The sequence below is a fragment of the Chelatococcus sp. HY11 genome (assembly GCF_018398335.1).
Classification (GTDB): Bacteria; Pseudomonadota; Alphaproteobacteria; order Rhizobiales; family Beijerinckiaceae; genus Chelatococcus.
The window spans coordinates 1,610,385-1,725,727 of the sequence record NZ_JAHBRX010000002.1 but is presented as its reverse complement, the minus strand read 5'-3'; the positions used below and the strand labels follow the sequence as shown (position 1 = coordinate 1,725,727).

Below are 115,343 nucleotides of genomic sequence, written 5' to 3'. Positions count from 1 at the left end.
GGTGCTGCGGCGCCTTGAAGACCGCCTCGGCGGGCCCGGCCTCCACGATGCGCCCCTTCTGCATGACCGCTATCGCGTCGCTGACATGTTCGACCACCGACAGGTCGTGAGAAATGAACAGGTAGGTCAGGTCGAACTCCACCTGCAGGTCCTTGAGCAGGTTCAGGACCTGCGCCTGGACCGACACATCGAGCGCGGAGACCGCCTCGTCGCAGATGACGAGCGCCGGCTTGAGCGCGAGCGCGCGGGCAACCGCGATGCGCTGGCGCTGGCCACCGGAGAATTCATGCGGATATTTGGCAGCCGCCGCACGCGGCAGGCCCACCGCATCGAGCAACTGCAGGACATGGTTGCCGCGCTCGGCCGCCGTGCCTTCCTCGAAGATCACCATGGGCGCCTCGATGAGGTCGGCCACGTTCTGGCGCGGGTTGAGAGAGCCATAGGGGTTCTGAAAGACCATCGCGATCTCGCGGCGAAACGGGCGCATGGCGCGTTCCGGCAATCGCGCGATATCCCGATCCTTGAACAGGATTTGCCCGGAATCCGGATTGGACAGACGCATGACCGCCCGCGACAGCGTGGTCTTGCCGCAACCGGATTCACCGACAAGCCCCAGCGTGGTGCGGGGCGCGATGGAGAAGCTGACACCGTCCACAGCGCGCATCTCAACCGGCGCCGAGAGCGGCGATGGCTTCACCCAATAGGATTTGCGCAGATCCTTGAGCTCAAGCAGCGGACGGACATCCGTCCCGATGGGCACAGCCGTCTCCGCGGCTCGCGTGCGCGGCTGCGGCCGGACGCTGCGCACCCGGCCCTCGCCATCGCGCTCGATGACGGGCAAGCGCTCCTGCCGCAGGCCGAGCGCCGGCATGGAGTCGATCAAAGCCTTGGTATAGTCGCTTTGAGGCTTGGCGAAGAGGTCGCGCGTGGCTGCCTCCTCCATCATGTCACCGGCATACATGACGGCGACGCGGTCGGCGACCTCATAGATCACGCCGAGGTCGTGGGTGATCAGCAGGATCGCGGCGCCGACTTCCTTGTTGAGGCCGCGCAGCAGGTCCAGCACCTGCTTCTGAACCGTCACGTCAAGCGCTGTCGTCGGCTCGTCGGCGATGATGATGCGCGGCTTGCAGGACACCGCCATCGCAATCATGACGCGCTGGCACTGCCCGCCGGACAATTCATGCGGATAGGAGCGCATGCAGCGGGCAGGGTCCGGGATGCGAACCTTCTCCAGGAGTTCAAGCGCCTTGCGGCGCGCGGCTGCCTTGCCGATGCTTTCGTGCAGCAGGATCGCCTCGACGATCTGATCCCCGCAGGTGAAGATGGGGTCGAGCGATGCCATCGGATCCTGGAAGATCATCGCCACATGGCGGCCGCGCAGCTTGCGCAGTTCGGCCGGCGCGAGCTTGAGCATGTCCACGCCATCGACCAGAACCTCACCGCTTGTGACGACAGCGTTCGGCGGCAACAGACCCATCACGCCGAGAGACGTGATGGTCTTGCCGCTGCCGCTTTCACCCACCAGGCCAAGGATCTCACCCGGCTTGATCGTGAAGCCGATGTCGCGCACGGCGGATTTGAGGCCCGCTGCGGTCTTGAAGGCTATGGAGAGGTTCCTGACTTCGAGCATCGCGCCTCTGCCTCAAGCCGGTGTTTCGGCGTCGATCGGCGCGGCATGGCCGAAAGCACCCTCGACCCGACAGATCTGCGCCGCGAATTCAGCGCCCCGGTCCAGTGCGGCGCGGATGACGCCGGCTGGCGGACGCACGCCGCGACGCCAGCCGGCAGCGACGAGCGACAGCAGCGTGGCGGTGATGAAGGCATCCCCGGCGCCCAGCGTGTCCACCACCTCGGTCGGCTTCGGCGCCACTGTGATGAAGTCCTCGCCATTATAAGCGATCGCGCCCTCGGGCCCGAGTGTCGCCAGCGCGAGGCCGCAGCCCTGCGCCACCGTCTCGCGGAGCGCGACCATGGCGCGTTCGCGGCCGACATCGCCGGCTGACAGCGCCGCGAAATCGAGATGGGGCGCCACGGGGCCGATGAGATCATCGACCTGCCAGCGATAGGAGAAGTCGTAGGACAGGAGCGCGCAGGCCGGACGCAACACCGTGAGCTGGGAATTGAGGTGGCTGTAGCAGCTGGTATGCACCAACGCGAAGCGCGCGAGATAGTCGAGATCGGCCTGGGCCGGCACGAAGGGATGTTCGCGCGCGACACCGCCCTTGTTGGAAGAGACGAACTCGCGATTTCCGTCAACGATCCGCACATCGGCATGGCCGTTCGCGCCTTCGACAACGCGACAATGCGTGGTCGGTATCGCAAGCACGTCAAGCGTCGCGCGGACATGATGGCCGGCGCGATCTGTCCCGAACGTGCCGAGGAACGCTGCGTCCGCGCCCAGCATCTTGGCATAGGCCGCGAAATTCAGCGCATTGCCGCCGGGATACATAACCCCGGCGTTGAGATAGCGGTCGACGACATTGTCGCCGAGCCCTATCACGCGCAAACCACGCAAATCGTCGTCGGTCGCGATCATGCTTGCCTCCTGCCCAAATGGTCGAAGAGGCAGGCACGCGCCCGCAAGCCGCGTTCCACCCGATGCGACACGCGCATGCGATGGTCCGGCAACGATGCTGGCGGGCGCTTTGCCATCAATAGTCGACCTTCCACATGTAGCGGCGCACCGAGAGCGGATGCTCACGCAGCACCGAAAGCGTATGAGCAAACCAGTACCAGGTGACCCCGATGACGAAAGGCGACAGGAGGGGTGATACGTCCTCGTAACGGCCGGCGTCGAAGGTGATGATCTTGTCCGTGACGCGCCGGGTGAATTTCAGCGCGCGCTGATCGATCTTGCGGTTTTCGCCATTGTCCATGAGGAAGATATAGGCCATGTCCGCGTCCGCCACCTCGAACGGCCCGTGGCGGAATTCCCCGGAATGGATGTCGGACGCGTCGAGCCATAGCATCTCGTTGAAGATGCAGATCGAATACTGGTAATTGAGTGCCGACAGGATGCCGCTGGAGAGAACATAATAGATGTTCTCGTCCTTATAGCGGCGGGCGAGTTCCATGCCGCGCTCACGCTCTGCATCCTTGATCTCGTGCAGACGTGCCGGCATCGCTTCAAGATCGCGCACGAGGCGGGCACCGACCGGATTGCCGAGATATTTCAGAAGATGCGCCGCGAAGAGATAGGCGACGAGCGTCTTGGGCATCCCCGGCAGTTCACGGCTGTAGGGGAGCAGGTGATCGCAGATCTTGGCGAGCCCGCTCTCATGGCCCGCTGTCAGCGCGACGGTGACCGCGCCCGTGGTTTTCGCCCAGCGCGCGGCGACCACCGTGTCCTCGGTCTCGCCGTTATGCGAGGTCAGCAGCACCACGGCCTTCTCGTTGACCGGCTTCGGGCGTCGCGTCTCGAATTCCGTCGCGTTGATACGCTCGATGCGCAGGTCACAATACTTGTCGAGGATATACTTGACCGGCTCGATATAGGAGTTTGAGCCGCCGGCGCCGACGAGATAGACGGACTCGATCTGGCGCGACGAGAAGATCTCCTTCACGAGCTTTTCGGCGACCGGATTGCCGTCGCGAAAGGCCATGTCCAGGACGCCCTTGAGATAGTCCCCTTCGAGATAGTTGGGGTTGGGCGCGGATTTGATCGCGTCGTCGCTCGGCGTCAGGTTTTCGAGGGCCATGTCAGTCATTCTCCAGATGCTTCAGGTCCAGACGCGCGACCGAAGCCACCGCCGCCCGGCGTTTGCAGGAACAGGCTGTCCCCGCGGTTCATGAGGATGTTGGTGATCGAGATGTCGTATTCGGTCGTCTTGCCGTCCGCGGTCCCGAACTTGAGATGGGCGACCTCACCGGCGCCACCGCCGAAGACGCCGTCCGCCGGCGTCCGCAGACCCTCGCTGGAGGCATTGGCGCGGATGCCGTCGGTCATGGCGACGACCTCGCGGACGATACCCATGCCGCCGGTGGTATGCCCCTCGCCGCCGGAGCCGTCCGCCAGCGCATAGCGGCGCACCATCAGGGGATATTCGATCTCGAGCGCTTCGGCCGGCAGGTTCGACGTGTTGGTGATATGCACCTGGATGCCGTTCATGCCGTCATGCGCGAGGCTCGCGCCAGCGCCGCCCCCCACCGTTTCCAGATAAACGAAGTTGCCTTCGCGCGTTTTGTGCGGGCCGAAGAAGATCATCGTCGCATTCATGTCCGCCGAGGAGGCGAAGACTTTCTCCTTGGGCAGAACATCGGCGAAAGCCTGGAAGATGGCGCGCACGACGCGCTGGCAACTGGTGGAGCGGATGCCGACCGCCGCCGGGAATTTGGGCCGCACGAGGGTCCCCTCTTCCGCCACGATGGTGACGGGAAGCGCCATGCCCTCATTGGGCGGCAGTGTCGGGTCGAGCAGGGCCTTGATGGTGTAGTAGCAGGTGGCATCGAGGGCCGTCTTCGGAATATTGACGGCTCCCCGCGCCTGCACATCGGTGCCGGTGAAGTCAAAGGTGATGCCCTCACCCGCGACCTTGATGGCGACCTGGATACGGCAGGGCTCATGGCCGATGCCGTCACCGTCGATTAAGGCCTCGCCCGAATAGGTGCCATCGGGCAGATCCTTGATGCGCTTGCGCAGGCGGCTTTCCGAATAGGCGATGAGGTCGTCAACCGCCTTCTCGACTGTGCCGATGCCGAACTGGTCGGCGAGCGCGACCAATTTGCGGCGGCCGATCTCGTTGGTCGCGATCTGCACCTTGAGGTCGAGCACGCGCTCCAGCGGATCGCGGCTGTTGGTGCTGATCAACTTGACGATCTGCTCGTCGAGGACGCCCTCGCGCGCGATCTTCAACACGGGAATACGCAAGCCCTCGGCGAAGATGCTGGTCTGGCTCGGGTCGCAGGACCCCGGCACGCCGCCGCCAACGTCTGAGTGATGCCCGAGATTGGCGGCGAAGAAGCACAGCCGCCCCTCATAGAACACCGGCGTGAGGATCGAGATATCGGGCGTGTGCGAGCCCCCGGCGAGATAGGGGTCGTTGCAGATGAAGGCGTCGCCCGGCTTGATCTCCTCAAGCTTGAAGTTCTCGAGCACCGCGGCCACGCCACCTTGCAGCGAACCGAGATGCACGGGAATATGCGAGGCCTGCACGATCAGGCGGCCCGAGCCGTCGAACAGGCCGACGGAGCAGTCCTTGCGCTCCTTGATGTTGGTGGAGAACGAGGAGCGGACGAGGCTGAGGCCCATCTCGTCGGTGATCGACATGAACCGGTTGGAGTAAACCTCCATCTCGATGGCGTCGAACTCGCGCGGAGGCTTGACGTGCTGTTGCATCACGCGCGACCCTTCACAAACTTGAGGATGATGTTGCCATAGGCGTCGACGACGCCCTGCTGGTCGGGAAGCACATAGGCCGTCGAGGTCAGTTCCTCGATGATGGCGGGGCCGGAGAATTCCTCGCCCTGGGGCATCAGCGCGCGCTTGTAGACCGGCATCGTCAGCCAACCGCGCTCAGGGCCGACATAGACGTCACGCTCGCCCATCCTGGCTGCGGCCATGGAGCCCGGCGCGCTCGCCACCGTCTGCAGCGGACGGCCGGCATGGCCAATCGCCTGGACACGGAGGTTGACGATCTCGACCGGGTGATCGTCAAGCGCATAGCCGTAGACAACCTTATGTGCGCCGGCGAAGCGGGCGGCGAAATCCTGGGCCGTGGTGAGCACGCCTTCCACGCGGATCTCGTGGTTCTGGCCGGCGTAGCGGGCTTCCGCGATATGCTGGAGCGCACGCTTGTCATCGGGAATGGTTTCGGCTTCCAGCCACGCGCTGGCCTGCTCCTCCAGCGCGACGACGGCCGCCGTGATCTCTTTCCAGCTCTCGCCCTCCGCGCGCTTGATCTGGGTGGAGACGAAGTCGCGGGTGACGTCGGACAGCAACACGCCGCGCGCGCACATGGTGCCGGGCGATTCCGGAATGATCACGGTCTCGAGCCCGGTCTCGGCGGCCACCAGCGAGGCGTGCAGCGGGCCCGCACCGCCGAAGGCCATCAAGGCGAATTGCTTGAGATCATGGCCCTTGTCCATGGACACGGCGCGGATCGCGCGGGCCATATTCGCCACCGCGATGCGGATGATACCCCAGGCCGTATCCTCGACGCTGCGGCCGATCTTCTCGGCCACCGCGCCGACCGCCTTTAGCGCGGCCTCGCGATCGACCGGCATGGCGCCGTCGAGCAAGGCGACGGGATTGAGCCGTTGCAGGACGATATTGGCGTCGGTGATGGTCGCTTCCGTACCGCCCTTGCCATAGGCGGCCGGGCCGGGCACGGCTGCCGCGCTCTGCGGGCCGACCTTGAGGCCACCGGCATCGTCGAGCCAGGCGATGGAGCCGCCGCCGGCACCGATGACGCTGACATCGACCATGGGACAGCGGATGGAATAGCCCGCCACGTCGCGGTCGGCCGAATAGGCGGGCTTGCCGCCCGCAATCAGCGCGACGTCCGTGGACGTGCCGCCGACATCATAGGTGATAATGTCGGGGAAGGAGGCGGCCTTGCCGACGAGGGCCGCGCCGACGACGCCAGCCGCCGGGCCGGACAGGCAGGTGCGCACCGGATAGTTGCGCGCCGTCTCGGTCGACATCAGGCCGCCGTTAGAATGAATCGTGTAAGGCTTTGCCTCCACGCCAGTCTTGCGCGACCGCTTCATGAAGCGGTCGAGATAGCCGTCCATGCGCGGCATCAGATAGGCGTTCATCACCGTGGTGGAGATGCGCTCGTATTCCCGGAACTCGGGCAGCACGTCGCTGGACAGGCTGATAAAAACGTCGGGCAGATAGTCCCGGATGATCGCCGCGGCGCGCTGCTCATGCGCCGGGTTGCGATAGGAATGCAGGAAGCCGATCGCGATGGCCTCGACCTCCGCCTCCCTGAAGTGGCGCGCGGCAGCCGCCACGCCTTCCTCGTCGAGGGGCAGGATCATTTCGCCGTCGGGGCCGAGGCGCTCGGAGACTTCAAGGCGCAGCGGACGCACCACCAGCGGGTCGGGCTTGCGCACGCTCATGTCGAACAGGTCCGGCCGCGTCTGCCGGCCGATCTCCAGCACGTCACGGAACCCAGCGGTCGTCAGGAGCCCCGTCTTGCCGCCCCGGCGCTCGATGACCATGTTGGTCGCAACCGTGGTACCGTGGCCGAAATGCACGACATCGGCCGCAGAGAGCCCGCGCTCCGGAAAACTGGCGATGCCGGTCTCGATCGCCTCGGACGGGTCATGCGGCGTCGATGACACCTTGAAATGACGCATGGCGCCCGTTTCGTCGTCAAGCACGGTGAAATCCGTGAAGGTTCCGCCGACGTCGATGCCAACCCTGATAGTGCCCATGATGATGCGGTTCGTCTTTCCGGCGGCAGGGACAGCCGCCACATCCCTTGATCACCGGCACTCTAGGAGGGGCTTCCCTATCCCGTAAAATTCAATTATTCGAGCTTTCCATTCCATAATGGAATACGCCGGAGTCTTATCGAAGCATGCGCCGGATCAAGCTGCGCCATCTCGACACGCTCGCCGCCTTCATGAAGACGGGCTCGGTCACGGAGGCCGCGCAGGCGCTCCACACGACCCAGCCGAACGCCAGCAAATCACTCAAACAGCTGGAAGACTTTGCGGGCGTCAGGCTGTTCGAGCGTCGCGCCGGACGGCTGCGCCCGACCCCCGAGGCGGAGCTTCTCTTCACCCATGCCACCCGATTGATGGACGAGCTGACCCTGTTCGAGAACCTGTCGCTGGACCTCACCACGATGGCGCAGGGCTATGTCAATATCGGCATTCTGTCGGCCTTCAGCACGGCGCTCCTCCCCATGGCGATGGAGCGCTTCAACAGCCAGTATCCGGGCATCCAGGTGCAGGTCGACCTGCTCGACTCCGACAAGATCCACACCTATGTCAGCCGCGGCAACTACGACTTTGGCCTCGTCCATCATCCCGAGCACGAGTCGGATCTGATGACGCAGACGCTGAAAACGGCCTCGATGGTGTGCATCATGCCCAAGGCGCATGAACTCGCCAAGCACCGCATCATCCTGGCGAGCGACCTGGCCGGGCAGCCCTTCGTCACCTATCCACGTTCCGTGCCTTTTGGCGCGGCGATCTTCCGCTCCTTCTCCACCGAGGGTGTGCGGCCGTCCAACTATCTGATTTCCAACCAGAGCCAGTTGATACGCCGCTTGGTGGAGCGCGGACGCGGCGTGGCGCTCGTCGATCATTTCTCCGTATGGGACGCGGGCGAACTGGACCATATTGTGATACGCCAATTCGAGCCGCGCATTCCCGTCTCGATCGGCATGATCATCCCGAAACGCCGCCCGCTCTCGCTCGCGGCCCAGACCTTCGTGAACGTGCTGAAGGATGTGCTCAACCCGGACGTCTATTCTCCGCCGGGAAGCCCCATGCCTGATAGCGTCATCGACGGTCTATAATATAAGCACCACTCCTAGTCTGCGCATTCTGCGGGTCGCATGGCCATTGAGCTCCAGACGCCAAAGCCGCGTCAGCAGCTCGAACATGCATGGGGATCAATGCTGCGCCAGCCGCCTGACCGCACTCACATTGACGGAACACCCGCAACGCAGCCCGGCCTGACTGACGGGTTGCAGGATGCCGATGCCCTGTGCATAGTTCGAGCGAGGTTGGCCTTAGAAGCCTACGATTTGGGGGAACGCAAGCGGAGGCGACCTGTGCGAGGTTGGCTCCCTGCCGCGACGGCTTTGCCATCCGGGCTTGGCCGCCAGCCGCTCCCGATCACGGTGATGCCGCCTGCCTGCAATGGTCGTCCGTAGCAGCGTTTAAGCCGTTATCGGTGATCGGGAGGGACGCATGCACAGACAGCGCGAAATGCGTCACGCGTGGGAGACCTTTCTCGGCAGGGGGGAAACTCCCGCTGGGATGCCCCCTGACCTTGTCGCATCCTGGGTGCGCTCGCGAGCCCTTGGCGTCAACGCATCAAGACGCGAAGCGCCCCTTTCCACGGAGCCTGAAATATACCGACGACGTTCGGGCAGCTCGGCCCTCCTCGCCGCCGCGCGACCGGCGCTGAACCGTTCAGGCCTGTTTCTTGCCGAAGCCTCGTCGATGATGATCCTGACAGATGCCAGCGGCTTCATTGTCGAAACGGCTGGTGATCCCCGCATTGTCGACAACGGCCGTCGCAATCACCTGGAGACCGGCGGGCGTTGGGAGGAGGCGGTGATCGGCACGAATGCCATCGGCACGGCATTGGTCGATGGCAAGCCGACCGAGATTCGCGGCGCAGCGCATTTCTGCGAGGATGTGCAGCGCTGGACTTGTGCCGCCACGCCCGTCCGCCATCCGCTGGATGGGGACATTCTCGGCGTCGTCGATATTTCCGGGCCCCTTGCGCATTTCAATCCGCAAAGCCTGGCGCTGGCCGTGTCGATCGGCCAGGAAATCGAGGCGACGCTGGGCCAGGCGGCCCGGGCCGAGCACGAACTCCTTCTGCGCAGTTTCGTCTCGAAGCGCGCCATATGGCTGAGCGAGGATATCCTCGTCATCGACAGGCGCGGCTTCGTGGTGCACGCCGCCGAGAACGCACGGCGGCGCCTCGATGCGGATCCCGATGGCTTCAGAAGCGAATTGAGACAGTTCATCGGTTCAGCGCGGCAGGAGACCTGGGAGGAGAACTGCCGACGCCGCTTTCCGAACGCGAGCCTGGAAATCGTGCAGAGCGAAGGCGATGCGATCGGATGCCTCATCGTAATGCATCGCCCACGCGGCCGGTCCCCGACAAGCCAGCCCAAGGAGGCTGTTGAGCCCGTGATCGGCTTCGGCAGCATCCTGGGCGAGAGCGCGGCGATCGATGAAGTGCGCATGCGGGCGCGCAAACTCGGCGCCAACAACCTGCCCGTTCTCATCGAGGGCGAGACCGGGGTCGGCAAGGAGTTGTTCGCCCGCGCGATCAAGAGCTCCGGACCGGTCGCAGACGGGCCTTTCGTTCCGCTCAATTGCGGCGGCATGCCTCGTGATCTGATTGCCAGTGAGCTGTTTGGCTATGCCAAGGGTGCTTTCACCGGTGCCGACACGAATGGTCGCGCCGGCAGGATCGAGCAGGCAGACGGTGGCGTCCTTTGCCTTGACGAAATCGGCGAGATGCCGCTCGATCTGCAATCCTACCTGCTGCGCGTGCTGGAGGACGGGATCGTTTATCGCATTGGCGATCCGGTGGGGCGGCATGTCGACATCCGCATCCTGTCGATGACCAATCGTGACCTCTCCGCCGAGGTCGAGGCCGGTCGGTTTCGCCGCGACCTCTACTACCGCATCGCCGCGGCGCGGCTCCGCATTCCACCTCTGCGAGAGCGTCGGGAAGACATCGCCACCCTCGCGCGCAGCTTCGCGGCGAGGGCGGCGGAGCGGCTCAACAAGCCCGCGCCGACATTCGCGCCCGCGTTGCTAGAGCACCTTATCGCTCATCCCTGGCCGGGCAATGCCCGCGAGCTGCGCAACGTCGTCGATGCCATGGTCACCCTGGCGGAGAACGATCGCCTCGAACTCCCGGATCTTCCTCTGGAGCTTGCGCAAGGCCCTGCTGCCGTCGCCCATTCGGCGCCACCTGTCGCAGCAACGCTGCCCGCGTCGAAGGCCAATCTGCGCGCGGCTGAACGCGCCGCCATCCTCGCCCAGGTCGAAGCCTGCGGCGGCAATCTCACCGAAGCGGCAAAGCGGCTCGGCATCGCCCGCTCCACACTCTACCTGCGGCTCGCCGAATATCGCTCCGCCGCTCCGAAAGGACACTGATCCTACGTCCGGACGCCGGACAACCAGCCGTCCGGCGTCCGACGATCGGACGATGTGCGGACGCGAAAGCTCTTTCTCGCACGTGCGGCAAGCACCTGGAAAATCAGATATCGCCGCCTAGCGTCGACGTTGGCACGCTCCCTGCCCTCCTTCCGGTTACCGGCTCGTCAGAGGCCGGCCCTCAGAAGGAGGACGCTCATGAACATACATACCCCCAACGACAGAAGCGTGCAGGTGCTCGGCATTGATGCCGGCGGCACCATGACGGACACTTTCTTCGTCGATTCCGATGGCGATTTCGTCGTCGGCAAGGCCCAGAGCACCCCGCAGAACGAGGCGCTAGGGCTGATCGCCTCGAGTGAGGACGGCCTCGGTGCCTGGGGCCTGACGCTCGACGCGGCGCTGCAGCAACTCCAGACAGGGGTCTATTCCGGCACGGCGATGCTCAATCGTGTCGTTCAACGGAAGGGCCTGCGTTGCGGCCTGATCGTCAACCGCGGCATGGAGGACTTCCATCGCATGGGCCGGGCGATCCAGGCCTATCTCGGCTATGCCTACGAGGACCGCATCCACCTCAACACTCATCGCTATGATCCGCCGCTCGTGCCGCGCAACCTGACGCGCGGGGTCGTCGAGCGCGTGGACATGTCGGGCACGGTGGTCATCCCGCTGCGGGAGGAAACCGCCCGCGAGGCCGCGCGTGAACTCATCGCCGCCGATGTCGAGGGCATCGTCATCAGCCTGCTCCATTCCTACAAGAACCCTGACCACGAACGCCGCGTGCGTGATATCGTGACAGAGGAAATCGCCAAGAGCGGCAAGTCCATTCCGGTGTTCGCCTCGGCCGATTACTATCCCGTGCGCAAGGAAACGCACCGCACCAATACGACTATTCTCGAAGGTTATGCGGCCGAGCCGTCTCGTCAGACCCTCAAGAAGATCTCCGACGCCTTCAAGGAACACGGCACCAAGTTCGACTTCCGGGTGATGGCGACCCATGGCGGCACGATTTCCTGGAAAGCCAAGGAACTCGCACGCACCATCGTCTCCGGGCCGATCGGCGGCGTCATCGGCGCCAAATATCTCGGCGAGGTACTTGGCTACAGCAACATCGCCTGCTCCGATATCGGCGGCACATCCTTCGACGTGGCGCTGATCACGCAGGGCGAGCTGACCATCCGGAACGATCCTGACATGGCGCGGCTCGTGCTGTCGCTCCCGCTTGTCGCGATGGACTCGGTTGGCGCCGGCGCAGGATCCTTCATCCGGCTCGATCCCTACACCAAGGCCATCAAGCTCGGCCCGGATTCAGCCGGTTACCGGGTCGGCGTCTGCTGGAAGGAGAGCGGCATCGAGACGGTGACGATCTCCGACTGCCACATGGTACTTGGCTATCTCAACCCGGACAACTTCCTCGGCGGCGCGGTCAAGCTCGACCGGCAGCGCTCGGTCGATGCGATCAAGGTGCAACTTGCCGATCCGCTCGGCCTCTCCGTAGAGGATGCGGCGGCCGGCGTCATCGAGCTGCTCGACTCTGACCTGCGCGATTATCTGCGCTCGATGATTTCCGGCAAGGGCTACTCGCCGCAGAGTTTCGTTTGCTTTTCCTATGGTGGGGCCGGGCCGGTTCACACCTATGGCTATACTGAGGGGCTCGGCTTCGAAGACGTGATCGTGCCGGCCTGGGCGGCCGGATTCTCGGCCTTCGGCTGCGCGGCCGCTGATTTCGAATACCGCTACGACAAGTCACTCGACATCAACCTCGCGCCGGATGCTCCCGATGACCAGCGCGTGGCAGCGGCACAGACGCTGCAGGCCGCTTGGGAGGAACTCACCCGCAACGTGCTGGAGGAGTTCAAACTCAACGGCTACGAACCCGACCAGGTGACGCTGACGCCCGGCTACCGCATGCAGTACCGCGGCCAGCTCAACGACCTCGAGATCGAATCACCGCTCGGCTCTGCCGGCACGGCCGATGATTGGGAGCAACTCCAGGACGCGTTCAACACCACCTACGGCCGCGTCTATGCGGCGTCAGCCCGCTCGCCGGAACTGGGCTATTCGGTGACCGGTGCGATCATGCGTGGCGCGGTGCCGATCCCGAAGCCAAAGATCCCGAAGGAGCCGCTCGAAGGCGAGACGCCGCCTGAAGACGCGAAACTCGGCACACGCAAGTTCTACCGCAAAAAGCGCTGGGTCGATGCCCAGCTCTACAGGATGGAATCCCTGCGTCCGGGCAACCGCGTCATCGGCCCTGCGATCATCGAATCCGACGCGACAACCTTCGTCGTTCCCGACGGCTTCGAGACCTTCCTCGACGGGCACCGCCTCTTCCACCTCAAGGAAGTGTGACACGGGCCAGCACCTACAATATCCGGAGGAATACAGTCATGAACGTCAATGTTCGAGAGAAAGACCTCGCCTCTACGACGCGCGGCATCGTGCGCGGCGGCGAAACACTCAAGGAGCACCGCGACCGCCTGATGGAGGCGACGAAGCGGACGAAACACTACGCGGGCCTCGAGACGATGGAGCTGCGCGACAGCCAGCCCATCCTCTACAACAAACTGTTCTCGCGCCTCAGGGCCGGCGTGGTCGACGCCCGCGAGACGGCCAAGAAGATCGCCGCCTCGCCGATCGTCGAGCAGGAGGGTGAACTCTGTTTCACCCTCTATAACGCGGCGGGCGACAGCATTCTGACGTCGACGGGCATCATCATCCATGTCGGCACCATGGGCGCCGCGATCAAATACATGATCGAGAACGGCTGGGAGAGTAATCCCGGAGTCAGGGACAAGGATATTTTCTGCAACAACGATTCCCTCATCGGAAACGTCCATCCCTGCGACATCCACACCATCGTCCCGATCTTCTGGGACGGCGAGCTGATCGGCTGGGTCGGCGGCGTCACCCACGTCATCGATACCGGTGCGGTTGGTCCGGGCTCCATGGCGACGGGCCAGGTACAGCGCTTCGGCGACGGCTATTCCATCACCTGCCGCAAGGTGGGCGAGAACGACACCCTGTTCCGCGACTGGTTGCACGAGAGCCAGCGCATGGTGCGCACCACGCGCTACTGGATGCTCGACGAACGCACCCGTATCGCCGGCTGCCACATGATCCGCAAGCTGGTCGAGGAAGTGATCTCTGAGGAGGGCATCGACGCCTACTGGAAATTCGCCTACGAGGCGGTCGAGCATGGACGGCTCGGATTGCAGAACCGCATCAAAGCGATGACCATTCCTGGCAAATACCGTCAGGTCGGCTTCGTCGACGTGCCTTATGCCCATGAGGACGTCCGGGTTCCGTCCGATTTCGCGAAGCTCGACACGATCATGCATGCCCCGTCCGAGATCACCATCCGGGGCGATGGCACGTGGCGCCTCGATTTCGAGGGAGCGAGTCGGTGGGGCTGGCATACCTACAACGCCCATCAGGTCTCATTCACCTCTGGCATCTGGGTGATGATGACCCAGACGCTGATCCCTTCCGAGATGATCAACGATGGCGCGGCCTACGGTACGGAATTCCGCCTGCCCAAGGGCACCTGGATGAATCCGGACGATCGGCGCGTTGCCTTCTCCTATTCCTGGCACTTCCTGGTCTCGGCCTGGACGGCGCTGTGGCGCGGGTTGTCGCGCTCCTATTTCGGGCGCGGTTATCTGGAGGAGGTCAACGCCGGCAATGCCAATACCTCGAACTGGCTCCAGGGTGGCGGCTTCAACCAGTATGACGAGATCCACGCCGTGAACTCGTTCGAATGCGCCGCCAACGGCACCGGGGCGACCGCTGTCGGCGATGGCCTCAGCCATGCCGCTGCGATCTGGAACCCGGAAGGCGACATGGGCGATATGGAGATCTGGGAACTGGCCGAGCCGCTGGTCTATCTCGGCCGCCAGATCAAGGCCTCCTCGGGCGGTGCCGGCAAGTATCGCGGGGGCTGCGGCTTCGAGAGCCTGCGTCTGGTCTGGAGCGCCAAGGACTGGACCATGTTCTTCATGGGCAATGGTCATATCTCGTCGGATTGGGGGTTGATGGGTGGCTACCCCGCAGCCTCCGGCTATCGCTTTGCCGCGCATAATACCGGGTTGAAAGACCTTATCGAACAGGGCAAGCCCCTGCCCCTCGGCGGGGACACCGATCCGCAGAACCCTGTCTGGGACGACCTGATCAAGGGCGCGGTGATCAAGCGCGACAAGCAGGCGATTACAACGGAGGAAATGTTCGCCGATTACGATCTCTATCTCAACTATATGCGCGGCGGGCCGGGCTTCGGCGATCCGATCGACCGCGAGCCCCAGAGCGTTGTCGACGATCTCAACGGTGGTTACCTGCTCGAGCGCTTCGCCGCTCAGGTGTATGGGGTGGTAACGAAGAAGGGCGCCGACGGCAGCTTCGCGCTCGATACCACCGCGACCGACAAGCGGCGCAAGGCGATCCGCAAGGAACGCATCGCCACGTCTGTCCCGACCGGCGAATGGCTGAAGGGCGAGCGCGAGAAGATCCTGGCCAAGGATGCCGGCACCCAGGTGCAACAGATGTTCGCGGCTTCGTTCAAGCTCGGCCCGCGCTTCGAGAAGGACTTCCGCGCCTTCTGGAACCTGCCGACCAGCTGGAGCCTGACCGAGGAGGAGATCGGCATTCCCCACTATGGCTCGCACTACTCCATGGACGTCTCCGAATTGCCGGACGTGAAGACCGTGCAGTTCGTCGAGGAATGATCCCGTTTCCGGGCCGGCTTGCCGCCGGCCCGGCGCGCCCGCGACAATCAATGACAATCCGAGGAAACAGCCATGGCCTATACCCGCGCCAAGATCGCCGATCTCGTCGACGGCAAGATCGATCACGACACGCTCCACCAGATGCTTTCCACGCCGAAGGATCCGGAGCGCTTCGCCACCTATATCGAGATCCTGCAGGAACGCATGCCCTGGGACGACCGCATCGTCCTGCCGCTGGGGCCGAAGCTCTATATCGTCCAGCTCAAGACGACCAAGCAATGGAAGGTCCGCTGCGAATGCGGCCATGATTTCTGCGATTGGCGTGAGAACTGGAAGCTGCATGCGCGCATCCATGTCCGCGACACACCGGAAAAGATGGAACAGATCTATCCGCGGCTGATGGCCCCGACCTCATCCTGGCAGGTGCTGCGTGAGTATTACTGCCCCGAATGCGGCACGCTGCATGATGTCGAGGCGCCGACCCCCTGGTATCCGGTGATCCGCGACTTCGAGCCTGATATCGACACCTTCTACAAGGATTGGCTCGGTCTGCCGGTCCCCGAACGCGCCGAGGCGGCGTAGAATTTTCACGTGGGCGCGGCTGTCGAGACCGCCGCGCCCCGTGTTGTCACGCGTGCCGCGCGGCAAGTGCGAGGCCCCAAGGTCGCCCGCTGCGTCATCCCGCCGGGGCAGGCGTCACCCCGAAGAGACGCGAAGTCCAATCCTCCACCACACGGGTTGAGAGCCGACGCTCGGCAAGCCGACGCCAGCTTTCCGGCAGACCCGGCAGATCGGCCATCGCGGTCAGTTCCGCATAATCGAGCGGCGTGACATAGAGCAGCCGCCAAAGCCGCCTTATGGTCCACTCCGGCACGTGACGATCAAGCAGGGTCAGGCTGTCGCCCGGTCCGACGAGTCCCGTCTCTATGACCCGATAGTACCAGCCGGTCCTGCCGCTCGTTTGCACACGCGACGCCATGTCATCGATGCCGAAGCGGATATTAAGCTTCCAGCAAGGCTGGCGTCCCTGCGTCACCTCGACCACGGCGCTGCCCAGCCGGAAGACATCTCCAATTGCCACCGCGGCCTCATCGAGACCCGCGATCGAGAGATTCTCCCCGAAGGCGCCGGGTTGGGCGAGAAGAGCTTTGTTCCCGATCTCCGCACGCCAAGCCCCGTAGTGCTCGAAGGGATAATGGTGAACGGCCTTGTCCGGCCCGCCGTGATGCCGTCGATCACCCTGCGCGTCGCCCTCGAACCCCTCGAAGCCCAGCCGAAGCGGACCGTCTACCGGGTGCTTGTCGATGCCGCTCGGCGTCTCCGTCTGCCCGAGTGGGCGAACGGAGCCGACGAGCAAGTTTTCGAGACGCAACATCATTGTTGAAGCCCCCCATTTACGACCTCACCATAGGCGGCCCGTCCGCGGTGGTCACCTGCGGCTTCTCGCCATATCAGAACGGCTCCGGCCTCTCCAATACAAGCGCGCAAGCCAACGGACGTCGGGACCAGGAATGGGAATAGAGGGGAATGGTGCCGATCTTTGGGGAAGACCCGCATCCAGCTCGATAATCGCTTTCAATCACAAAGGCTTATAGGCGATCAATGGGCATGTAGCGCCGCAGTTCGGCCTGTCCAAATTTTATTATTTTTCAATTGATCTTGCTTATACTCAAAAACTCCATAGGATGGATTCGATAGTATGAAAGCGCGAACGAGCGCTGCCAAGACAGAGGGTTGCGCGGTTAGCGGAAGGAACGAAATAGGCGGCCCGGCACGGGCTGGAGGTGGTTGGATGCTGCCCACGCCATCATTCGGGACTGAACAAGACTCATGAAGCCTGCGTCATTCGACTACATCAGACCCGGATCGCGGGCCGAAATCGTCGCCGCTCTTGCCGAGCACGGCGATGACGGAAAGATCCTTGCAGGCGGCCAGAGCCTGGTCGCTGCGATGAACTTCCGACTGGCGCGACCCGAGGTGCTCATCGACATCAATGGGACGCGAGAACTCGACTACCTCAAGCCGTCGGGCGATACCCTCGCCATCGGCGCGCTGACACGCCACGCCGCGTTCCACAAGCCGGCAGTTCCCGGCCCGCTCGGCGTGCTGCTGGCCAAGGTCGTCCGGCATATCGCGCATTATCCCATTCGCCAGCGCGGCACCTTCACCGGCAGCCTCGCCCATGCCGATCCGGCGTCCGAATGGTGCCTCGTCGCCACAACGCTCGACGCCGAGATGCTCATCGTCAACGCCGCCGGCGAACGGCGCTGCCGCGCCGGGGATTTCTTCAAAGGCACCTTCACCACGGCCGTTGGCGCGCAGGATCTGCTGTCCGAAGTTCGGCTACCGCTGCTGGGCGATGGCTGGCGCAGCGGCTTCTATGAATTCGCGCGGCGGGCGGGCGACTTCGCGCTGGCGATGTCGCTCGTCGCGCTCAAGCTTGAGAACGGGCGCATCACGGCGGCACGCCTCGGCGTCGGCGGTGTTGCGGACCGGGCGATCCGCCTGCGCGACCTCGAAAACGAACTCGTCGACAAGGCGCCCTCGCGTCAACTGTTCGAGGATGTGGCAGCCTCGGCACGGGCGGCGATCAAACCGAGCGAAGATATCCACGCTTCCGCTGACTATCGCAGCGATCTCATTCGGACCGTCGTCCTCAGGGCATTGACGGAGGCCGCGGCATGAGCTGGATCGGCCGATCCCTGCCGCGCCTCGAAGATCCCTCGCTCCTCATGGGACGCGGGCGCTATGTCGCGGATCTCGCGCGCGGGGTTGCCGCCGTGAAGTTCGTGCGCAGCCCGGTTGCTGCCGGGCGTATCCTCAGCATCGACGTGCCGGAGGGGGAACTCGTCTTCACAGCCGCGGACCTTGCCGGGGTGAAGCCGATTTGCCCCATCCTGCACCGGCCGGACTATATCGCGGTCGAACAGCCCATCTTGGCCAAGGACAGGGTGATGTTCTGCGGCCAGGCGCTCGCTGTCGTGGTCGCTGATGACCAGAGCCTGGCGGAGGATCTCGCCGAGCAGGTCTTTGCCGACATCGACGCCGAGGATGCGATCGTCGATATGGACACGGCGCTCGCGGAGGGCGCGACGGCGGTCCACGCCCACGCGCCCGGCAATGTGCTCGTCGAGGGGGCCATGCGCAGCCCAGGCCTCGATGCCGCCTTCACTGACGCCGCCGAGATCATCTCGCTCGATTTGCGGTCAGGCCGGCAATCGGCGATGCCGCTTGAGGGGCGCGGCGGCGTGGCGCAATTCGACCGGATTTCCGGGCGTGTGACGCTCTACGCGTCGGTGCAGATGCCGCATATGCTGCGCACGGGTCTTGCCGACGTGCTGCAGATGCCGGAAGCGGATCTGCGCGTGGTGGCGCCGGACGTCGGCGGCGGCTTCGGCCAGAAGATGTCGCTGTTCCCCGAATATGTGGTGCTCGTCTGGCTGGCGCGGAAGCTGGAGCGCGACGTCGCCTGGATCGAGGACCGCAGGGAGAACTTCCTGGCGTCGTCCCACAGCCGCGACCAGTCCTTCCGCGTGCGCGGGGCCTTCGCCAAGGACGGCACACTGCTCGGGATCGACGCCGACCTGAAGAGCAATGTAGGCGCCTTTTCCTGTTATCCCGTGACCTGCGGCGTGGAACCGCTGATGGCGCTGGCCGAACTGCCGGGCCCCTACAAGTTGGCGGAATATGGCGTTCGCTCGCGTGGCGTGACCACCAATACCGGCATGATGGCGCCCTATCGCGGCGTCTCAAGGCCCATGCTGACGCTCACCATGGAGCGGATGATGGATGTCGCAGCCAAGCGCCTCGGCATCGATCCCATCGAGATCCGTCGCCGCAACCTCATCGACACCTTCCCTCATCGCTCGCCGACCGGCCTCGTCTATGACGAGGGCAGCTACAAGGAAGCCATGGACCGCGCCGTCGAGGCGATCGATCTCACCGGCTTCCGCGCCCGGCAGCGGGAGGCGCGCGCAGAAGGGCGATATCTCGGCATCGGCTTTTCCGTGTTCAGCGAGCGCACCGGCTATGGCACACCGGCCTATGCCGCGCGCGGCATGAATATCGTCCCCGGCTATGAGATCGTCTCCTGCGCGATGGATCCCTCCGGCTTCGTCGAGGCACGGATCGGCTCCTCGCCGCATGGACAGGGGCTGAAGACGGCGCTCGCCCAACTCATCGCCGACGAACTCGGTGTAGAGCCCGCGATGGTGAAAGTCATCTCAGGTGATACCGACGCGACGCCCTATGGCTGGGGAACCTTCGCCAGCCGCTCGATGGTGATCGCCGGTGGGGCCTGCAAGCTCGCCGCCGGCAAGGTCGCGACGCGGTTGCGCTCGGTCGCCGCCGTGATGATGCAGGCTGACGCGGATCACGTCGTGCTCGAGGATGGGCTGGCGCGTGTCACAGGCACCAACCAGTCCCTGCCCATTCCCGAGGTGGCGCGGGCCTCTTATCACCAGAGCCATCGCTTCCCGCAAGCCGGCCCCGGCCTGATCGAGAACGCCACCTACGATCCCGGCGGCACGTTCTCGAACGCCTGCCACGCTTGCATCGTCGAAGTCGATATCGAGACGGGCGGCGTCAAGATCGAACGTTTCGTCGTCGCCGAGGATGCCGGCGTCCTAATCAATCCCATGATCGTCGACGGGCAGATCCATGGGGGCGTCGCCCAGGGCATCGCCAACGCGTTGTTCGAGGAGTTGGTCTACGACGAGACCGGCAATCTCCTCACCGTCTCGCTCGCCGACTACCTGCCGCCGACCATCGCGGAAGTCCCGAAAATCGAGATCGAGCATCTCGTAACGCTGTCTGACGCGACGATCACCAAGGCCAAAGGCGTGGGCGAGGGCGGCGCGATCGGCGCGCCGGCCGCGATCATCAACGCGACCGTCGATGCGCTGTCGCCCTTCGGGGTCGAGATCTTCCAGATACCCGCTACCCCACAACATATCCGCAAGCTGATCCGCGAGGCCGAACGGAACGTCCATGGCTAACAAGCATGTCATCACGCTCAAGGTGAACGGCAAGGACTATAACCTTACCGTCGAGGCGCGGCGTACACTCGCTGATGCACTGCGCGACGATTGCGGGCTTACCGGGACGCATCTGGGTTGCGAGCACGGGGTCTGCGGCGCCTGCACGGTTCTGGTCGACGACAAGCCCGTGCGCTCCTGCCTGATGTTCGCCGTGCAGGCGGAAGGCCGCGCCGTGCGTACCGTGGAAGGCCTGGCAAAGGGCGACGTGCTGCATCCGCTCCAGAAGGCCTTCTGGGAGAACCATGGGCTGCAATGCGGCTTCTGCACGCCGGGCTTCCTGATGCTGGCCGCAGGCGCGCTGGAGGCGGATCCCGATCTGAGCGAGGCGGAGATCCGCGATATCCTGTCGTCGAACCTCTGCCGCTGCACCGGCTATCAGAACATCATCAAATCTGTCTGTCTTGCTGCAAACGAGATGCGTGCATGTCCGCCATCGGCCGATCGCTGAAGCGGCTGGAGGACCGCCCGCTCCTCACAGGGGAAGGGCGCTTCGCCGCCGACAACCGCGCCGACGGCCAGGTGCATATGCGCATCGTGCGCTCGCCAGTCGCCTTCGGCCGTATTCTTGACATCGAGACGGAAGAGGCGAAATCGCTTCCGGGCGTCATCGCCGTGTGGACCGCCGCCGATATTGCGGATCTGCCACCGATCGATTTCCGCATGACCCGCATTGCGGGCCTCGAACCCTATCGGCAGCATGTCCTGGCGCGGGACTACGTGCGCTATGTCGGTGATCCCGTCGTCGCTGTCTTTGCCGAGGACCCCTATACCGCCGAGGATGCGGCCGAACTGGTCTTCTGCGATATCGAGGAAGAAACGCCCTGCCTCGACGCGACCGCGGACCCCGTCGGCTTCATGCCTGAGCGCGATCCCGGGCTCCTCAGCGAACCGGCTGTCATCACCAAATCCTATGGCGATATGGAGGCCGCCTTCGCGGGCGCCGCCGCTGTCATCGAGATGGAGCTGAAGGTCGGGCGCCATACGGGCGTGCCGCTGGAGGCGCGCGGAGCGCTCGCCGTGCACGACCTGGAGACGGGCGTGCTCACCATGTATGGCGCGGCCAAGGTGCCGCATTACAACCGCGACAGCATCGCCCGCATGCTCGGCCTCAAGCCGGAGCAGGTGCGGCTCAGCGAAGGCCATGTCGGCGGCGGCTTCGGCATTCGCGGCGAGCTCTATCCGGAAGACGTGCTGGTCTGCGCCGCCGCCTACCGGCTCGGCGTTCCCGTGAAATGGGTGGAGGACCGTCGCGAGCATCTGATGGCGGCCAACCACTCGCGCGACCAGGTGCACCGCCTCAAGGCGGCCGTCGACGCGAACGGCTTCGTGCGCGGGCTCGTGGATACCTTCTACACCGACCAGGGGGGCTATGTCCGCACCCACGGCGGCACGGTATCGGACCTGGCCGCGGCCCTTCTGCCCGGGCCCTATCTTATTCCGGCCTATCATGTGGAAGGCCATATCCGGCTGACCAACAAAACGCCTTCGGGTACCTATCGCGCGCCCGGCCGCTATGAGACGACCTTTGTCCGCGAGCGGCTGATGGACGCGATCGCGGCCAGACTCGCCCTCGACCCGGTGGAGGTACGCCGGGTCAACCTCATCCCCGAGGACCGGATGCCGTTCGACCGCGGCATCGAGGCTCTCGGTACCCATGTGCTCTATGATTCGGGCAAATATCACGATCTGCTTGATCGTACTCTTGCCCGAATCGGCTACCAGGACCTCAAGGCGGATCTTGCCCGCAGACGTCAGGCTGGCGAGGCCGTCGGCCTGGGCATTGCCTTCTTCGTCGAGAAGAGTGGCCTCGGGCCCCATGACCTCGTGACAATGTCGGTCCAATCCGATGATACGATCGAGATCGTCACCGGCGCGGCCTCCGTGGGCCAGGGCATCGAAACCGTGATGGCGCAGATCTGCAGCGACGTGCTCGGCGTGCCGATCGAGCGGATCCGCGTGATCCACGGCCAGACTGACCGGATTTCGATCGGCTTCGGCGCCTTCGCCTCCCGCGTCACGGTCATGACGGGCTCGGCCGTGAAAATGGCCTCTGAGGCGCTCAAGGAAAAGGCGATCGCTCTTGCCGCGCCCCTGCTGCAGGCCGATGTCGGCGCGCTCACGCTCGAAATGGGACGCGTGGTGTCGCGCGATTCGGGCGCGACGATCAGCCTTGCCGAAATCGCCGCGCAATCCGGCGAAGACCTGGATGCCGAAGGGCTCTTCCGCGCGGATCACATGAACTACCCCTACGGAATCCACGTCGCGCAGGTGCGCGTGGACAAGGCCGTCTGCGGGGTTCAGGTGGAGCGTTATCTCGTCGCCTATGACGTCGGACGCGCAATCAACCCCATGCTGATCGAGGGGCAGATCGTCGGCGCCGCCGCCCAGGGCATCGGCGGTGCGCTTCTGGAGGAGTTCGTCTACAGCGAGGAAGGCCAACCGCTCGCCACAAGCTTCGCCGACTATCTCATGCCGACCTGCCATGAGATGCCGCCGGTGGAGGTGCTCCTGCGCGAGGATGCGCCGAGCCCCCAAAACCCGCTCGGCGTCAAGGGCGCCGGTGAAGGCGGTATCACGGCGGTCGGTGCGGCCATAGCAGCCGCGGTCGATGACGCACTCGATCGGCCAGGACTGATCACGAGCCTGCCGATTGCTCCGAGCCGGCTCCACGCCCTGCTGCGATGCTGAAAATGGACTACCCTTTGGTCTCAAGCATTTCCATACGCGAGACCGCTTCGCACTTCTGTTGGAAATGCCTAATCTGAACCGACACTCGGGGACAGCCCACGCCGGTCATCCCGGGAGGAGCGGAAGCTCGGGCCGGGATCCAGAACCGAGACGGTTCGCGGGTGCCATTGGCCTTGCACAACACGCCTTCCTGCTGAAGCGACAGTATTTCTGGATCCCGGACAGCGGCTACGCCGCTTCCGGGATGACACAGAGGTTCCTGAGCCCCAATCCCACTGGAAGCACTGAACGTCGATTGACCCTAGTCGCGCTGCAAGTTGATCCAGAGGGTGCGAACTTGTTCCTTGCCGTGGTTCCAGATGCGATGGGGACGGCGCGAACTGTAGGAAATGAGGTCGCCACTCTCCACTACGTGCAAAGTCCCATCGACCTCGACCGTAAGCTTTCCTTCGAGGACGAAGCCATATTCGAAACCATCGTGGGTGATTGGCTTTTCGGTCGCGCCCGTATGGGGTGCGTATTCATTGAGCGCGATCGAAACACCGCGTGCGCGGTCTTCCTTGATCAACCTGCGGATCACATGGGCCGCGGTCTCGATCACCCGTTGCTCGGAACTGCTGATGACGAGCTTCTCGTCGTCCATCGCCTGATCGACGATGAAGTCGGACATCTGCACGCCCAGGGCATTGGCAATGACAATCAACGACCCGATCGACGGGGAGGCCCGCCCGCGCTCGACCAGGCTGAGCATCGACGCGCTCAGACCGCAGGCGTCGGCGAGGGCCTGCAGTGTCATGTTGCGCGCGAGCCGCACTTCGCGAATGCGAAGCCCGATGGCCGCGAGCGTACTCGCGGTCGTCCCGGCGGGATCATCCTGGGGGTTCAGCAAGGGCTCACTCACGATGGCCGTATCCTCGATCATTTAACAGGCGCCTCACCAACCGCGCCTTCAGAGACGAATAGCGCTTGCACGGCGTTGGATTTTGATCATACTAAAATACGTGAATAATATTCAAACGGAAATTGAAGCCGTGGCTTGCCCCCAAACCCATAACACAGTCCGGGTCGTGAATAGCGCGATAGACTGTCCCGATCTCCCGATCATCGTTGGTTCAGGCCACGCCAAAGCAGTGATGTGGCCAGGCAACGGTGCTCTTTATCGCACTTTTCAGGTGCTTGATCTGAAGCCGAATGATCAGACCATCGCGCTGGTTCATCCCTCCGATAGCGCCTACTACGTCGCATCGGGCTCCGGCGTGATCGCCGATCTCAACTCCGGCGAGCGCATGCCCCTCGTCGAAGGCTCGATGGTTCATATCGACAAGGGAGACCACTATCGGTTCGAGGCCGCCGCAACGGCGGGCTTGAAACTGATAGGCGGCCCATGCCCGGCCGACCCGCAACTCTACGCTCATCTCACCACCGCCGGGGAGGTAGTTTGATGGCCATCCGGATCTTTCATCGTGACACACCCTCGTTACGTCTCCCGCTCATTTCCAAAGACGCCCGGTTCGTCATATGGCCCGGCACCGGCGCCTGGAATGCGAACTTGAATTATGTGCGACTGGAAGCCGGCGAAGCAAATACGCCGCATGTCCATACGCTGTCGGAGGATACGATTTTTATCCTCGAGGGCGAGGGTACCGCTTACGACTACACGAACGACATCAAGCTTCCCTTCCACGCGGGCTGCGTGGTCCATGTGCCGGTCGGTGTCAAACATGCCGTCGCCGCCGATCGCGGTGTCGGGGTCGTGAGTGTCGGCGGCCCGAGCCCGGCGGATGTTCCCCTGCTCAAGGCGGTCGGTGCCTTGCCGGCGGATGCGGAACAGCCGGCATGACATTCTCCGTCGCAGTCATTCAGTTCACCGGCTTGCCCGGGCGAGAGCGGGAGAACCGGGAGCGCAGCGTGCGGCTTATCGAGGACGCGGCCGCCGATGGCGCCCGTGTCATCGTACTGCCCGAACTCGCGATCTCCGGTTACACATTGAACCAGGATGATCTGTCAGCGGCAGCCGAGCCTTGTGACGGGCCTACTCTTTCCGCATGGACCGAGGCTGCCAGGCGTCTCGGTGTGGTGATCGCCGGCGGCTTCTGTGAAAGCGACGGCGGACGTCTTTATAATTCCGCGCTCCTCGTCGGGCCGGACGGCCTTCTGTTGCATTACCGGAAGCTTCATCTCTTCGACGGGGAAAAGGTCATCTTCACACCGGGCGACCGCGGTCTCGCTGTGGCGTCGACACCCTTCGGCCGTATCGGCCTGTGCGTCTGCTACGACTTGCGTTTCGTGGAGGTCATGCGCGTGCTGGCGCTGCAAGGCGCGGAACTCATCGTGGTGCCGACCGCCTGGGTGTGTGGCTTCGACAAGGTCGAGCGTGATGGTGATGGCCTGATCGGCCAGGCGCGCGGTGCGGTCGTCCAGGCCAATCTCAACCAGGTCTATGTCGCCTGCGCCTCACAGAGCGGGACGGCTGGCGATATCGCCTTTCTCGGCTCCTCTCTGGTGGCCGACCCCTACGGACGGATTCTCGCCGGCCCCCTGGCCCAGGATATCGAGGTAACACTTGTCGCCCCCATGGATCCTGCGATCGCCCAGGCCGCGCTGGTGCGGACGGAGCGGGTGAAACCGCGCGAGGACAGACGAACCGATGTCTATGGCGTCACCGCGGGAGGACAAACGCTCTGATGTGATCCGGATCAGACCATCCGGAAAGCATCCGCAGGAAGACCGGCAGCCTGCACCGACTTTGCGCGCCCGCCCATGCTGACGCGGCATTTGCTGGAGCGATTCGCCTATAACCATCGAATACTCGGAGTGAGACCGGGTAAATTATAACTATTGCCAGAATGTGACCGAGGCTTCGAACAGTAGCGGCCGGCGCGCGGCGAGCCATCCTCAGGCATGCCGATGAGATCGCAGGCCACCGTTCGCTGTCCGGCGGTCGATCTCAGAGGAGGCATCAGCCATGAAGATCGCGCAGGAATTCACAGTGGCACGTCCGATGCCTGCCGTTTGGAGTTTCTTCCAGGATATCCCGAATGTCGCGCGTTGCCTGCCAGGCGCGGAATATCTCGGTCCGAAGGAAGACGGGAAGCATACTGGCAAGGTTTCATCAAAGATCGGTCCCTTCCAGGCGAGCTTCGAGGGCGAGGCGGATGTCGTCTATGATGATGTCGCCAAGTCCGTCCATGTCGAAGGCAAAGGCGTCGACAAGAAGGGCGCGAGCCGTGGCAAGATGATCATGGATTGCCGCCTCTTCGCGGAAGGGGAAAAGACGAAAGTCGTCGTCGATGCAGACGTGCAACTCTCCGGGGCGATCGCGCAATTCGGCCGCACGGGCATCATCGCCGAAGTCGCCAACGTGCTGGTTGCCGATTTCGTCCGCAACGCCGAGGCTGAACTCGCGGCTGGCAGCGCCGCCGCGCAAGACGCCGCTCCCGCGCAAGGGCGGGATACGGCCCGGGAGGCCGGCGCCGCGCCGGCAGCTTCCGCGCCTTCCGCACCCGCTGGCGCCAAGCCGATCAGCGGCTTCGGCCTCATCCTTGCCGTCCTGAAATCCTGGCTCGCATCACTATTCGGGCGCCGCGCCCATTAGATCTTTGTTTTCACGCATTTTCTTCGCGCGAACCGATTTCCACTTCGCTCGAAAATGCTCAAATCCATACAAATCTGGAGCCGACTGATGAAGATCATCGACCTTTCCCATCTCATGAATGTCCACACGCCGGGCTGGGTGGGGTATGCGGGCAACAAGATGTATTATGCCCAGAACCTTCAGACGATCCACATCGTCGCGCAGCGCATCGACTCGGCCCTGCATGTCGGGACGCATATCGATGGCGCCATGCACGGCACAGACGGCATGGGCGACATGGCCTCCTATCCCCTCGACTTCCTGGTCGGCCCCGGGGCTGTGGTGGACGTGTCCGAGCACATGGATGACTGGGCCGTCATCACGCCGGAGATGATCGAGAGCGCGCCCGTCGATGTGAAGGAAGGGGACATCCTCATCATCCACACCGGCTGGCATCGCTATTGGGAAGGCAAGCCGCAGCAGGATCTCGTCAAGTATTTCTGCATGCACCCAGGCGGCAAGCAGGAGCTTCTCGATTGGATGCTCGCGAAGAAAATCAAATGGTTCGGTATCGACTGCGGCTCGGGCGACCATGCCATGAACACGACAATCCGCCGTATGCGCCCCGATCTCGCCAAGCAGTTCGAGGAAAAGGTCGGCATGAGCTGCGACGAATTCTTCGGGAAGAACAGCTATGTGCACAAACGCTCCGGCCGCAAGGTTGTTGAGGACTATTTCCCCTTCCATTCGCAAGCCTTCCAGGAAGGCTTGATCCATGCGGAGAATGTGGGCGGCGATATCGAGCTCATGCTCAACCAGCGCGCCGTGATCGGGGCCTTCCCCTGGCGCTACGAAGGTTTGGAAGCCTGCCCCTGCCGGATCGTCTGCTTCCAGGGCATCCCGGAAGATGTCGAGGCGGTCGGCGACGTGGCCAAGGCCATCTTCGGTCCAAGGCAGATCGCTTCAGGCATGATGTCAGGTGGGCCGGACGGGCGCTAAACGGAGAGAGGCGATGCTGATCGGTGTTCGCAATGTCGCGGAGATGACGCCCGCACAGCGCAAGGTCCATGATGCCATCGCATCCGGACCGCGCGCGGGTGTACCGCTGCCGTTCCTCGCCATGCTCGATGTGCCGGACCTCGCGAATGCGATCCAGTCGATCGGCGCGGCGATCCGCTTCTCGGGAGCACTTCCCGCTCCCCTGCGCGAGGTGGCGATTCTCGCCACCGCCGCGGCCTTCGGCTCGGGTTATGAGTGGGACTACCATCTGCCCATCGCGCGCGACCTCGGGGTCGAGGAGACAACGATCGCCGCGGCCGCATCGGGGCGGTCGGCAGAGGCCGCGGCGCCCGCGCATCAGGCCATTGTCGCGCTTTGCCGGGACGCGGTCCTGAATTGCCAAGTCAACCAGGACAGGTTGAAGGAATTGGTGGAACGCGTCGGTGCACCGGCCGCGAGTGAAGTGGTTGCGATCGCCGGCTACTACCAGTTACTCGCGTTGTTCCTTTCGGCGGGCGCCCTGGATCACGGCATCACCGATCCTGCGGATTAACCCCGCCAAAAAGGCATCGTTCGACACGCAATTGACCAGAGCCTCAAAAAGGCACTTGCGCTTCCAATCAAGTTAAGGCGTAATCATATTGAAATTTTCAAGAAAAACTTGAAAAATACAAAAATTGAGGTGGAGCGAGGCTATGATCACACAACGATCCAGCACTAATGTCGTTGCCGCATTTCTCTCCGGCGTACTGGGATTGGCCACCATCGGCCCCGTTGCGGCGGCCGACGTCAAGGCCGCCTTCCTCTATGTCGGCCCACGCGCCGACAATGGCTGGACCTTCCGCCACGACGAAGCACGTCTTTGCCTGGAGAAGGCCGGCATTCCGACCTCCTTTGTGGAATCAGTGTCCGAGGGACCGGATGTCGCACGCATCGAGCGCGACTTCATCTCCCAGGGCTACAACGTCATCTTCGGAACAGCTTTCGGTTACCAGCCTTTTACTCAGCAGGTCGCCAAGCAGAACCCTGACAAATTCTTCTTCAATATCGGCCCGGGAATTGCGCCGAACCCCAATATCCAGACTTATTATGGCAAGTTGTGGGATGGGCGCTATCTCACTGGCATCGTCGCCGGCAAGATGACGAAATCCAACAAGATCGGCTTCGTCGCGGCTCATCCAAAGCCCTCAGTCCTGGCTGGCATCAACGCCTTCACGCTCGGCGCGCGGTCGGTCAACCCGAAGGCTGAGGTCAATGTCGTCTGGACGCTGTCGTGGTTCGACCCGCCGGCGGAGAAACAGGCCGCGGTGGCGCTGGCTGAGGCCGGGAACGATGTCATTGCGCAGCATCAGGACACCGGCTCGGCTGCCCAGGGCGCGGCCGAGAAGGGCGCGTGGGCGATCGGCTCCGAGGCCGACCTGTCGAAGATCGCCGGCGACCGCGTCTTGACCGGAACGATGTGGGACTGGTGCCAGTACTACAAGAACGCGATCGCCAGCGTGAAGGACGGCACGTTCAAGCCCGGAGACTATTTCGGCGGCCTCGATGACGACGTGATCAGTCTCGCGCCGTTCAACAAGGCCATTCCGGCGGACGTCGTCGCCCTCGTGAACGAAAAGAAGCAGGCTATCATCGACGGCAAGTTCGACTACTGGAAGGGCCCCTTGAAGTCCAACGACGGCAAGGTCGTGGTGCCGGAAGGCGGAACCCTTTCGCTCACGGACGTGCAGAAGGTTCTGTGGCTGGTCGAAGGGGTCAACGGCACGGTAGGCAAGAAGTGACAATCGCCGCTGGGGTGTTGAGCCGCGAGCATTCCGGAAGGGGGGACGGCTTGCCCGTCCTGCAGGTCGAGCACGTTACCAAGTCCTTCGGCGACGTGCTCGCCAACAGTGATGTCTCGTTCGCGGTGCCGGCCGGCAGCGTCGTCGCCCTGCTTGGGGAGAATGGCGCGGGAAAATCGACGGCGATGAACGCGGTCTGCGGCCTCTATCTGCCGGAGACCGGCCGTATCCTCGTTGACGGCCGCCCCGTGGAGCTCGGTTCACCCTCGGCGGCTGTCGCCGCAGGTGTGGGGATGGTCCATCAGCAGTTCAAACTGGTGGATACGCTGACTGGCTATGAAAACATCTCGCTCGCCACGGATCGTGGCCGGTTCCTGCAACGTCGCCAGGCCCCGTCCGCGCTGACCGATCTGATGCAGGAGGTCGGCTTCCAGCTTGACCTGGCGGCACCAGTCTGGACGATGCCGCTCGCCGCACGCCAGCAGCTCGAGATTCTGCGCGTGCTGGCCCAGGGCGCGCGGCTGCTCATTCTCGACGAGCCGACATCGGTCCTGTCGCCGAAGGAGACTGAACAGCTTTTCGGCATCGTCAAGCGTATCGCGGCGTCCGGTCGCTCCATCATCCTGATCTCGCACAAACTCGCCGAGATCGAAGAGATCGCCGACCATCTCGTTGTCATGCGTGGCGGGCGCGTGGTCTTCGAGGGACCGAACCAGTCCCTCACAGGCGATGACATCGCCGAACTCATCATCGGCAAGCGTGTCGTGCGCGCGGGACAAAGACCTCAAACCGCACGCGGCGAGCGGCAGTTGTCGGTGAGAAACGTATCGATCGCGGGTCGCGACGGAGCGACCGTCGTGTCCGACGTGAGCTTTGACGTGCATGGCGGAGAACTCGTTGCAGTGCTCGGCGTGACCGGCAACGGTCAATCCGAACTGTTCGATGCGATTGGAGGCCTGCTGCGCCATTCCTCAGGGCAGATCGATGCGCCTCGTCGCGCCGGCAGACGCGCATTTGCCTTCATCCCATCCCGACATCTGGGCATCGCTCTGGCGCCAGGCCTGAGCCTGGAGGACAACGCGCTTCTCGGCTCGCAGCACAATCCCCCGTTCGGGCCTTGGCTGGCGCCTGCCCGCGTCAGGCTCCACGCACGCGCCGTGCTGGGCAGCTTTGGTGTCAAGGCTGATCCGGGTTCAGCGACCAGACGGCTCTCGGGCGGCAATCTCCAGCGCGTGGTGCTGGGCCGGGAGTTGGCCAGCCAGCCGTCACTGATCGTGGCGAGCTATCCCACCCGCGGGCTCGATATTGCATCCGCAGCGCAGATCCGGGCTGCACTTGCCGAGCGCGCGGTGGCAGGAAACGCCGTTCTCATGGCAAGCGAGGAACTGGACGAGTCGCTCGAAATAGCGACACGCGTCCTTGTTATGAGTTCGGGGCGCATCGTCGCCGATCTCGCGCCGCAGCAGTTCGACAGGGTCGCCATCGGTCGGCTGATGACCGCGGCACGGACGCACTAGGATGCCAATGCTCATGCGCCTTCGCCTAGAGCCTCGCCTTGAGTCCGCCAAGCCGCTTGAAGTGGCGCTTCGCGTCGCAGCCGGCGCGTTGCTTGCGCTTGTCGTGGGCGGCTTCGTCATCGCCTTGAGCGGTCATGACCCGCTCACCTCCTATGCCGCCCTCATCCGCGGCGGCTTCGGATCGCGAGCCGCTTTTGAGGGCACCTTGAACAAGGCTGTGCCTATCGGCTTGTGCGCATTGGGCATCGCCATTGCGGCCCGCGCCAGACTTGTGAACATCGGCGCGGAGGGGCAACTCTTCTTCGGCGCCTTCGCCGCGACGGCCGTCGGCCTCGCGTTACCGGAAACCACGCCAAGCGTGATCGCCCTCCCATGCGTCATTGGCGCCGGGATCCTGGCCGGCGCCTTCTGGGCGGCACTCGCGGCGATCCCCAAGGTCGTTTTCGGCGTCAACGAAATCCTGTCAACGCTGATGCTCAATTATATCTGCCTGTTGTGGGTCGGCTATCTCGTCCGTGGACCATGGGCCGATCCCCTGGCCTATTCCTTTCCTTATTCCCCGCCCATTCTCGACAATGCCCAGATGGGCCCGCTCTTCGGCAGCCTGAATGGCGGCCTGCTGATCCTGGCCGCTGCCGCGCTTTGCGTCTGGATCATCGACTACGGTACACGCTGGGGGTACGAGCTCAGGGTTTCGGGCGATGCGCCACAGGCGGCGCGCTACGGCGGCATCAGCGCCACGGCCGTTACATTGTCCGCGCTGGGCGTCTCGGGCGCCCTGGCGGGGCTGGCCGGTGCCGTCGAACTCTCGACAACCACCGGCCGACTGCAGCTTGGCCTCTCTCCGGGCTACGGCTTCATGGCGATCCTGGTCGCCTGGCTCGGGGGTGGCCGCGCCCTGCCTATCATTGTCGTGTCGATCCTCTATGCTGGCCTGCTCAACGGCGGCTTCAGCCTGCAGGTTTCGCGCATTCCCTCCTCGATCAGCACGATCCTCCAAGCCCTGATCCTGATCATGGTGCTCGCCGGGGTAACCCTTGGCCGCTACAGAATCCGCCTGGTCCGTGGGGCAACCGCATGAACATCGAACTGCTCTTCGCGGCAGCCATCGTCTCGGCGACGCCGATCCTCTTCGCCGCACTCGGACAGCTTCTGACGGAGCGCGCCGGGGTGCTTAATCTCGGCATCGAGGGGACGATGCTCGTCGGCGCGGTCTGCGGCTTCGTGATGACCTTCGCCCTCGGTTCCACGGCGATCGGGCTTGTGGGTGCCGCGCTCTGCGGCGCCTTTTTCAGCGCTGCCTTCGCCTTCTGCGTGGTGACGCTCCGTTTGGACCAGGTGGTGACGGGCCTCGCCTTTTCCATTCTCGGAAGCGGATTGTCCGCCTTTGTCGGGCAGTCCTATGTTGGAAAGGCCCTGCCGACACGCGGCCCGATCGGTGAGGCCTCTCCCCTCGCCGACATTCCCGGGCTCGGCGTCATCGTTTTCAGCCAGGATACAATGGTCTTCCTGGCTTTCGCGATCGCTGGATTCATCGCATTCTACCTTCACAAGACCCGGCCCGGGCTCATCCTTCGTACGCTCGGCGAGAGCCCGGAAACATTGGACTCGCTCGGGATCACCGTCGTTGGCCTGCGCTATGCCTATATCATTGCCGGCGGCGCACTGATCGCCCTTGGCGGCGCTTATCTCTCGGTCATCAACACGCCCACCTGGGTGGAGAATATGACGGCGGGCCGCGGCTGGATCGCCCTCGCGATCGTCATCTTCGCGAGCTGGCGTCCAGGCTGGGTGGTCTTTGGCGCACTTCTGTTCGGCCTCGTGGATGCCTACCGGTTTCGCGCGCAGGCCAGCGGCCAGGCTTTCATCGACCCGCATTTTCTCAACATGTTGCCCTATGCGACAACACTGATCGTTCTGATCGTGATGTCGCGCCCGGGGTTGCGCGCGCGGCTGCGAGCGCCAGCCGCCCTGGGTATCGCCTATGATCGCGAAAAGCGCTGAGGAGACAGGGATGAAAGCCTATATCGACGGCAAAGCCCAACAGCTCGGATCCGAGTTCGCGCCGTGGTTCGATACCCGCAACGCGGCGATCGTTTCGATCGACCTGCACCGCGGACATCTCGAAGACTCGCCCGATTGCCCCTGCCCCGCTCCGCGTGCCCGCGAGATAGTCACCGCCGTCGACGCGTTCCATGCGGCAGCGCGCAGGCTCGGGATACCTGTCATCCACGTCCGTAGTGTCCTGCGCAAAGGCGGCGTCGACGATGTGAACGGTTTGAAGGCCGCCTGGCGGCTGGTCTTCCCACTGCATGTCGGCGAGATCCGGAATATGGATGAACATGCGATCGAGGGGACTCGCTGGACGGAATTCGTCACCCATGTCGACGAGAAGGACCTTATCGTCCAGACAAAGAAACGCCTGTCAGCCTTCTTCCCGACCGACCTCGACTTTCTCCTGCGCAATCTCGGCACCAAAACCCTGGTGCTCGACGGATGCCTCGCCGACTGCTGCGTGCTGAACACGGCATTCGACGCCTCAAACCTTGGCTACAACGTGACCGTACCGCAGGACCTGGTGCGAGGAACGAACGAGGCCATGGAGAAGGGCGCACTGGCGATCATTGCCGCTCATCTCGGCATCGTCACCGATTCCGCGAGCATCCTGGACGCCTGGTCGTCGAGGGGCGCCCCAGAGATCGCGCAACCCGCCTCGGCATGAGAGGACGGGCGCGCGAACGCCCTCGCGGATAGATAGTCAGGCGAAAATATCCATCACGCGATAGAGCTGCGTCACGGTAACGATGCCAAGGTCGCTGATCGGCGAAGGCGGCATACGGGGCGCGGGCGTGTTCGGAACCGGCAGTGTGGCCTGCGAGCGGTCCTGCAAAATAGTCTCGCCAAGCAACTTGCCATAGGCGCTGGCCATGGCGACGCCGCGTCCGCAATAGCCATGGGATGTCCACAGCCCAGGCTCCGGCTGGTCGATATGCGGCAGGAAATCCCGGGTAAGCCCGACTTTACCTGACCAGCGAAATTCAATCTCCGCGCCCCGAAGCTGCGGATAGATCTTGGCGAGCGCGGCCTCAACATGAGCGAAGTCCTCCGCCTGCCGGGGACCGGATAAGGTGCCACGTGTACCGAACAGCACGCGCCCGTAAGGGTCCTTATGCCAGTAATAGAGAATACGTCGACTGTCCGACACGGCCTGCTCGCCCGGCAATATGTCTGCGGCCAGCGCAGCCGACAGCGGCTTTGTGGCGACGATATTGGTATGGATGGTCGCCATCGTCCGCTCGACGCTCGCGCTCAACCCACTGGAATAGGCGTCTGCCGCGATGATAACTGTCGAGGCCGTCACGCGGCCGCGCGATGTCTCGACCACCCACCCCCGCGGTTGCCGCGATACGCCCTTCGCAGGCGTCTCACGATGCACTGTCGCGCCTTCCGCGATGGCAGCCCGCGCCAGCCCACGCGCATAGCCCAGCGGGTTGAGAGAGGCGCCCTCATGGTCAATCATTCCGCCGATATAGGCCGAAGAACCCAGCAAGCGGGAAAGCTCGTCGCGCGAGAGCATGTCCAAACCGCCGATCCCATCGGCTGTCCAGGTGCGCTGGCGCTCCTCCACCCGCCTCAGCCCCGCCGTGTTATGCGCGGGCAGGATCCAGCCGGTGCGCTTGAGATCACATTGGATGTCGTAGGTACTGATGAAATCATAGACGACGTCTGTGGTTGTCGCGCCGAAATCTGCCATGGCGCGGCCACGCTGCGGGCCGAACTCCCGGATCAGGCCGGAACGACTGCTCTTGAAACCGCGGATGACGGCACCGCTATTGCGCCCCGAACCGCCCCAACCGGGATATCCGCCCTCGATCACACGGACATTGGCGCCGCCTTTGGCCAGGACGAGGGCTGCGGAAAGGCCGGTATAGCCCGCGCCGATGATCGCCACGTCGCATGTCGTGTCGCCATCCAGCGGGCGCGAGGGATCGTCCTCTTTGACCGTCGCCGACCATAGTGTCGGGAACGTATTGATGCAGTCATTCGCGTAATTCATTTCGCAGAACCCTGGGTAGCGTCCGGCGCACTGGACATCGCGTGCAGACGAACCGTCGTGGCAAAGTGATAATCGAGCTCGGCCTTTGCCGTGCCGGCATCTCCGCGCTGCAGGGCGGCAAAAATCCGGCAGTGATCGCGATACGCGCCCTCGGGCCCGGCATCGATGGCCAGTTCGTTGGTGCGGATCAGGCGGGCGCGATTAAGAATGAGCGACAATTCACGCTGCAGCATCTCCAGTTGGCTCATTTCAGCGATCGACAGGTGAAAGGCCGTATCAAGATCGCTGAACTCGCCGCGGCTAACTGTTTGCAGCGATGCACGTTGCAGCTCGAGAATGTGAGCGACACGGTCGAGCCCCTCGGCGCTGCGATTGGCGACCGCGAGTTCCACCGAGAGATGTTCCAGCGCCGCCCGCAGACGGTAGGTCACCAGGATCTCGGGATAGGAGTAGGTCCGGACGGCGTAGCGACGCCCCACCCGCTCGACCAGGCCCTCCTGCTCCAGCCGCCGCAATGCATCACGTGCAGGAATACGGCTGCCACCGAACCAGGAAGCGACCTCGTCCTCCTTCAGCACTGCCCCCATGAGGAACTCGTGCCGCAGAATCCTAGTCTTCAGTCCTTCATGCGCCTGGTCGCCAAGGGAGGCGCTACCGGCATCGTTCCCATTCACATCGTGCATCGTCGTCTTTCGCTGGCGTCGCGGAGCGCTTGGTCGAGAACAACCGTTGCGGCGCCGTTTTAGTATACTCAATGGGCAAGCAGGCTCAATCCAGAAAGATGAGCGCAACCGTTTTTCGCTCGGTAAGGCGTGGTATTAATTCTTCTAGGAATCGGATTAACTTTTATATTTCAGATATATAAAACAATCCGTCCCATGGGGGATATAGATCAAAAGCCATGGCTCGCAAAAAATGCATTTGCGCTATCGTGAGACCGCGATAGGATATCGGTATACGGAATGAGGTTCATTGAGGCGGCGGTCAGCATTCCGTGATTGAACTACAGGCGGGCCACGCCTTCCGCATGCGCTTTGCGTGGCAGGCAAACGAAGGGGAACGAAGATGAATGCATCTCGGCAGATGCGGCTCGGGCTGTCGATGCGCTATCTCGGCTACCATATCGCCGCGTGGCGCCACCCCGATTTCCAGCCGACGAGCATCGTCGAATTCGAAACCTACCGCGATATCGCGCGCAAGGCCGAGGCTGCCAAGCTCGACATGATCTTTTTTGCCGACGGTGTCGCTGTGCGCGGTTCCGACAACCCGGCGGGCGCCTTGTCTCGCGACATGAAAAATGCAGAACTCGAACCGCTGACCCTGCTCTCTGCCATAGCCGCCTGCACCAGCCGGGTCGGGCTCGTCGCCACGGCCTCGACGACCTACAACGAGCCATTCCACGTCGCGCGCAAATATGCTTCGCTCGATCACATCAGCAAGGGCCGCGCCGGATGGAACGTCGTCACGTCCTGGTCCGACCAGGAGGCGCAGAACTTCAATCGGGTCGCCAATCTTGAGAAGGATGAGCGCTACGCCCGCGCCGCTGAATTCGTGCAAGTCGTCAAGGGGCTATGGAGCAGCTGGGACGCGGATGCCTTCACTCACGACAAGGCAACGGGGCAGTTCTACGACCCTGAGAAGCTTCATATTCTCAATCACAAGGGCAAATTCTTCTCGGTTCGCGGCCCGTTGAACTCCTGCCGGACCCCGCAAGGTGAGCCGATCATCGTCCAGGCCGGCGCGTCATCGCAGGGCCGCGATATCGCCGCCGAGCACGCGCATGTCGTCTACACGAACTCGCTGGATGTCGGAGAAGCGCGAACCTTCTATGCCGATCTCAAGGATCGTGCCGCCTCATTCGGGCGCCGCTCCGGCGCGCCGCTGATCATGCCTGGTGTCACGCTCTATGTCGGGGCGACGAAGGCCGAGGCTCAGGCCAAGTTCGACGAGTTGCAGCGGCTGATCGATCCTGTGGCGGGGCTGGCGCTTCTTTACACTTTCTGCGGCGATCTCTCCGCCTACGATCTCGACAAGCCGCTGCCGCCTGATTTCTTCACGAATGGCATCAGCATTGGCGGCAATCTCCTCGCCAAGGCTCGTCGGGAAAACCTCACGATCAGGCAACTCTACGAGGACGTTGCCGCCGGCTATACCGGCCGCTACCTCATCGGAACGGCCGAGGATATCGTCGATGACCTCCAGCACTGGTTCGAGACAGGCGCGGCGGACGGCTTCAACATCTGCCCGCCCATTCTCCCGCAAGGCATGGATGATCTCGCGACATTCATCGTTCCGGAGCTGCGCAGGCGCGGGCTTTTCCGGTCGGACTACGAGGCAACGACGCTGCGGGGCAATCTCGGGCTCGCGAGCCCGACGGAAGCCGCGTGATCCGCAGCCGAACCGACGCGCCGCCGCAGGATACCTAAATAGAATAAGCCGGAATATTATATAAAAAGGAGCCAGAGGATGCATACGAGCATATCCATACCGCGTCGCACCGTGTTCAAAGGTATTGGCGCCATAGCCGCAGCAGGCGTTCTAGGTGGAAACGCACGGGTGGCCTTTGCAGCCGCGCCACATTTGCGGGCGGCCATCACTGGCTACAGCGTGATCAATACGCTCGATCCGGGGAAGGCGACGCTCATTCCCGAGTTCTATGTCATCTGGTCGCTGTATAACGGGCTGCTGACCTTTGACGACAAGATGAATATCGTCCCGGATCTCGCGGAATCCTACAAGACGCTGGAAGACGGCTCCATCGAGTTCAAACTGCGCAAGGGCGTCAAGTTCCACGACGGCTCCGAGATGACCTCGGACGACGTCAAATTCTCGATCGAACGGATCCTCAACGAATCCTTCGCGTCGCCGAACCGGGCGAAGGTCGCGGCCGTCGACCGCGTGGAGGCCGTTGATCCGCTGACGGTGCGGATCTATACGAAGCGGCCCTTCGCGCCTCTCCTGACCTTCCTGACCAACTCCCGCACCGGCACGCAGATCGTGCCGCGCAAGGCTGTCGAGGCCATGGGCGCGGAAGCCTTCGCGCGCAAACCGATCGGCACAGGACCCTACAAGCTTGAATCCTGGTCTGCCGGCACCGGGCTGAAGCTTGCTGCCCACAAGGACTATTTCGGCGGCGCGCCGACGATCGAGACCGTCGAAGTGCCGCTCATTGCCGAGGAATCGAGCGGCGTCACGGCGCTGCTGGGGAACCAGATCGATCTGACCAGCACGGTGCCGGCGGCCGACGTTCCGCAGTTGTCAAGCAATCCCAACGCGACGATCCTGAAGCAGCCCGGATTGAACATGCGCTTCCTCTCGCTCAATCTGAGGAAGGCGCCCTTCGACGATCCGCATTTCCGCCGCGCCGTATCCATGGCCTTCCAACGTGAGGCGATGGTCAACGCGGTGATCTTTGGCGAGGGCGCGACGTCACACGGCATCTTCCCGCCGCTTCTCGGCGATTACTATTCCAATATTCGTCCGCCGCAGACCCTGTTCAATCCTGAAGCCGCCAAGGCCGAGATGGCGAAGTCCCGCTACAAGCCGGGCGAACAGACGGTGGCGGTGGTCACCTGGGGCGGGAGCTGGTGGAAGCGATTTGCCGAGATCTTCGTAGCCCAGGTCAACCAGACACTCGGCACCAAATTCACGGTCGAGGTCACGGACGCCAACGCCGCTTACGCGCGTCAGCAGTCCGGCGACTTTGTCTGCTCGGTCTGGGGCTGGCTCGGCCTCGTTGATCCCGATGAATACATCAACGATATTTTCCACTCGAAGGGATGGCGCAATTTCGGCGGCTATTCCAACCCCGAGGCCGACACCCTGATCGAGGCGGCCGCCCGCGAGATGGACCAGGCCAAGCGCGCGGAGCTGTATCACAAGGCCGAGAAGGTCGTGATGGAGGATCTGCCGTTCATCCCGTGTTTCACGTCCAATATCCATAACCTGCTGCGCAAGGGCGTGAGCGGCTTTGTTCAGAAGCCCTATTCGAACTTCGGCGACCAGTTCATCAACATCAAGACGACCTGAGGCAGGCCTTAATGTCCGACGTCGCCCTGCAATCCGGGCTGCACCGCGAGCGCATGGCGCGCCTGAGGGCCCTGTTCGTCTATATCGCCAAAAGGGTTCTCGGGAGCGCGGGCGTGTTGCTCGTCGGCACGCTCGTGGTGTTCTTCACCATGAAAGCCGCGCCGGGCGACCCTGCCTTGTCGGCTCTCGGAGAGCAGGCGTCGCCCGATGCCATCGCGGCCTTCCGGGCCGCGCATGGTCTCGACGCGCCTGTACATGTGCAGTATCTCGCGTGGCTCACGCAGATGCTGCAGGGCAATTTCGGTCAATCGCTGGCACTGGCCAGCGGTGTTCCCGTCGCGACGCTCCTTCTGACGAAGCTGCCCGCGACGGTCTTCATCGGGCTCTATGCCCTCACCATAGCGATCGTCATATCGCTCGTGCTCGGCACGATCGCGGCGCTCCAGCGCGGCCGCGCAGCGGACACGGTGGCGACATCGATCGCGGTCTTCGGCATTTCCATGCCGGATTTCTGGCTGAGCTATGTCCTCATCTTCGGATTGGCGCTTAATCTCGGCTTGTTCCCGACTTTCGGCTATGTCTCACCGGCCGATGACTTCCTGCGGGCGCTGCATTTCGGCTTTCTGCCCGCTTTCGCGATCGCCGCGCCCATGGCGGCCGTCTTCGCGCGCACCTTGCGTGCCGTGCTCATCGATGTGATGAACAAGCCCTATGTCACCACCGCCAAGTCGTTTGGCCTACGAGGCCAGTTCATCTTCGTACACTTCGTGCTGCGCAACGCCCTCGTACCCTATCTGACGGTCATCGGATTGCAGATCCGCTATATTCTTGGTGGTGTCGTCGTCGTCGAGCGCATCTTCGGGATACCGGGCATCGGATCGTTGATGGTCGACGGGGCCTTTGCCCGCGACTTTCCTGTATTGCAGGCTTGTACGGTGACATTCCTGTTCATCGTGCTTGTCGTCAACATGATCACTGATCTCATCTGTGCGGCCCTGGATCCGCGCCGGTCAAGCTAGGGGTCAGCCTCATGCGATTCACCACGACCGTCGGCCGGTTCTTCCACAACAGAACGGCAGCAGCGGGCTTGCTCATCACCTTCTTCGTCGTCTTCTCGGTCTTGGCCGGCCCATACCTCCTTCCGCACACGCCGGAGAGCATGGATTTCATGGCCATCCTCTCTCCGCCGAGCTGGAGCCATCCCTTTGGCACCGATTCCTTCGGCCGCGACGTGCTCGCGCGCGTCCTTGCGGGGGGCCAGGTATCCCTGATCATTAGCTTCGTCGCTATTGCCATCGCGGCTCTTGCCGGCTGTCTCATGGGGATCATGTCCGGCTATCACGGCGGCATGATCGATGCCGTCTTCATGCGCGTCGCTGATCTGCTGTTCGCTTTTCCGAGCTTCATCCTTGCGATGTTGCTGATGGTGCTGTTCGGCTTCTCGTCGATCAACATCATCGGTGCCATCGCGCTTGTCTATCTGCCCATCTTCACCCGTATCGCGCGCAACACGACTTTGCTGGTGAAAGAGGAATCCTATGTCCAGGCCGCGCGCCTCATGGGTAGGCGACCAATCACGGTTATGGTAGCTGAGATCTTCCCCAATATCTCCGCAGCTATCCTTGTGCAGGCGAGCGTCGGCGTGGCCTTTGCCATCATCCTGGAAGCCGGCCTCAGCTTCATCGGGCTGGGTGTGCAGCCGCCCACGCCGTCCCTCGGCGGGGTGATGGCGGATGGGCGCGAGTATTTCAGCCGCGCCCCCTGGGTGCTGACCATGAGCGGCATCGCCATTTCGATCGCACTGCTCGGCCTCAATCTGCTGGGCGACGGCATCCGCGACATGACTGATCCTCACCTGCGGGAGCGCGCGTAAGACCATGGCGACACCGCTTGTCAACATCAGCGACCTGAACGTGTCCTTCCATAATCATGGCAAGGAGACGAAGATCATCCACGGCATCGACCTTACCGTCGGCCGCAATGAGATCCTCGGCATTATCGGCGAGTCAGGCTCCGGCAAGACAATCACCGGCCTCTCACTGCTGCGTCTTCTGCCGCGCAACGCCCATGTCGCGGCAAAGGAACTGAGCTTTGACGGCATCGCCCTGCCGGGATTGACGGAATACCAGTTCGGCGCCCTGCGCGGCATCCGCATGGCGATGATCTTCCAGGACCCCGTCGCCTCCTTCAATCCGTCCAAGCGGATCGGCTGGCATTTCCATCACATCATCGCGCGCGCCACCGCCCACGGGCCGGATCGCCCGCACACAAGCCTGGGGCTCGGGAATACCCGCGAGAAGGCGATCGCGTTGATGCGGGGCGTCGGCATCAAGCGCGCGGAAGCGGCGATCGATCTCTATCCTTTCCAGCTCAGCGGCGGCATGCTGCAGCGCGCCCTGATCGCGCTCGTGCTCGCGCTGGAGCCCGATCTCATCATCGCGGATGAGCCTACCACCAATCTTGACAAAATTGTCGAGCAGCAAATTCTTGAACTGTTCCGCGACATTCGCCAACGGCTGTCCGCCGGCATGATCTTCGTGACCCATGATCTGGCCGTCGCGGCCACACTCTGCGACCGCATCGCCGTGATGCGTTTTGGAGAGCTTGTCGAGATCGGGCCGACGCGGCAGATCTTCGAGAACCCGCAGCATGAATACACGCGGCTGCTGATCGACACCGCGCAGGAACTGGCGCGCGGCGGCGACAACGGCCGGTTGACGACGCGCATCGGCACGGACAAGAGTGCCGCCGTCGTGACGCGGCGAGACGATGCGCCCCATAGCGGCTCGCCTCTCGTCAGTGTGCGCAACCTCGCCGTTACCTTTCCCGGTCGTGGCTCACACCCGGCCTTCAAGGCCCTGGACGACATCTCCTTCGACGTAGCGCCGGGTGAAATCCTCGGTCTCGTCGGTGAATCGGGTTCCGGCAAGACCACCTTGGGCCGGACGATATTGCGTCTCTATACGCCATCCGCCGGCAACATCATCTATCGCGGCAAGGATATAACCCGGCTCTCCGAAACGCAGCTGCGTCCCATGCGGCGCGATCTGCAGATGGTATTCCAGGATCCCGCCGGCTCGTTCAACCCGCGCAAGACCATGCGCGCTTCGCTGATCGATGCCCTCAGGGTCGCCAAAGCCTGCTCTCGATCCCAGATGCCGGCGCGTGTCGATGCCCTGCTTCATCGCGTTGGTTTGACGGAGGCGCACGCGGAGCGCTATCCGCATGAGCTCTCTGGCGGACAGTTGCAGCGCGTCGCGATCGCCCGAGCCATCTGCCTGTCGCCGACCTTGATCGTCGCCGACGAGGCGGTCTCAAAGCTCGACGTCTCCGTCCGCGCCGGCGTGCTCAACCTGTTCAAGGATATTCAGGCGGAGACAGGCATGGCGATGATCTTCATCACCCATGACCTCGAGGTCGCGCGCTATATGTGTGATCGCATCGCCGTCCTCTACCACGGGCGCATGCTCGAATACGGCACGACTGGCGAGATCTTCAACAATCCGCGTCACGACTACACGCGATCCCTCCTCGCTACCATGGACCATGGCGTATTCGGACAATGTGAAACCCGAAAGGCGAGCCAAGCCTCATGAGTATCTGTTATATCGACTGCTCGCCCTTCATGCGCGAGCTGATGGACGAAGTTGCGGATATCCATGCCGGCGCCATCTGTGTGAACGTAGGCGATCCCGGTGTCGACGAACTCGTGCGGCTGGCCAGCGGTCATGACGTGCTCATGAACGGGCACAGCTTCATGAACGACGACGTGCTCGGGCGCCTTCCCGATCTGCGCCGGATCGTGTTTCTCGGGAGCGGCGCGTCGAGCTATATCGACGTTGCGGCGGCCGGCAGGCGCGGCATCGAGGTGCTGACGGTCACCGGCTACGGCGACCGCTCCGTCGCGGAACATGCTACGGCGCTGATGTTCGCGGCGGCTCGCCAGCTCGTCCGCATGGACCGCGCCGTGCGGGATGGGGGCTGGGATCCCCTGGAGGGGATCGAACTCGCCGGCCGCACGATCGGTATTATCGGCTTCGGCGGTATCGGCCAGGAAATGGCACGCATCGCGCGGGCGCTCGGCATGGTGCCGCTGATTTGGAACCGCAGGCCGGTCGATGCGGAATGGAGCGCCTGTCAGGCCACTTCACTGGAGCAACTGCTTCGCGAGAGCGACGTGATCTCGCTCCATCTCGCGCTCACCAGCGAAACACGCGGGTTACTCGGGGGCCCGGAGTTTGAGCTCATGAAACGAGGCGCCTTACTCGTCAACACCGCTCGGGCCGGCCTCATCGACCAGAAAGCCCTCCTGGATGCCTTGGGTACGGGTCGTCTGCGCCATGCGGCACTCGATGTCTTCGATGAGGAGCCGTTGCCCCCCGACAATCCCTATGGGGCAATGGACAATGTCACCTTGACCGCCCATGCGGGCTTCAAGACGCGGGCGGCCTCGCGTCGCCTGCTGCGGGATGCGCTGCTCAAGGCACTTGCACCCGTTTCCTGATCGCGGATGACTGGCGTTGCGAATGACTTGGCGTTGCTGACTTGGCGTTGCTGACTTGGCGCGTTTCAGCAACCGCGCCGCATCGCCTCACAAGGTTCGCATTTCGCCCTCGGCAATCGATCGTCATCAGCCCGTTAAGAAAGGTTTCTATGTCTGACGCTCCGTGAGGGAGCTTTTGGCTCCGGATTGCACAGCTGTGCAAAGAGGCGAGACCCGTGAGCGACCAGACCTTCCTTCGCATCTCAGACCTCTCGGCGGGCTACGGCTCGACCCGGGTGCTGAAGGGGCTGAATCTCTCTGTCCGCAAAGGCGAATTCGTCGCGCTGCTTGGCTCCTCGGGCTGCGGCAAGACCACGCTGCTGCGAGCCATCGCCGGGTTCGCGCAGCCCTCGGCCGGGTCCATCACCGTCGCCGACCGGGACGTGACCCGCCTGCCGCCGGACCGGCGCGGCATGGCCCTGGTGTTCCAATCCTATGCGCTCTGGCCGCATATGACGGTAGCGCAGAACATGGGCTACGGCCTGAAGCTGAAGGGGCTACCGCGTGATGAGATCGCGCGCCGCGTCAGCGCGCTTGAGGATCTGCTCGGCCTCTCGCAGCTGGGGCAGCGCAAGCCGGCCGCCCTGTCCGGCGGCCAAAGGCAGCGTGTGGCGCTCGGCCGGGCGCTTGCCGTCGATCCGCAGATCCTGCTGCTCGACGAGCCGCTTTCCAATCTCGACGCGCGCATCCGCCTGAAGGTGCGCCATGACATCAGCGCACTGCAGAAGCGGCTCGGCATCACCGCCATCCATGTCACCCATGATCGCGAAGAGGCCATGGTGATGGCGGACCGCATCGTCATCATGGATGGCGGCGAGATAGCCCAGCAGGGCACGCCCGAGGATGTCTACAACCGTCCCGCCTCAGCCTTCGTCGCGGCCTTCATGGGCGCGGAGAACGTGCTTTCCCTCACCGGATGGGTAAACGGCGGCCGGATCGACATCGAGCCCGGCCTGGGACACGCACATACCATACTGCCGCACGATGGCCGCGCGCTTGGAGACGGGGCAATTGAAGCGCGCTTCCGCGCCGAGGCCGCCGAATTGCTGCCGGCGGATCAAGCAGCGTCCGCATCCGGCGAGATCCTGGAGCTCGCCGGCGAGGTCGAGGCTACGAGCTACCCCGGTGGTCTGTGGCGGCATGCGGTGCGTGTCGGCGGCCAGGAACTGCTGGTCGATTCCGCCCACCGGCACGAGCCGGGCGCGGCGGTGCGGATCCGCATTCCGGCGGACAAGCTATTCCTTTTCAACGCACGGAGCGGCTCCACGCCCTCCGCCACCCGTTCCCCGCACGATGCCCGAACAGGCCGTGCGCTGGAAGCATCAAAGGCATGATTGTTCACCGAACGGAGAGACCACCCATGAAGAGACTTCTCCAGGCGACACTGGTTCTCGGTTTCGCGAGCTCCCCGGCCGCCGCAGCCGAACTCACCGTCCTCACCGCCGGCGACCAGAACATGGTCGACTACATCAATGAATATCTCGGACCGTTGTTCGAGAAGGAGAATCCGGGCAACACCGTGCGTGTCGTCGGAACCGGCCCCGGTGATGCGGGCTCGCAGAAGATTGTCGAGCGCTTCGAAGCGCAGAAGAAGGCCAATGTTGCCAAGTGGGATGCGGATATCGCCGTCGCCCATGAGAAGTTCATCGGCCCGATGATCACCGGCGGCTATCTCGAAGCCTACCGCGACAAGATTCCGACCGGAAAGATGGTGACGCGCGCCAACGCCGACATGGCGCTCGGCACCAAGGTCACCGGCTATGTCATGCCGATGTTCAACAGCCAGACCGCGATCGCCTATAATCCCGCCCTCATCGCGAACCCGCCCAAGAGCTACGCTGAGCTCGCCGCATGGGCGAAGGCCAATCCCAAGCAGTTCGGGTACAACGGCATCAAGGGCGGCGCGTCGGGCGTCAGCTTCGTGATGGGCTGGGTCTATGCCTTCGGCGACGGCGACGCCGGCAAGCTGATGAACGGCCCGTTCGATGAGGCCGAGACCAAGAAGTGGGACAAGGCTTTCACCAGCCTGCGTGATTTCACGAAGAACGCGACACTGACCCCCGGCAATGCCGGCACGCTCGACCTCCTGTCGCGCGGCGAGATCGCCATGGGGCCGGTGTGGGTCGACATGTTCTATTCCTGGCAGGCGAGCGGCCAGTTGCCTCCCACTTTCAAGCTCGTCCTTCCGGCACCGGGCATGCCGGGCCAGCCCATGCACTACGTGATTCCGGCGAAGAGCCCGAACAAGGAACTGGCCGAGAAATTCGTCGCGCTCGCGACGAGCCCGAAGGTGCAGGCGGAGGGCATCGTCAAGCGCTTCAACTGGTATCCGGGCATCGACGCGCAACATGTAAAGGCCGAGCTCGATGACGCCACCTGGAACAAGCTGTTCACCGACGTGAAGCCGGAAGATCTCGCCAACTACGGCAAGCCCTTCCCGATCGCTCCCTACAACAACGCGATCCTCGAGGCTTACGAGCGTCAGGCGACCAACTGAGCCTGCGTTGGCCAAGAACGTTGGGCCAAGAACGTTGGACCAAAACTCTATACGGTTCTGGATGAATCCGACGTTTGAATACCTAGATAGACCGGCCGTCCGGGTAAACCGGGCGGCCGCCCCTGGAATGAAGTCATGTCCAAACGCCTGCTCGGACTGATCCTGGTCCTGCCCGCCCTCGCGGTCATCGTTTTCCTGTTCATGGCGCCACTCGCCGCATCGGTGATCGGGGCGTTTGTCGTGGACGGTGACTATGGCTTTGGCAATTTCACCAAATCATTCGCGCTTTACACGTCCGATATCATCTTCACGGTGATGATCGTCAGCCTGTCGACTGTCCTCATCGGCGTCTTCGCGATCGCCATCGGCGGCTATCTGACGCTCGGCGAGAACCCGCGCGCCGTCGCCATGCTGCGCTGGCTCTACCGCTGGCCGATGTTCATTCCCTTCATCGTCGTCGGACAGGTGCTGCGGACGTTCCTCGCCAAGAATGGACTGATGAACAATGCGCTCATGGCCCTCGGCGTGATGACCCCGCTGCAGGCCACCAGTTTCCTCGATTGGCGCGGCATCGTGATCGCCTTCGTCTGGAAGCAGACGCCTTTCGTCACCCTGCTCGTCGCCGGCGCCATGGCTTCCGTCGACCGTGGCACGCTGGAGGCAGCGCGCAACCTTGGCGCCTCGCGCTTGCGCATTCTCTGGGAGATACTGGTGCCGCAAGTGGCGACGACACTGATGGTCGGCCTCGTCCTGTCCTTCGTCACCATGATGTCGGTGCTGTCGGTGCCGCTGATGATCAATGCCCAGTCGCCAACCATGATCACCGCGGACATTGCCTTCCGCATCAATGCCTATGGCGACTACGGGGTGGCGAATGCGCTCGGCGTCATTTCACTGCTCGCGACCGCCTGCGTGGCCTGGATCTACCTGAGCCATAGCATGAGGCAACGGGCATGAGCGCGGTCATTCCGGCAGCGACCGGCTTCGCGCGGCCGCGCGTCGATCTCTGGTGGATCCCCCGCGCCATCGTGCTCGGACTGATCGCCTTCGCGATCTTCGGCCCATTGACCAATCTGGCGCTCTGGGCCGTCGCGGAGCGCTGGTATTTTCCTCACGCGCTCCCGATCGACTATGGCTTCAGCTATTGGGCACGGGTGTTCTCGCCGCGTGGCAATGCCATGGAGGCGCTGACCAACAGCCTGTTGGTCGCCATACTCACCGTGGTCGTTTCGCTGATGCTGGCGATCCCCGCGGGATATGCGCTGGCGCGCTTGAAACTGCCTTTTCGCGCCGCGATCCTGCTCGTCTTTCTCATTCCCCAGGCCTTTCCCAATCTGACGGTCTACGTCAATATCGCTCGCCTGTTCTATCAGGTCAGTCTCAACGGCACGATCGCCGGCGTCGTGCTGGTGCATGTCACGCACGGGCTCGTCTATGCGGTGTGGATCGCGACGGCCGCCTTCGCCGCGGTTGACAGGGAACTCGAGGAGGCCGCGCGCTCCGTTGGAGCCGGCGCATTGCGCGCCTTCCGTGATGTGACCTTGCCGTTGGCGGCGCCCGGGCTTCTCGCCAGCGCGATCTTTGTCTTCCTGGAATCGCTCGATGAATTCACGGGCAGCTATTTCGTGGGCGCGCCTGATGTGGCCATGCTGCCGCTCCTGCTCTACACCGCCGGCGCCGGCGGCAACTATCAGGTGGCTTCGATTACCGCGATTCTGCTTCTCATTCCGTCGATCGGGTTCATGCTGGTCGTGGAACGCTTTCTGAAATCCGATGTGCTGTCGAAGGTCGGTCATTGAAGTTCATGCTCAACGAGGAGCCGACGGCGCGGCGTTTCGTCAGCGCGCAACAGGTGGCCGAGCTTGCCGGTGTGTCGCGCTCCGCCGTGTCGCGTGCCTTCACACCGGGGGCCAGCATCGCGGCGGAAACGCGTGAGAAGGTCATGCGCGCGGCTGAGGAACTCGGCTATCAGGTCAACGACCTCGCGCGTGGCCTGCTCGCCCACCGCAGCCGCCTCGTGGGCCTCGTCGTGACGAAACCGGAACTCGGCTTTCGCGCCCATCTGGTGGCGGCGCTCACACGCGCCCTCATCCGGCGCGGCAATGTGCCTTTCATCATCAATACCGGCAGTTCCGAGCCGGAAATGCGCGCGGCGCAGACCGCCCTCTTCGGTTACCGCGCGGAGGCCACCGTCATTCTGTCCGGCTCGCCTCCGTCGTCCTTCGTGGAACTCGCGCGGCAGAATGGACAGCCTCTCATCATGATCGGACGGTCGGAGCCTGACTGCGACCATATCCAGATCGACAATGCGGGCGCGGCGCGTGAGGCGGCACGCATCTTCGCGGCACGAGGGCTGCGACGGCTCGCCCTTGCAGGCTCCGCATCCGGCACGCCCAGCATCATCGAACGCGGACAGGCTTTTCTTGGCGAAGCCCGGCGGCTCGGCGCGGAAGTCATGGCGGCGCAAGGCCGCGACTCCGACTATGCCGGCGGGCAGGAGGCGGCCACCCGGCTTTTCAAGACGGAGCCACCGCCCGAGGCCGTCTTCTGCGTCAACGACCTCATTGCCTTCGGGCTCATCGACGCGGCGCGTAGCCAACACGGCCTCGTTGTGCCCCGTGACCTTCAGGTCATCGGATTCGACGATATTCCCGAAGCGGCCTGGGAGGCTTACCGTCTCAGCACCTTCCGGCAGGATCCGGACGAGATCGCGGGATGCACCATAGCGCTTCTTGACCGCCGCCTCGCTGACCCGTTAGCGCCGCCCTCCACCACGCGGCTGAAAGCAGCCTTCGTCCAGAGGTCCAGCACGGCGGCTTAGCCACCCTCAATTGCAAAAAAGCCTTCCGCGAAGGCCAACGGAGCGACGCGGAAGGCTGATTTGAGCAAGGAGGTTTGTCTGAGAAGAAGAGCCTGCGCCCTCACTCCTTCGAGCCTGATGAGGCCATTGACGCGATGAAATAGCGCTGGAAGACGAGGAGAATGGCCATCGGCAGCAAAGCGGTGACGACAGCCCCGCCGAACATCTGGCCGTAGTCCACGTCGTACTGTCCGGCGAAGCTCGCGATCGCCACCGACGCAACGTGATAATCGGGGTTCGGCGCGATGAGCAGAGGCCAGAGATAGGCCTGCCACTGGAAGACGAACAGGATGAGGCCGGCACCGATGAGCGCGGGGCGCGACAGGGGCAGATAGATACGCAGGAAGATGCCGCCCCAGCCAAGACCGTCGATCTTGGCGGCTTCCGACAATTCCTTGGGGATGGCCATGAAGAACTGGCGCAGCATGAAGACAGCGAGCCCGTTGCCGATGCCCGGCAGGATGAGGCCCGCGTAACTATTCTGCAGCTGAAGACCCCGGAAAAGCTCCGACAGCGGCACGGCGATCGAATCAAAGGGAATGAGGAAGCTCACCACCATGATGGCGAAGATGACGCCACGTCCCGGATATTCGAGAACAGCGAGCGCGAAGGCGGCGGTTGAGCACACCACGAGACCGATGACAACCGTGAGCGTTGTCACCAGAGCCGAATTGATCATGGCCTGCGCGAAGGGCCCTTGGCTCAAAGCCGCGAAGTTGGAAAGCGTCCACTCCCTGGGGATCAGAGTCCAGACGCTGATGGGCGAGAGATAGCGGAACACCTCCTCGCTCGGACGCAGCGCGCTTGCGGCCGCCCACCACAGGGGCAGCATGACGACGACGCAGCAGGCGACAACGAAGGCGAAGCGCAACCAGGGACCGTTCGCCTTCATGATTTTGCCCGCTCGGTCATCATGCGGAACTGGATGCCGACCACGACAATGACGAGGGCGACGAGAATGACGGTCGCTGCCGCCGCGCCGGACATGTCCCCGGAGAGAAAGCCGCGTGTGTAGATTTCATTCATGATCAGGTTGGTCGAGCCCTGCGGTCCGCCCTTGGTCAAGATCTGGACCGGCGCGAAAACCAGGAAGTTGGCAACCGTGTTGGCCACGAGCACGAAAGTCAGAGTGCGCCTGAGCTGCGGCAGGGTGACATGCCAGAAGCGCTGCCAGCCGTTGGCGCCGTCAATCTCCGCCGCTTCGTAGAGAATGGGCGGAATGTCGCGCAATCCGGCGAGCAGGAAGGTCATCCAGTAGCCGACCCCGACCCAGCTGACGATCATGATGATCGTCATCAATGCCTGGCTTGTCGATGTCATGAAGCCCTGGGGTGGAATGCCAATCGTGGCAAGCAAGGCATTGACCGGGCCGTCCGGCCTGAAGGCCACGCCGAGGATGATCGCCGAGACACTTTGCGGCACGGCGACGGGCAGAAGCATCAAGGTGCGCCAAAGCCCTGCTGCCGGCAACGCCTTGTCCATGGCGAGGGCCAACAGGAGTGCAAGGCCGATCTGCACCGGATTGACGATGATGAGGAACAGAAATGTCGTGGTGAGCGACTCGATGAAGACCGGATCGCTCAGAAGATATGTGTAGTTCCCAAATCCGAGATTGGTAAAGCCGGGCGCGGCTCCGGGCTCATGCAGGGATTGCCAGAGCGCCAGTCCCGCCGGCCAGATACGCAGGACGACGACGGCCACCAGCGCGGGCGCCAGGAAGAGGAGCGCAGTGCCGAGGGAGCCGGACCGAAGCGCCTCCCCCCAGCGTGAGCCGTTTTGGCCTTGCCCGACAGAAGACATTAGTTCAAGCGTCCGAAACCGGCGCGCAGCACGCCCTCAGCGCGTTCCAGCGAAGGTTTCGCCTCGGCGCCATTGCGGATATCGCTGAAGGTTTTGTTCATGTTCTCTTCGAAGACCACATAGCCGATGGTACGGGGACGATTGACCGCCGTGTTGGCGAGATCGTAGCGCACGATATCGCCGAAGGCGGGCGTTTTGCCAGCTTCGCTTTCACGCTTGAGATAAGCTTCGAAAGCCGACTTGTTGGCCGGCGGCTGGGGCGCCACCGTGCTCGCCTGAAGAGCTCCCTCCGAGTTGAGGGTGATGTATTTGGCGAAGGCGAGCGCTGCATCCTTCTTGGTGCTCTTCGGATTGACGCCGATGGTCCAGGAGCCGGTCGGCGTGACGGGCTTGCCATCCTTGAAATAAGGCATGGCGGCGACACCGAAGTTCAAGCCCTCGGCGTTGCGGAAGGCGCGCGCATGCCAGACACCGCCGACCATGTAGGCCAATTGGCCAGACGAAAAGAGGGCCGGCATCTGTTCATAGGTGACGCCGCGCGGCGCCAGACCGTTGGCGTAAAGATCGCGATACCAATTCGTGGTCTTGACCCAGCCGTCACTTGTCAGCGCCGGCTCCAGCAGCTTGTCACCCTTGAGGCCGGGGCCATAACCGAGGCTCTCATAGAGCGGCTGAAGTTCGTAATAGCGATCGTTCTGGTCGAAGGCGAAGCCCCATTTGGCGCCGGCTTCCTGCGCCTTCTTCGCATTCGGAAGAAGCTCCTCCCAGGTCAGGCGCTTGGCAGGGTCGCCGGTCGGCTCAGGAAGCCCCGCCTTGTTCAGGAGATCCTTGTTGTAAAACAGGAATTGCGCCGTGGTCCAGAACGGGAATGCCCAGATCTTGCCATCATAGCTTGCACCCGCGATCGGCGCGGCGTTGGAGGCTGCCTCAATCTCAGCACGTTGATCGGACAGGTCCATCAGGAAGCCGCGATGGGCGTAATAAGGAACGCGCGGCTCGTCCACCGTGTAGACGTCTACGCTCGTGTCACCCGAACCAAGGCGCGCTTGCACCTGCGCGTTGAGCTGGTCAAATGGGATGTATTGGGCCTGAACCTTGATGCCAGGATTGGCCTTCTCGAAGCTGGCGATGACGTCGCTGAACGCGCCGGGCTTCTGGGAAGATAGAAAGCCGATCGTCACATCAGCGGCTGAAGCCTGGGAACAGGCTATGGCGATAACTGCGCCAGCTAATAGATATTGAACTTTATTGATTGATCCCATCGCCACTCTCCCTATCGCCTGTCCTTGCCGCCCCTCTGAGGAGGCCTCATGCGTCCATTACGCGTCGGCGCTCTGATCGCACGGCACGGCATCGTGCGGTGCGCAGGCACCGAAACAGCTGATCGGGAATGTGGAGCCACCTTAGCCCCGGTATCGTCACGCGATCACTCCCTGATCAACCGGCGCGCTCCGCTTCTCAGTCACGCGCTCTTAATTCAGTGCCGTTTTCATATCAGCCGGCCGCCCAGAAGCTAACTGGTAAATCGAACATGTCAACATATAACTTTATTGTGACCTTTTTTGAAACAAGCCGAAACTTCACCGGCGTCGATAGAATTGTTTAATACTCTGAATAATCGCCACATTTTCGGCGAAAACCAGCAGAATCCAGCGGCTGGCAAGCCCGTTTGACATGTAAAGTTTCATGTCATAAAGATCGCAAGTATGGTTGGTGAAACAAGACCAGCAAGGGAGGGTCATGTGCGTCTCGGCTGCACTCTGTTCGCACCCAGCACGATCGAAGAACTCAGGGCACTTTGCGACAAGCTGGATTGCTACGGCTTGTCGGCCATCATCGCCCCACGCCAGCTGGAACATTTCACGGAAGATGAGGCCATCGCCTATGGCGAGGAGGCCAGGAAGCTAGGGATTGTCATCGGCGAGGCCGGGTTCTGGGAAAATCTGCTGACGGATGACGCCGATCTGCGCGCGAGCCGCATGAAGCGCTTTCGCACGGTCCTGCGCAACGCGGAACTGATGGGTTGCCGCTCCACCAATACCCTGGTCGGCACCAAGCACCCATCCGACCGTCCCCTGTTTCCGGATGCTTACAACTTCACCGAAGCTTGTAAGGCCGAGTTCCGGGAAATCGTCCTGCGCGCACTGGACGGGATTGACCTGAAGGTCTCCAAATACGGCGTCGAGCCCTGGTACACGTCGTTCTTCTACCAGCCCGAGGATATCCGCGCCTTCATCGATTCCGTGGATCATCCGCGTTTCGGCGTCCATATGGATCAGGGCAACATGATCTCGCACGCTTCCTTCTACGATACGACGTCGATGATCGAACGTACGTTCAAATTGCTCGCCGACAAGGTGGTGAGCGTTCACATCAAGGACATCCAGTGGGAAGGCGCGCATTTCGGCCTGCGCTGGAACGAGGTCTACATCGGCGAAGGCACGATGGACCTCACAAGCTACCTTAAGAAGATCGCGACGCTTGACGCCGATGTGACCTGCTACTGCGAGCATTTTGCCGAAGAGCGGGACTATGCGGTGAATTTCGCCCGTCTCCATCAGATCGCCAAGCGCGCCGGCACCGCTTTCCTGCCGCGCAGCGCCTGACACGGCTTTTACCCCATACGCCTCGACAGCGTTGGGCCTCGGAGGACTGTTTACATGGATCAGGTGCGGCTCGGTATCGTCGGCTGCGGGCGTATTTCGGAAGCTCATGGCATCGCCGCGGATCGTCTAGGCGACTCTGTACGCTTCACGGCGTGCGCGGACGTCAACGAAGAATCCGCGCGGCGTTTCGCGCACAAGTTCGGCAGCAACAGCATCTACACCGATGCGCGTGAGATGATGGCGAAGGAGTCGCTTGACGGTGTCGTCTTCGCGACCTGGCCGGCGCAGCACCGCGAGCAGATCCAGTCAGCCATCGACGCGGGCGTCCGCTTCATCCTGTGCGAAAAGGCGCTGGCGTTGACCGGCGCGGAGGCCCGCGAGATGTGGCAGGCGGCAACGGCCGCGGGCGTGACGCTGGTTGAAGCCTTCATGTACACGCATCATCCCGTCGTCGGCGAACTCGACAAGCTGGTGCGGCGCGATGTGAGCGGCGCCATCGATTCCATCCGCTCCAGCTTCAGCATGTACGCGCCTGATCCCGTGGACGGCAAGGAAACCTGGCGGCAGCGCAAGGAGACCGGCGGCTCGGTGCCCTACGATCGCACCTGCTATCCCGTGAACATCCTTAGCCGCTACGCGGATGCTTTGCCGGCGCAGGTTTATGCCTCCGGCACCATCAGCCCGAGCTACGGCACGATCACGCGGCTTTTCGGTGAAGTCACCTACGAGAACGGCCGTATTGGCCTCATCGAGACCAGCAACGCCGCGATCTTCACGCAGGAAGTGCAGATCACCTGCGCCAACCGCGTCTATCGCCTGTCGACCCCCTTCACGCTCGCCGGCGACGCCACGATCTTCGAATACGAGGCGCTCAGGTTCTCCCATGTGAAGACCATCGAGCATCCCGTGCCGTCCGAATACCCGCTGCAGGACGATCTGCCGTCCTATCAGGCCTACAAGCCGCAGCTCGCCCGCTTCGTCGAGGCGGTGCGCGGCCAGTCTGCGCCCTCGCCTCGTCTGATCGACTCGGTCGTGAATTCCTACACGCTCGACGCGCTCGTCGAGAGCATGACCAACAACACTATCGTCACGGTCGACATCCCTGACGACGTCCGTGATGCCTGGCATGCCAGTCGGAGCGGCAACTGATGGGCAACGGCGCCGTCATCATCGCGGGCACGCTCGATACCAAGAGCGAGGAGATCGGCTATGTCCGGTCAGCGCTCGAGAAGCGCGGGCGACGGGTCATCGTCATCGACTGCGGGATTCTCGGCCGTCCGACCCTGGCGGCCGACTTCCCGCGCGAGGCGGTGGCCAAGGCGGGCGGCGGCGACCTCGCCGCGCTCGTCGCCCGGCGCGACCGGGAAACCGCCCTGCCGGTGATGATTGCAGGTCTGGAGCGCATCCTGGGCGAGCTGCTCGCCAAGGGCGAGGTTGCCGGCTTTCTTGGCATCGGCGGCGGCACCAACGCGGCACTCGCCGCGACCGCCTTCCGTATGATGCCCTTCGGCCTGCCCAAGATGCTGGTGTCGACGGTTGCCTGCGGAAACACGCGTCCCTTCGTCGGCATCAAGGATGCGCTGCTCTTCCACTCCGTGGTCGATATCCTCGGCCTTAACACGTTCCTGCGCAGCATTCTGGATCGCGCCGTCGCGGCGATGGATGCCATGCTCGCGCTCGATACAGCAACATCCGCGCGTTCTGGCCGGGGTTGTGTCGGTCTGACGAGCTTTGGCTCGACGACCGAGGGCGCCGAACATGCACTCGCCATCCTGCAGCCGGAAGGCCTCGAGGTGCTCGGCTTCCACGCCCGAGGTGTCGGCGGCGAGGCCATGGAAGCCCTGATCCGCGAAGAGCGGATCGACGCGGTCCTTGATCTGACGACGACAGAGGTGGCGGACGAGCTCGTCGGCGGCATCTGCAGCGCCGGCCCTAACCGCCTTGAGGCGGCGGGAGAGCGCGGATTGCCGCAAGTTATCCTGCCTGGCGCCGTGGATATGGTGAATTTCGGCCCGCGTGCAACCGTGCCCGAGCGTTTCCGCGGCCGCAGCTTCGTGTCGCATACCCCGCTCGCGACCCTGATGCGCACTACGCCGGAGGAGAATGTCGAGATCGCGCGCTTCATCGCGCGCAAGCTCAACGCGGCCAAGGGGCCTGTCGCGGTCGTGCTGCCGCTCGGCGGTTTCTCCGCCTACGACCGCAAGGGTGGTCCCTTCTGGGATCCCGCCGCGGATGATGCATTCCGTAACACCATCCGCGCGGAACTCGCGTCCGATATCCCCGTGATCGATGTCGATGCGCACATCAACGATCGCGCCACGATCGAAGCAGCGACTTCGCTTCTGATCGATATGATCAACACTAAAAAGAATGAGGCTCGCCCATGAGCAAACGCTTCACCCGGACTGAGATTCTTGGCCGTCTGAAGGCGCAGATCGAAGCCAAGCAGTCCATCCTCGTGGTTGGTGCGGGCAATGGCCTCGTTGCACGCTGCGCGGAGCAGGCGGGCGCTGATCTGGTCGTTGTTTACAACTCCGGCTATTTCCGCCTGAACGGCCATCCGAGCATGGTCGGCAACCTGCCCGTCGGTGATGCGAATGAGATCATGCTGCGCCTTGGCGAACGCGCCGTCATTCCCGCCACGAAGGACATGCCGGTGATCGGCGGCGCCTACGGCGTCGATCCAACCCGCGACATGGACCGTCTGCTCGAGCAGATCTCGGGCGTTGGCTTCTCAGGAATCATCAACTTCCCGACTGTCGGCCGCATCGACGGGCAGTACCGGAAGGACCTGGAGTCGGCGGGTCTTGGCTTCTTCCGTGAGGCCGACATGGTCCGTCGCGCCCGCGACAAGGACATGTTCACCATGGCCTACGTGTACTCGCCCCAGGACACGCGCATGATGGTGGAAGCCGGCGTCGACGTCATCGTCGGCCATTGCGGCCTCACCGCGGGCGGCGATGTCGGTTCGCTCAACGCCATGCCGCTCGACAACGCGGTCTCCACCCTGAAGACGCTTTTCGATGCCGCCAAATCCGCGCGGGACGACATCATTCTCCTCTCGCATGGTGGCCCGATCTCTTCTCCTGAAGATGCGGAATACGTGAACTTCCACACGGACGCTGTCGGCTTCGTCGCAGCCTCGAGCGTAGAGCGCATCCCGATCGAGGAAACGCTGAAGTCCGCCTGCCGCAGCTTCAAGTCGATCAAGGTTCAGCGCTGAAGATATTCAGCCAGGAGACAGATGATGCCGCATGTTTTTGACCACACGGGCTTCATAACGCCATCATTGGAAAAATCGGTGGCGTTCTGGACTGACGTGATGGGCTTCGAGCCGCGTCCGATCGTCGAGCGCAGCGGGGAATGGGTGCCGCCGTTCACTGGGATAGACGGCGCGACGCTGCGCATCGCACATCTCTTCAGTCATGACGCGCACCTCGAGTTCATCGAATTCGCGACCGCCCGCGGCGAGCCGACGGCCGCGCAGGCCAACCAGGTCGCGGTTGGCCATGTCTGCTTCAAGGTCGACGACCTCGACGCCACGGTGAACAAGATCCTCGCAGGCGGCGGCGCGCTCGCCGGCAAGATCACGACGATCACCGAAGGCGCTGCAGCCGGAATTCGCGGCCTTTACATGCGTGATCCGCTCGGTGTTCTCATAGAGCTCCTGGAAAAGGCTCCCGCGAAGGGCTGATATAGGGGCAGGTGCATGGCCAACGTACTTTATACTGAATCGATCTATACTGACGAGGCCTTGGAAGCCTCTGTCTTCGGTCAGGACATCACGATTACCCGTCGGGATGTCAAAAGTCTGAAGGACGTCAGCGATGAGGACTGCGCGGCCGCCGACGGCCTGATGCTGTTCCGGCATTTCATGGCGGCCGCGGATTTCGAGCGCTTTCCCCGGCTCAAGGCCATCGTGCGCATGGGCGTCGGCTATGATCGGATTGATCGCGAAGTTGCTGCCAAGCGCGGCGTGATCGTCTGCAACTGCCCTGACTATGCGACGGCGGAAGTCGGCGATCACGCTGTCGCGCTGGCGCTTGCCCTGCGCAAGGGCCTCTTCCTGCACCATGATGCCCAGCGCGCGGACCCACCGGCGGCCTGGGCTCCGATCCAGGATCCGCTGTTTCGCCGCTTGTCAGCGCTCACTTTCGGCGTCGTCGGGCTTGGACGCATCGGCACCACAGCCGCTTTGCGCGCCAAGGCCTTCGGCTGCCGCGTGGTCTTTTACGACCCTTACCTGAGCAACGGTGTCGAGACTGCGCTCGGCATCGAGCGTGCCGCCACCCTCGAAGACCTGTTGCGGCAGACCGACATCCTCTCCCTGCATGCCCCGCTCACCCGTGAGACACGCGGCATGATTGGAGCCTCCGAAATCGCACGGCTGCCCAAGGGCGCAGTGATCGTCAACACGGCGCGCGGCCCGCTGATCGACATCGACGCGGCAGGCGCCGCGCTGAAGAGCGGTCATCTCGCCGGTCTTGGTCTCGATGTGCTACCGGTTGAGCCCCCCGCGGATCCGGTGCCGGAGCTTGTGCGGGCCTATCGTGTGCGCGAACCCTGGGTGACAGGCCGGCTTGTGATCACGCCCCATGCAGCCTTCGTGTCGCCTGAGGCGTATGAGGACGTCAAGCGCAAGTCAGCTGAAACCATGATCGCAGCGCTTTTCTCCAAGCGCCCTATCAATGTGATCACGCCGGATATGGAGTAACGCGCGGCCTTCACTGAAGCGCTCCGTAGTGTTCCGATGGTGCAAGCCTCCATCGGTGATCTTCCTCCCCCTGACGCGGCATCAGCCGCGTCTTTTTTTTTGCGCGAGAAGTCCCTTAAATCAGCTTCTCAATCGAGGAGAATACGACGACTGCCACCAGTTGACGCAGAGACTGTCTTTTCAAGTCCATTTGCCGAAAAACACGCGCTCGCGCGAGCGGGATATATGTTCCCGCATCTTCTCCCGGGCACCTTCCGCATCACCGTCGCGAATACATTCAAAGATCGGCTCATGGCTCGACCGAATCATCGTTGTGTGGTCCCGGCTATGACGAACGGCGAAATTCCGCGCCATCTCGATGATAAATCGAATATGTGACCGCGATGCATCCCAGACCGACAGGAAAAATTGGTTGTGTGTCGCCTGGGCGATCGCAAAATGAAACTTCAGATCTTCTTCGATCGCGCCACTCGCGTCCGCTTGCTGCGCTTTCATACTCTGAAGAAGCGCGCCGATACGCCTGATATCGTCCTCGGTGCGATAAGTCGCGGCAAAATAGGCTGCTTCCCCCTCAAGGGAAATCCTATAATCGTAAAATTTCTGAACATCCGAGATGCTCGTGATCTGTGTTGGCAGGAACCGCGGGGCGGGCTCATGCTCGTCCGCCCCCGCGGCTGGCGCCGTCACGAAGCTTCCCGCGCCTTGCCGCGAGTGGATATAGCCGTCGATGCGCAAGCGGCGCAAAGCATCGCGGACAACGGGCCGCGAAACACCAAACCGTGTGCTGAGCTCGTTCTCCGATGGCAATTTCGCGTCATGCTCGAACTCACCGCTCCGGATCTGGTCCAGAACCTCGGCATACAGCACGTCACTCAGCTTGGGCCTGCGCGCCAAGTCGGTCTCCCCCGTCACTTCACTTGTTCTAATTATTACAACTTTGCGACCTTACCGCAAAGAGCCAAGCGCGGCATTTATTTTTCGCCGCCGCGAATCCTAGGATATACCACGACAAGTGTCCCTTCGCGGTTCCCAGACAGGTTTGAGCGGATCATCCATCGCCGCAGATCGGCCCCCCTTGGATTTTAGAATGACGAAGCCGACAAGCCTTCGTCTCCGGCCCCGTTCAGGACGACGCATGGCCAACAAGCAGCGTCGCGGCGGCGAGATCCTCGATCGCCGCGCCGACGGACTTAAACATCGTAATCTCCTCCTCGGTGACCCGACCCGGCCTCGTGCCGCTCGTCAGCTCGTGAAGATCCGCGCAAACCTCTGCGGCCTGCCAGGTCCCGGCCGCGATCGGCTGCAACAGATCCCCCGCCTCCGCGAGAGCGCCCGCGTAGGTATCCACGAAAACGCGACTGCGACGCACGGCCTCGTCATCGCTTTCGCGCATCTGCGGCGTGAAAGCGCCGACGAGATCAAGATGAGTTCCCGGCCGAAGATACGCACCGGCGACAAGCGGGACAGTGGCCGTCGTGGCGCAACTGATGATGTCCGCATGCGCCATCCCCTCGAAGAGATCGGAGATCGCGGTGGAGGCGAAGCCTTGGCCGGCCAGTCGCTCAGCCAGCGTCTGCGCGTGTTGGGGGTTGCGTCCCCAGATCATGACCCTCTCGATCGGCCGCACAGCACGATGAGCGCTCGGCAGGTGCGACGCCACATGGCCGGTACCAACGAGCAGCAGAGTTCGGCTATCCGGACGCGAAAGATAACGCGAGGCAAGTGCTGAAGCCGCCGCCGTGCGCCGATTCGTCAAAGCCTCTCCATCGATCATGGCACGGGGCTGGCCGGTTTCGCCGTCGAACAGAACATAGAGAGATGACACCGCACCGAGACCACGCGTGGCGTTCTGCGGGAAAACCGTCACCAGCTTCACACCAAGTGCTCTGCCGCGGTGCCAGGCCGGCATGGTCAGAAGGTGACCAGGCGCATGATCCAAGCCAACTTCGTAACTGCGCCGGACAGGCATCGGTTCGCCGCCACGCCGGAAAGCGTCCGCGAGAGCCTCGATAAGCCTGGGATAGTCGAGGCCTGCCTCGACATCCGAGTGGGAGAAATGGCGCAGCACTGCAGATTTCCTCTTGGTCAGGTTCATTCAAGCACGGGGATAATTGGCAGGATCCCGTCATTCTCCTCGCGCGGAACGCTTCATATCAGATCCACCTCAATTTGGCTCATTCGCCTGAGATAGGGGATCGAGTCCGAGAGCCGGCTCGCCCGGAGGCCCTGTCGCGTTCATACGTTGTGGCGCGATGGGTACCCCCGCAACGGCAGCGGTTCTCCAAAAGTCACAAAAGAGCGCTTGACGCAATTACAGTAACGCCGTTACAGTAACGCCGTTACAAAAAATTGTTAAGACGTTGGGAGGGCTCTATGCGCCTTGGCTTGGCCGAGATTGAGGGCGTGCGCACGCTGGTTGCTTTGCGCGATGGTGTCACCGTTCGTCTCGACAGCGAACTACCCATCGACCCACTCAAGATCCTCACTGATGCGTTCCTGAGGGCGAAGGCCAGCGCGGCTATCGCGAACGCGAAGCCGGTTGATTCCACATCCGCGCGACTACTCCCACCTCTGGCACAATTCGGAAAGATTATATGCGTGGGTCTGAACTATGCGGATCACGCGGCTGAGAGCCCTTATGATCGCCCAAAGTTTCCGGTGTTCTTCCTGCGCGTGGATACTGGAATCATCGGCCCTAACGATCCGATCATACGTCCGCTGATTTCTGATCATCTCGACTTTGAAGCCGAAATGGCTGTTGTCCTCGGGAGCGGCGGGCGACGCATCCCTGAAGAACAGGCGCTCGATCATGTCGCTGCCTATACGGTTTTCAACGACGGGTCGATCCGCGACTGGCAGTTCAAAGGACCGCAGTGGACGCTAGGCAAGAACTTCGACAACACAGCTCCAATCGGTCCTTTCCTTGTTTCATCCGATGAAGTGCCATCGAGCGGAAAAGGGCTTAGAATTACCACGCGACTGAACGGCGAAATTGTCCAGGACGCCAATACGCACGATCTTCTTTTCCCAATTCCTGAGCTGATCGCGCGCATATCCGAAGCCATGACGCTTCGCCCCGGCGACGTCATCGTCACCGGAACTCCGGCTGGTGTCGGCTTCGCCCGGAAGCCTCCGCTGTTCATGAAGGCCGGCGACATCTGCGAAGTGGAAGTCGAAGGCATCGGCAAGCTCGTCAATCCCATTGTTGACGAGGCTTCATCGTGAGCGTCGTGGAAAAAAATAGTACAGATACACGAGACCTGCGCATCGCGGCAGATGTCGGCGGTACTTTTACAGATGTTGCCGTTTTCGACGAAGCAACCGGCGCTATTCGCCTCGGCAAGACCCTGACGACACCGGCGAGCCTCATTGCCGGCATGAACCGTGGCGTGGAGAAGGCCGAAGCGCGTTTTGCCGACGCCGGGCTGTTCCTTCACGGCACCACAGTCGCTATCAACGCGCTGCTCGAACGCAAGGGCGCGCGCACCGCGCTCGTCACGACAAAGGGCTTCCGCGATATCTACGAGATCGGCCGCATCAACCGGCCGGAAGCCTATAATCTGTTCTTCCGCAAACACCGGCCGCTCGTCGAGCGCGCGTTGCGCATCGAGGTCGACGAGCGCCTGGATGCTGCCGGGGAGGTGCTGCGGCCGCTCGACGACGCCGAGATCGAACGTGTCGCCGCCGTGCTGCGGGAGGAGAAGGTGGAGGCGGTCGCAATCCTCTTCCTGCATTCCTATCGCAACCCGGCCCACGAGATCCGCGCGCGGGATCTGCTGAGCGAGCTATTGCCGAATGTGTTCGTCACCGCTTCACACGAGCTTTCACAGGAATATCGCGAGTTCGAGCGCTCCTCGACAGTCGCGGCGAATGCTTATGTCGGCCCACGGGTCACGCGTTACCTGGCGGAAGCTGAGGGTGTATTGGGCAGCGTCGATTTCGACGGGAAGTTTCTCATTGTCCAATCGACTGGCGGCCTTTATGACGCCGCGCAAGCCAGCCGGGAATGCATCCGCATGCTGGAGTCAGGCCCGGCAGCGGGCGTCATCGGCACCCGCGAGCTCTGCGCCGAAATCGGCCTCAACAATGTCATAGCCTTCGACATGGGCGGGACGACGGCCAAGGCCGGTGTCATCCTCGACGGCGTCGAGCTGACGGCTAATCAGGTGATGGTCGGGGGCTACGCGGAAGGCCTGCCGATCCAGATCCCGATGATCGATATCGAGGAGGTCGGCACCGGCGGCGGCTCGATCGCCCGTGTGGTCCACGGCCAGATGCGCGTCGGGCCTGAAAGCGCCGGCGCCGTGCCCGGTCCCGTCTGCTACGGCGGAGGTGGCACCGAGCCGACAGTGACGGACGCCAATCTCCTGCTGGGACGTCTGTCGGCGGATCTTTTCCTCGGTGGTGAGATGAAGCTCGACCTCGAAGGCGCCCGTCAGGCGATGGATGAGCGCGTGGCGCGTCCGCTCGGCCTCACGACCGCAGAGGCGGCCGACGGTGTGATCCGCATCGCGGTCACCCAGATGGCGAATGTCGTTAAGCGCGTGACGACGGCACGCGGCCTGGACGCGCGCGACTTTGCCATGGTCGCCTATGGCGGTGCGGGACCCCTGCACGCGGTGTTTGTGGCCCGCGAGTTGCAAATTCCGCGCGTCATCATTCCAAACGCACCGGGACATTTCTCCGCTTACGGAATGTTGGTCAGCGACCTGCGCCGCGATTTCGTGCGCACGCTCTTCGCCAGGCTCTCAGAAGCCCCTTTCGATGTATTTGATGGCATTTTCACCGAAATGGAACGTCAGGGGCGTGCGGAAATCCAAGCGGCCGCGCCGGGGAATCTGGATATTCAGATCAAATATGCCGCCGACATGCGCTATATCGGCCAGGAACATGCCGTGACAGTCGAAGTACCGGTTGACGCCTTCACGCGGCGGGACTCCGCCAAGATCAAGGAGGCCTTCGACGCGGTGCATGCCGTGCGCTACGGTTACTCCTCGCAGGACGAGCAGGCCGAGATCGTCAGCCTGCGGCTATCGGCGATCGGCAACATCGTGAAGCCATCGCTGGTCGCGGTCCCGACCGCGCAGCATGGGATCGATGCCGCGCTCATCGGTGTCCGGGTTGTTGACTTCGGCGCGCTCGGCGGCCGCCATGACACGCCGGTCTACGATCGCGCCCGGCTCGCCGCCCGTCATCGGATCCCCGGCCCTGCCCTGATCCAGGAATACGCCTCGGCGACCGTCCTGCCGCCGGGCGACGTGGCCGAGGTCGACATGCGCGGCAATCTCGACGTCGCCGTGGAGGTGAGCTAATGGGCAAGATCTATAAGGGCCCTGATCCGGTCACCACCGAGATCATCCGCAATGGCTTCATCGCTGCGACCGAAGAGATGAAGACCAACCTGATGCGGACCGCCTATAATATGATTATCTACGAGGCACTCGACTTCACCGTTGGGCTCTTCGACCGCCACGGAAACACCGTATCGATCGGCCTCGGCCTCCCGATGTTCATCCGTGGAATGAGCGAAACGATCAAGGCGAAACTGGCGCATTTCGGTGCGGACGGTATCCAGCCGGGCGACGTTCTCCTCACGAACGACGCCTACACGACAGGCAGCCATCTCAACCACATGACCTTCTCCGTGCCGATCTTCCATGACGGCGGGCTGATCGGCTTTTCGGCCTGCATGGCCCATTGGCAGGATATCGGCGGCACGCTCGACGGCATGACGACCGACATCTATTCCGAAGGGCTGCAACTGCCGATCGTCAAGGCATGGCGAGCAGGCGTTCCCAACGACGAGATCCTGTCGATCATCCGCATGAACGTGCGCCTGCCCGAGCGGGCGATGGGCGATCTGAAGGCCCAGGTGGCGGCAGTCAGAACAGGCGAGAAGCGCTTTCTCGAACTGGTCGCAAAGTATGGCGAGGTTGCGGTCGACGACGCCATAGGCTCGATCTTCGACCATGGCGAAGCCGTGGCGCGCTCCAGCGTCGCGCAGATCCCGGACGGCGTCTATGAAGCCGAAAGCTTCATGGATGACGACGGCATCGAAGCCGGCCGGCGTATCCCGATCCGCGTGAAGGTGACGGTGGCCGGCGACGAGATGACCATCGACCTGACGGATGTCGGCGCCCAGGTGCGGGGGTTCTACAACTCCGGCGAAACGGCGGGACGCTCCGCGGCTCAGGTTGCCTTCAAATGCCTGACCTCCGGGCTTGAGCTCCCGGTCAATGACGGCGCATTTCGCAATCTCAGCATCGTACTGCCGCCGGGGCGGGTCGTCTCGGCGGAGCGCCCTGCCCCCATGCGTTGGTGGATGACCTATCCCATGACGGTGGTCGATACGATCTTCAAGGCGCTCGCTCCGGCGGTCCCCACGCGGGTGATTGCCGGGCATCACGCGGATCTCGTGATCGCCTCCATCAACGGCCGGCAACCGCAGGACAACAAGCTCTATCTCTATCTCGGCGGCTTGATCGGCGGCGGCTGGGGCGCGAAGATGGGCGAGGACGGCATGAGCGCCACCGTCGCCATTAATGATGGCGACACACATAACGGACCCTCGGAACAGGTGGAGGCAAAATATCCACTGATCGTGGAGCGTTACGCCTTGCGTGAGGACTCCGGCGGCGCCGGCAAGTATCGCGGTGGCCTCGGAACCGAGCAGGTCGTTCGCGCGCGCCACGACATCATGTTCAACGCCCAGATCGACCGGGTCGACTGCAGACCCTGGGGCCTTTTCGGCGGTCTATCGGCGCTCGGCAACGAGGTCCGTCTCGAACGCGACGGTACAGCCGAGCGCTTTCCGACCGGCAAGGTCCTTTCACAGAAGCTTTCAGCCGGCGATGTCTATACGGTGTGCTCCGGCGGTGGAGGAGGCTTCGGTTCACCGCTCGAGCGTAACCTCGCGGACCTCGAGAATGACGTTCGACAGGGCTATGTCTCAAGGAAAGCCGCGTCTGAATTCTACGGCGCCGCCTTCGACAAGGAGGGTAGCATCGACCGCGAGGCGACGGCGCTGCGCCGGACCGACCTGCGGCGGCGGGGGCTGCCGAAAGATCGACCTTTTGCCACGGAGGATCATTCCGACTGGGGGGGCTGTCCCTACTGCGATAGGATGCTTTGGCCGCATCCGGAAGCCGAACAGATGGCCCGCGAAGCGGCCGCCAGCGGTTTGAGCCGGTGGCGATGCTGCTAGGGCAAATCCGACCTGGACGCCATCATCCGATGCCAGTCAGATCAATAGATTTGCTCGTCTATTGTGAGAGGAGTAAGTCCGCGGCAGACGGACTTGCTCTGAACGGAGACATGCGGATGAGAAGCGTTGGTACTGGCGAGCGGCGGACAGCAGAGCGATCTGGCGAGGATACTATCCTCGCCGTAGAGCGCGCTCTCGAACTGATCGAGCACTTGTCCAGCGCGACCGATGGCATGAGTCTCGCCGAGATTTCCCGTGAGCTCGTCGTTAACAAGGCCATCGCCGTGCGGCTGCTCGATACGCTCGAACACGCCGGCTATATCTGGCGCGACGATCGCGTGCAGCGCTTCTATCTGACCTACCGGGTCAGCAACATCGGCTTGCGCCATCTTCAAACCAGCAGGCTGCTCGATCAGTGCGCCGCCGTGTTGAAGACGTTGGCCGAAGAAAGTGGTGAACTCGTCCGCCTCGCGGTTGTCGAGCCGGGAGGTGACAAATTGACCTGGGTTCACTTGGTCTCCGGTACCAAGAGAACACTGCAGATCGACCCGAATTATTCGCTGGAGATCAGTCTCCACACCCACGCGATCGCCAAGGCCTGGCTTTCGACCATGCCCATGGAGCGCGCGATGGCGCTGATCGCGGCACAGGGCATCGAGGCGCGCACCATCCACAGCAAGACCGCCCCAGAGGTGATCCGCGAGGATCTCGAACAGGCGGCGCAGCGGGGCTTCGCCGGTTCGTTCGAGGAGAACGAGATCGGCATCAGTGCGATCGCCGCGCCGATCTGGGCCGACACGCTCCAGGGAGGACGTGAGTGCGTCGGCGCCGTCAGCCTTGCTGCCCCCACCAACCGAACGACACGGGCTGATCTGGAAGCCTGGGGCCCGGCGCTTGTCCGCGCCACCGAACAGCTCGGGCGGATCTGGCCGCTGGAAGCTCGTGCCCGGTCCGGGCCCTTTCCGCATCGCACCTGAGGAGGATGGAGAGAATGCCGCGTTTTGCGAACGACCTACCAACCGGCGTTATCCCCGCCGTCCTGCTTCCGTTCCATGACGACCTGTCAATCGACGAAGCGAGCTTCAGGGCACATCTTCGCGACGTCGCGTCGGTCGAGGGCCTGTCGGCCATCACCTTGAACGCTCATTCGACCGAGGTTGCCTCCTGCAACGCGGACGAACAGCGCCGCGTCATGGAGATCGGCGCGGACACCGTGGGAGACCGTCTTCCCATCGTTCATGGCATATGGGCGGACGGCAGCCTCGAGGCCGCGGCCATCGCCCGCCGCGCAACCTCTGGCGGGGCGTCGGCCCTGCTCGTTTTCCCGCCCGCTCCCTTCACGCTCGGCCAGACCGCCGAGATGGCGCTCACCCATTTCCGCCGCATCGCCGATGCAAGCGACTTGCCGCTGATCGTGTTCCAGTATCCGCGCGCGACCGGGCAGGGCTACCCCCTTGAGACGCTGCACAGGCTCGCGGATGAGATCCCGACTTTGCGCGCCATCAAGGACTGGACGCCGATCGTGCAGCAGCATGAGGAAACGGTCCGCGCGCTCCAGGGCCGGAGCCGCCCCGTCAACGTCCTGTCGACCAACAGCGCCTGGCTGCTGTCATCACTTGTGCTTGGTTGCAACGGCTTGCTTTCGGGCTCCGGCAGCGTGATCGCCGACCTCCAGGCGCAGTTGTTTCGAGCCGTACAGACCAACGATCTCGTCGAGGCGCGCCGCCTCAATGATCGCATCCATCCTCTCGCACGCGTGTTTTACGCCGATCCCTTCGTCGATATGCACAATCGCATGAAGGAGGCGCTCGTGTTGCTTGGCAAGCTGCCCCGGGCCGTTGTCCGACCGCCGCTTGTCAAGCTTTCTGCAGCCGAGATTGCCCAAATTCGCAAGGCATTGGTCGAGGCTGAACTGCTGTCGGGGACGCGGGAGGGCCGCGCCGCCTGAGACTGGACTTCAACCGGCGACCGGCCGACAGAGCGCGGCGCCATAAGGGGAGAAACTTATGAGCATATTTCTGAGGTCAGTGGCCTGCGCGCTGCTCGCGGGTGTGGTGCCTGCGTTCGCCCAAGCCCAGGACAAGCCACCCGTGAAGATCGGCTTCGTGACGGAATTGACCGGCCCATGGTCGTTCTTCGGCACGAGCTGCGTAGCCGGGCTGAAACTTGCCGAACAAAAGATCAATCCTCCCGGCAAGCGTCGCATCGAATTCATCGTAACGGATAACCAGACCAATCCGGCACAGGCGGTCGCGGCTTCGCGCTCTCTTGACGTTCAGGACAAGGTGCTCGCCTTGTCAGGTCCGACGAGCTCCGACACAGGATTGGCCCAGTACGGCTATGCCGAGCAGAACAAGGTGCCATTCGTGGTGCCGGTGGCCGCATTTCCGCAGCTCACCAAGCCAGGCACGCGCTATACCTTCCGACTGGAACCGAACGCCGCCGGCTGGGGCTATGCGATCGCTAAATTCGTCGAACAGCGCAAGCCCGGCGCGAAGATCGCACTGATCTACTCAGACTATGCTTTGATGCGCGCAATCACTGCCGGATTGAAGTATCAGGCGCCTTTGTCGAAGCTCAATATCGTGGCTGACATCGTCTTCCCGCAAGGCGCCAACGACGCCACCGTGCAGGCGGCGCAGGTGCTGGCGGCGCAGCCGGACTATGTCTTCGTGTCGGGCGCCGGCGGCTTTGACAATACGATCACCAACCAGCTTCTCGATCTCGGCATCAAGCCGGAGCAGATCATCCATCCCTTCGGCATCACCACCCAGGTCATGAATTGGGGCAAGCGTTCGGTCGGCTCCTTCTACGGAACTTTCTTTGACTCGAACCTCGATAACCTCACTCCCGAAGGCAAAACCTTCGTCGAGCAATTCACGGCCCAGAACGGACGCCCCCCGTCCTATGGCGAGAACTTCTGCTATGTGACAGCCCACGTCATTCGCGAGGCCCTCGACAATAACCCGGAAGCCGCTGACGATCGTGAGAAATTCCGTGATGCGATGTCGGCCTTGAAGACCAAGGAGACAACGTCCGGAATCCCGATCGAGTTCGACAAGAACGGAGCGCGCAAGGAGTATATCTACTTCATGCAGATCCAGGATGTCGCCGAGAAAGGCTACAAGGCCAAGCAAGAATTCTACACGGAATGGGACCCTGAAGTCATCCCCGTCTATACGCTCGTCAAGTGATCGCAACGCCACCGGAAAGATCATCCGGTGGCGTCCATTTGATAATTGATATCACGGCGATGCCGGTTCAGTCGCGCATCACGGAACGATTTGGATGGGGCGATGTCTAATGCCAATCTGATCATTCTTCTGTCGACTCTTTCAACAGGTCTGATCCTCGGCGCGATCTTCGCGCTTGTCGCGGCCGGCGTGACGATCGTCTACGGCAGCATCTGGATGCCGAATGCCGCCAACGGCCAGTTTTTTGTCCTCGCGGCGCTGTTCGGCTGGACGATGACGGTCGGCTGGGGCCTCAGTCCGTGGATCGCCGCCCTCCTCGTCATCGGCGTGTCGGTCCCGCTCTCCTATATTCTGGAAGTACTGCTTATTCGCCGCTTTTACGATGTGCCGAACCGCAATATTTCCTACTTCGTCCTGAGCCTCGGCATCACGCAGATCCTGGCCGGCATCTACGCCATTACCTACGGGCGCTGGAGCGATCAGTTCCAGCTTCCTCCGCTCGTCACCGGCATTACCTTGATCGGCCCGTTCCCCATCGCCAACAACAGGCTCATGGTGCTCGCGATCGCGATAGCGCTCCTGGCCGCGCTGTTCATCCTGCTGCGCTATCACCGCTATGGCCGGGCCCTGCGCGCCGTTTTCCAGAACAGGGATGCCGCCACGTTGCGTGGCGTCAATGTCAAGGCTATCTACAGCCTGTCATTCATCCTCGGCAACGCGGTGATCTTCGCCGGTGGCGTGTTGTTCGCACTCGCCTATTCCTTCGATCTCACCGTCGCCTGGACGATGGCGATCACGGCCTTCGCCATCATGATCATCGGGGGCCCAGGCTCGGTGCTGGGTGCCCTCGTCGTCGGCATGGTCTTCGGCTTCACCCAGGCGATCGTCTCCATCTTCGCAAGCCCCACCATCGCCGCTTTCTCCTATCTCGGCGCGATGCTGCTGATCCTGCTCTTCAAGCCCTCGGGGGTTTTCGCACGATGACGGCCCAGCCCACCAAAGACGCGCCGCGCGGCCTTGCCGCCCATTGGCCGCTTGCTGCCTTCACCGTGGCCTCCGTGCTGGTGCCCATCCTGCTCTCGGGGAACCGATACCTCGCGTTCGTCGCGGGCATGACACTGCTCCATATCCTGTGGGCGACGGGCATGAATCTGCTCTATGGCTATACGGGCCTGATGCCGCTGATGTTTGCGGGGCTGGCCGGTATCAGCGCCTATTTCGTGGTGAACCTGACAGCCATGGGCTGGTCGTTCTGGCTCGCCCTGCCTGTCGGCACGCTCGCGGCCTCTGTCGCCGGCACGATCCTCGGTCTGCCGTCTCTCAGGCTCAAGGGCTTCTACTTCACGCTATGTTCGCTCGTCATTCAGACCGTCATTACGCTCGGTTTCGTCTATTTTGCCAGTATCACCAACGGTGATACCGGGATCTCGCAGATTCCGCCGCCATCGATACCCGGCGGCGGCGAACTCACGGGCCTCGGCTACGAAATCGTGATTGCGGTGATGGCCATTGTCGGCATAGCCGTATTGATGCTGATCGTGCGATCGCCGTTCGGACGGCGCCTCGCGGCGATCCGCGAAGATGACGGGCTGGCCGAAACACTCGGCATCAACGTTACCTACCAGAAGCTCGCGGCCTTCTTCATAGGCTCGCTCTATGCGGGCGTCGGCGGTGCGCTTTACGCTCCCTATATCGGTTTCATTTCCCCCCGCTCCTTCGACGTCCTGATATCCATGAATATCTGGTTGATGGTCGCATTCGGAGGGCGAGGAACCATCTGGGGCCCTGTATTCGGCGCGATGCTTTTGGCACCAATCCCCTTCCTTCTGCAGGATTACTACACGGTAAAGGACATTCTCTACGGCGTCCTCATCATCGCCGTAACGATCCTGATGCCAGGCGGCCTCGCGAGTGGCTTCAAGCGCAAGGCGCCGAAGGCCGAGATCGCGAAGAACGCCCCTTCTCGTCAGCTCGATCAGAGGAGCGCGGCATGAGCGATGTCCTTCTCGACGTCAAAAGCTTGTCGAAGCGCTTCGGCGGTGTCGTTGCGCTGCGAAGCATCGATCTGACCCAGCATCGCGGCGAGACATTGGGGATGATCGGCCCGAATGGTTCCGGCAAGACGACCTTCGTCAATTGCATTACCGGCCATCTGAAGCCGAATGCCGGCAGCGTGGGATTTAACGGCCATGCCATGACCGCCAAGAAGCCGTTTGAATTGGCCCAGGTGGGTCTCACGCGGACCTATCAGGCCGTGCGCATCTTCGGCGAGCTCACCGTGGCGGACAACATCGCGATCGCGATGGTCGACGCCGCCGATCCGGTCTCGCCCGAGCGCTATGCGGAACTCGCCGACTGGCTGAGGATCGCCCACCGCCTCGAAACGCAGGCCGGCAGCCTCTCGCTCGACGAGCAGCGGCGCCTTGAACTGATGATGCGGCTCGTACAGCAACCGAAGCTCATCATGCTCGACGAGCCGGTGGGCGGCCTCTCCTCCAGCGAGGTGAGAGCGATGATCGCCCTTCTCGCCGAACTGAAGTCGCGCTGCACGGTCTTCATCATCGAACACACGATGAAGGTCATCCGCGAATTGGCCGACAAGGTCGTCGTCCTGCTTGCCGGAGAGAAGCTCGCGGAGGGCCCTCCCGCACAAATTCTCGCCGACCAGCGGGTCATCGATCGCTATCTAGGAGGCGCCGATGCTTGACGTCGCCAGCCTGACTATCCGCTATGGGCCCTTTCTCGCGGTCGACGACCTCGCCATGAGCGTCGGCGCGGGCGAGATCGTCGGCATCGTCGGTCCGAACGGCGCGGGTAAATCCTCCGTCGTCAAGGCTATCGGCGGCCTCGTCGCCCCGAAAAGCGGCGCGATTACTTTTGATGGGCAGGACCTGCTCGCCATTCCGCCCTACCAGCGCATCGCGCACGGCCTCTCGATCGTGCCGGAAGGGCGAGGGCTATTCCCTCGCATGTCGGTGGAGGAGAACCTCATTATCGGCGCCGATGCCATCGGCGACCGCGCAAGGCGAGAGCGCAACCTCGATCGCTGCTATCAGCTTTTCCCCATTCTCAAGGAGCGGCGCTGGCAGGCTGTGGGGACCCTCTCCGGCGGCCAGCAGCAGATGGTGGCCGTCTCCGTGGGGCTGATGGCCGACCCCAAGCTCCTCGTCCTCGACGAGCCTTCTCTTGGCCTGGCGCCGATCGTCATCGGTGAGATCGGTCGCGCATTGAGACGGCTAAGAGAAGACGGCCTGACGGTTGCATTGTTCGAGCAGAACGCCAAGTTGACGTGTTCGGTGGCCGATCGCATCTACATTCTCGCCACCGGCGCGGTCCGCTATCACGACAATGCCGAGACCCTGCTGCAAAATCCTCAAATCCTCGATCATCTGATGTGAGCCTCCCATGGCAGCGCAACCCGACACTGTCCCCATCATCGACGCGCACCATCATATCTGGCGGCGAGAGGATCTCACTTGGCTGCAAGGGCCCAGTCAGCCGCGCATCTTCGGTGACTATGAATCCATCAAGCGCGATTATCCGATCGAGGAATATCTGACCGACATAGCCGGGACAGGCGTGATCGCCTCCGTTTATGTCCAGACCAACTGGCCAGCAGGTGGCGCGCTGCGAGAGGTTGAGTGGGTCGAGGAAGAAGCAGGACGTACCGGCTGGCCCCATGCCATAGTCGGCTACGCGAACTTCCTGGACGATGATGTCGCGACGCTTCTCAAGGCGCAGTCGCGGTTTCCCCGCATGCGCGGCATCCGCCAGCAGATCCACTGGCATGAGGAGGCTCTCTATCGCTTCGCCGACCGGCCAGATATCGCCGATGATCCGCGTTTCCGCCGCAATCTCGCGCAGCTCGCAGATCACGGCTGGCTCTTCGAGTTGCAGCTCTTCGAATCCCAGATGGCATCCGGTGCAAGGCTCGCCGAAACGACCCCCGACGTCACCTTCGTGCTTGAACACGCCGGCATGCTGGAGGATCTCTCAAACGCCGGCAAAAGCCGCTGGCGCGACGGCATGCGGCGGCTTGCGGACTGTCCCAATGTCGCGACAAAGCTTTCAGGGCTCGGCACGTTCATCCATAGAAATGACAGCGCGCTGATCGCCGAAATCGTGGCGGAAACCGTCTCGATCTTCGGCGCCGAGCGCTGCCTGTGGGGATCGAACTTCCCGATCGAGAAGCTTTGGACAGACTATCCGAGCCTCGTCCAGTCGATCCGCTCAGCGATGGCCGCCTATGGCGAGCAGGATCAACGCGCTATTCTCTGCGACACCGCCGCGCGACTTTACGGCCTCACGGTGAAGGCGGACAGCTGAGACGGCATGGGGCGATCCCGATCGGCGCGACTACAGCGCCTTCGCCGCTGCCGAGGAACAGCGCGCGTCCATTGTCGTCGAAGACCGCCGCGCGGCCATGGGCGTCGAGCCCGACGCGCCGCAAGAAACGATCGAGACGCGCGAAGCTGTCGCCATAGCCGCCGTGCAGCGAGGAGACTGGCCAGTTCGAGCCCGCCATAAGCCGTTCTGGCCCGAAGACCTCCAGGAGATGGCGCAGGAACGGCAGGATGGCGTCATCCGTCAAGTCCGTCTCCCCGGCGTGGTGAAAATCGCAGATCTTGCAGACCGCCGATGTCTCCCGGGCAACCCGCTCCATCCAGTCCGCCCAGGGATGGAGGGCGCCCGTTGCCACCGGGGGATTGGCGGCATGGTCGATGATGGCGCGCAAGCCAGGGCGGCGCTGGAGCGACGCAAGGACCTCCGGCAACTGCTCCGGCAGGGCAAGGATCTCGGCGATGAGCCTTCGGCGGGCCAGCTGATCGAGCAGGGCCTGTGTGCGGGCCGCTTCCAGCCAGCCAGCTGGCATGACGGGTAAGGGCAGCCGCAGGCCAACGAAAAGGGGGGTCTGCATCCAGCGGTCGAGGCGCGCTTCGACATCATCGCTAGCCGGATCGAGAAAACCCACGATGCCGACGACAGGAAAGGCGCCGCAACTTGCCTCGGCGAACAGCCGGTCCGTCTCGCCGGCATCCTGAGCCGACGAAACAAGCACGACGCCTGAGACCCCGGCGTCCCGACAAAAGGGGGCGGCTTCCGCCAAATCAAACTTCTGGTCAAGCCGCTTGAAGCGCTCGCGAATCCTGACGAGAAAGCCATCGCCGGGCATCCAGCAGTGAAGGTGGCTGTCAATCATCGAGGCGGGACCGCGTGGGTTTCGTAGGCTGCGTCAAGGGCAAGCCAGCAATCCTCCGGAATGGCGAGCTTCAGCATCGCAAGACTGTCCTTGAGTTCTTCCACCGTTGCCGGCCCCAGCAATGTTGTTGCGCGCGCAAGTCTGCCCGCGAGCTGCAGAGCCGCGGCCCGCAGCGGGACGTGATGCGCGGAACAGATACCGGCCAGGCGATCACGCATGGCCAGCATCTCCGCGGGCGCCGGCGCGTAGTCGAATGTCTCCCGCCCCGGACGATCCGCGAGCAAACCCGAGTTCAAGAGACCGCCGAGAATGACAGGGAGGTCCGCACGCGCGCATGCCGGGAGCAAGCGCGTATCGGCGGACCGGTCAAGGAGCGTATGGCGTCCCGCCACCAACACGACATCGAGTTTCGCGCGCGCGATAGCCCGCAGCGCCGTATCAACACGGTTGGTTCCAATCCCGACAGCCGCGATCACGCCCCTATGCTGCAACTCCCTCAAGGCAGGAAGCGCTTCGTCCATCGCCTCATCAAGCAGGCCCTCATCCGGATCGTGCAGCAAGACAAGATCGATGGTCTCCCGCTGAAGCCGCGTCAGGCTCTCGTCAACCGAGCTGACGACAAAACTGGCGGAAAAGTCCGTCCGCCGTTCAGCCGGTGATGGTCGCGTCCCGAAGGGCGCGGTGAGCCGGTGCCCGACCTTCGTCGACAGGACCGCGCCCGGTCGATGGTCCGCTAAAGCACGACCGAGAAGGACCTCGGACCGGCCGCTTCCATAAAGCGGCGACGTGTCGAAATAGCGGATGCCGGCATTCCAGGCATGGTCTATCAGGGCCATCACCGCGCTGTCCGACGTCGCGTCAGTGAGAACGCCGAAGGCGGCGCAGCCGAGACCGAGCTTCGGCAGCATCGCCGATCAGCCTTTCACGGCACCGGCAGCCAGGCCGCCGACGATGTAGCGCTGGAAGATGAGCGCGAGCAGAAATGGCGGCAAGGCCGTGAGAACACCGGCGGTCATGACATAGTCGAACTGGATGGAGGCGGTGTCGACGAAGCTCGCGGTCACGACGGGAAGCGTCTTGCTGGCTGTCGTCTTCGTGAAGACCACAGCGAACAGAAACTCGCTCCACGACGCCATGAACGCCAGTATGGCGACACAGGTCAAACCGGGGCGCGCCAGCGGCAAGATCACATAGCGCATGGTTTGCCAGCGTGTCGCCCCGTCGATGGTCGCCGAATCCTCCAGCTCGACGGGCATCGTCTTGAAATAGGCCTGCAACAGCCAGATCGAGAATGGGACGGTCAGGATGCAATAGGCAGCGATGAGCGAAAGCGGCGTATCGATCAGGCCGAGATTGCGCATGAGGAGGAACATCGGCACCACGAGCATGATCGGCGGCAACATGCGGCTACCGAGATAGACCATCAGAAGCGGCAACGATCGCCTGACGTTGAGGCGTGAGAAGGCGTAAGCCGCGGGCGACGCGACCAGCAGGTTGGCGAGCGCCACGCATAGCCCGACCGTCAGGCTGTTGATCATGGCGGGAAAAATGTCGAAGACAGCAGGCGCCCTGTTCTGCGCGAATGCGATGAACTCCGGGTCGCCGATACCGAATATGGTGGCGTAGTTGCGCAGCGTTGGCGCTTGCGGAATGAAATGCGGCGGCACCGCCAGCATCTCGGCTTCCGTCATCAGGCTGGTTGCGACCATCCAGTAGACGGGAGTGAACATGAAGAGGAAGAAAAGCGCAGCCGCCACCATGAGGACGCAGGTGCGGAGAATGCGCGCGCGTTCGGACATCATCGGGCGAGTTCTCCCCGCTTCCACAAAAGCCTGATGTAAATGATGGACAAGGCCAGCGTTGTCAGTGCGATCAGATAAGCATAGGCATTGCCGCGTCCAAAATCCGCGAAGTTGAATGTCGTGACATAGGTGAGCCATGCCAGCACAGTTGTGCTGTCGCCTGGTCCGCCGCCGGTCAGGACATAGATGATGTCGAAGGTGCGCAAGGCGACCATGGTCTGTGTAATCAACACGAGTAGAAGCGAATGGCTAAGCCACGGCAAGGTAATCGCCTTGAAACGCTGCAGCACATTGGCGCCGTCCATGCGCGCCGCTTCATAGAGCTCTTCGGGAATGGTCTGAAGCGCCGCCAGAACCACCAGGGAAACGAAGGGAATATGGTTCCACGCCTGCGCAACGATCAGTGCCGGCATCGCGGTATTCACATCGGTCAGCCACGATCGATACTCATCGAGCACGCCGGCCCCGACAAGCACAGCATTGATGAGCCCATAACGCCCGTCGAGCAGCCACTGCCAGATGAGCCCGTTGACCACGGGAGGAACCGCCCAGGGAACGAGAATGATGGCACGCAGAAGCGCTCGTCCGGGGAAGACTTCGTTGAGGAGAAGCGCCAGGAGCGTCCCGAGCACGATCGTCAGCGTAATCGAACCGAGGGAGAAGAGTGCGGTCGTCTGGGCAGCCCTCCAGAACTGCTCGCTTCCCAGTATCGATATGTAGTTATCAAGCCCAATGAACTGAAAGCGCGCCGGCTGGCGCAGGTTATACTGATGCAGGGACAGCAGGAACGAGTAGATGATCGGATAGAGAACGAAGACCAGCAGAAGCAGGATCGCGGGTGTGTTCAGCACAAAGAACAGGAATGGTTGCGGCTCCCGCGGCGCAACCCACCGCCCCCGACCGAGACCATCCCGCGAGAGGCGCCAGGCAGCCTTCTGCGGGCCGGCTGGCGAACCGGCAAATGCCGCCGACGGAAAATCGCCCTTCACCGCCATGCTCAGCCTCTCAACGTCAAATAGATGATCGCCTTCACCCGCGCGCCCTCCGGCCCCTCCACCCGGCCGTTCAGCCTGAGCCAGGGGCCGACATTGTTCAAGGGAAGCGACAGCAAACCCGGCCCGTCCAGCGTCACAGGCAGGGCCTCATGCGGACACCAGGTCAACCCTTCGGGAGATATGTGGCTGGCGACGCGCAACGTGGCGCCCCTGTCCGCCTCGAGGACATGGATGAACCAGCGCGCCTCCGCGGCCCAAGCCGTCTCGTAAGGTTCGGTCCAGAAATCCCCGCTCAGCGAGACATTGCGTTCGATAACAGCCGTGAAAGCGCGAGAAAGCATGGATATCACCAATCGACAGATACGAGAACCGAATCGAGAAACAGGAAATTCCGCACCGAGCGGTGTGTCTTCACGTCGATGGTGAAGTTGAGAAGCCGCTCCAGCCCCCAATAGCCGTGCTCAAAGCGCGGAACAGGTATGGCCCTGAGGTCCATGATCTTGTCATTGACCTGGAGTTCCACGTTTCTTCCGGCATCCGTGTCAAACAGATAACGCAGATAGTGCCAGTTCAGCTTTGTTGGCACTTCGTTGTAGCATAGCGCTTGCTGACCATCTGGCACGTCGGCCCAGTCGTCAGGATGCGCCACGTGATAGTCTTGAACCGGTGCGCTTCCGCTCCTCTCCATCAAGGTCGTGGTCTGCACCGAGGTCTTGTAGCGCCATTTGCGCACAAGCTCTCCGGCGGAGTTTGTATTTTGATAGCGCAGCGAGCAGTGATAGCGCCGACCGTATTCGCGATCACAGACATCATTTCCGATCGTGAAATCGCCGAAGTCATAAACGCTCGGATCAAGATTACCATCAAACCCGTTCTGGTGATCCGGCCTCGCGCCAATCCACTGCTCGGCCTTGAAGCAAAAATACGTTTCGAACTGGACAAGACCGGGCTTCACCGAGGTCGCCCGCTTGATCGCAAGTGCCATGTGATTGGGCTTCGGCCGGGTCGCAAGCTTGAGGGCATAGGTCCCGCTCAGCGGACCATGCGTTCCGATGTCGAAGAACGAGCAGGTGCTGAGCTGGGGTGGCCGCATGTCTGCAAGAACGGATCGAACGTGGTCGAGATTGCCGTCGTGGTTGCCGATGAGCTCGCACCAGCCATTCACGCCGAAATCGAAATCATCATGGAAGAGAATACGCGGAAGCGGATTGAAGCGACTTAGGGCTGGATTGGCGGCAACGAGTGCCGAGCGGAAGGCGGCAGCATCAGGCATGCGAATTGTCCATTGGGATTGGGCACAACGAGGGCAAGCTAGCTTTCAACATACTTGTATGCAAGTACCCAAATAATCTTGTATGGCATTTTCTCGCATGCTAAAGGTGAGACATGATCGTCGCCACACCTGTCACAGCACTCGCTTCGGCTTCCGTCTCGGAAGAGGTTTACCGCGCCATTCGCGGCGCCATCCTCGACCTCACCCTGGAGCCGGGAAGCACAATTTCCGAGAATGCGCTGGCCCGTGAGCTCGGCGCCAGCCGCACGCCGGTTCGTGAGGCGATCCAAAGGCTTGAACGCGAGAGATTGCTGTTCGTGTTTCCACAACGCGGCACCGTGGTGGCGCCGCTCGATCTCGACGAATTCCGCGCGGCCTACTTTGTCCGCTCTTCGCTTGAATGCGCCGCGGCGGCTGAGGCGGCACGGCGGGCGAGCCCTGCTGATGTGGCACGCCTTCATCAGCATGTGGAGACGCATATGGCGGCACTTGCTGTTGAAGACGAGCGCACGTTCTTCGCCTTGAACGATGCCTTTCACATCGAGATCATGACGATAGCTGGCGTCCCCAGCGTCTGGAGCGTTGTTCAGAACGCGAAGGTGCACCTTGATCGTGTGCGCATCGCGCATCTGACGCGGGCGAGCAATTATCCCCTCGCGCCGATCGTCGAGGAACATCGCCAGCTCGTTGCGGCCATTGCAGCTGGCGCACCGGATGAGGCGGCGGCCATCATGCACGCCCATATCGCCAAGGTGCTGCACCGGGTGGACCTGCTGCGAGACCTGCGACCGGAGTTGTTTGAAATGCCGCGCGATCTCACCGCGCAGGTCAGAGCCATCTCAGGGCCAGCGTCCGCCGGTCGGCGTTCGCGCGCCAGCGACAGATAACAACGATATCGGGAGGAAACCATGTATCACGACCCACGGAGGTCTTTGTCACGCCGCCGCCTGATCCAGATTGCAGCCGCCGCCGGCGGCGCTTTCGCTCTCGGGCATCGGGCCAGCGCGCAGGATCGCAATGCGCCTGCTTCTCTCAAACGCGGGGGAACAACCCTGCAAATGCGCGCCTGGGAGCGTTATCCCGCAGCCGATATTCCAGGCATCAATCGCTATCTCGATGCAACGCCGGGACTTTCGGTCGAATGGGTGAGCACGCCCTATTCGCGTTATCGCGACCGCATGATCGCGGAGTTCATATCGGCGGCCCCCCTCGACATCGTCCAGCTCCCCGAAAGCGAAATCGCGGCCTGGGCCGATAGCGGATGGCTCAAGCCTCTCGATGGCACTCCGGGTCTCGACAGACTGCTTGCCGCCGCCACGCCCGCGGCGCGGGAAGGTGTCAAAGGCGTCGACGGCAAGGTCTATGGCCTGCCTTACCTCAGCGACGCCTTCGGCTTCGCTTATGATGAGGAGGCCTTGCACAAGGCCGGCTTCGACAAACCCGCACGCAATCTCGACGAGCTCAAAACCCAGATGCTTGCGGTCAAGAAAGCGGGCATCGACGAGTTTCCGCTCAGTCTCGCCATGAAGCGCCAGCCCGGTAACTTCTGGAGCCTCTGGGCAACTGTGTTCGCCTCGGGCGGAGACTTGTTCGATGCGGACAACCAACCCGTCTTCGATAAAGCCGACAACCCGTTGAAGGCCGTCCTAGAATGGTATGCGGCCGCCCTCAACGAATGGAAGATCGTTGGCCAGGAAGACATGCAACGCGACTGGGGCGCGGCTCGCACCGGTATCCGCACAGGGATCGTCAAGTTCGGATATATGGCACAGTACGCCTTGGCCGAATTCAACGTCTGGCCGGATTCGAAGGTTGCCGGAAAGATCAAGATGGCTCTGGTCCCAGGCCTGGGGCCAGAATGCATCGCGACCGTAAGCTATGCGCATAGCGTTGGCATCGCGGCGACGACGAAATCTCCAGATCAAGCGTGGAAATTGCTCGAATACTACGCTGGAACCGACAAGAATGGGCAGTTCACGCTGCCGCGTGAAAGGCTGCTCGGTGAGGGAGGTCGCTCTCCTTATCCGGCCCTCTATCAGGACCCGGCGGTGAAAGAGCTCGTCGCGAAGATGACGGGCGGAAACGATAGCGACTTCCAGAAACTCTCAAGCATGTCCCGCCTGCGCCAGGCGACGAAAACCGCGTGGTATGCCGAGTGGGAGCTCTTCATGATGGCCCAGTTCCAGGAGGCCATGATGGGTCGCACGGGCATCCCCGATGCGATCAAGAAGACAGCGGACGAAGCCCGCCGGCTGGCCAAGGCCTGACGGTTTCCGGACGATCGTTGCCAGGAGGCCGCTTGATCGAGACCTCTTGCACAGAGCCCGCGGACAACGCCGGCAACCGTGCCAGACGAAAGGGGAGCCCATGCTCCCCTTTTTCAGCGCGCGCAATGCAGAACAACCTTGCCCGGTGTTCTCGCTTCCACGGCTTCATGGGCCGCGACGATGGCATCGAGAGGCATGTCCATGGCAATCGTCGGACGCAGACCACCTGTTTCAAGCATCATGGCCACATGGTCGATAGCGGCGCGAATACTTTCGACCGGCAAAATGTAATTCGATAAAAGACGGATCAGCGCGGCCTTCCGTTGCAACGCGTAATAAGGGATGACGGGGTTGGGGCAGCTTGTCGACGAATAGCTGACGATTGTCCCGCCGGTCGCAACAATGCGCGCGTTGAAATCAACATTGGCGCCGAAATCCACCTCGATCACCCTGTCAACGCCGTCCGGGCGAGAGGCCAGCACGAGATCACCGGCGTTATCTTGGGATACATCGACCACCAGTTCGGCCCCGGCCGCCCGCGCGATCGCGGCGCGTGCCTCCGTGCGCGCGGTGGCTATCACATAGGCGCCGGCCGCTTTCGCCATCTGGACAGCGAGTTCACCCACGGCTCCCCCACCGCCCTGGACGAGCACCGTCTTGCCCGCGACGGGCCCGTCCGCAAAAACTGCATAGTGGGCCGTTATGGCGGGAACGCCGAGGCAGGCGCCGATGCGATAGTCCACCCTATCCGGAAGCGGCGCGAGATTGGCAACCGGCACCGCGAGCCATTCGGCTGCCGTTCCATATTCAATACCCTGGCGCAGGAACGTCCGGCCCGGCACGCTCCACACCCAGGCACGGCGACCGACCCAGGTTTGGCCGAGCGCATCGGCGGCTGCGACAATATCGCCAGCGCCATCGCAATGTGCGACAATCCTGTGGCCCGGCCACGCCGCGCCGCCCCAGCCGGCCCGTCGCTTGACATCGGATGGATTGATCCCTGACGCGACAACACGCATCAGCACCTCGCCGGGCCGCAACTCCGGCTGATCGATGTCGTCGATCATCAGAACATCGGGTGGCCCGAAGCTATCAAAGAACGCTGCGCGCATCGTTTCCTCACCTCAGCGGCCAACGGCCAGCCCTTGCATCCCCCGGGGACTTGACGCGGCCCTGAGGTGCCGGCCTTCGCGCGAGGCCGCCGACAAGCGCCCCTCGCTCCAGGCCGCGCCAACGCGCACCACATGCCCCCGGGCCCGTAGCTCGTCGATCGTCGACGACGGCACATTCTCCTCGACCACGAGCAGCCCGGGTTCGGCCCGCCGTGGCCAGAAGGATTCCGGAAAATGCTCGCTGTGCCAGGCTGGCGCATCCATGGCCTGCTGCAGGTTCATGCCGCCATGGACGACGCGCAGAAAGTATTGGAGGTTCCATTGATCCTGCTGGTCGCCACCCGGCGTGCCCCAGGCAAGCCATGGCTCACCGTCACGCAGCGCGAAGGAAGGCGTCAATGTCGTGCGCGGCCGCTTTCCTGGCGCAAGCGAATTAGGCAGGTCGCGTTCCAGCCAGAACATTTGCGCGCGCGTGCCCAACGGGAAGCCAAGCCCCGGAATGACCGGCGAACTCTGCAGCCATCCGCCGCTCGGCGTTGCCGAAATCATATTGCCGTCGCGATCGATGATATCGAAATGCACCGTGTCCCCGCGCTCAGCCGGAAGATCCGCCAAGGTAGGCTCGCCGGCTCCCTCCGCCGCGGCCACAGCGGCATGCGCGACGACGGGGATATGGCGGCCGAGTTCCCCAACCTGCCCGGGGCGAAGATCCAGAGATGCACGGTTACTGATCAATGCGCGTCGCGCTGCGTTGTAGTCCCGCGACAGCAACACCTCCAGCGGCACGGGCGTAAAATCGGGATCTCCATAGAAGGCCTCACGATCCGCGAAGGCGAGCTTTGCAGCCTCGACCTGGAGATGAATGAAATCTGGGCCGCAGGGATCCAACGCATCGAGCTCAAATCCGGCCAGTAGTGCCAGTTGCTGGAGAAGCACCGGCCCCTGGCTCCACGGGCCCGTCTTGCAGACGGAGTAGTGTCCGTAGTCATAGCTGACGGGAGCTTCCACATGAGCCTGCCAGCCTGCCATGTCCTGGCCGGTCAGCAAGCCAGGATTATGGCGCCCCGACACGTCGAATACCCGCTCTTCCCGGCAGAACCGGTCGATGGCCTCGGCGATGAAGCCCTGGCTCCATACGCGCCTCGCGCGTTCGATTTCCTGCTCGCGGCTACCACCCGCAGCGTCTCGCAGCACGCGGGCGTAGGTGTCCGCAAGCCCGGGATTGGCAAAGAACTGGCCAACCTGCGGCACGGCATCATGCGGCAGGAAGACCGCGGCGGAGCTTGGCCAATGCTCGCGAAAAAGGGATGCGACGGAGGCGATGCCCGCGGCGATCCGGGGAATGACCGGCACGCCATGCTCCGCGTAATAGATCGCCGGCGAGAGGACTTCCGAGAGGCGCAGCGAGCCATAATCCCGGAGCAGCAGCATCCAGGCATCGAAAGAGCCAGGGATACAGGCCGCAAGCAGCCCCGTGCCCGGCACAAGATCCAGTCCGAGCTGCTCGAACGCATCGATCGTGGCCGCCGCCGGCGCGGGCCCCTGCCCGCAAATGACATCGGTGCGCCGCGTGCGGCGGTCATGGACAATGATCGGCGCGTCGCCACCCGGACCGTTGAGATGCGGCTCGACGATCTGGAGGGTGAAGGCTGTGGCCACACCGGCATCGAACGCATTACCGCCGCGCTCCAAAATCGACATCCCGACCGCGGTCGCGATCCAGTGCGTCGACGTCACCACGCCGAAACTGCCTTCGATCTCGGGGCGTGTGGTAAAAGTTGACGCGCGTGACAACATCGCTGACCCCTGCCTTGGAGAAGATGAAACGCGTGGACTGTCAGGCGTCCGCCGCCTCCTGCAGAGGCTCGCGCACCGCGTCGGCCCCATCCAGGTATTCAAACCAGTCACCCCAGGTCCATGTACTCTTGAGAACTTCGGCAAGCTGGCAGGTTTCTATGCTCGTAATGGCGGGGATGCGCTGAGGCAGTTCCTCGCTGACGAAGCGGTGAAGGTCTCGTGTATCGCGATGCAAGGTTTGAATGAATAGATCGACCGATCCGAAAGCTGATCCAACAAATCGCACATTGGGATAGGAGCTGAGTATCGTCCCCGCCTCTTTCACATGGCCCGGCTTAACGCGGATCAGGATCATCGCATAGACCTCGACACCGAGCGCAAGCGGACTGCCGACCGCCGTCACGCGAATGAGCCCCTCCTCCTGCAGCCGCGTCACGCGGAATCGCACTGTCCCCTCGGAAATATCGAGTTCACGCGCGATGTCCCGAAATGTACGTCGCCCATCACGGGCCAAGGCGGCGACGATCCGCCGGTCCAGTTTGTCCAATGGTCCGGGCACTCCGGGCTCCTGTATTGCCACGCTTAAAATTTCAGCTGTCCGCCCACGTTATATGCGCAGATCGTCTCCATCAACACATTGACGACCGCCGCCAATCGACATATCATTTTCGCATTCCGCAATAAGAAGCAACTTTTTTTACGCAAAGCGTAACGAACTCACATCACAGTCACCCATAACAGAGGGGACGGGGAATGAAGGTGTCTCGCATCATCGCGGCGGCAGGCGTCGCGCTCGGTATCAGCCTGTTTGGAAATGCGGCCAGCAGCGCCGAGCCTACGGAAATTACGTTCTTCATCTGGGCGGGCTCGAACCAGGGCATCGTGCCGACCGAGGTGATCGAGAAGTATCGCAAAGAACATCCGGATGTTAAGATCAACATCTTGGAGTCTAACAATACGATCACCTACCCCAAGATGGTTGCGGCCTACCGTACCACGCCGGATAAGCCGCTGGTCCACTGCGGCTTCTTCAATGTCGATTCGATCACCAAGGGTGATGTCGAGGGCCTCTGGGCGCCGCTCGACCCGGCGCGTGTCCCGAATCTCGCCAATATCGAACCTAAGTATGCGCGTCCCGACAACAAGGGCACGCCTTATATGATGTCTGGAATCGGCATTCTCTATAACAAGAATGCTGTCAAGGAGCCCCCGACGACCTGGGCCGACATGTGGGACCCCAAGAATAGGGGGCGCATCACCATGTTTGACTATGACAATCGCATGCTGGTCATCGCAGCGCGATTGAACGGCGGCGGTGAGGACAATATCGATCCCGGCTTCAAGGTCTGGTCCGATAATGCCAAAAACTTCCGGGCGCTGGTCGATTCCAACGACGCGGTGAAGAACCTCCTTGTCTCCGGCGATGCCTGGATGGCCCCGTGGTTCTCCGGCCTGTCCTATGTCTGGATCCGCGAAGGCGCCCCGCTCGGCTTTGCCATTCCAAAGGAAGGCACGATTGGCTTCCCGCTCTATCTCAGCATGGTTCAAGGCGTGAACCCCGCTCAAAAGGCGGTCTGCGAGGATCTGATCAACGAACTGATGTCGCCCGCTAACGCCGGCCGCTACTCCAAGCTCACATTCGCTGTATCGCTGGTGAAGAATGCGACGCTTGATGACGAGCAGAAGAGCGATCCACTGTTGAACGCTGAACTCGCCGCCACCTCCATTCCCTTCGACTACGGCTCCATCGGCCAGGATGCCGCGGATTGGCGGGAACGCTGGGACCGCGAGGTCAAGTTCAAACTGCGCTAGGATTTGCCGGGCGGCTTCGGCCGCCCGAACCAATGACGACAAGGAATGCCTCGTGACCTCCGACGTCGAATTCCGCAACGTCTCGAAATTCTTCGGCGCATACGCTGCTGTTGATAATATATCCTTCTCTGTACCAGCCGGCAGCTTCTTCTCTCTTCTCGGCCCCTCAGGCTGCGGCAAGTCCACGACATTGCGCATGACGAGCGGATTCGAGTTTCCCGATCGTGGTGACATCATGATCGCGGGCGAGAACATGGCCGGCATTGCGGCCTACCGGCGCCCGACCAACATGGTCTTCCAGCGCTGGGCGCTCTTTCCGCACATGACGGTGTTCGACAACATCGCCTTTGGGCTGAGCGTCGAGCGACAACCACGCGACGTCATCCAACGCCGTGTCGGCGAGGCGCTCGAGCTAGTCGGGTTGACCCAGTTCGCGACACGCAAGCCGCGCCAGCTGTCCGGCGGGCAGATGCAACGTGTCGCATTGGCCCGCGCCCTGGTGAAACGCCCGAAGGTTCTTCTGCTGGACGAGCCGCTCGGCGCGCTGGACCTGAAGCTGCGCATGCAGATGCAACTCGAGCTGAAACGCATTCAGCGCGAGGTCGGAACCACCTTCATCTATGTGACCCATGATCAGGGCGAAGCCTTGACCATGTCCGACCAGATCGCCGTGATGAATAACGGCCGCATAGACCAGCTCGGCTCGCCGCAGGAGATCTATGATCATCCCGCCACGCGGTTCGTCGCGGGCTTCATCGGCAACGCCAATCTTCTCCCCGTCGCGGTAGAGGGCCGGGAAGCCGGAACGGCAACGGTGTCGCTGGACGGCTTTACCTTCCCGACGCCGATCGCGCAGGAGCCGACAGGTGACAAGGGCTGGATCGTCATCCGCTATGAACGCATCCGCATGGGCGAGGCGGCCGGCGGCATGCCGATCCGTACGCAGGCCCGCGTGCGGGATGCGATTTTCGCCGGATCGACCGTGCACTATGTCATGGCGATCGAACCGTCAGGAACCGAAATCACCGTCGAGGCGGGACATGATGGGTTGTCCAGCCCCCTCATGCAGGGGAGCCTGGTCGACATTGGCTGGGAGCCTAGCGTGACACGGCTGTTCGGCGATGTCTGAGGCGGCAATGGTTGATCCCGCCGCGCGCACGCTCGCCGCGGCAAGGCCCCGTCGGGAATGGCGCAGACGTGCCATGCCATGGCTCTTGCTGGCTCCGAGCCTGGCGTTGATGCTCTACGCCTTCGTCCTCCCGATGCTCACCTTCTTCGAGTATTCGTTCTATACCTTCCGGCGCGGGAAGCTCATCGACGAATTCTCACTCGCAACCTATCGTCGCTTCCTGTTCGACGCCTATTATCAGACAATCGTTTTCGACACCTTGTGGATGGCCGCGCTGACAACGGTTCTGGCGCTCGCGATCGGCTATCCGCTGGCCTTCGCCCTCTGGCGCCTCGAGCGCCCGTGGATGAAGCGTTGGCTTTCGCTGATCATCTTCTCGCCGATCATCGTCAGCGTCGTGGTGCGCTCCTATGGCTGGATCGTTCTGCTGGCGGATCAGGGACCGGTGAACTGGGTCTTGAAAACGACAGGCCTCGCGGCGGAGCCCGTGACACTTGTTTTCAACCTTTCCGGTGTCGTCCTGAGCCTTGCCCATGTCTTCCTGCCCTTTGTCGTCTTCCCCATCTATTCCTCGATGAGCCGGATCGACCCGGCCCTGCGCGAGGCTGCCATGGACCTCGGGGCCGGCTGGCTGCGCACGTTCCGCAGCGTCACCCTGCCGCTCACCTTGCCAGGCGTCGTCGCGGCCGTGCAGATCGCCTTCACGCTGGCGCTCGGCGCGTTCGTCACGCCCGCCATGCTGGGTGGAGGCCGCGTGCTCGTGCTCCCGCTACAGGTCTACAACGCCACGGCCGAGATCAATTGGCCGGTCGCGGCGGTTGGCGGGCTGGTCCTCCTCGTGATTGCGATCATCGTGGTCGCACTCTGCAACCGTCTTCTCAAATATAGCGAGGCGTGAGATGCAGGCTGCAGCATCCGGCATTCGAATACGTTATGTCTTTCTTTGGACATTCACGGTTCTCGGCATTCTGTTCATCATAGCGCCGCTGTTCGTCGTGGTCGTCAACTCTTTCTCGGCAGTCGCCTATAATGTTTTCCCGCCAGAGGGTTTTTCGCTGCGCTGGTATCAGAACCTCGCGGGCCAGGCCGCGTTCTACGCCGGCGCCTGGCGCAGCCTTGTCCTCGCCTCCCTGGCGACAATCGGCGCCTTGATCATCGGCACCATGGCCGGCTATGCGCTCGTCCGCTACCGCCTGCCCATGCCCAACGTGGTGAAGGCCTTCATGCTGTCGCCCATCGTCATGCCGAAGATCGTGCTGGGCGTTGCTCTGTTCATGTTCTTCGTGCGCATCGGCACTCTGGGTGGATATTCGAGCCTCCTCTTCACCCATATGCTCGTTGTCCTGCCCTTCGTGATATCCCTGATCACAGCGGCCCTGTTCAGTTTTGACTGGACGCTGCAGGAAGCGGCGATGGATCTCGGCGCGGGTCCGCTAGAGACCTTCTTTCGCGTAATCCTTCCTGAAATCTCGGTCTCGGTCGTAGTCGCGGGCGTTTTCGCGTTCGTTACATCATTCGACCAGGTCGAGACGACGCTTTTCCTTGTCAGGCCGGGCGACAATACGCTGCCCGTCGAAATGTTCCTCTATCTGCAGAAGTGGCAGGATCCGACAATCGCCGCGCTGTCGACGGTTCTCATCCTCTTCGCGGTCGCCATCATCGGCGGGCTCAGCCTTGTTCTGCGCAATCAGAAGCTGCCACTTGATGTCGGCGGCTCTCGGAAGGAAACCACGGCATGAGCGCCCCTTCAATGGAAGCCGTCATCGCGGCCGTCGATGGCCCCTTGATGATGCAACACATGCATCTTTTCGATCGCTATACGAAGGTGGCCGGCACGCCAACCGAGCTCGACAGTTTGCGCTACTGTGAAGAGCAGATGAAATCCTACGGCTTCGCCACGGAGATTATTCTTCACGACGCCTATATAAGCATTCCGCTCAAGGGCGAGGTCGTTCTCGACGGTCGCGTTTTGCGCGCGATCACCCATTCCTTCTCGCGATCCTCCCCCGCCGGGGGCCTCACGGCTGAAGTCATCGACCTCGGGGCGGGGACAGCCGCCGATTTCGCGCGTCAGGCCGTCGTCGGCAAAATTGTCCTGATCGACGGCATCGCCAATCCCGCGGCGGCGCTACGCGCATCGCAGGCGGGCGCAGCCGGCCAGATCCATATCAGCCCGCACGAGCATCTTCACGAGATGTGCGTGTCCTCCGTCTGGGGCAGCCCAACCCATGAGACGGTCGATCGCCTGCCAAAGACAGTCATTGTCCAGATCCCCTTCGATGAAGGCCAGGTACTGCGCCAGCGACTGAAGGATGATGCCTCACTCGAAGTCACCCTGCACGCCGACGTCGACACCGGATGGCGCAAGACACCGATACTGGTGGCGGACCTGATGACGGGATCAGACCCGCACGAACAACCCTACGTGTTCTACACGGGGCATCACGACACCTGGTACTACGGGGTGATGGACAACGGCGGCGCGAATGCGACCATGATGGAGGTCTCCCGTATCGCGGCCCTCAATCGCGATGCATGGCGGCGCGGGCTGCGCGTCGTCTTCTGGTCCGGGCATTCGCAAGGGCGATATTCCAGTTCATCCTGGTATTCGGATGCGCATTGGGAGGATATCGACAGACGCGCCTTGGTCCATGTCAACGTGGACTCGACGGGCGGCCTGGGCAATACGATCGTCGGCGACACGAGCTGCGCAGCCGAGCTGCGCCCGCTCGCGGCCGAGGCGGTCATGGCCTATAGCGGCCAGACGTTCAACAACAGACGGCAAAACAGGGCGGGCGATCAGTCGTTCTGGGGCATCGGCGTGCCTGGAATTTTCCAGAACATGAGCGAACAGCCGGCCTCGCCGGACGCGGAAACGAATGCCTCCGCCTCGGTGTTCGGCGGCGGTAACCGGGTGGGCCACGGCACGGGGTGGTGGTGGCACAATCCGGCCGATACCCTGGACAAGATCGACGAGACGATCCTCGTGCGCGACACGAAGATCTACATGCACGCCGTCTGGCGGCTGCTCACCGACCAAATCCTGCCGCTCGACTATGCCGAACATGCCCGCTATCTCACGGCGACCCTGCGCGAGTTGCAGGACGCCGCCGGCGCCCGCTTTGACCTCAGCCTGCTGCAATCTCGCGCCAGCCGTCTGGAACAGCTTGCGACCCGGCTCAAGGCCGTCTCTGAGGTGGCGAGCGATGAAGACGCCACAACCATCAACGAGGCGCTCAAAGCGGTGTCACGCGCGCTCGTGCCGGTGGACTACACGGAGAAAGATCGCTTCACCCAGGATCCCGCCCTCGCGCAGCAGGCCTATCCCGGCCTGCAACCCATCCGGCAGTTCGCAGCGCTCGATCCGGACAGCGACGCGGCCAGATTTCTGCATGTGGGCATGATGCGCGCCCACAACCGCACCGCCCTGGCGCTGGCTGACGCCATCAAGGCTATCGAAACCTGCCTTCAAAATCTTGGCGCCACGGCGCAATAGGACAATATCGCGATGCTTCTCGAAGGACAGACGGCGTTCATCACGGGCGGCGGCGGCCGTCTTGGCCGGGCAATCGCCCGCTCATGCCAGCGGGAGGGCGCGGCGGTCGTCATTGCGGACCTGAACATGGCCGCGGCCAAGGCAGTCGCGACAGAGCTCGCGTCCTCGGGACGCACGGCGGCAGTCGCGGGCGATGTGTCCTCCAAGGAAGACGTCCTGCGTATGATCGACGATGCGGAGGAGCAGCTCGGCCTGCCGGATGTCCTCATCAACGCGCATGGAATCTTCCCCAATATTCCGCTGCTCGAGGTCGAGGTCGAAGATTGGGATCGCATCTTCGCGATCAACGTCCGCGGGACAATGCTGCCCGTGCAGGCGATAGCCCAGCGCTGGATAGACCGGGGGGTCAAAGGCTCGATCGTCAACCTGTCATCGGGGGCCGCCACCTCCGCGCGGGCGGGTGGGGCGGGATACAACGGCTCGAAAGCGGCGGTCAGCATGATGACCGAGGTGATGGCGATTGAATTCGGGCCGCACGGCATTCGCGTCAATGCGGTGGCGCCCGGTCTCGTCATGGACGAGGTCTGGACGAAGGACAGCGGGGCGGACCTGCATCCCTATGCCGATCTGATGTTGAAGGGCACGCCACTCGGCCGCACCGGCCATCCCGACGACATCGCCGAGGCCGTCGTGTTCCTCGCCTCCTCCAAGGCCTCGCCCTGGACCACGGGATCTATCCTGAAGGTCACCGGCGGCTCCCACTGCGGCCGCACCCATATGCCCCTCTCGAGGAACATGCGCTGATGACCTCTCCCTTTGTCATTGTCGGCGCGGGAGCGATCGGCGGCATTGTCGGCGCTCATCTCATCCGCTCCGGACACGAGGTCGTCTTCATCGAGGCCAACGAGGCACATGCGGATGCCATCCGGCGCAATGGCCTCAGGATCAGCGGACATCTCGACGCGCTGGTCCGTCCCGCCATTCACGCGCCATCGACCTATGACGGGCCGATGGAGCGCGTGCTTCTCGCCGTGAAGTCGCGCGATACGATCGCCGGCCTGTCCCCCTATGCCGATCGGATCGCGGCGGACGGCTATGTTCTGTCGCTCCAGAATGGGCTTGAGGAAGAAAAGATCGCGGCCATCGTCGGGAAAGAACGCACGATTGGCGCCTATCTCACCTTTGGCGGCTACTACAAGGAACCAGGCCATATCGTCTATGGCGGCCCCGGAAGCTTCAAGATCGGGGAAATCGACGGCCGCGGGACATCATCACGCGTCACGGCGTTGCAAAAAGCGTTGTCTTCGCAGCAAAATATCGATGTGACAGACAATATCTTCGGTTACCTCTGGTCGAAGATGGCCTTGGGCTCGGTTTATTTTGGCACCGCCATTGTCGACGCGCCTGTACTTGAGATTTACGATGATCCACGCGCCCGGGCCGTCCTCGCCATTCTGGCGGGCGAGGCGGTCAGCGTCGCGGACGCGATCGGCATTCGCACGGAAAACTGCGACGGCTTCGACCCGAAGGTGTTTCGGCTGGACCGGCCGACCGATGACGCGGCTCAGGCCGCTTCCTGGGATGCCCAGCGCGTCTATTGGAAGAGCCACGACAATACCCACACCGGCGTCTGGCGCGACCTGAAGATTCATCGCCGCAAGACAGAGGTGGAATGGCAAGTGGGGGCGGTCATTCGCATCGCGGAAGAAGCCGGTGTGGGCGTCCCGCATCTCGAGCGCCTCAAGACGACCGTGGAAAGCATCGAGAACGGAGCGCGCGCCCAGGGCTGGGAGGCCCTTTACGACATCACGGCTTGACCGCCGCCAGCCACCCCGCATTCCCGATTTATCTCCGGACGCGGATGGCCTTTCCTCGAGTCGATGTATGATATATTGATCGATCCGACATTGAGAGGCGTGGCGTGGAAACCTTTCTCGTGGAGCCTTCGTGGCTCGAAGCGAAGCTCGGCTCACATGATCTGGCGGTGCTGGATTGCGCTTGGTTTGCGCCGGAGGCCGGCAAGACCGGCCTCGACGCTTTCCGCGCGGAGCATATTCCAACAGCTCGCCACTTCGACCTCAACGCCGCCTCGGACGGCACGTCGCCCTATCCGAACATGATGCCGGGTCCGGCGCAGTTTTCAGCCATTGTCGGCGCGCTCGGAATCGACAACGGCATGACGGTCGTGATCTACGACGCGGGCTATGTTTCCGCGCGCGTGTGGTGGATGTTCCACCGCTTCGGTCACGACAATGTCTTCATACTCAACGGCGGTTTGCGCCGCTGGAAGGCGGAAGGCAGAGGCCTCGAAAGCGGCGAGGCAAGTCCGGCCATTGCGCGAACCTTCGAGGCAAAGCCGCCTGTCACCGATATCGCGGGCTGGGTCGATGTCGCCATCGCACTGAGCGAAGGCACGGCCCAGGTCGTCGATGCACGCATGCCCGACCGCTTCTCCGGCGCGCTTCCCTCCGGGTATCCAGGACTGGCGCCAGGACATATGCCCGGTGCCGTCAATCTGCCCTGGACAGCCATGATGCGGCAGGAGGGTGATTTCAGCTTCATCTCGCCCGAAGAAGCTGACGAGGCCTTCCGTAGCGCCGGCATTGACCCGGACCAGCCGATCATCGCGACCTGCGGGTCTGGCGTGACGGCGGCGGTGCTCGCCTTCCAGCTGCTGCGCATGGGCAAGACGGACTGGACGATCTACGACGGTTCGTGGAACGAGTGGGGACGCCGCGACGACCTGCCCAAGGCGGCCACCGGTCCGGCGAACGACGTCGACAGCACGATCTGATCGCCCTGATTTAACGACCTCCACAAGCGAACGAGGATCAGCCGTGCGCGCTTCCTTCGATCATCTCATCGTCCTCGTCCATGATCTCGACAAAGCTGCGCGCGATTTTGAAAGCTTGGGCTTTACCGTCACCGAGCGGCATGACGGTGTCGCCGGATCCATGCTTAACCGCTTCATAAGCTTCGCGGACGGCTCATACCTGCTTCTCAGTGCCTTTGCGGATCCCGCCGCAGCGGATAAGCACCGCCTCGGTCCGTTGCTGCAAAGAGGCGAAGGCTGGGCCGACTATTCTTTCGTCGTCGAGGGGATTGAGGAGATTACAGCCCGCCTTCAGTCGCTACACGCGCCAACGCGCGGGCCGGTCCAGGTTTCCAACTCCGTCGCGAGTGGCGACCGTTGGTCACTGGACCTCTTGATGACCGGCATCGGCGCCGGTGGCGATGACGCCCTGCCTTTCATTGTCGAGGATCGCGCCGGCCGCGCGCATCGCATTCCCGCAGCGACGCGGCACCGGAATGGGGCGGCGGGCATCGCGGGCATCAGGGTCGCGACCTCCTCGGTGGCCACTGTGATCGCAACGCTGCGCGGCATCCTCGGAGAGACGATCTCGCTGTCAGAAACCGAGGCTCATGGCCGTCCGGCGACACGCATCGGCTTTGGCACCGGCTGGATCGATGTGCTTGAAGATTTATCGGTCAACAAGGGTAGCCCCGGCCTCTTCGAGGCAGTCATCGCAACCACGATACCCCAGCCAGAGCCCGATCCGGCCTTGACGCATGGAGCAACGATCCGTTTCGCGCCCCGGTGAAACGGATCACGCCGCGCTGGAACTCTCGCGCGCGTTGATCGCCGCGAGCACACGTTTGGCGCCATCATCGATCGCGTGTTCGATCGCCACCCGGGCGGCGTCGGCGGAGCGACGGTGCAAGGCCTCGAGCAACTCATTGTAGTTGTTATGGATTGTAAGAGGCCTGCGTTCCTCGGGATAGAGATAGTTGAAGCCCGGACCTGCCCTCAACCACAAGGTCTCGATCACGCTGAGCAAAGTCGGCATTTCGGCAGCGCCGTAGAGGACGAACCGAAATTCCTTGTTCCTCATGAGAGCGGAATGAGGATCACCGGCAGACTTCGCCGCCAGATACTGAGCGAGCAGCTCCTGCATCCGCGTGATGTCGGCGGCAGCGATCCGCAGTGCCGCTTTTGCCGCCGCGAGCCCCTCAACGGCCTTGCGGACCTCCGAGAGCTCCAGATATTGCGCGGCATTCAGCGCCGGGACGCGGAAGGACTGCGCAGGCTCGGCGGTCAGGATGCCCGACGCGGCGAAGCGCACCAGCGCCTCGCGCACCGGGGTAATGCTCATCCCGAGGGTATCCGCGAGTTCCTTGGTGACAAGCCTTGTGCCTGGCTCCAGACGCCCCTCGACCAAGGCGTTGCGCAGTTCTTCCTCGACATAGCCAACGAGGCTTTTGCGGGGGGCCGCGTTGAAAGAACCAATGCTCACAACACCCTCATGCTTCGGATGGCTGCCTGAATTTTTACCATGGCCTCCTCACCGCTCACACCTTGTGCACACCGGATATATCATATATCGTTCCGACACTCACAGACTTTTCTGCCTTTTGTCGCGCAGCTTTCTGCAGCCACCAGAGAAAAGGTCACCGTCATGAGACAACTGAAAGCGTTAGCCTTGGCGGCAGCCATTTTATTGCCGGGATCAGCGGCATGGGCCCAAGCCAGCCAGATCACGATAGCACGGCCGGTTTCGACCACCGCGATGGACCCCGGGTTCCTGCGCGAGGCGGCCACAATCGTCGACAACATCTTCGACACGCTTGTCATGCGTGACAAGGCGATGCAGCTCGTGCCCGGGCTTGCGGAGTCCTGGAAATCGATCGACGACACCACATGGGAGTTTAAGCTCCGCCAGGGCGTCAAATTCCACAACGGCGAGGATTTCAACGCCGAGGCGGTGAAGTTCACGATCGACCGCATCATAGACCCCGCCGCCAAATCCCCGACCCTCTCCTACATCAGGACCGTGGCGGGCGTGGATGTGGTCGATCCCTACACAGTGCGCATCAGGACCACCGAACCAGATCCTCTCCTGCCGACCCGCATGAGCCGCTATCCGGCCTATATCGTGCCGCCCGGCTATGTGAAGCAGGTCGGCAATGACGGCTTCGCGTCGAAGCCGGTCGGCACCGGCCCCTATCAGCTCACGGCTTTCATTCCCGATCAGCACGTCATCCTGAAGGCCAATCCAAACTATTGGCGAGGCAAACCGTCGATTGATCAGGTGACCTGGCGTGCCATCCCGGACGGAACGGCCCGCATCACGGCGCTCGTCACCGGGGAAGTGGACCTGATCGAGGGTGTGCCGGTCGATCTCGCGCCAATGATCTCGTCGAGCTCCGATGCCGACCTCGTGCAGGTCAAGAACGGCGGTCTGACGATCTATCTCGGGCTGGTCATGAAGGACAAGCCGCTCGACAACGTCAAGGTCCGCCAGGCCCTCGACATGGCGATCGACCGCAAGGGCATCGTCGACAATATCCTGAAGGGCATGGCGACGCCGAAGGGCACGCAGGTCGGCCCTGCCGATTTCGGCTATCTCGACATTCCTCCGCCAGCCTATGATCCGAAGAAGGCGAAGGCGCTCCTCGCGGAGGCCGGCTTCCCGGATGGCTTCCGCATCAAGATGCAGTCGACCCTGCGCTACATGAAGGACGGCGAGGTCGCCCAGGCCATCGCCCAGCAGTTCGGCGACATCGGCGTGAAGATCGATCAGGAGGTCCTGGACTGGTCGGTCTATGTGCAGCAGGTGCCGCGCAAGGGCCCGATCTTCATGCTCGGCTGGGGTTCAACGCAGACCCTTGATGCTGATGCGGCCGTCTATGCCATCCTGCGGACCGGCGAGCCCTATTCCACGGCGTCCATCCCGGAGCTCGACAAGCTCCTCGACGAAAGCCGCAAGATCGTTGACCCCGAGGCGCGCAAGACGGTTCTGCACAATATCCAGAAGCTTGCCGCCGAACAGGTTCCGCTGATCACGCTCTATCAGGAGGATTCGCTCTATGGCAAAGCCAAGACCCTCAATTTCGAGGGAAGGCCTGATGCGCGCATCCCGGTGTTCGAGATGAGCAAGCGCTGAACGATGACGCGGTTCTGGAACGCTGGTCGGAATGCGGACGCGGTCTTCGCCATCAGTCTTCTGGTCGCGGTCCTTGCGCTTGCCGTTCTGGTGCCGCTTTTCTGGCCGGTCGACCCGATCCGTGGTCAGATCACCGCGACGTTCAAGCCGCCAATGAGTGTCGTGGGGGGCCAGTTGCACCCCCTCGGCACGGACCAGCTCGGCCGCGATCTCCTGGCGCGGCTCGGCCTGGGCACAGCGATCTCCCTCGGGATCGTTCTCTTCGCCTCCGTCATCGCCGTGGTCCTCGGTACGCTGCTCGGCATGATCGCCGGCTATTACGGGGGCTGGCTGGACGCGGTGATCATGCGCGCTGTCGACATACAGCTCGCCATTCCCTTCATCCTGCTCATCCTCCTTATCGTCGCCGTGGTCGGTCCCTCGATGCTCAATCTCATCGTGGTGCTCGGTGTCACCGGCTGGGCGATCTTCGCGCGGGTTGCCCGCGCCAGAACGCTCGAGGTGCGCGATCTCGAATATATCGACGCGTCGCGGGCCATCGGCCTCTCGGACTTCGCGGTGCTCCTGCGGCACGTTCTGCCGAACATTGCGGGCTCGCAGATCGTCCTCGTCACGCTCGACCTGCCACGGCTTGTCATCCTGGAGGCCTCAGTCGGCTTTCTCGGCCTTGGCGTCCAGCCGCCCACGCCGACGCTCGGCAATCTGATCGGCGAAGGCCGGTCCTTCATTCTTCTCGCCAACTGGCTCGTGCTCTATCCCGGGCTTGTCATCGGCTGCCTCGTCGTCGGCTGCAATCTCCTTGGGGATTGGCTGGTGCGCCGCGCCGACCGCAGGGGCGCCACAGCGTGAAGGCGTTGATCTTCATCGCCAATCGCGCCGCACAGGGTGTGATCGTGCTGCTCGGCGTATCGGCCATCGTCTTTTTCGCGCTTTTCCTCACGGGCGACCCCGCCGCCCTGATGATGCCGCCCGATGCCTCACGCGCCGAGATCGAGGCCTTCCGCCAGGCGATGGGGTTCAATGACCCGATCTGGGTTCAATACGGTCGCTTCCTTGGCGGCGTAATTTCCGGCGAGTTCGGCAATTCGCTCCGCTTCCAGCGTCCGGCATTCGACCTTCTCATCGAGCGCCTTCCCGCCACCGCGCTTCTCGCCTGCGCCGCACTCCTGTGGAGCTCGCTGCTCGGCTTCGTCCTCGGCACCATTGCCGCCGTCCGCAAGGACAGCCCCATCGATTTCGCGATCCGGGTGATATCGCTGCTGGGCCAGGCCATTCCGGTATTCTGGCTGGCCCTCCTTCTGATCATCGTCTTCTCGCTCAATCTGCGTTGGCTGCCGAGCAGCGGCATCGGCACCTTCAAGCAGCTGATCATGCCGTCGATCGCGCTCGGCGCCTATTACCTCAGCGCGATCACGCGTCTGGTGCGCGCCAGCCTGATCGAGGTGCTGGGCGAGCAGTACATCCGCACGGCCCGCGCGAAGGGCGTCAAGGGCTGGTCCCTCGTCGTCCACCATGCCCTGCGCAACGCGCTGATCCCGGTGATCACCGTACAGGGGATATACTTTGCATCACTGCTTGGCGGCGCGCTCGTGACCGAGATCATCTTCGCCTGGCCGGGCATCGGGCGGCTCGCAGTGGAATCCATCCAGAACCGCGACTTCCCCGTGGTCCAGGCCGTGGTCCTGTTCGCCGCCTTCGTGTTTGTCGTCGTGAATTTTCTCGTCGACCTGGCCTATCTCTGGCTCAACCCGAGGATCAGGCTGTGACCCAGCCGCTCTCCCCTCTTGCCCAGGACGCCCTCGACCTTGCCGAGGCGTGGTGCCGCATTCCATCCGTGAGGGGTAACGATCAGGCGCTTGACAGCCAGGCGGCGGCCGTCAGCCACTGGCTCAGCCGCGAGCTCGGCGCCACGATCATCAATGACAGTCGCCGGGACGGCCGGCCAGCGATTATCCACGCGCGACTCGACGTCGGCGCGGCCCATACGGTCATCCTCTACAATATGTATGACGTGATGCCCGCCGATCCCGCCGGCTGGTCCGTTGCCCCCTTCAGCGGTGGCATCGTCGATCTGCCTGAGATCGGCGCCTGTTTCGTGGGGCGCGGCGCGGAGAACAACAAGGGCCCGCTGGCGGGCATGCTGGCTGTCCTGAAACAGATGGCCGAGAGCGGCGCCTTGGCCGTCAATGTCGAGATCCTCGTGGAGGGCGAGGAGGAAAGCGGCAGCGGCGCGCTGCGCGCCTATCTCCTCGACCCCGCCTGCCCGCTCCGCGCCAGCATCGGCGGCCTGTTCCCGTCCTTCTGCGAATATGGTGGGGGACCGCCACGCGTTTATCTCGGTTTTTCCGGCATCGCCAAGGGCGAGGTCAGCGTGGAGGGAGGCGCGTGGGGTGGGCCGCGCGCGGCCATCCACTCCAGCAATGCGCCGTGGATCGCCAACCCGGCAAGCCGTCTCATCGCGGCCCTTGCCCTGTTCGGCCGATCGCCGACCGGCGGACTCGGCAGGATCACGCTCGACGCGGAAGCACGCGCCATCGTCGCCGACCTCGCGGCAAGCTTCGATCCACAGGCGGAGCTCAGCTTCCGCAAGACGGACCGCTTCGCGTTGGAAGGCGATGCGGACGCCCTGCTGACACGCGTGCTGACGACCGCTTCAGCCACTATCAATTCACTCGCGACGGAGCCGCTCGCCGGTGATGCGATCATCCCGCATGCCGCGCGCGCGACGTTCGACCTGCGGTGTCCGCCCTCCCTCGACCCCGCCGAGTATCTCGCGGGCTTCCGCGAGACGTTGCAGACAGCGGGCCTCGATGGTGTCTCCTTCGATGTCGCAGATGCCTATCCCGGCACGCGTTTCACCCGGGACGCGGCGGGCGTCGGCGCCCTGCTCGCCGCCTATGCCGCGACGTCAACACCGCCACAAATCTGGCCCTGGGCGATCGGCGCGGCGCCCGGCTATGCCTTTGCACGCCACGCGGATTCGTTTCTCATCGGGGGCGCGGGGCGCGGCGGCAATGCCCATGGCATCGATGAATTCATGACGCTGGAAGGCTTCGAGCGTTTCCTCAAATCCATCGCGATCTGGCTGACCGAAGTGGCAAAGGTGCCCGCGCCGGGGGCGAGCTCATGATCACGTTGCGCTATCTCTCCCGCGCCGATGTCATCGCCGCCGGCGGCGATGACTGGCCGTCGGCGCTCGCCGACGTTCGCGAAGCCACCCGCCTGCTGCGGGCGGGAGAGGCCGGCATGGAGGCTGAGAGCGTCATGCCGATGGGCGGCGATCCTCGCGCCAACGCCTACGGCCTGCCGGCCTTCGTCGGCGGCCGTTATGATGCGGCGGGCCTCAAATGGGCCGTGCATCTACCGGAAAGCCGGGGCGACCTGCCCAGCATCACCAACACCACCTTCATCAATCGCCTGAGCGACGGCCGTCCGCTCGGGCTGGTCGAAAGCGCGCTGCTGACGCGGATGCGGACAGCCGCCGTTTCCGCTCTCGCCATTGAAAGCCTTCTGCCGAGACCACCCAGCCGCATCGCCATTCTCGGTGCGGGCGCCCAGGCGAAGGCTCACCTCGCCATGGTGCTGGCACTGTTTCCGTCCGTCAACGAAATCCGGCTCTGGAACAGAAGCGCGGACAAGCTGGATGCGCTTCTTGCGGACACGCCCTCTCCCGCCGGTGTGGCGCTTGTCCGATGCGCGGAAAAGACCGATGCCATCGCGGATGCCGACGTCATCCTGAGCTGCACGACCGCGCCGCAACCAATCCTCGATGACGATGCGGTGCGACCCGGTCGGCTGGTCGTGCAGGTCGGCTATCACGAGGTGTCCTTCGCCGCGATCGCCGCCAGTGACGTGGTCGTGGTCGACCTATGGGGGGACTTCGCCGCAAGGAGCGCGAAAAGCCTCTTCCAGATGTACCGTGCCGGCCAGTTCAAGCCGGACCAGGTTGCGGCAGATCTCACCAGCTTGGTGGTGAACGGCTGGCGACCGCCGGCCGGGGCCTCGCTCTATTTCTCCAGCTTCGGCCTCAACCTGTTCGACATCGCGCTCGCTGCCCGCGTGCTGGATCAGGCGGAAGCGCGCGGCATCGGAACCGCCCTGCCGTATCTCTAGGGACATCTCCAACCAAAGGACACTGCATAACTCCGAAGGCCGCCCTGTCTTTGACAGGATAGATATATGATATATCCTCTTTCAATCTTCTTGACGCGGGTCTATATGCCGCGCGCTCCCGAGGACGTTCCATGAAACTCGAAGACATTCCGCGTCTCTCCCTCGGCTTTCTCCCGACGCCGATAGAAAAGCTCCCGCGACTCAGCGCCGAATACGGCATCGACCTCTCGGTAAAGCGCGATGACTTCACGGGCTTCGGCGGTGGCGGCAACAAGGTCCGGAAGCTCGAGTTTCTAATGGCCGATGCGGTCGCCCAGAATGTGAAGGTCCTGATCACGACGGGTGGGCACCAGTCCAACCACGCGCGGATGACAGCCGCTGCCGCGCGCAAATTCGGGATGAAACCTATCCTCGTGCTGCGCGGCAACAGTCCGGCGGTGTTGCAGGGCAACCTGTTGCTCGATCATCTCTTCGGGGCAGAGATCGACTTCCTCGATCCGGACGCTTATTTCACCGAGATCAATCCGCGCATGCAGTATCACGCGGATCAGGCCACAGCCCGTGGCGAGAAGCCCTATATCATTCCCCTCGGGGGGGCGAGCGCGCTCGGCGCGATGGGCTATGTCGCGGCGGTAAAAGAACTCGCGGCGCAATATGCGGCCGCTGGGGAGACCGCGCCCGATCTCATCGTCGCGCCCGTCGGCTCGGGCGGCACGCTCGCCGGCCTTCTGATCGGGTGCGCGCTCTTCTGGCCGGACACCAAGGTCGCCGGCATCGCCGTCAGCGGCAGCGCCGTCCCCTTCTCGGAGCGCATTGCCGTGATGGCCAATGCCGGCGCCGAATTGCTCGACTTCGACAAGCGCTTCGAGCCGGCCGATATCCGCATCGAGAACGGCTATGTGGGCGCGGGCTACGCGATCCCCAGCCCGGAGGGCAACGCCGCGATCACCAAGGCCGCCCGCGCCGAGGGTATGCTGCTCGACCCGGTCTATACCGGCAAGGCCGTCGCCGGCCTTCTCGACTGCGTGGCGCGGGGCTCGATCGCCAAGGGCAGCAAAGTCTTGTTCGTCCATTGCGGCGGGTCGCCCGCCCTCTTCCCCCATGCGGAACTGTTGACACAGGACCGCGTCAGCTGACGTCCGCGTGAGTTCCAGGCTGCTCCGCAAGCAAGCGCTCGACCTCGCCCGCTTTGGGGCAGCCCTCACGTCCGCCAAAGCGCGTCACCTTGACAGCGGCCGCGGCGGAGCCGAAGCGCAAGGCCTGCTCCACATTGTCGCCGCGGCCGATCGCCAGGGCCAGCGCACCATGGAAGACGTCGCCGGCGCCAAGCGTGTCGCGCGCCTCCACCTTGAAGGCCGGCATGTGCCGTAGGAGGCCTTGGTCAAGCCAGTAGAGCCCATTGGCGCCATCCGTCACCACCGGAACGCCGGGGGTACGCTTGGCGAGCCGCCTCAAGCCCTCTTCCACGTCCGGGCTCCCGGTGTTCTCCGCGAGCGCCTGCCGTGAGAAAGCGGCGATGCTCGACAGCACGAGCAAGGCGTCCGGGATAACAGGAATGTCCCCATCGAGGACGATCGGGATTCCGGCCTTGCGCGCCTGGCGCATCATGTGGAGCGCCCCCTCCGCCCAACGGGCGTCGGCGAGAAGAGCGTCGGTGCCTTCGGGAAGGTCTACATCCGCGACCGTCGACGGCAGGTCTGGATCGGTGTAACTGACGATCTGTCGCTCGCCCAATCCGTCGATCATGATGCAGGCCAAGGTCGTCTTCGCCCCCGGATGCACCATCATCAACGCGGTGTTGATTCCGCGCGCCCTCAGTTCGTCGAGCGCCTGTCGTCCGATCGGGTCGTCACCGACCCGCGCCATCAGATGCGCCTCGCCTCCGAGGCGCTGGATCGCCACCGCCGCCGTGCCGGCATTGCCGCCGCCGACGGCGTGGAAGCTCTTGGCGCGGAATTTCAACGGCCCGACCGGAAAATTGTCGAGCGCGAAGATGAAGTCCATTGTCGTGGTGCCGACACAGACCACGCGCGTAGGGCGAGTAGCGGAGGTGATTTCATTCATGCCGCGACACCAATATCGAAAGCGCCGTGGCGTAGCGCCGGCCCTTGCGAATAGGCAATGCGCCGCTCAGACCCCAGGTTCCTTGTGGATCGGATCGATCCAGTAGACCTCCTCCGGCTTCTCCACCGGATCGACGTCGGTGATATTGACGACGACGGCCTCATTGTCCGATCGCACCAGCACGCAATCCAGCGGCTGCGCGGGATCGGCATTGATCTCCTGGTGCGGCACATACGGCGGCACATAAATGAAATCGCCGGGCCCGGCCTCCGCGACATATTCCAGCCGCTCGCCCCAACGCATGCGCGCCTTGCCGCGCACGACATAGATAACACTTTCCAGTTCGCCATGATGATGCACGCCGGTCTTCGCGTTGGGCTGGATCGTCACGGTACCGGCCCAGATCTTCTGCGCGCCGACGCGCGCATGGTTGATCGCCGCCTGCCGGAACATGCCCGGGGTCTGGGCCGTATTGGCGTCGAGCTGGTCGCCCTTGATGACCCGGACGCCATCATGCTTCCATTGATCCTCCCCGTGCGCATGGCCGTGAGAATACGGAAGATCGTGTGAATGATCGCTCATAGGTCTGTTCCATCGTTTCCATCCAAAGGCGTCCACTGCCTGGGTATGGCCGCCGTTAGGCTCGGATGCCCAGCTATGGTTGCCCGTCAATCTTTCGCATCGGGAGGATCGACGCGCCAGTCATAATAAGGGAGTGCGCAACCCGTGAGATAGCCGGAACCCGCCCGCGAGTATCAGGATATCGGGATCGACAGCTTGATGTGATCGAGCTATCGGCATTGGGAGAAGCCGGCAGGCGACTGAATGGCTCTTTCTCGCGGCTCATGTTTGAACGGGTGGCTCCCCCATGCGCGATCACATCACAGGCGAATCCAGGGCAAAGCCCGGACGCCACGGACCATCGGCGCTCGCGTCATGAGCGTCGACACGCCCGAAACCGATGACATTCCCGCAGCCCGTCTCTCGGACGTCCAGGCGGGGGATACGCGCGAACGCCTGTTGGGCGCACGATATGGCCAAGCCTTGCCTGAGGCGCCGCTTCCCTGGAACGACGTGATCGGCACGATGCTCGCCCATCGCTCCGTACGGGCCTATCTCCCGAGAGCGCTGCCGGACGGCACCCTGGAAACTCTTGTTGCCGCCGCCCAATCGGCATCGAGCTCGTCGAACCTGCAGACCTGGAGCGTGCTTTCCGTCACCGACCCCGCGCGCAAGTCGCGCCTGGCCGCGCTCTCCGCCAACCAGAATGCGATGCGCGAGGCGCCGCTCCTTCTTGTCTGGCTCGCCGACCTCAGCCGCCTTCAGCGGCTCGGGGACGAGCGCGGGCGCGCCGTCGATGGCCTCGCCTATCTCGAGATGGTGGTCGTCGCCATCGTCGATGCCGCCCTGGCGGCGCAGAATGCCCTGGTCGCGGCTGAGAGTCTTGGCCTGGGCGGCGTGTACATCGGAGCCATGCGCAACAAGCCGATCGAAGTGGCTGCGGAGCTTGGGCTGCCGAGCCAAGTCTTCGCGGTCTTCGGGCTGTGTATCGGCTACCCCGACCCGGCGCGGACATCCGGTGTCAAGCCCCGGCTCGATCAGCGTGTTGTCTTGCACCGCGAGCAATACGACGTTGCTGCCGCCCAGGACTATGTGGCGGACTATGACGAAACCCTGCTGAGCTTTCAGCGGGATCAGGCGATGGCGCAGGTTCCCTGGTCCGAACGCGTTCTCCAGCGTGTCGGCGGCGCTCATTCGCTGTCCGGCCGCGATCGCATGCGCGCCGCTCTCGACGCGCTGGGCTTTGGCTTGAGGTGAGAAGGCGCGATGAGACCCGTGACGTCCCGCGCCGCAGGCATCCGATCAGCTAAAGAAGCGGTTCTCGGGCCGAGGGAGGCCGAGATTCTCGCGGAGCGTCGTCCCCTCGTAGTCCGTCCGGAACAGATTGCGCCTCTGCAGTTCTGGAACAACCTTGTCGACAAAGTCGTCAAGCCCAGCCGGAAGATAGGGGAACATCACGTTGAATCCGTCGCTGGCTTCCGACACAAGCCACTCTTCCATCGCATCGGCGATGGTGGCCGGCGTGCCCACGAAGGCAAGACCGGCATAGCCCCCCATGCGTTGGGCCAGTTGCCGGACCGTCAGATTATCGCGCTGCGCTAGAGCTATGGCTCTCTCGCGCCCGCTCTTGCTCGCGTTTGTCTCCGGGATATCCGGTAAAGGCGCGTCGGGATCGAAAAGGGAAGCATCCTGGCCGATGGCAATCGACAACGACGCGATCGCGCTCTGATAGTCCACGAGGCTGTCAAGATGCGCCCGCTTGGCTTGCGCTTCGGCGACGGTATCGCCGACGACGACGAAGGCTCCCGGCAGGATCTTGAGATGATCACGATCGCGCCCGACGTTTTCCACCCTGCTCTTCACATCGGCATAGAAACGTTGCCCCTCGGACAGCGTGGAGGCCGCGGCGAAGACGACCTCCGCGGTTTCGGCCGCAATCTGACGTCCGGCCTCCGAAGAGCCGGCCTGCACGATCACCGGCCAACCCTGGACAGGACGCGCGATGTTCAAAGGGCCACGGACCGTGAGATAGGGTCCCTTGTGATCAAGGACATGGAGTTTGCCCGGATCAAGATAGATGCCGTGCTCCACATCCCGGATGAAAGCATCATCGGCAAAGCTGTCCCAGAGCCCTGTTACAACTTGGTAGAACTCCCGTGCCCTCACATAGCGCTCGTCATGGGCGATATGTTCCTCCAGCCCGAAGTTCAGGGCGGCATCCGGATTGGCGGTCGTCACGATGTTCCAGCCGGCCCTGCCGCCGCTGATGTGATCAAGCGAGGCAAAGCGCCTCGCGATATGGAATGGCGCGTCGAATGTCGTCGACGCAGTCGCGACCAAGCCGATACGCTCCGTCACCATAGCCAGGGCGGAGAGTAACGTGAAAGGCTCGAATGAAGTCACCGTGTGACTGCGTTTCAGCGCCTCCAGGGGCATGTTCAGGACGGCCAGATGATCGGCCATGAAAAATGCATCGAACTTCGCGCGCTCCAGCTTCTGAGCGAAAGCCACGAGATGCCTCAGGTTGAAATTGGCATCGGGATAGGCTCCAGGGTATCGCCAGGCACCGGTGTGAATACTGGCCGGCCGCATGAAGGCACCAAGATGAAGGCGACGAGAATGCGACATTGGGAGTCCCTTCGTTCAGGTCCCGGATCGTTGAGCGGAGAATCATACCTTCTCAGGCGTTCCGTCGTTTGATCGCAAATAAACACAAACATGATGTGTAATTCTGGATGCCCAACGAAAATCCGTGGATAATTGAAATATGTTCGTTCAACCGGCCCTTCAAGGGCTTCCGCCGGCAATCGGTCGGAACACGAGAGCGTCATCAGCCCTTAGCGGACGGGCACGTTCTTTCCTATCCCGGAGCGGTGTGCTAACCATCAAAGTGATACTATCAGCGCGCCTTACGAGATGATCTGAGAGCATGCCCGACGACGACGACAGTACAGACGACAGTCGATACCGATCGTGGCTGGTGCCGCTTTTGCGCCGCCAGCGTAACTCTCATGTCCTAAGCTGCGATTTGGAAGACGGGTGCCTCGGATATTCAATCCGGGGCTTTTTGCGTTTACCCAATACCCTATAAGGGCCTCACGATGGAATTCCTCGCAGATCCGAACATCTGGATCGGCCTCGTCACGCTTATCGTTCTGGAAGTCGTTCTCGGCATCGACAACCTCGTGTTCATTGCGATTCTGGCCGACAAGCTGCCACCCAGCCAGCGCAACAAAGCGCGTGTCATCGGCCTGTCGCTCGCGCTCATCATGCGCATCGGGCTTCTGTTCTCGATCTCCTGGATCGTCACGTTGACGCGGCCGATCTTCAGTGTCGGCGACTTCTCCTTCTCGGGCCGTGATCTCATTTTGATCGTCGGCGGCGTGTTTCTCCTGGCAAAGGGGACGATGGAGCTCCACGAGCGGCTCGAAGGGGCGCACAAGCCCAAAGAAGGCAAAGTTGTCCACGCGGTCTTCTGGCAGGTGATTGTCCAGATCGTCGTGCTCGACGCTGTCTTCTCGCTCGATAGCGTCATCACCGCCGTCGGCATGGTTGACCAACTCTGGGTCATGATCGTGGCGGTCTGCGTGGCCATGGCCGTCATGATGGCCGCATCGAGGCCGTTGATGGCCTTTGTGTCGAAGCATCCGACCGTCGTCATCCTCTGTCTTGGCTTCCTGCTGATGATCGGCTTCAGCCTGGTGGTCGAAGGTTTCGGCATGCATATCCCCAAGGGATATCTCTATGCGGCGATCGGCTTCTCGGTTCTGATCGAGGCCGCCAATCAGGTCGGGCGTCACAACAGGGAAAAACTGATCAGCACCGGGGATCTCCGCGAACGCACGTCGGAAGCCGTACTTCGCATGCTCGGTGGCCGCGTGGGCCAGGCGCCGATGGGAGAGACGATCGACGTCATCGCGGAGCAGGCCGCACAAAGCGACCTGTTCAGGCCCGAGGAAAAGGAAATGATTCGCGGCGTCCTCGATCTCGGAGAGCGCCCCGTCAGCTCCATCATGTCGCCGCGCAATGAGGTTGAGTGGCTGGACCTCAACGAGAGCGCCGAGCAGCTACAGGCGTCAATTCGGAAGCTCACGCATGGCCGCGTCATCCTGGCGCGCGAGAAGGTCGACGATTTCGTTGGCGTTGCGATCACAAAGGAGCTTTTGAACATCCTGATCGACGGCAAGCCAATCGATTGGGGACGGGTCACACGTCAGCCGGTCATCGTCCATGAAACGACTGATGTGCTCAAGGTCATGGAACAGCTGCGTGGGTCGCCTGTGCAGCTCGCGATGATCGTTGATGAATATGGGTCCTTCGAAGGGATAGCCACACCGACGGATATCCTTGAGGCAATCGCAGGTGAGTTTCCCGACATGGACGAGGAAGCGGCAGCGGTGGATCGCCAGGAGGACGGTTCCTGGCTGGTCGATGGATTCATCGACATACGCCAGCTCAGCGGCGCGATTGGACATGATCTGGTTGATGATTCGAACCGCTATTTCACGCTCGGCGGCTATATTCTGACGCATTTGGGACATTTGCCGGCCATTGGCGAAACTCTGGAGCTGGAAGGTCTTCGGTTTGGTATCGTCTCACTCGACAAGCGCAGCATCGGCAAGGTCCGGATCAGCGTAGTCGATGCCACGGTCGGCTAAGCAGGCGCAGGCGCGGCCTCCGTAATAGGGTTCCGCGCCCCGCCATGGGCGACTTATGTCAAGCGCGCGCGGGGCGGCTCGCTCGTCCAGCGAGAACAAGCAGGAGACCGCCGCCCGCAAGGAAAGCGCCGGCAATCGGCACTGCCGCGTAACCCAGCCCGAGGGCGATCACGGCGCCACCGACGCCCGCTCCGAGGGCATTCCCCAGATTAAAGGCGCCGACATTGACGGAAGAGGCTAGCCCGGGGGCTTCGACCGCAAGTTGCATCACGCGCATCTGCAACGGCGGCACCACGGCGAAGGTCGCGGCGCCCCAAGCCAAAAGCGCTACCGCAGCGCCGAGTTCGCTTCTCGCCAACAGCGGAAAGACCAGCATGATCGCTGCCAACAGGGCGAGGAACAGCAACAGACTGCCGTCCAGCGAGCGATCCGCGAGCCTCCCTCCGGCCATATTGCCGACGGTGAAGCCGATGCCGATCAACACAAGCATCATCGTGATGAAACCGGGCTGCGCACCATTGAGATTGGCGAGAACCGGAGCCACGTACGTGTAAAGCGTGAACATTGCGCCAGAACCGAGAACGGTGGTCGCGAACGCGGTCAGCACCGCTGGTCTGCTGAGAACACTCAATTCGCGACGGAGGTCTGGCATCTGCCCACGTTCGCCCCGTGGCAGCGCGAAGGCCAACGCGGCCATCGCAAGCAACCCGAGCCCCGCGGTTCCCGCAAATGCCATGCGCCAACCGATCTGCTGCCCGACCCAGGTCGCGGCCGGCACACCACCCACATTGGCGATCGTGAGACCGAGGAACATGGTCGCAACCGCGCTCGCACCCTTGCCTGGAGGCACGACACTGGCTGCGACCAGCGACCCCAGGCCAAAGAACGCGCCATGGGCCAGGCTGGTCACGAGCCGGGCCATCATCAAGGTGCCATAGCCGGGCGCGGCCGCGGACAGGAGATTGCCGACGGTGAAGATCGCCATGAGCACGATCAGCGCGGTCTTGCGTGAAACCCGCCCCAACCCCAGCGTCATCAGGGGCGCCCCCAACAACACACCGAGCGCATAGGCACTGACGAGCAGACCTGCCTCCGGAATGGAGGCGCCCACACCCTCGGCAATGACCGGAAGCAGTCCCATGGGCGCAAATTCCGTCGTCCCGATCCCAAACGCACCCACTGCCAGGGCCAGTAGGGGCCAGGATGAATGTGACCGTGACCGATCGGCTACCGCGGATGCCTCATCGGCGGTTGTGCAGAGATCCATGATGCGTTCTTTCCTGTCAGTCCCAATCCGGCGCCAGGCCGTCAGGGCTCACGAGCCGGCCATCAGGCCTGGCGAGCCCACCGATTGCCGTCATGTCGGCAACACTCAATGTAAAATCGAAGATCGCGGCATTCTCGGCGACGCGCTCTGGCCGCGCGGTCTTGGACAATGCTATGAATCCCTGCTGCACCAGCCAGCGCAATGCGACCTGCGCGGCGGTTTTGCCGTAGCGGGCACCGATCTCTCGTAGAACCGGATCTTGCGGCACCCGGCCGTCTGCCATGCCGAAATAGGCGGTGATCGCGACACCGGCCGCCCTTGCCACTCCCGCGATGGCATGCTGATCCAGATAGGGATGCACCTCGATCTGGTTGGCGACGATCGGCGCCGGACTCACCGTGATCGCCTCCTTCAACTGCGCGACATTCTGGTTGCTGACGCCGATGTGGTCGGTCTTGCCCGCCTCACGCACCGCGTTCAGCATCGCGATCTGATCGGCGATCGGCACGGTGTTTCCCGGCCAATGCAGCAGAAGAAGGTCGACGCGGTCGACCTTCAACTTTTCCAGGCTTTCCTCGACCGACGCAGCGAAGCGTTCGGGTCGATAGTTGTCGACCCACACCTTCGTCGTCAGGAAGATATCCTCGCGCCGCGCCCCTGCCCCCTGAAGGGCCCGACCTAGCGCGGCTTCATTGTCGTAGATCTGTGCCGTATCGAAATGGCGGAAGCCAGCGGCCAGCGCTGCCGGAATCGCGCGTTCCACTTCGGCATCGGACATGCGGAACAGGCCGAATCGGAGGGCGGGAATACGGGCGCCGTGCGCCAAAATGGTCTGCATGGTGTCTGTCCGTTGGATGATTGAGGCGGCGCAATCTGAGTCGGAGGCGTCGGATACCCACGCCCTAGATGGCTCGGAGGGACTGGCTTGATAATCCGCTAGTTTTCCACATCATCAGTGAAATGATTTCACAGATGAGGCGCATATGGATAATCGGTTCGGGGAGATGCAGGTCTTTATCCGGGTCGTTGAGACCGGCAGCTTTTCGGAAGCCGCTAGAGCGCTTCGGATGACCCCATCTACCGTTAGCAAGCTCATAGCGCGCATCGAGGAGCGCCTTGGAGCCAGGCTTCTTGAGCGGTCGACGCGTCGACTATCGCTGACGGCGGAAGGGCAGACCTACTATGAGAGAAGCCAGGTGTTGCTGGGCGAGCTCGACGAAATGGAGCGTGGCCTTTCCCGAGGCGCGGCAAGCCTTGGCGGGACCATTCGCGTCAATGCGTCCGTCGCGTTTGGAATCATTGGGCTGGAACCGATTCTGCCCGCTTTCTGGAAGGCTTATCCTGATATCGTCGTAGACCTCTCACTGTCGGATGAGATCATCGATCTTTATCTCGACAGAACAGATGTCGCCTTCCGCACGGGCAGCCTGCCCGCCTCCAGCATGATGGCGCGGCGCATCGGCATAGCGCGCCGCAAGATCGTTGCCTCACCGTCCTATCTCGAGCGACACGGTGTTCCCCACACAATCGAGGATCTCGCTCGGCACAACTGCCTCGGTTTCAATTTCCGCAGGTCGTCGCCGGTCTGGCCGCTCAAGGAAAGTGGACGGATCGTCGATCGGGCCGTGCGCGGGTCCCTCCTGGCCAACAATGGAGAAACCGTGCGCCGCATGGCGGTGTCGGGCATCGGCCTCGCCAGGCTCGGGGACTACCACGCGCGCGCCGACATAGCCGCCGGGCGTCTCGTTGAGGTGCTGGGCGATGTCGTGCAGGTCGATGAAGAGGAGATCCATGCCCTCTATCTCGGTGGTTCCCGCATGCCGCAACGCGTGCGGGCATTTCTCGATTGTGTGGTCCCGCCGCTCCAATCGTTCCTTGCCGCCGAATGAAGGCACGATCGGACGCCAAGGCGAGCAAGCGCGCGGGCAGATCGTTCAGGGAGCGCTAGATGGCGGCTGCCGCATCGCGCGATTGGGTCAAAGGCTGTCTTGGAGGATCGGATGAACCTCCATGGAATTCTCGCCACGGCTGAAAGCGATCGCCAGGCGAAAGGAATGGGCGATGCGCAAGGCGCGATCCAGGAAAAGCTCCGCCACTTCCGGCGGGCAGAGCGCATTGACCGTCGCCTGGAACAGTGTCAGCCAACGCCGGAAATGCTCTTCGGCCAGTCCCGGGATGGCAAGATGCGGAGGCAACGGCCTGCCCTCGTAACGACCGGTGCGCAACAGCATTGACGACCAGAAATCGCACATCTTGTCGAGATGATGGGGCCAGGCGGCCGGCGCGATCGCCGCTTTGAACACCGGTCCGAGCAAGGCATCCTCACGAATCCGGCCATAGAAGCCATGCACGACGGCGTGGATCATCGCCTCGTCGAGAATGTCAGGCAGCGGCTTGCCATCCACCAGGATCGTGCGCATCGGCACCGGGCGACCTTTCATGGGTCCTGACCTTTCTGTACGGCGGGCCAAATCTCTCCGGGCTGGGAGACAGCTTTTGCGGACTGTGCAACCTGTCCCGGAGGCAAGCCAAGAGTATCCGCGTCGGCCCGGTCGTCGTCGGGATCGAGGAAAATCCGCTCGGCCGCTCCATCCAGATCGTCATACTGGCTGCTGCGCAACGACCAGAACAAGGCGGCCAATGCCGCACCGCCGAACACCAGCGCCAGGGGGATAAGAAAGGCGAGGCTGCTCATCGACCCGGCCCCAATGCCGGCTCGAACGCGCCCGTTCCAGTCACCTGCCGTGTTCCCCGCCGGGCGCCTCTTCCGGCCCCAAGGCGCAAGGCATTCGCGACGACGATGACGGACGACAGCGACATCGCCAGCGCCGCGATCAAAGGCGTGACGAAGCCCGCGATGGCTATGGGCAGGGCAATGACGTTGTAAATGATGGCCAATGCGAAATTCTGCCGTATCAGCCGGCCGCCCTCGCGCGCGACAGCCATTGCCACCGGAACGGCGTCGAGACTGTCCCGGAGAAAGACGAAATCGGCAGCGTTTCGCCCGATATCGGCGGCCGTGGCAGGCGCCATGGAGACATGGGACTTGGCGAGCGCCGGCGCATCATTAAGGCCGTCGCCGACCATCAACACCTTGTGGCCGGCATCAGCCAGCGCCTCCAGCCGCGCCACCTTCTGGGCCGGTAAAAGGCGTGCCGCGAAATCACTGACGCCAAGCCGTCGCGCCACGGCGGCAACAGCCGCCTCGCGATCGCCCGACAACAGGCAGAGCCTGACACCCTCGCCGCGGAGCCGGGCGACCGCGGCGTCAGCACCAGGACGCAAGGCGTCCTCGAAGGTGAAGGACGCGACCAGCGCGCCGTCACGACTGAGCACCGTGCCGGGCGCATCCGCGCGGACGCCATCCATCCGTGCGCGATCCGACAGTGCCCATTCCGCCCGCCCCAGTCGATAGAGCGCGCCATCGATGCGCGCCTCGATACCGAGGCCCGGCCTCTCGACACTTTCGGCAAGGGGCACGGCCGCCCCTGGCATCGCAGCGGCGATCGCCCTGGAATAGGGATGGTTCGAGCGCGTGCCGAGCGCGGCCGCGATAGCGAGCGCCTGGGGATCGACAGCCTCCTTGCCCAAAAGGCGGGGCCGACCCAGCGTCAGGGTCCCGGTCTTGTCGAAGGCAATTGTGTCGATCTCCGCCAGGCGCTCGAGCCCCGCGCCATCCTTGACCATGATGCCGTTGTCGAAAAGGCGGCGCGCCGCGACAACCTGCACGATCGGGACTGCGAGCCCCAATGCACAGGGACAGGTGACGATGAGCACGGCGATCGCGATGGTGATCGCCCGGTGCCAATCGCCGGTCGCCACCATCCAGCCGATGAAGGTCAGGAAAGCGGTGGCGTGGACGACAGGGGAATAGAGCCGGGCGGCCCTATCGGCCAGGCGGCGATAGCGGGCTCGGCCGCCCTCCGCCGCCTCCATCAGGCGCACCATCTCCGACAGGAAGGAGTTGTCCGCGCGAACCGACGCGATGATCGTCAGTGGCGCCGAAAGGTTGAGCGTCCCAGCCTGAACCGGCGAGCCCGGCTGGACAGGTTGTGGAGCGCCCTCACCGGTCGCGATGGCGCAATCAAGGTCAGACATACCATCCGCGACAACGCCGTCCACGGGCACGCGGTCACCGGCGGCAAGGGCAATGCGCATCCCCGGCTCGATATCGGCGACAGGCAGATAGTCCCGGCTGCCGTCCGCGCGCAGCACGGTCGCGCCGCGCGGCGCCAGCCGCACCAGGCCGCGAACAGCGGCGCGGGCCTTTTCCCGCATGAGGTGATCGAGCGTGCGGCCGATCAGGAGGAAAAAGATCAGTGAGGTGGCGGCGTCGAAATAGGCGTGCCGCCCATTGTGGATGGTGTCATAGAGGCTGAGAGCGAAGGCGAGGCAGACGCCGATCGAGATCGGCACGTCCATGTTGGTGCGCCCGTGGCGTAGTGCCCCCCAGGCCGAGACAAAGAAAACACGCCCGGAATAGATGAGGCAGGGCAGCGCCAGCGCCGCCGAGATCCAGTGAAAGGCCTGGCGGGTTTCGGCATCGGCCCCCGACCACACGGAGACCGACAGCAGCATGATGTTCATGGACGAGAAGCCGGCCACCCCCAGCGCGCGAATGAGGCGCCCCAGTTCCGGGTCGTTCCGGCCTCCTTCCGCCTCGGAAAGATGACTGGGAAAACCGAGTCGATCCAAGGTCTCCAACACGTTCGGTGGCTCGCTTCCGCGCCATTTCACGGTTGCGCGCTTCGTCGACAGATTGACCCGCGCATATTCAAGGCCCGGCAGTTGCAGGAGGCCGTTTTCGACGGTCCGGATACAAGCGGCGCAACGCACGCCCGGCACAGACAAATCCGTCTGATACAGCCCTTCACCCAGGTCCCGGCTCGCCAACCGGAACTCCTCCCGCGCCGAAATACGGGCCACCTCCGCCAGCTTGTCGACCGGCAGCGCGCAACAGGTCATGCGATCGCCCTGTAACTGTGCCAGGTCGCGTGCCCGAGCAGCGGGAACACCACGATCAAGCCGAGGAGACCGGTTGCCAGGCTCAGGATGAAGAGCGCGAGCACGATTGCGCCCCAGGCGAGCATGACGGGCAGATTGTTCCACACCAGCGAAATGCTCGTGCCCATCGCCGTGAAGGCATCGGTCTTCTCATCGAGCAGCATGGGAATGGCGAAGGTACTGATGGCGAAGGAAAAGGCCGCGAACAAGCCACCGGCGGCGGTGCCCACAACCAGCATGCCCCATCCCTCCGGGGTCGTGAGCAGCATCGAGACCACGCCGTCGAGGCCAGGAAACGGCCGTAGCCCAAAGAACAGGGCATAGATGATCACCGCCGCCCGCATCCAGACCAGCATCAGCAGGCACAGGATCGCGCCCGTGTACCATACCTGGGCGCCGGAGGCCGCCTTGACGAAAATCATGCGGACGAGACTGACGGGCCGTCCCTCCTCGATATCGCGGCTTTTCTGATAAAGGCCGATCGCGATGAGCGGGCCGACCACCATGAAGCCGGCCAACGCGGGGAAGAGAATATAGTCGAGCGCGAGCTGGAACAGTTGCCAGACAATAACGATGGATATGGCGAATATGGCCAATCCATAAGCCAGGCTCGGTAGAGGCGTGTGCCAGAGATCACTCCACCCTTTGGCCAACCAATCCAGGGCGGCACTGGCGGGCAGGTTTCGCCGACGGCGCGCGGCGAGCGGCAGTGGCACCGTCTCGATCGTATCCTTCGTTCCCATACTGCCCTCCCTCAGCAGGCGGACCGGGCCGCGCGGAACGTTCCACCCGGCCCTGTCGATTTTTCGTGGGGTACGCAGTCCGGCTGCGAGACGACCGCCACATAGACGAGATGCGCATTGGCCGCGATGAGCAGCGCGATGCACGCTCCGGCCACCGCCAAGGCTACAAGGCGTCCGTTGACGCGCGCAGGGCGCGGTGTTGCCGTGGGAGCTCCCGTCATGGCTTGTCCTTGCCCAGCGTGGCGTCCTTGCCCAGCGTGCCGACATAGAGCGTGAGCAACTTGATGTCGGAGGGCGACAGGCGATCCCGCCAATAGGGCATGTGCCCCTGTCGGCCACCATAAATGCTGGTGTAGACCGACTGCGCGTCGCCGCCATAGATCCACTGATGGTCGGTCAGGTCCGGCGCGCCGACATCACGAATGCCCTTGCCGCTTTCACCGTGGCAGGACACGCAATTGGCCTTGAATACGTCCCGGCCGGCGGGGAGACGGGCCTGCTCGCTCGCCGTGAGTGTCTGGCCCGACAGCGAACGGACATAGGCGGCGACACTCGAAACCTGAGCCGGCGTCAAGATACCGTCACGCCCGAAGGCCAGCATTTGCGAGACACGCGTGCCATCGTCGGTTGAATTGATGCCGACGCGGATTGTCTGCGCGATCGTATCGGGATCGCCGCCCCAGAGCCACGCACCAGTTGTGAGATTGGGGAAGCCGGGCCCGCCCGTTCCCTTCACGCCGTGGCAGACGGCACAATTGTCGGCGAAGAGCGTGGGCCCGGTTTCACGGACATGGCGCATCAGGGCCTCGTCAGCCGCGATCTCGGCGAAACCCGTATTGGCAATCTTGTCCGTCCAGCTGGCGCGCGCCGCCGCGGCTTCCTGGACCTGGCGCGTGACCACCTCACGCTGGTCGAAGCCGAGCAGGCCTTTCGTATATGAGCTCACCGAGGGCCAAGCCGGCATGAATATCCAGTAGATAATCGAGAAAAAGATCCCGATTCCGAGAAAAAAGAGGACGACACGCGGAATAGGCGTGTCGAGCTCTTCGATACCGTTCCATTCATGGCCGGTGGTAAGACGCCCCGTGACGGGATCTCTTTTTTCCGTTCCCATCGCTTATTCCCCCGGCCGGTCATCTTTATCGAAAATGCTATTCTTCGCCTGGTCGAAGCGCTTCCGGTTCGAAGGCCACAGGGCATAGACCAGCACCGCAGCGGCCAGCGCGATCAGGTAGAACAGGCCCCAGCTCTTGGAGAATGCCACAAGCGTTTGGTGATCGAACGCCATCGCCTCACTCCTTTGTCGCCGTCGCGGTCTTCTGCGCTGCGTCGGTCAGGCGACCGAGCACCTGCAGATAGGCGACGAGCGCGTCCATCTCCGTCAATCGGCCGGCGCTGCCGTCGAAAGCGCGCACATTGGTCGCGTCGCCGTAGCGTGCCGTCACGCCGCTGGCATAGCTGCTGTCGGGG

105 protein-coding genes (2 of these 105 cut by a window edge) are annotated in these 115,343 nt (G+C 62.8%); 68 read left to right on the top strand and 37 right to left on the bottom strand.

What is annotated here, in order from left to right; all coding sequences use genetic code 11:
* From KIO74_RS28670 to KIO74_RS28650, 5 genes are all read right to left on the bottom strand, one after another.
* A protein-coding gene (locus tag KIO74_RS28670; protein ID WP_213338779.1) for an ABC transporter ATP-binding protein crosses the window boundary here: on the bottom strand, positions 1-1,633 show its 5' portion. It extends 71 nt beyond the left edge of the window; only the first 1,633 of its 1,704 coding nucleotides appear in the window; the start codon lies at positions 1,631-1,633; its stop codon lies off the left edge, out of view.
* A 12-nt stretch (positions 1,634-1,645) separates the two neighbouring features.
* Entirely contained in the window at positions 1,646-2,539 is an 894-nt protein-coding gene (locus tag KIO74_RS28665) for a fructoselysine 6-kinase (RefSeq protein ID WP_213338777.1), read from the bottom strand.
* A 115-nt stretch (positions 2,540-2,654) separates the two neighbouring features.
* Positions 2,655-3,710 (bottom strand): SIS domain-containing protein, encoded by a 1,056-nt coding sequence (locus tag KIO74_RS28660; protein ID WP_213338775.1) that lies wholly within the window; start codon positions 3,708-3,710, stop codon positions 2,655-2,657.
* Positions 3,707-5,338: a hydantoinase B/oxoprolinase family protein gene (locus tag KIO74_RS28655; protein ID WP_213338773.1), complete on the bottom strand. Its 1,632-nt coding sequence runs from the start codon at positions 5,336-5,338 to the stop codon at positions 3,707-3,709. The genes KIO74_RS28660 and KIO74_RS28655 overlap by 4 nt, the downstream gene beginning before the upstream one ends.
* Complete coding sequence (locus KIO74_RS28650; protein WP_291978341.1) at positions 5,338-7,425, bottom strand: hydantoinase/oxoprolinase family protein; 2,088 nt, start codon at positions 7,423-7,425, stop codon at positions 5,338-5,340. The genes KIO74_RS28655 and KIO74_RS28650 overlap by 1 nt, the downstream gene beginning before the upstream one ends.
* Before the next feature lie 104 nt (positions 7,426-7,529).
* Here KIO74_RS28650 and KIO74_RS28645 point away from each other — a divergent pair, with 104 nt between their 5' ends.
* From KIO74_RS28645 to KIO74_RS28625, 5 genes are all read left to right on the top strand, one after another.
* Complete coding sequence (locus tag KIO74_RS28645) at positions 7,530-8,477, top strand: LysR family transcriptional regulator (protein WP_213338771.1); 948 nt, start codon at positions 7,530-7,532, stop codon at positions 8,475-8,477.
* Positions 8,478-8,874: 397 nt separating this feature from the next.
* Complete coding sequence (locus tag KIO74_RS28640; protein ID WP_213338769.1) at positions 8,875-10,812, top strand: sigma-54-dependent Fis family transcriptional regulator; 1,938 nt, start codon at positions 8,875-8,877, stop codon at positions 10,810-10,812.
* A 198-nt stretch (positions 10,813-11,010) separates the two neighbouring features.
* Entirely contained in the window at positions 11,011-13,164 is a 2,154-nt protein-coding gene (locus tag KIO74_RS28635) for a hydantoinase/oxoprolinase family protein (RefSeq protein ID WP_213338768.1), read from the top strand.
* Positions 13,165-13,202: 38 nt separating this feature from the next.
* The gene (locus KIO74_RS28630) at positions 13,203-15,533 is read left to right on the top strand and encodes a hydantoinase B/oxoprolinase family protein (protein WP_213338767.1); all 2,331 of its coding nucleotides are present in this window, start codon (positions 13,203-13,205) and stop codon (positions 15,531-15,533) included.
* Positions 15,534-15,605: 72 nt separating this feature from the next.
* Entirely contained in the window at positions 15,606-16,115 is a 510-nt protein-coding gene (locus tag KIO74_RS28625; protein ID WP_213338766.1) for an acetone carboxylase subunit gamma, read from the top strand.
* Positions 16,116-16,209: 94 nt separating this feature from the next.
* Here the strand turns inward: KIO74_RS28625 and KIO74_RS28620 are convergent, their stop codons facing one another.
* A complete protein-coding gene (locus KIO74_RS28620) occupies positions 16,210-16,911 on the bottom strand; it encodes an MOSC domain-containing protein (protein ID WP_213338765.1) in 702 nt (233 codons plus the stop codon).
* Positions 16,912-17,363: 452 nt separating this feature from the next.
* On the opposite strand from KIO74_RS28620, the gene KIO74_RS28615 reads away from it, so the two are divergent.
* The 4 genes from KIO74_RS28615 to KIO74_RS28600 are packed head-to-tail and all read left to right on the top strand — an operon-like array spanning position 17,364 to position 23,260.
* Positions 17,364-18,218, top strand: a complete 855-nt coding sequence (locus KIO74_RS28615) for an FAD binding domain-containing protein (protein WP_213338763.1) — start codon at positions 17,364-17,366, stop codon at positions 18,216-18,218.
* Positions 18,215-20,530 (top strand): xanthine dehydrogenase family protein molybdopterin-binding subunit, encoded by a 2,316-nt coding sequence (locus KIO74_RS28610; protein WP_213338761.1) that lies wholly within the window; start codon positions 18,215-18,217, stop codon positions 20,528-20,530. Before KIO74_RS28615 ends, KIO74_RS28610 begins: the two co-directional genes overlap by 4 nt.
* Positions 20,523-21,020: a (2Fe-2S)-binding protein gene (locus KIO74_RS28605; RefSeq protein WP_213338759.1), complete on the top strand. Its 498-nt coding sequence runs from the start codon at positions 20,523-20,525 to the stop codon at positions 21,018-21,020. Before KIO74_RS28610 ends, KIO74_RS28605 begins: the two co-directional genes overlap by 8 nt.
* Positions 20,996-23,260, top strand: coding sequence for a xanthine dehydrogenase family protein molybdopterin-binding subunit (locus KIO74_RS28600; RefSeq protein ID WP_213338757.1), 2,265 nt, complete (start codon positions 20,996-20,998; stop codon positions 23,258-23,260). Before KIO74_RS28605 ends, KIO74_RS28600 begins: the two co-directional genes overlap by 25 nt.
* Positions 23,261-23,561: 301 nt before the next feature.
* Here the strand turns inward: KIO74_RS28600 and KIO74_RS28595 are convergent, their stop codons facing one another.
* The gene (locus tag KIO74_RS28595; RefSeq protein WP_213338755.1) at positions 23,562-24,182 is read right to left on the bottom strand and encodes a cupin domain-containing protein; all 621 of its coding nucleotides are present in this window, start codon (positions 24,180-24,182) and stop codon (positions 23,562-23,564) included.
* Between the two features lie 145 nt (positions 24,183-24,327).
* Here KIO74_RS28595 and KIO74_RS28590 point away from each other — a divergent pair, with 145 nt between their 5' ends.
* The 11 genes from KIO74_RS28590 (at position 24,328) to KIO74_RS28540 (ending at position 33,853) form a co-directional block, all read left to right on the top strand.
* Positions 24,328-24,702, top strand: a complete 375-nt coding sequence (locus KIO74_RS28590; RefSeq protein ID WP_213338753.1) for a cupin domain-containing protein — start codon at positions 24,328-24,330, stop codon at positions 24,700-24,702.
* A gap of 116 nt (positions 24,703-24,818) precedes the next feature.
* Positions 24,819-25,100 carry a cupin domain-containing protein gene (locus tag KIO74_RS28585; RefSeq protein ID WP_291959301.1) on the top strand — a complete coding sequence of 94 codons (282 nt, stop codon included), beginning with the start codon at positions 24,819-24,821 and terminating at the stop codon, positions 25,098-25,100.
* Complete coding sequence (locus tag KIO74_RS28580; RefSeq protein ID WP_213338750.1) at positions 25,097-25,945, top strand: nitrilase-related carbon-nitrogen hydrolase; 849 nt, start codon at positions 25,097-25,099, stop codon at positions 25,943-25,945. Before KIO74_RS28585 ends, KIO74_RS28580 begins: the two co-directional genes overlap by 4 nt.
* Before the next feature lie 280 nt (positions 25,946-26,225).
* Positions 26,226-26,855: an SRPBCC family protein gene (locus KIO74_RS28575; protein WP_213338749.1), complete on the top strand. Its 630-nt coding sequence runs from the start codon at positions 26,226-26,228 to the stop codon at positions 26,853-26,855.
* 87 nt (positions 26,856-26,942) lie between these two features.
* Positions 26,943-27,833 carry a cyclase family protein gene (locus KIO74_RS28570; protein WP_213338748.1) on the top strand — a complete coding sequence of 297 codons (891 nt, stop codon included), beginning with the start codon at positions 26,943-26,945 and terminating at the stop codon, positions 27,831-27,833.
* 13 nt (positions 27,834-27,846) lie between these two features.
* Complete coding sequence (locus KIO74_RS28565; protein WP_213338745.1) at positions 27,847-28,386, top strand: carboxymuconolactone decarboxylase family protein; 540 nt, start codon at positions 27,847-27,849, stop codon at positions 28,384-28,386.
* A 142-nt stretch (positions 28,387-28,528) separates the two neighbouring features.
* The gene (locus KIO74_RS28560; protein ID WP_213338742.1) at positions 28,529-29,614 is read left to right on the top strand and encodes a BMP family ABC transporter substrate-binding protein; all 1,086 of its coding nucleotides are present in this window, start codon (positions 28,529-28,531) and stop codon (positions 29,612-29,614) included.
* Between the two features lie 50 nt (positions 29,615-29,664).
* Entirely contained in the window at positions 29,665-31,131 is a 1,467-nt protein-coding gene (locus KIO74_RS28555) for an ABC transporter ATP-binding protein (protein WP_213338738.1), read from the top strand.
* A gap of 13 nt (positions 31,132-31,144) precedes the next feature.
* Positions 31,145-32,212 carry an ABC transporter permease gene (locus KIO74_RS28550; RefSeq protein WP_213338736.1) on the top strand — a complete coding sequence of 356 codons (1,068 nt, stop codon included), beginning with the start codon at positions 31,145-31,147 and terminating at the stop codon, positions 32,210-32,212.
* Positions 32,209-33,135, top strand: a complete 927-nt coding sequence (locus tag KIO74_RS28545; RefSeq protein WP_213338734.1) for an ABC transporter permease — start codon at positions 32,209-32,211, stop codon at positions 33,133-33,135. The genes KIO74_RS28550 and KIO74_RS28545 overlap by 4 nt, the downstream gene beginning before the upstream one ends.
* A 10-nt stretch (positions 33,136-33,145) precedes the next feature.
* Positions 33,146-33,853 (top strand): cysteine hydrolase family protein, encoded by a 708-nt coding sequence (locus tag KIO74_RS28540; protein WP_213338732.1) that lies wholly within the window; start codon positions 33,146-33,148, stop codon positions 33,851-33,853.
* A 36-nt stretch (positions 33,854-33,889) separates the two neighbouring features.
* Here KIO74_RS28540 and KIO74_RS28535 read toward each other — a convergent pair whose 3' ends face one another.
* Both KIO74_RS28535 and KIO74_RS28530 read right to left on the bottom strand, forming a co-directional pair.
* The gene (locus KIO74_RS28535; RefSeq protein ID WP_213338730.1) at positions 33,890-35,188 is read right to left on the bottom strand and encodes an NAD(P)/FAD-dependent oxidoreductase; all 1,299 of its coding nucleotides are present in this window, start codon (positions 35,186-35,188) and stop codon (positions 33,890-33,892) included.
* Entirely contained in the window at positions 35,185-35,871 is a 687-nt protein-coding gene (locus tag KIO74_RS28530; RefSeq protein ID WP_213338727.1) for a GntR family transcriptional regulator, read from the bottom strand. The genes KIO74_RS28535 and KIO74_RS28530 overlap by 4 nt, the downstream gene beginning before the upstream one ends.
* A gap of 382 nt (positions 35,872-36,253) precedes the next feature.
* Here KIO74_RS28530 and KIO74_RS28525 point away from each other — a divergent pair, with 382 nt between their 5' ends.
* From KIO74_RS28525 to KIO74_RS28475, 11 genes are all read left to right on the top strand, one after another.
* Positions 36,254-37,576: an LLM class flavin-dependent oxidoreductase gene (locus KIO74_RS28525; protein ID WP_213338725.1), complete on the top strand. Its 1,323-nt coding sequence runs from the start codon at positions 36,254-36,256 to the stop codon at positions 37,574-37,576.
* A gap of 78 nt (positions 37,577-37,654) precedes the next feature.
* Entirely contained in the window at positions 37,655-39,217 is a 1,563-nt protein-coding gene (locus tag KIO74_RS28520; RefSeq protein ID WP_213338723.1) for an ABC transporter substrate-binding protein, read from the top strand.
* Between the two features lie 11 nt (positions 39,218-39,228).
* Positions 39,229-40,236: an ABC transporter permease gene (locus KIO74_RS28515; protein ID WP_213338722.1), complete on the top strand. Its 1,008-nt coding sequence runs from the start codon at positions 39,229-39,231 to the stop codon at positions 40,234-40,236.
* A gap of 11 nt (positions 40,237-40,247) precedes the next feature.
* Complete coding sequence (locus KIO74_RS28510) at positions 40,248-41,090, top strand: ABC transporter permease (RefSeq protein WP_213338721.1); 843 nt, start codon at positions 40,248-40,250, stop codon at positions 41,088-41,090.
* 4 nt (positions 41,091-41,094) lie between these two features.
* Positions 41,095-42,813 (top strand): dipeptide ABC transporter ATP-binding protein, encoded by a 1,719-nt coding sequence (locus KIO74_RS28505; protein WP_213338720.1) that lies wholly within the window; start codon positions 41,095-41,097, stop codon positions 42,811-42,813.
* A complete protein-coding gene (locus KIO74_RS28500) occupies positions 42,810-43,721 on the top strand; it encodes a 2-hydroxyacid dehydrogenase (RefSeq protein ID WP_213338717.1) in 912 nt (303 codons plus the stop codon). Before KIO74_RS28505 ends, KIO74_RS28500 begins: the two co-directional genes overlap by 4 nt.
* A 215-nt stretch (positions 43,722-43,936) precedes the next feature.
* Positions 43,937-45,094: an ABC transporter ATP-binding protein gene (locus KIO74_RS28495; RefSeq protein ID WP_213338716.1), complete on the top strand. Its 1,158-nt coding sequence runs from the start codon at positions 43,937-43,939 to the stop codon at positions 45,092-45,094.
* 26 nt (positions 45,095-45,120) lie between these two features.
* Positions 45,121-46,257: an ABC transporter substrate-binding protein gene (locus tag KIO74_RS28490; protein ID WP_213338713.1), complete on the top strand. Its 1,137-nt coding sequence runs from the start codon at positions 45,121-45,123 to the stop codon at positions 46,255-46,257.
* Positions 46,258-46,392: 135 nt separating this feature from the next.
* Complete coding sequence (locus tag KIO74_RS28485) at positions 46,393-47,214, top strand: ABC transporter permease (protein ID WP_213338705.1); 822 nt, start codon at positions 46,393-46,395, stop codon at positions 47,212-47,214.
* A complete protein-coding gene (locus KIO74_RS28480; RefSeq protein ID WP_213338703.1) occupies positions 47,211-48,056 on the top strand; it encodes an ABC transporter permease in 846 nt (281 codons plus the stop codon). Before KIO74_RS28485 ends, KIO74_RS28480 begins: the two co-directional genes overlap by 4 nt.
* A gap of 5 nt (positions 48,057-48,061) precedes the next feature.
* Entirely contained in the window at positions 48,062-49,078 is a 1,017-nt protein-coding gene (locus KIO74_RS28475) for a LacI family DNA-binding transcriptional regulator (protein ID WP_213338701.1), read from the top strand.
* Positions 49,079-49,178: 100 nt separating this feature from the next.
* On the opposite strand, the gene KIO74_RS28470 is transcribed toward KIO74_RS28475, so the two are convergent.
* From KIO74_RS28470 to KIO74_RS28460, 3 genes are read right to left on the bottom strand one after another with little or no spacing between them, the layout of a single operon-like run.
* Positions 49,179-50,009 carry a carbohydrate ABC transporter permease gene (locus tag KIO74_RS28470; protein ID WP_213338699.1) on the bottom strand — a complete coding sequence of 277 codons (831 nt, stop codon included), beginning with the start codon at positions 50,007-50,009 and terminating at the stop codon, positions 49,179-49,181.
* On the bottom strand, positions 50,006-50,917 hold the full coding sequence (locus KIO74_RS28465) for a carbohydrate ABC transporter permease (protein ID WP_213338697.1): 912 nt from the start codon (positions 50,915-50,917) through the stop codon (positions 50,006-50,008). The genes KIO74_RS28470 and KIO74_RS28465 overlap by 4 nt, the downstream gene beginning before the upstream one ends.
* Entirely contained in the window at positions 50,917-52,179 is a 1,263-nt protein-coding gene (locus KIO74_RS28460) for a sugar ABC transporter substrate-binding protein (protein WP_213338695.1), read from the bottom strand. Before KIO74_RS28460 ends, KIO74_RS28465 begins: the two co-directional genes overlap by 1 nt.
* Positions 52,180-52,659: 480 nt before the next feature.
* Between KIO74_RS28460 and KIO74_RS28455 the strand changes: the two genes are divergently transcribed.
* From KIO74_RS28455 to KIO74_RS28430, 6 genes are read left to right on the top strand one after another with little or no spacing between them, the layout of a single operon-like run.
* Positions 52,660-53,523, top strand: a complete 864-nt coding sequence (locus KIO74_RS28455; RefSeq protein WP_213338693.1) for a sugar phosphate isomerase/epimerase family protein — start codon at positions 52,660-52,662, stop codon at positions 53,521-53,523.
* Positions 53,524-53,577: 54 nt separating this feature from the next.
* Positions 53,578-54,672, top strand: a complete 1,095-nt coding sequence (locus KIO74_RS28450; RefSeq protein ID WP_213338690.1) for a Gfo/Idh/MocA family oxidoreductase — start codon at positions 53,578-53,580, stop codon at positions 54,670-54,672.
* Positions 54,672-55,910 (top strand): Tm-1-like ATP-binding domain-containing protein, encoded by a 1,239-nt coding sequence (locus KIO74_RS28445; protein ID WP_213338687.1) that lies wholly within the window; start codon positions 54,672-54,674, stop codon positions 55,908-55,910. The genes KIO74_RS28450 and KIO74_RS28445 overlap by 1 nt, the downstream gene beginning before the upstream one ends.
* The gene (locus KIO74_RS28440; RefSeq protein WP_213338683.1) at positions 55,907-56,746 is read left to right on the top strand and encodes a phosphoenolpyruvate hydrolase family protein; all 840 of its coding nucleotides are present in this window, start codon (positions 55,907-55,909) and stop codon (positions 56,744-56,746) included. The genes KIO74_RS28445 and KIO74_RS28440 overlap by 4 nt, the downstream gene beginning before the upstream one ends.
* Positions 56,747-56,770: 24 nt before the next feature.
* Positions 56,771-57,217, top strand: coding sequence for a VOC family protein (locus KIO74_RS28435; protein ID WP_213338682.1), 447 nt, complete (start codon positions 56,771-56,773; stop codon positions 57,215-57,217).
* A gap of 15 nt (positions 57,218-57,232) precedes the next feature.
* A complete protein-coding gene (locus KIO74_RS28430) occupies positions 57,233-58,237 on the top strand; it encodes a C-terminal binding protein (RefSeq protein ID WP_213338680.1) in 1,005 nt (334 codons plus the stop codon).
* Positions 58,238-58,417: 180 nt separating this feature from the next.
* Here KIO74_RS28430 and KIO74_RS28425 read toward each other — a convergent pair whose 3' ends face one another.
* Both KIO74_RS28425 and lhpI read right to left on the bottom strand, forming a co-directional pair.
* Entirely contained in the window at positions 58,418-59,131 is a 714-nt protein-coding gene (locus KIO74_RS28425) for a FadR/GntR family transcriptional regulator (protein ID WP_213338679.1), read from the bottom strand.
* A gap of 229 nt (positions 59,132-59,360) precedes the next feature.
* Entirely contained in the window at positions 59,361-60,305 is a 945-nt protein-coding gene (gene lhpI / locus KIO74_RS28420; RefSeq protein ID WP_349629242.1) for a bifunctional Delta(1)-pyrroline-2-carboxylate/Delta(1)-piperideine-2-carboxylate reductase, read from the bottom strand.
* Positions 60,306-60,622: 317 nt separating this feature from the next.
* Between lhpI and KIO74_RS28415 the strand changes: the two genes are divergently transcribed.
* From KIO74_RS28415 to KIO74_RS28365, 11 genes are all read left to right on the top strand, one after another.
* Positions 60,623-61,462: a fumarylacetoacetate hydrolase family protein gene (locus KIO74_RS28415; RefSeq protein ID WP_213338676.1), complete on the top strand. Its 840-nt coding sequence runs from the start codon at positions 60,623-60,625 to the stop codon at positions 61,460-61,462.
* Complete coding sequence (locus KIO74_RS28410) at positions 61,459-63,549, top strand: hydantoinase/oxoprolinase family protein (protein ID WP_213338675.1); 2,091 nt, start codon at positions 61,459-61,461, stop codon at positions 63,547-63,549. Before KIO74_RS28415 ends, KIO74_RS28410 begins: the two co-directional genes overlap by 4 nt.
* Positions 63,549-65,441, top strand: coding sequence for a hydantoinase B/oxoprolinase family protein (locus tag KIO74_RS28405; protein ID WP_213338673.1), 1,893 nt, complete (start codon positions 63,549-63,551; stop codon positions 65,439-65,441). Before KIO74_RS28410 ends, KIO74_RS28405 begins: the two co-directional genes overlap by 1 nt.
* 116 nt (positions 65,442-65,557) lie before the next feature.
* On the top strand, positions 65,558-66,418 hold the full coding sequence (locus tag KIO74_RS28400) for an IclR family transcriptional regulator (RefSeq protein WP_213338672.1): 861 nt from the start codon (positions 65,558-65,560) through the stop codon (positions 66,416-66,418).
* 14 nt (positions 66,419-66,432) lie between these two features.
* A complete protein-coding gene (locus KIO74_RS28395) occupies positions 66,433-67,389 on the top strand; it encodes a dihydrodipicolinate synthase family protein (protein WP_213338671.1) in 957 nt (318 codons plus the stop codon).
* 58 nt (positions 67,390-67,447) lie between these two features.
* A complete protein-coding gene (locus tag KIO74_RS28390) occupies positions 67,448-68,635 on the top strand; it encodes an ABC transporter substrate-binding protein (RefSeq protein WP_213338669.1) in 1,188 nt (395 codons plus the stop codon).
* Between the two features lie 102 nt (positions 68,636-68,737).
* Positions 68,738-69,619 (top strand): branched-chain amino acid ABC transporter permease, encoded by an 882-nt coding sequence (locus KIO74_RS28385; RefSeq protein WP_213338667.1) that lies wholly within the window; start codon positions 68,738-68,740, stop codon positions 69,617-69,619.
* A complete protein-coding gene (locus KIO74_RS28380; protein WP_213338665.1) occupies positions 69,616-70,629 on the top strand; it encodes a branched-chain amino acid ABC transporter permease in 1,014 nt (337 codons plus the stop codon). Before KIO74_RS28385 ends, KIO74_RS28380 begins: the two co-directional genes overlap by 4 nt.
* Positions 70,626-71,342: an ABC transporter ATP-binding protein gene (locus tag KIO74_RS28375; protein WP_213338663.1), complete on the top strand. Its 717-nt coding sequence runs from the start codon at positions 70,626-70,628 to the stop codon at positions 71,340-71,342. The genes KIO74_RS28380 and KIO74_RS28375 overlap by 4 nt, the downstream gene beginning before the upstream one ends.
* Complete coding sequence (locus tag KIO74_RS28370; RefSeq protein WP_213338662.1) at positions 71,335-72,033, top strand: ABC transporter ATP-binding protein; 699 nt, start codon at positions 71,335-71,337, stop codon at positions 72,031-72,033. The genes KIO74_RS28375 and KIO74_RS28370 overlap by 8 nt, the downstream gene beginning before the upstream one ends.
* A gap of 7 nt (positions 72,034-72,040) precedes the next feature.
* A complete protein-coding gene (locus KIO74_RS28365) occupies positions 72,041-72,961 on the top strand; it encodes an amidohydrolase family protein (RefSeq protein ID WP_213338660.1) in 921 nt (306 codons plus the stop codon).
* Here the strand turns inward: KIO74_RS28365 and KIO74_RS28360 are convergent.
* The 6 genes from KIO74_RS28360 to KIO74_RS28335 are packed head-to-tail and all read right to left on the bottom strand — an operon-like array spanning position 72,939 to position 77,905.
* Positions 72,939-73,835, bottom strand: a complete 897-nt coding sequence (locus KIO74_RS28360; protein ID WP_213338657.1) for an amidohydrolase family protein — start codon at positions 73,833-73,835, stop codon at positions 72,939-72,941. The genes KIO74_RS28365 and KIO74_RS28360 overlap by 23 nt on opposite strands.
* Positions 73,832-74,743 (bottom strand): aldo/keto reductase, encoded by a 912-nt coding sequence (locus KIO74_RS28355; protein ID WP_213338655.1) that lies wholly within the window; start codon positions 74,741-74,743, stop codon positions 73,832-73,834. Before KIO74_RS28355 ends, KIO74_RS28360 begins: the two co-directional genes overlap by 4 nt.
* Before the next feature lie 6 nt (positions 74,744-74,749).
* Entirely contained in the window at positions 74,750-75,637 is an 888-nt protein-coding gene (locus tag KIO74_RS28350) for a carbohydrate ABC transporter permease (RefSeq protein WP_213338653.1), read from the bottom strand.
* Positions 75,634-76,632, bottom strand: a complete 999-nt coding sequence (locus KIO74_RS28345; RefSeq protein ID WP_213338651.1) for a carbohydrate ABC transporter permease — start codon at positions 76,630-76,632, stop codon at positions 75,634-75,636. Before KIO74_RS28345 ends, KIO74_RS28350 begins: the two co-directional genes overlap by 4 nt.
* 2 nt (positions 76,633-76,634) lie before the next feature.
* Positions 76,635-76,973 (bottom strand): hypothetical protein, encoded by a 339-nt coding sequence (locus KIO74_RS28340; RefSeq protein ID WP_213338649.1) that lies wholly within the window; start codon positions 76,971-76,973, stop codon positions 76,635-76,637.
* 5 nt (positions 76,974-76,978) lie between these two features.
* The gene (locus tag KIO74_RS28335) at positions 76,979-77,905 is read right to left on the bottom strand and encodes a DUF6772 family protein (RefSeq protein WP_213338647.1); all 927 of its coding nucleotides are present in this window, start codon (positions 77,903-77,905) and stop codon (positions 76,979-76,981) included.
* Between the two features lie 113 nt (positions 77,906-78,018).
* Between KIO74_RS28335 and KIO74_RS28330 the strand changes: the two genes are divergently transcribed.
* Positions 78,019-78,792, top strand: coding sequence for a GntR family transcriptional regulator (locus KIO74_RS28330; RefSeq protein WP_213338645.1), 774 nt, complete (start codon positions 78,019-78,021; stop codon positions 78,790-78,792).
* Positions 78,793-78,813: 21 nt separating this feature from the next.
* Positions 78,814-80,172 carry an extracellular solute-binding protein gene (locus KIO74_RS28325; RefSeq protein WP_213338644.1) on the top strand — a complete coding sequence of 453 codons (1,359 nt, stop codon included), beginning with the start codon at positions 78,814-78,816 and terminating at the stop codon, positions 80,170-80,172.
* A 113-nt stretch (positions 80,173-80,285) separates the two neighbouring features.
* Here the strand turns inward: KIO74_RS28325 and KIO74_RS28320 are convergent, their stop codons facing one another.
* Genes KIO74_RS28320 through KIO74_RS28310 form a run of 3 tightly spaced genes read right to left on the bottom strand, consistent with a single transcriptional unit; the run spans position 80,286 to position 83,640 of the window.
* Positions 80,286-81,284, bottom strand: a complete 999-nt coding sequence (locus tag KIO74_RS28320; RefSeq protein WP_213338642.1) for an NADPH:quinone reductase — start codon at positions 81,282-81,284, stop codon at positions 80,286-80,288.
* Positions 81,285-81,296: 12 nt separating this feature from the next.
* The gene (locus tag KIO74_RS28315) at positions 81,297-83,081 is read right to left on the bottom strand and encodes a gamma-glutamyltransferase family protein (RefSeq protein WP_213338640.1); all 1,785 of its coding nucleotides are present in this window, start codon (positions 83,079-83,081) and stop codon (positions 81,297-81,299) included.
* 40 nt (positions 83,082-83,121) lie between these two features.
* Entirely contained in the window at positions 83,122-83,640 is a 519-nt protein-coding gene (locus tag KIO74_RS28310; protein WP_213338638.1) for an Lrp/AsnC family transcriptional regulator, read from the bottom strand.
* A gap of 194 nt (positions 83,641-83,834) precedes the next feature.
* Here KIO74_RS28310 and KIO74_RS28305 point away from each other — a divergent pair, with 194 nt between their 5' ends.
* From KIO74_RS28305 to KIO74_RS28265, 9 genes are all read left to right on the top strand, one after another.
* Positions 83,835-84,893: an ABC transporter substrate-binding protein gene (locus tag KIO74_RS28305; protein ID WP_213338637.1), complete on the top strand. Its 1,059-nt coding sequence runs from the start codon at positions 83,835-83,837 to the stop codon at positions 84,891-84,893.
* Between the two features lie 52 nt (positions 84,894-84,945).
* Positions 84,946-86,022 carry an ABC transporter ATP-binding protein gene (locus tag KIO74_RS28300; protein WP_291958839.1) on the top strand — a complete coding sequence of 359 codons (1,077 nt, stop codon included), beginning with the start codon at positions 84,946-84,948 and terminating at the stop codon, positions 86,020-86,022.
* Between the two features lie 7 nt (positions 86,023-86,029).
* Positions 86,030-86,920: an ABC transporter permease gene (locus KIO74_RS28295; protein ID WP_213338635.1), complete on the top strand. Its 891-nt coding sequence runs from the start codon at positions 86,030-86,032 to the stop codon at positions 86,918-86,920.
* A 1-nt stretch (position 86,921) separates the two neighbouring features.
* A complete protein-coding gene (locus KIO74_RS28290; RefSeq protein ID WP_213338634.1) occupies positions 86,922-87,761 on the top strand; it encodes an ABC transporter permease in 840 nt (279 codons plus the stop codon).
* Positions 87,758-89,518 carry a M28 family peptidase gene (locus KIO74_RS28285; protein ID WP_213338633.1) on the top strand — a complete coding sequence of 587 codons (1,761 nt, stop codon included), beginning with the start codon at positions 87,758-87,760 and terminating at the stop codon, positions 89,516-89,518. Before KIO74_RS28290 ends, KIO74_RS28285 begins: the two co-directional genes overlap by 4 nt.
* A gap of 12 nt (positions 89,519-89,530) precedes the next feature.
* Positions 89,531-90,322 (top strand): SDR family NAD(P)-dependent oxidoreductase, encoded by a 792-nt coding sequence (locus KIO74_RS28280; RefSeq protein ID WP_213338632.1) that lies wholly within the window; start codon positions 89,531-89,533, stop codon positions 90,320-90,322.
* Complete coding sequence (locus KIO74_RS28275) at positions 90,322-91,335, top strand: ketopantoate reductase family protein (RefSeq protein ID WP_213338630.1); 1,014 nt, start codon at positions 90,322-90,324, stop codon at positions 91,333-91,335. The genes KIO74_RS28280 and KIO74_RS28275 overlap by 1 nt, the downstream gene beginning before the upstream one ends.
* Positions 91,336-91,439: 104 nt before the next feature.
* Positions 91,440-92,312 carry a sulfurtransferase gene (locus KIO74_RS32575; protein ID WP_213338628.1) on the top strand — a complete coding sequence of 291 codons (873 nt, stop codon included), beginning with the start codon at positions 91,440-91,442 and terminating at the stop codon, positions 92,310-92,312.
* A 43-nt stretch (positions 92,313-92,355) separates the two neighbouring features.
* Positions 92,356-93,120 carry a VOC family protein gene (locus KIO74_RS28265; RefSeq protein WP_213338623.1) on the top strand — a complete coding sequence of 255 codons (765 nt, stop codon included), beginning with the start codon at positions 92,356-92,358 and terminating at the stop codon, positions 93,118-93,120.
* Positions 93,121-93,126: 6 nt separating this feature from the next.
* On the opposite strand, the gene KIO74_RS28260 is transcribed toward KIO74_RS28265, so the two are convergent.
* Positions 93,127-93,813, bottom strand: a complete 687-nt coding sequence (locus KIO74_RS28260) for an FCD domain-containing protein (RefSeq protein ID WP_213338622.1) — start codon at positions 93,811-93,813, stop codon at positions 93,127-93,129.
* Between the two features lie 162 nt (positions 93,814-93,975).
* On the opposite strand from KIO74_RS28260, the gene KIO74_RS28255 reads away from it, so the two are divergent.
* The 6 genes from KIO74_RS28255 to KIO74_RS28230 all read left to right on the top strand — a co-directional run bounded on the left by KIO74_RS28255 (position 93,976) and on the right by KIO74_RS28230 (position 100,712).
* Complete coding sequence (locus KIO74_RS28255; RefSeq protein WP_213338621.1) at positions 93,976-95,463, top strand: ABC transporter substrate-binding protein; 1,488 nt, start codon at positions 93,976-93,978, stop codon at positions 95,461-95,463.
* Between the two features lie 3 nt (positions 95,464-95,466).
* Entirely contained in the window at positions 95,467-96,312 is an 846-nt protein-coding gene (locus KIO74_RS28250; RefSeq protein ID WP_213338620.1) for an ABC transporter permease, read from the top strand.
* Positions 96,309-97,229: an ABC transporter permease gene (locus tag KIO74_RS28245; RefSeq protein ID WP_213338619.1), complete on the top strand. Its 921-nt coding sequence runs from the start codon at positions 96,309-96,311 to the stop codon at positions 97,227-97,229. Before KIO74_RS28250 ends, KIO74_RS28245 begins: the two co-directional genes overlap by 4 nt.
* The gene (locus KIO74_RS28240; RefSeq protein ID WP_213338618.1) at positions 97,226-98,593 is read left to right on the top strand and encodes a M20/M25/M40 family metallo-hydrolase; all 1,368 of its coding nucleotides are present in this window, start codon (positions 97,226-97,228) and stop codon (positions 98,591-98,593) included. Before KIO74_RS28245 ends, KIO74_RS28240 begins: the two co-directional genes overlap by 4 nt.
* Positions 98,590-99,576: a hypothetical protein gene (locus KIO74_RS28235; RefSeq protein ID WP_213338616.1), complete on the top strand. Its 987-nt coding sequence runs from the start codon at positions 98,590-98,592 to the stop codon at positions 99,574-99,576. The genes KIO74_RS28240 and KIO74_RS28235 overlap by 4 nt, the downstream gene beginning before the upstream one ends.
* 131 nt (positions 99,577-99,707) lie before the next feature.
* Complete coding sequence (locus tag KIO74_RS28230; RefSeq protein WP_213338614.1) at positions 99,708-100,712, top strand: 1-aminocyclopropane-1-carboxylate deaminase/D-cysteine desulfhydrase; 1,005 nt, start codon at positions 99,708-99,710, stop codon at positions 100,710-100,712.
* Here KIO74_RS28230 and KIO74_RS28225 read toward each other — a convergent pair.
* Both KIO74_RS28225 and KIO74_RS28220 read right to left on the bottom strand, forming a co-directional pair.
* Positions 100,705-101,640, bottom strand: coding sequence for a PfkB family carbohydrate kinase (locus tag KIO74_RS28225; protein ID WP_213338612.1), 936 nt, complete (start codon positions 101,638-101,640; stop codon positions 100,705-100,707). The two genes, KIO74_RS28230 and KIO74_RS28225, sit on opposite strands and share 8 nt — an antisense overlap.
* Positions 101,641-101,706: 66 nt before the next feature.
* Positions 101,707-102,222 (bottom strand): cupin domain-containing protein, encoded by a 516-nt coding sequence (locus KIO74_RS28220; protein WP_213338610.1) that lies wholly within the window; start codon positions 102,220-102,222, stop codon positions 101,707-101,709.
* 354 nt (positions 102,223-102,576) lie between these two features.
* On the opposite strand from KIO74_RS28220, the gene KIO74_RS28215 reads away from it, so the two are divergent.
* Positions 102,577-103,458: an NADPH-dependent oxidoreductase gene (locus KIO74_RS28215; protein ID WP_213338603.1), complete on the top strand. Its 882-nt coding sequence runs from the start codon at positions 102,577-102,579 to the stop codon at positions 103,456-103,458.
* A 45-nt stretch (positions 103,459-103,503) separates the two neighbouring features.
* Here KIO74_RS28215 and KIO74_RS28210 read toward each other — a convergent pair whose 3' ends face one another.
* Positions 103,504-104,829 (bottom strand): LLM class flavin-dependent oxidoreductase, encoded by a 1,326-nt coding sequence (locus tag KIO74_RS28210; protein ID WP_213338602.1) that lies wholly within the window; start codon positions 104,827-104,829, stop codon positions 103,504-103,506.
* 473 nt (positions 104,830-105,302) lie between these two features.
* On the opposite strand from KIO74_RS28210, the gene KIO74_RS28205 reads away from it, so the two are divergent.
* The gene (locus tag KIO74_RS28205; RefSeq protein ID WP_213338601.1) at positions 105,303-106,859 is read left to right on the top strand and encodes a TerC family protein; all 1,557 of its coding nucleotides are present in this window, start codon (positions 105,303-105,305) and stop codon (positions 106,857-106,859) included.
* A 58-nt stretch (positions 106,860-106,917) separates the two neighbouring features.
* On the opposite strand, the gene KIO74_RS28200 is transcribed toward KIO74_RS28205, so the two are convergent.
* Together KIO74_RS28200 and KIO74_RS28195 are read right to left on the bottom strand one after the other, a co-directional pair.
* Positions 106,918-108,126, bottom strand: coding sequence for an MFS transporter (locus tag KIO74_RS28200; protein WP_213338600.1), 1,209 nt, complete (start codon positions 108,124-108,126; stop codon positions 106,918-106,920).
* Between the two features lie 16 nt (positions 108,127-108,142).
* The gene (locus tag KIO74_RS28195) at positions 108,143-108,964 is read right to left on the bottom strand and encodes an aldo/keto reductase (RefSeq protein WP_213338599.1); all 822 of its coding nucleotides are present in this window, start codon (positions 108,962-108,964) and stop codon (positions 108,143-108,145) included.
* Between the two features lie 145 nt (positions 108,965-109,109).
* Here KIO74_RS28195 and KIO74_RS28190 point away from each other — a divergent pair, with 145 nt between their 5' ends.
* Positions 109,110-110,015: a LysR family transcriptional regulator gene (locus KIO74_RS28190; protein WP_213338598.1), complete on the top strand. Its 906-nt coding sequence runs from the start codon at positions 109,110-109,112 to the stop codon at positions 110,013-110,015.
* A gap of 87 nt (positions 110,016-110,102) precedes the next feature.
* On the opposite strand, the gene KIO74_RS28185 is transcribed toward KIO74_RS28190, so the two are convergent.
* The 8 genes in view from KIO74_RS28185 to ccoO are tightly spaced (at most 11 nt apart) and all read right to left on the bottom strand, a layout consistent with a single transcriptional unit that may run on beyond the window.
* Positions 110,103-110,567, bottom strand: coding sequence for a group III truncated hemoglobin (locus KIO74_RS28185; protein WP_213338596.1), 465 nt, complete (start codon positions 110,565-110,567; stop codon positions 110,103-110,105).
* The gene (gene ccoS, locus KIO74_RS28180; protein WP_213338594.1) at positions 110,564-110,821 is read right to left on the bottom strand and encodes a cbb3-type cytochrome oxidase assembly protein CcoS; all 258 of its coding nucleotides are present in this window, start codon (positions 110,819-110,821) and stop codon (positions 110,564-110,566) included. The genes KIO74_RS28185 and ccoS overlap by 4 nt, the downstream gene beginning before the upstream one ends.
* Positions 110,818-113,091, bottom strand: coding sequence for a cation-translocating P-type ATPase (locus KIO74_RS28175; protein WP_213338588.1), 2,274 nt, complete (start codon positions 113,089-113,091; stop codon positions 110,818-110,820). The genes ccoS and KIO74_RS28175 overlap by 4 nt, the downstream gene beginning before the upstream one ends.
* Positions 113,088-113,873, bottom strand: a complete 786-nt coding sequence (locus tag KIO74_RS28170; RefSeq protein ID WP_213338586.1) for a DUF2189 domain-containing protein — start codon at positions 113,871-113,873, stop codon at positions 113,088-113,090. Before KIO74_RS28170 ends, KIO74_RS28175 begins: the two co-directional genes overlap by 4 nt.
* A gap of 11 nt (positions 113,874-113,884) precedes the next feature.
* The gene (locus KIO74_RS28165) at positions 113,885-114,094 is read right to left on the bottom strand and encodes a hypothetical protein (protein WP_213339359.1); all 210 of its coding nucleotides are present in this window, start codon (positions 114,092-114,094) and stop codon (positions 113,885-113,887) included.
* A complete protein-coding gene (gene ccoP / locus KIO74_RS28160) occupies positions 114,091-114,987 on the bottom strand; it encodes a cytochrome-c oxidase, cbb3-type subunit III (RefSeq protein ID WP_213338584.1) in 897 nt (298 codons plus the stop codon). The genes KIO74_RS28165 and ccoP overlap by 4 nt, the downstream gene beginning before the upstream one ends.
* 3 nt (positions 114,988-114,990) lie before the next feature.
* Complete coding sequence (locus KIO74_RS28155) at positions 114,991-115,161, bottom strand: cbb3-type cytochrome c oxidase subunit 3 (protein ID WP_213338582.1); 171 nt, start codon at positions 115,159-115,161, stop codon at positions 114,991-114,993.
* 4 nt (positions 115,162-115,165) lie between these two features.
* A protein-coding gene (gene ccoO / locus KIO74_RS28150; protein ID WP_213338580.1) for a cytochrome-c oxidase, cbb3-type subunit II crosses the window boundary here: on the bottom strand, positions 115,166-115,343 show its 3' portion. Its footprint extends 554 nt past the window's final position; only the last 178 of its 732 coding nucleotides appear in the window; the start codon falls outside the window, past its right edge; it ends in the stop codon at positions 115,166-115,168.

Bases quoted from the DNA above. Each gene is read 5' to 3' on its own strand.
- KIO74_RS28205 (WP_213338601.1), top strand. From the start codon at position 105,303: ATGGAATTCCTCGCAGATCCGAACATCTGGATCGGCCTCGTCACGCTT.
- KIO74_RS28570 (WP_213338748.1), top strand. From the start codon at position 26,943: ATGAAGATCATCGACCTTTCCCATCTCATGAATGTCCACACGCCGGGC.
- KIO74_RS28335 (WP_213338647.1), bottom strand. From the start codon at position 77,905: ATGCCTGATGCTGCCGCCTTCCGCTCGGCACTCGTTGCCGCCAATCCA.
- KIO74_RS28430 (WP_213338680.1), top strand. From the start codon at position 57,233: ATGGCCAACGTACTTTATACTGAATCGATCTATACTGACGAGGCCTTG.
- KIO74_RS28365 (WP_213338660.1), top strand. From the start codon at position 72,041: ATGGCAGCGCAACCCGACACTGTCCCCATCATCGACGCGCACCATCAT.
- KIO74_RS28370 (WP_213338662.1), top strand. From the start codon at position 71,335: ATGCTTGACGTCGCCAGCCTGACTATCCGCTATGGGCCCTTTCTCGCG.
- KIO74_RS28465 (WP_213338697.1), bottom strand. From the start codon at position 50,917: ATGTCTTCTGTCGGGCAAGGCCAAAACGGCTCACGCTGGGGGGAGGCG.
- KIO74_RS28550 (WP_213338736.1), top strand. From the start codon at position 31,145: ATGCGCCTTCGCCTAGAGCCTCGCCTTGAGTCCGCCAAGCCGCTTGAA.
- KIO74_RS28185 (WP_213338596.1), bottom strand. From the start codon at position 110,567: ATGAAAGGTCGCCCGGTGCCGATGCGCACGATCCTGGTGGATGGCAAG.
- KIO74_RS28525 (WP_213338725.1), top strand. From the start codon at position 36,254: ATGAATGCATCTCGGCAGATGCGGCTCGGGCTGTCGATGCGCTATCTC.
- KIO74_RS28195 (WP_213338599.1), bottom strand. From the start codon at position 108,964: ATGCAGACCATTTTGGCGCACGGCGCCCGTATTCCCGCCCTCCGATTC.
- KIO74_RS28600 (WP_213338757.1), top strand. From the start codon at position 20,996: ATGTCCGCCATCGGCCGATCGCTGAAGCGGCTGGAGGACCGCCCGCTC.
- KIO74_RS28170 (WP_213338586.1), bottom strand. From the start codon at position 113,873: ATGGGAACGAAGGATACGATCGAGACGGTGCCACTGCCGCTCGCCGCG.
- KIO74_RS28330 (WP_213338645.1), top strand. From the start codon at position 78,019: ATGATCGTCGCCACACCTGTCACAGCACTCGCTTCGGCTTCCGTCTCG.
- KIO74_RS28220 (WP_213338610.1), bottom strand. From the start codon at position 102,222: ATGAGCGATCATTCACACGATCTTCCGTATTCTCACGGCCATGCGCAC.
- KIO74_RS28490 (WP_213338713.1), top strand. From the start codon at position 45,121: ATGAAGAGACTTCTCCAGGCGACACTGGTTCTCGGTTTCGCGAGCTCC.
- KIO74_RS28625 (WP_213338766.1), top strand. From the start codon at position 15,606: ATGGCCTATACCCGCGCCAAGATCGCCGATCTCGTCGACGGCAAGATC.
- KIO74_RS28250 (WP_213338620.1), top strand. From the start codon at position 95,467: ATGACGCGGTTCTGGAACGCTGGTCGGAATGCGGACGCGGTCTTCGCC.
- KIO74_RS28305 (WP_213338637.1), top strand. From the start codon at position 83,835: ATGAAGGTGTCTCGCATCATCGCGGCGGCAGGCGTCGCGCTCGGTATC.
- KIO74_RS28620 (WP_213338765.1), bottom strand. From the start codon at position 16,911: ATGATGTTGCGTCTCGAAAACTTGCTCGTCGGCTCCGTTCGCCCACTC.
- KIO74_RS28500 (WP_213338717.1), top strand. From the start codon at position 42,810: ATGAGTATCTGTTATATCGACTGCTCGCCCTTCATGCGCGAGCTGATG.
- KIO74_RS28470 (WP_213338699.1), bottom strand. From the start codon at position 50,009: ATGAAGGCGAACGGTCCCTGGTTGCGCTTCGCCTTCGTTGTCGCCTGC.
- ccoP (WP_213338584.1), bottom strand. From the start codon at position 114,987: ATGGGAACGGAAAAAAGAGATCCCGTCACGGGGCGTCTTACCACCGGC.
- KIO74_RS28645 (WP_213338771.1), top strand. From the start codon at position 7,530: ATGCGCCGGATCAAGCTGCGCCATCTCGACACGCTCGCCGCCTTCATG.
- KIO74_RS28615 (WP_213338763.1), top strand. From the start codon at position 17,364: ATGAAGCCTGCGTCATTCGACTACATCAGACCCGGATCGCGGGCCGAA.
- KIO74_RS28390 (WP_213338669.1), top strand. From the start codon at position 67,448: ATGAGCATATTTCTGAGGTCAGTGGCCTGCGCGCTGCTCGCGGGTGTG.
- KIO74_RS28275 (WP_213338630.1), top strand. From the start codon at position 90,322: ATGACCTCTCCCTTTGTCATTGTCGGCGCGGGAGCGATCGGCGGCATT.
- KIO74_RS28215 (WP_213338603.1), top strand. From the start codon at position 102,577: ATGAGCGTCGACACGCCCGAAACCGATGACATTCCCGCAGCCCGTCTC.
- KIO74_RS28445 (WP_213338687.1), top strand. From the start codon at position 54,672: ATGGGCAACGGCGCCGTCATCATCGCGGGCACGCTCGATACCAAGAGC.
- KIO74_RS28435 (WP_213338682.1), top strand. From the start codon at position 56,771: ATGCCGCATGTTTTTGACCACACGGGCTTCATAACGCCATCATTGGAA.
- KIO74_RS28340 (WP_213338649.1), bottom strand. From the start codon at position 76,973: ATGCTTTCTCGCGCTTTCACGGCTGTTATCGAACGCAATGTCTCGCTG.
- KIO74_RS28640 (WP_213338769.1), top strand. From the start codon at position 8,875: ATGCACAGACAGCGCGAAATGCGTCACGCGTGGGAGACCTTTCTCGGC.
- KIO74_RS28535 (WP_213338730.1), bottom strand. From the start codon at position 35,188: ATGAATTACGCGAATGACTGCATCAATACGTTCCCGACACTATGGTCG.
- KIO74_RS28285 (WP_213338633.1), top strand. From the start codon at position 87,758: ATGAGCGCCCCTTCAATGGAAGCCGTCATCGCGGCCGTCGATGGCCCC.
- KIO74_RS28155 (WP_213338582.1), bottom strand. From the start codon at position 115,161: ATGGCGTTCGATCACCAAACGCTTGTGGCATTCTCCAAGAGCTGGGGC.
- KIO74_RS28175 (WP_213338588.1), bottom strand. From the start codon at position 113,091: ATGACCTGTTGCGCGCTGCCGGTCGACAAGCTGGCGGAGGTGGCCCGT.
- KIO74_RS28605 (WP_213338759.1), top strand. From the start codon at position 20,523: ATGGCTAACAAGCATGTCATCACGCTCAAGGTGAACGGCAAGGACTAT.
- KIO74_RS28475 (WP_213338701.1), top strand. From the start codon at position 48,062: ATGCTCAACGAGGAGCCGACGGCGCGGCGTTTCGTCAGCGCGCAACAG.
- KIO74_RS28230 (WP_213338614.1), top strand. From the start codon at position 99,708: ATGAAACTCGAAGACATTCCGCGTCTCTCCCTCGGCTTTCTCCCGACG.
- KIO74_RS28440 (WP_213338683.1), top strand. From the start codon at position 55,907: ATGAGCAAACGCTTCACCCGGACTGAGATTCTTGGCCGTCTGAAGGCG.
- ccoS (WP_213338594.1), bottom strand. From the start codon at position 110,821: ATGAGCAGCCTCGCCTTTCTTATCCCCCTGGCGCTGGTGTTCGGCGGT.
- KIO74_RS28480 (WP_213338703.1), top strand. From the start codon at position 47,211: ATGAGCGCGGTCATTCCGGCAGCGACCGGCTTCGCGCGGCCGCGCGTC.
- KIO74_RS28565 (WP_213338745.1), top strand. From the start codon at position 27,847: ATGCTGATCGGTGTTCGCAATGTCGCGGAGATGACGCCCGCACAGCGC.
- KIO74_RS28520 (WP_213338723.1), top strand. From the start codon at position 37,655: ATGCATACGAGCATATCCATACCGCGTCGCACCGTGTTCAAAGGTATT.
- KIO74_RS28290 (WP_213338634.1), top strand. From the start codon at position 86,922: ATGCAGGCTGCAGCATCCGGCATTCGAATACGTTATGTCTTTCTTTGG.
- KIO74_RS28580 (WP_213338750.1), top strand. From the start codon at position 25,097: ATGACATTCTCCGTCGCAGTCATTCAGTTCACCGGCTTGCCCGGGCGA.
- KIO74_RS28225 (WP_213338612.1), bottom strand. From the start codon at position 101,640: ATGAATGAAATCACCTCCGCTACTCGCCCTACGCGCGTGGTCTGTGTC.
- KIO74_RS28360 (WP_213338657.1), bottom strand. From the start codon at position 73,835: ATGATTGACAGCCACCTTCACTGCTGGATGCCCGGCGATGGCTTTCTC.
- KIO74_RS28400 (WP_213338672.1), top strand. From the start codon at position 65,558: ATGAGAAGCGTTGGTACTGGCGAGCGGCGGACAGCAGAGCGATCTGGC.
- KIO74_RS28280 (WP_213338632.1), top strand. From the start codon at position 89,531: ATGCTTCTCGAAGGACAGACGGCGTTCATCACGGGCGGCGGCGGCCGT.
- KIO74_RS28515 (WP_213338722.1), top strand. From the start codon at position 39,229: ATGTCCGACGTCGCCCTGCAATCCGGGCTGCACCGCGAGCGCATGGCG.
- KIO74_RS28660 (WP_213338775.1), bottom strand. From the start codon at position 3,710: ATGACTGACATGGCCCTCGAAAACCTGACGCCGAGCGACGACGCGATC.
- KIO74_RS28540 (WP_213338732.1), top strand. From the start codon at position 33,146: ATGAAAGCCTATATCGACGGCAAAGCCCAACAGCTCGGATCCGAGTTC.
- KIO74_RS28630 (WP_213338767.1), top strand. From the start codon at position 13,203: ATGAACGTCAATGTTCGAGAGAAAGACCTCGCCTCTACGACGCGCGGC.
- KIO74_RS28295 (WP_213338635.1), top strand. From the start codon at position 86,030: ATGGTTGATCCCGCCGCGCGCACGCTCGCCGCGGCAAGGCCCCGTCGG.
- KIO74_RS28510 (WP_213338721.1), top strand. From the start codon at position 40,248: ATGCGATTCACCACGACCGTCGGCCGGTTCTTCCACAACAGAACGGCA.
- KIO74_RS28315 (WP_213338640.1), bottom strand. From the start codon at position 83,081: ATGTTGTCACGCGCGTCAACTTTTACCACACGCCCCGAGATCGAAGGC.
- KIO74_RS28320 (WP_213338642.1), bottom strand. From the start codon at position 81,284: ATGCGCGCAGCGTTCTTTGATAGCTTCGGGCCACCCGATGTTCTGATG.
- KIO74_RS28655 (WP_213338773.1), bottom strand. From the start codon at position 5,338: ATGCAACAGCACGTCAAGCCTCCGCGCGAGTTCGACGCCATCGAGATG.
- KIO74_RS28485 (WP_213338705.1), top strand. From the start codon at position 46,393: ATGTCCAAACGCCTGCTCGGACTGATCCTGGTCCTGCCCGCCCTCGCG.
- KIO74_RS28635 (WP_213338768.1), top strand. From the start codon at position 11,011: ATGAACATACATACCCCCAACGACAGAAGCGTGCAGGTGCTCGGCATT.
- KIO74_RS28505 (WP_213338720.1), top strand. From the start codon at position 41,095: ATGGCGACACCGCTTGTCAACATCAGCGACCTGAACGTGTCCTTCCAT.
- KIO74_RS28255 (WP_213338621.1), top strand. From the start codon at position 93,976: ATGAGACAACTGAAAGCGTTAGCCTTGGCGGCAGCCATTTTATTGCCG.
- KIO74_RS28610 (WP_213338761.1), top strand. From the start codon at position 18,215: ATGAGCTGGATCGGCCGATCCCTGCCGCGCCTCGAAGATCCCTCGCTC.
- KIO74_RS28210 (WP_213338602.1), bottom strand. From the start codon at position 104,829: ATGTCGCATTCTCGTCGCCTTCATCTTGGTGCCTTCATGCGGCCGGCC.
- KIO74_RS28190 (WP_213338598.1), top strand. From the start codon at position 109,110: ATGGATAATCGGTTCGGGGAGATGCAGGTCTTTATCCGGGTCGTTGAG.
- KIO74_RS28385 (WP_213338667.1), top strand. From the start codon at position 68,738: ATGTCTAATGCCAATCTGATCATTCTTCTGTCGACTCTTTCAACAGGT.
- KIO74_RS28560 (WP_213338742.1), top strand. From the start codon at position 28,529: ATGATCACACAACGATCCAGCACTAATGTCGTTGCCGCATTTCTCTCC.
- KIO74_RS28665 (WP_213338777.1), bottom strand. From the start codon at position 2,539: ATGATCGCGACCGACGACGATTTGCGTGGTTTGCGCGTGATAGGGCTC.
- KIO74_RS28355 (WP_213338655.1), bottom strand. From the start codon at position 74,743: ATGCTGCCGAAGCTCGGTCTCGGCTGCGCCGCCTTCGGCGTTCTCACT.
- KIO74_RS28395 (WP_213338671.1), top strand. From the start codon at position 66,433: ATGCCGCGTTTTGCGAACGACCTACCAACCGGCGTTATCCCCGCCGTC.
- KIO74_RS28325 (WP_213338644.1), top strand. From the start codon at position 78,814: ATGTATCACGACCCACGGAGGTCTTTGTCACGCCGCCGCCTGATCCAG.
- KIO74_RS28530 (WP_213338727.1), bottom strand. From the start codon at position 35,871: ATGCACGATGTGAATGGGAACGATGCCGGTAGCGCCTCCCTTGGCGAC.
- KIO74_RS28575 (WP_213338749.1), top strand. From the start codon at position 26,226: ATGAAGATCGCGCAGGAATTCACAGTGGCACGTCCGATGCCTGCCGTT.
- KIO74_RS28345 (WP_213338651.1), bottom strand. From the start codon at position 76,632: ATGGCGGTGAAGGGCGATTTTCCGTCGGCGGCATTTGCCGGTTCGCCA.
- KIO74_RS28595 (WP_213338755.1), bottom strand. From the start codon at position 24,182: ATGATCGAGGATACGGCCATCGTGAGTGAGCCCTTGCTGAACCCCCAG.
- KIO74_RS28380 (WP_213338665.1), top strand. From the start codon at position 69,616: ATGACGGCCCAGCCCACCAAAGACGCGCCGCGCGGCCTTGCCGCCCAT.
- KIO74_RS28235 (WP_213338616.1), top strand. From the start codon at position 98,590: ATGATCACGTTGCGCTATCTCTCCCGCGCCGATGTCATCGCCGCCGGC.
- KIO74_RS28545 (WP_213338734.1), top strand. From the start codon at position 32,209: ATGAACATCGAACTGCTCTTCGCGGCAGCCATCGTCTCGGCGACGCCG.
- KIO74_RS28165 (WP_213339359.1), bottom strand. From the start codon at position 114,094: ATGACGGGAGCTCCCACGGCAACACCGCGCCCTGCGCGCGTCAACGGA.
- KIO74_RS28450 (WP_213338690.1), top strand. From the start codon at position 53,578: ATGGATCAGGTGCGGCTCGGTATCGTCGGCTGCGGGCGTATTTCGGAA.
- KIO74_RS28405 (WP_213338673.1), top strand. From the start codon at position 63,549: ATGGGCAAGATCTATAAGGGCCCTGATCCGGTCACCACCGAGATCATC.
- KIO74_RS28460 (WP_213338695.1), bottom strand. From the start codon at position 52,179: ATGGGATCAATCAATAAAGTTCAATATCTATTAGCTGGCGCAGTTATC.
- KIO74_RS28200 (WP_213338600.1), bottom strand. From the start codon at position 108,126: ATGGATCTCTGCACAACCGCCGATGAGGCATCCGCGGTAGCCGATCGG.
- KIO74_RS28350 (WP_213338653.1), bottom strand. From the start codon at position 75,637: ATGATGTCCGAACGCGCGCGCATTCTCCGCACCTGCGTCCTCATGGTG.
- KIO74_RS28375 (WP_213338663.1), top strand. From the start codon at position 70,626: ATGAGCGATGTCCTTCTCGACGTCAAAAGCTTGTCGAAGCGCTTCGGC.